Raw genomic sequence first — 115,343 nt, 5'->3', positions numbered from 1 at the left:
AGGCGGTGTCGATGTCACTGGCCAGCAACGAGATGGTCGGCTGTTCGAAGATCGCACGGACCGGCAGGTCGGCACCGGTCGCGGCACTGATGGCGGCAGACAGGCGCGCGGCCGACAGCGAGTTCCCGCCGAGCTCGAAGAAGTTGGTGTCGGGGCCGATTGCACCGGCCTCGATCTCGAGGACCTGCGCGACCACGGCCGCGACGGCGACCTCGGTCCCGTGCAGCGGCCGACTGGTCTCGGGCGCGGTCAGGTCAGGCAACCGGACGACGTCGAGTTTGCCGGTGGAGGTCAGTGGCCAGTCGTCGATGATCTGAACCTGCGCCGGAACCAGATGTGCCGGCAGGATCGCCGCGCACGCCGTGCGTAGCTGGGTCGCCGAGACATCGGCTCCATCGACCACCACGTACGCGACCAGCACCTCTTCGCCGACCCGGTCGCGGTTGCGCAGCAACACCTTTGCATCCGTGACACCGGACTGCGCGCGCAGGACTGCGGTGATCTCCCCCGGTTCGATCCGGTGCCCACGGATCTTCAGCTGTTGATCCCCGCGTCCCAGATACTCGAGCCTGCTGTCGTCGACCCAGCGTGCGAGGTCGCCGGTGCGGTACATCCGGGATCCGGCAGTTCCCCACGGTGTGGCGATGAATCGGGTGGCGGTCAACCCCGGCATGTTGGCATAGCCCGCGGTGACCTGTGGACCGGTGACGTACAGCTCACCGGTGGCGCCCACCGGTTGCGGCCGCAGATACCGGTCGAGGACGACCAGACCCACGCCCGGCAGTGCCGACCCGATCAGGCTTCGCGAATCGGTGACGTCGACATCGGTGACCGAGGCGTGCACCGTGGTCTCGGTGATGCCGTACATGTTGACCAGTCGCACGTGATGATGCCGGGCGTGCCAGGCCGCCAACGCTTTCGGGTCCAGGGCCTCGCCGCCGAACAGCACCACGCGCAGCGACTCCGGGAGCGCCTCGCCGTTGCCTGTCGTCGCCGTGGGTAGCTGCAGCAACCGGGAGAACGCGGTCGGGGTCTGGTTCAAGATGGTGATGGCGTGGCGGTTCAGCACATTGACCAGTGCGGCCGGTTCGCGCGCGGTGTCGTGGTCGACGACCACCACCCTGCCGCCCGACGTCAAGGGCCCGAAGATCTCCCAGACGGAGAAGTCGAATGCCGCCGAGTGGAACCAGGTCCAGACGTCGTCGGCACCGGCGTCGATCGTCGACAACGCGGCCTCGAGCAGCGACGCCATGTTCGATCTGGTGATCACCACCCCCTTGGGAGTTCCGGTGGACCCCGAGGTGTAGATGACGTAGGCGGGATCGTCCGGGCGCGGAGAGGTTGCGCTCTCGCGTAGGTCGTCCAGTGCCGCCGGCGACGGGGCGGTCGACCCGACGTCGACGATGTCCGCGAGACCGGTTGCTGCCGTTGCATACCGGGAGGCACCCAGGACCGCTGCCGGACGTGCATCGCGCAGGATCCCCGCGATCCGCTCGGCCGGATAGGTGGGCTCGATGGGCACGTAACCGGCGCCGACGAGCAGGACGCCGACCATCGCGACGACGGTGTCGGTCCTGCGATCTGCCAGCACTGCGACGAAGTCGCCCCGGCCCACGCCCCGGTCGCGCAGGACTCCTGCGACATCGATCGCCCGGCTGACGAGTTCGGAGTAGGTGACGGCGCCGTCGCCGTCGATCACGGCAACCGCGTCGGGATGCGTATGGGAGCGCAGCACGATGGCTTCGGTGACGTCGACGAAGTCGTCTCGTGGCGCGAGCACCGCCGGCGTCTGGGCGCCGGCGAGGTGTTCGGTGTCGGGGGCCGTCAGCTCGTGCATTGTCACCGTTGCCGGATTCACGGCCGCGGCCATCGCCTCGATGGTCCGGACCAGTGCACCGATCAATCGTTGCGCCATCGCGGGACGGACGTGCCACAGCCCGTAGGTCAGGGTGATCTGCAGAGGCGCGCCCTCGCCGTTGTCGGTGATCGTGAACTCGAGGGGTACGCGCGCCTGGCCCACCCGGAGCGGCGTCAGCGTGACGTCACGCTCCGCCGGGCTGGTGGGGGCGAGCTGGTAGGCGATCATGACGTCTAGGTAGGCATCAGAGTCAAGGGTTCGCGGCGGCGCGAGCTGCTCCTTCACCTCCTCGAACGAGACCTCTGCATGGGCGATCGCATCGGTCACCACGTTGTGGCTCAACCGGATTGCGGTCCGCAACGACGCCGCGGGCGCAGTGTCACTCCGCAGCACGACCGTCTGGACGAACATCCCCACCGCCGACATCATGTCCGTCGTCCGGCCCGCGGTGGGCGTACCGATGACGATGTCGTCGGTTCCGGTGAACTGTCCGAGCGTGGCTGCGAGCGCCGCGTGCAGTACGTGGAACACGCTGGCACTCTCACCGACAGCCAACTGCTGCAGGGCGGCCCGGGTGCGTTCGGAGACTGCGACATCCAGGTACTGCGCCGGTTCGGGACCCGACGGCATCTGAGCCGGGTTCGATTGGAACGGCAACTGCAGGTGAATCGGCGCGCCATCGAGTACCCGTGACCAGTGGTCGAGCAACTGGTCTCGATACGCACTCGAATGGCCGGGAGTGCCCAGTGCCTTGGTTGCTGCCCAGGCATGGTCGCGGTATTGGGCCGCCGGCGCCGGCCAGGTAGGTGCGGTGTCGGCGATCCGGGCGCGCAGTGCTCGACCGAAGTCTTCTGCCAGCACCGTCATCGACCAGCCGTCCACGGCGACGTGGTGTGCGACCAGCAGCAACCGCAACGTGGGTGCCGCACCCTGTGCCTCGTTCTGTACGGCGCCCGGTTCCGCGCTGAACAGATCGGCACGCCACGGCAGGTCGGTGGCGAGATCGAACGGCCGCAGCGCCTCCGCCTGCAGGTTCGTTGCTGCGTGCGCAGCCGGAAGTGGACGTGGGGACAGCAACCCCGACAGCTGGTTGCGCACCCGGTCGATCGGAAGGAGCTGCGGTTGGGGAAGTCCGGCGTTGTCGGCCAGCACGGTGCGGAGAACCTCGTGCCGCGCAACGACATCGGTCAAGGCGTCGACGACGGTCCGCGGGGTCGCAGCTCCGGGAAGGTCGAGGACCGCCGGGAGATGATAGACGGCGCTACCGGCATCGATACGGCTCAGGACCCAGAGGGCCCGTTGCTGTGGCGTCGGCGGGGGCGGCGACGTCTGGCCCATCGGCAGACCGGCGTTGGTGTGTCGCGGCGCCGAGTCGACCGCCGTCTCGAGGTCCGCGATGGACGTGGAGTCGGCCACCATCCGAACACCGACGTCGCGACCGGTGCGCTCGGACAGCAGCAACGCGATGTGCATGGCCGACAACGAGTTCGCGCCCAGATCGAACAGGCCGACGTTCGGGCCGATGGTGCCCGGGTCGATTTTGAGCACCTCCGCGACAATCGCTCGTACCGGCGAGATGGCCCCGTCGTCTACCGGTTCCGCGTGCACGGCCGGGACGGGCAACGCCGCCAGGTCGCGTTTGCCCGATGCGTTCAGCGGCCACCGCTCCACGACGACGATCCGCGCGGGAACGAGGTACCCGGGCAGGACCTGCCCCGCGGCAACCCGCAACCCATCTTCGTCGGCCACCTCGTCGGTCGGATCATCGGTGCGCAGCCGGACGTAACCGGTGATGTCGCCGCCACCGGCGGATTCGGTGTTGCGGATCAGTACTTCTGCCTCAGCCACACCAGGAATGGTGGTCAGTGCTGCTGCGATGTCGCCGGGTTCGACGCGGTGCCCGCGGACCTGCACCTGGCGGTCGGATCGACCCCGATACTCGAGATCGCCGTCGATCGTCATCCGCACGATGTCGCCGCTGCGATACATTCTGCCGCCGCCGAGACCTTCCGGGCACGCGACGAACCTCTCGGCCGTCAAGGCAGGTCTGCCCACGTAGCCGCGGGTGACCTGTGGGCCGCAGGCGTACAGCTCACCCCACACCCCCACCGGTACGGGCTGCAGATGACGATCGAGGATCATCAGCGAGGTTCCGGCGAGCGGCTCACCGATCAGTGACCGTGGGTCCGAAGGCGTGACCGGTCCGATCGTGAGATGCACGGTTGTCTCGGTGATCCCGTACATGTTGGACAACAGGACCCGCTCGCCGAAGGTTGCACGCCAGTCGAGCAGCCGGGCCGGTCGCAGTGCCTCACCCGCGAACACCACCGCCCGGAGCTGCCCGGGGTCTGCGTCGCGGGTCGCCACGGCGGCAAGCGGATAGAACGCCGACGGGGTCTGCGACAAGATCGTGACCCCGCTCTGACGCAGCAGCGGCCAGAGCAGCTGCGGGTCGAGAACCGTGGGTCTGTCCACCAAGACCACGCGTGCGCCCGAGGTCCACGCAGCAAAGATCTCGAAGACCGAGACGTCGAACGCCGTGGAATGGGTGCAGCTGAACACATCATCTGGGGTGAAGGTGTAGCTCTGCCGAGCGGCGTCGAGAAGCGCGATCGCGTTGCCGTGTGTGACCGACACACCTTTGGGTCGGCCCGTGGATCCCGACGTGAAGATCACATAGGCCCCATCGGACGGGGTGATGTCGACGGGCGTGAAAGGTGTACTGGACTGGGTAGATACCCGCCGGTCGTCCAGGTCGACTCGGGGCATGGAGTCCGGAAAATGGTGCCTGGTCGACGATCCGACCACCGCCGCGCGGGGGTTCGCGTCCTCGAGGATCGCCGCTATCCGCTGCTGCGGGTAGTCGGGATCAATTGGTACGTAGGCGGCGCCGACCCACATCACCGCGAGCTGGGCCACGAGCGCATCAGCGTTGCGCGGCAGTGCCACGGCAACCAGATCGCCGCGCCCGACGCCGACGTCCTGGAGTTCGGACGCCAAGGTCTCCGCGTCTGCAACGAGTCGGCCGTAGTCGCGGGTCTCCTCCCCGAAGGTCAGAGCGGGTGCGTACGGGGTCTGTCGTGCGATGTCTCGGATTCGATCCACCAGCGTGCCGCCGACCGGACGCACCACACTGCGGGCGGACGCCTGCGTTCCCGGGACCAGCTGTGCAGGAAACGAATTCGGAACGGCAACAGACTGCGCGATCGCTGTCACGTATGCGTGACATAGTGCCGCCGCCATCGACTGACTGAACAGATCGCTGCGGTACGTCAGCTCGACACGCAGCCCGTCTGCGGTGTCGTCGACACTCCACTGCAGTGCGGCCCGCGCATGACGGGAATCAGCCGGGTGTACCTCGATCTGGAGGTCGTCGACAGTCCATTGCCCGAGGGGCTGATTTTGATACGTCAGCAGGATGTCCGCGAGCGGTGACACGGTGATATCGCGCCGGGGTTCGACTGCTGAGGCCACCGTGGAGAACGGTACGTCGGCGTTGTCGAGCGCGAAATCAATTGCGTCGGTGGACTGGACCAGGACGTCGTCGAATGTATCGGCCGCCGCGATACGGATGCGGGTCGCCACCGGGTTGACGTACATCCCGACCGCGTTATCGAGGTCGGGTCCCGACCGTCCCGCTTGAGGAACGACGATCACGAGGTCATCAGCGCCGGTGTAGCGGGCAAGGCTCACCGCCAGGCATGCGTGCAGCCAGGCGAAGGTACTCGTCCCCCGCTGTGTCGCAGCCTGATTCAGGGCTGCCGACATTTCCGGACCGAGTGCACGACGCACCACCGCAGCCGGCGCAGGTCCGGTCTGGCCGCGCGCGCCCGAGAGGTCCGTCGGCAGCTCGGGACGCGACGGCAAGTTCTCGAGCCTGCGCTGCCAGCGTTCGAGCTGTGCGGTGGACACCTCCGAGGCCACCCGCGCATCCACCCCGGCATCGATGTACTGCGTTGTCGGGACCCATGCCGGGGCAGCGCCGGCGATACGGGCGCGGTACGCGGTGGCGAGATCGGCGACGATCACGCCCAGCGACCAACCGTCCACCGCTGCGTGGTGGGTGCGCACCAACAACTGGTGCACATCCGGGTCAATTATTTTGAGCCGCAGGGCGAGCGGGGGCCGGACGGTCGGATCGATCGCCTCAGCGCTCAGCAGGTCGAAGTCGGTCTCCGGGGTCTCGGGGTCGAAGTCTGCGGCGAACAGAGCCTCACTCACACCGACGATCTCTTGCCAGGCCGTACCGTCGGTTACCACCCGGATGATGGTGCGCAGGGCCTCATGCCGCTCCACCACGTCCGCGATGGCTGCGATGAGTGCGTCTCGATCCAAAGACCCCCGCAGTTCAATGGCGGCGCGCAGGTGGTTCGCGGTCGAGCCCGGCTGGAGCCGGTCGGCAAGGATCAACGACATCTGTCCGGACGAGGCCCGAGGTCGCGGCGATCGGCCCACCACCGCGTCCGCACGTCGAGGGCCCGACGCGGTTCGGTCGATGACCTCCGCCAGCTCGGCGAGGTCAGCAGCCTCGAGGACGTCTCGGACGCCCAGCGTCGACCCGGTGACCGCTTTGATCCGAGCGACGATTCGCGTGGCATCCAGAGACGATCCACCGAGCGCGAGGATGTCGTCGTCCATCGACGGGTTCGTGATGGTCAAGACGTCGGAGATCGCCTCGGCGAGAATCCTTTCCGAGGCAGTGACCGCAGCCCGATGTGTCCTGGTCTCCACATCGGCGGGGTGCGGAAGGGCGTCCCGGTCCAGTTTTCCCGTGGTCGTGATGGGTAGCGCGTCGAGCTGCACGATGTGCGCCGGCCACATCGACGTCGGCAAACGCTGACTGATGTGGTTGCGGACCCGCTTGATCAGGCGCCTGTCCTCGTCGGGCGAGGCGATGTACAGGGCCAGGCGCGCATCCGCGTCGTCGCCGACCACGATCGCGGCGGCCTGCTGGACCGCCGGGTGGGTCATGGCCGCCATGGCGACTTCGCCCGGTTCCACACGCACACCGCGGATCTGAACCTGGTCGTCACTGCGGCCCACGTAGTGCAGTTCTGTGAAGTTCTCGCTCCAGCGAACGCGGTCGCCGGTGCGGTACATCCGGCTCCCCTGCCCATCCCACGGGTTGGCGATGAAGGCAGCTGCAGTGAGATCGGAGCGCTTGGAATACCCCTGTGCCAGGGCGGGTCCCGCCAGATATAGATCGCCTACCGCTCCGGGCGGCACCGGGCGTAGACGGCGATCGAGTACGAAACAGGACATGCCCTCGATCGGCGTGCCGATCGGCGGTCGTTCAGTGCCACTCGCGGGGAGCGTTCCGGTAGCTGTCGCCATGACGGTGGACTCGGCGGGGCCGTAGAGATTGAACACCTTGCGCCCGGTCCCCCAATGACGCACCACATCAGGCGGGCAGGCCTCGCCGGCGAGCATCAATGTGGTGCACACATCGTCGCGCAACGCGGCCGGGTCCATCGACGCGAGCACGCTGGGGGTGATCACCGTGTGCGTGACAGAGCCACTGTTGAGAAACTCAGCGAGTTCGGCGCCACCGACAACGCCCGCAGGCGCGGGACACAACGCGCCTCCACCCGCAGCGGCGAACAGGATCTCGAAAATCGACGCATCGAAGGCCGGTGATGCGAGACCGGATACGCGCGATACGTCGTCAGCCCCCAGGTGTCGCTGTTGCTGCATCAGCGCCGCCAAGCCACGGTGGGTGACCTGCACGCCCTTTGGGGTTCCCGTGGACCCCGAGGTGTAGACCAGGTACGCAACGTCCGCGAGCTGCACCGGGCGCTCCAGGACCACAGGAGCGTCGGATGAACTTGCCAGATCAACGTGCGTCAGATCGAACCAGCGATCGTCGTCTTCGGCCTCGATGCCGCCTGACGCCGTGAGGATGACGACGGGATTCGCGTTGGCCACTTGCGCAATGATCCGTTGCGCGGGATGTGCGGGGTCGAGTTGCATGATGGTGGCGCCGGTGTGAGCTACCGCCCAGAACGAGAGCACCTGGTCGAGCCCGCGACCAGTGCCGATGGCAACGATGGTTCCGGGTCTCGCACCTCGGGCTTGCAGGATGTGCGCGAGTTGACGAGACCGTGCCGCCAGTGCGTCGTATGTCCAGTGCGCCCAACCGGCGTGCAGCGCCGGGCGGTCACTGTGACGGATGGCCGCGTCGTCCAGCAGCTGCGGGAGTGTCGTCGCACACGGCGGCGGCGCTGCGGCGAGCGGAACTCGGTCTTGTTCGATCCGAGACAGCAGTGGCAAATCGTCGACCGTGGCATCCGGTGCCGACACCGCTGTGGCAGCGAAGGACTCGATGAACGCCAGCAACCGGCCATGATGACCGCGCAGTTCATCGAGGGAATATCGGTTTGGATTTGCTTCAAGGTCGAATCTGAATTCGTTGGAGTCGTGCGGATTGCCGGTGCGGTAGAGATTCACCGCCAAGTCGTCGACTGCGCTGGTGGTCAGGATGTGCAACGACCCTGTGGCATCTCCGAACTGCAGAGGATCGACGGCCAGCATCAGGTTCAGTAGCGGCCCGGCAAACTCCCGGGCGGCCAATGACGACGTTGCACCGCCCATGAGCTCGCGTATGTCTTCGAAGCGGAACCGCTGGTGCCGGAGCGCTCCCATCATGGCGCCCTGGGTGGTCGCCACCGCAGACGCGAGGGTTGATCGCGTTCCGACGCCTGTCCGCAACGGGACGACGTTGGAGACGGTGCTGTATGTGTTGCGGAGGGTCGCGGTGGTGCGACCGGCGACCGGAAGGCTCAGTGCCACATCATCGCGTGCGGTCATTCTGCTCAGGTAGCCGGTGGCTGCGGCGGCGACCAGCACCGGCAGGGACGTCTTCAGCGTTGATTCGGCCCGCTGCAACAGTTCCATCAAGTCAGCCGGGATCACGCAGGAAACCCGAAGAGGATCAGCCCCAGCGTGGCCTACTCGATGACTCAGGGACGCCGGCGACGTCAGTTCAGCAACGTGCCCCCGCCAATATTCGCGGTCTTTTTCGTACCGCGACGACGCTCGATAGTCGATGTCTGCCTGCGCGAGACCAGTCAGGTCGGCGGCTGGAATGGCGTCGACAGAACCGCCGGCAAGTTGCTGGTTATAGGCAGTCGCAACCAGTTTGAGCGTCTTGAAAGCACCGGTGCCATCGAACGTGAGGTGGTGTCCGCGCTGATAGAACAGCCACCGGTCGTCGGCAACGCGCAGGATCGCAGACGCCATCAAGCGGTCGGTGAACAGATCCACCGGTCGCGTGTAGTCGGCCCGCATCCACTCTTGGGCCGCGTTCATCGGCTCGGATTCGCCACGGAGATCCGAGACGGTGATGTCGCCGCTCAGATCGTGGTCGATGACCTGCTCGATACCGCTCGAGGTCTGTTCGAACCGGGTGAAGGCGATCCCGGTCTGCCGGCCGACCTCTTGAGTCACCGTACGAAGGAGCTCCGGATCAATATCGCCTGTCAGTTCAACATATTCGGCGATATTGATCGGGCACAGGGGCATCGCCTGCTGGGCCGACCAGAGCGCTCGCTGGGCGCGAGTCAGCTGCTGGCGGAGCACCATGCCCACGAGGGCCCCTCCTCACTTGGGTTGAGGCGCAATAGCACCTAACTCTTACTGGCCGGCGCAGGTTCGAGGGCGACTTCAATGTTCTGGTGCTGGTGCGGCTTCGTCTTGCCGAAACGACTGAAGAATCCCGGCTTCTTCACAACATCCGACGAGGTGTAGTAGTAGCCGTACTTGTATGCGCCGCCGCGGGTGGGCACATCGGTAAGAACCACACCGACAAGCGTCGCCTGGACGGCCTCTAGTTGTTCGATAGCCGCAGATACATCCGGAACCCGCGACTGATTTGCGCGGGCGACGAGCACCACACCATCAGCCCACTGCGCGAGAACTGCTGCGTCTGTGACAGGCAGCAGCGGGGGCGAGTCAATAATGACGTAGTCAAACATCTCAGACAGGTTGCTAATTCCCTGACCCGCCTTCTTCGAGCCGAGCAGCTCAGCGGGATTGGGCGGTTGAGGGCCTGAAGCCAAGATTTGAAGCCCACTGACCTCAGATGGCTGCAGGAGGTCCGCCAGAGATCCGTCACCCTTAAGGTAGTTAGTGAAACCGACGTCGCCCATCCCACCTGTCCGGTGGTACACCTGAGGACGGCGAAGATCGGCGTCGACGAGAACTACTCGCTTTCCTGTTTCGGCCAAGGCAGCGGCGAGGTTCATCGCAGTCGTGGTCTTTCCCTCAGCCGCGAGCGCGCTTGTCACGATGATGATTCGCGACGGGCTATCTACAGTGGTAAACGCGAGGTTCGTACGAAGTTTCCGATAAGCTTCTGCGGCCAAAGTCGCCCCGGAGCTGAAGTCAATGAGGCCCTGTTCCCGTAGCAGGTCATCGGACGGAACAGTTGCGAGCACGGGCGCCGCGCTTACATCAGCTAGCTCACCCTCGTCACGAACACGATTGTTGAGCCTGTCGCGAATAAAAACCACTGCAACGCTGAGAATGAAGCCCACAACCAGAGCAAGCAGGGTGTTGCGAGCTGTTTGCGGCGCAACAGGAGAGTCCACGGAACTGGCAGGTGTAACAACCGTGAGCTTTGCTAGGGGCGAACCACCACCACTCGGTGTCTCCAACTGTTGAACATAGACGACCATGGATTGCGCAATTGAGTTAGCCAGTCTAGCAACGGCCTCCCGGTTCGTTCCCTCAGCTGAAATATTGAGAAGAACGGTGTCCGGAGTAGTTGATGCACTCAACGCTGACCGTGCATCGGAAGCGGAAAGGTCCCCGCCACCGTCTGCAAGCGCTGCGGACACGACTGCGTCTGAATCGACTAGCTTAGCGTACGACATTACCCGCTGTTGCGAGGCCTGCGAGCCCTGGAGTGCAGATTGAGCGTTGTCGTCGCTTCCTGACGTCACGTATAGCGTCGCCGTAGATCTGTAAGTGGGTTCCTGAAGTAGGTTCACCAAAAGACCGATTGCTCCACAGAACAACGTTATGGAGAGGACAAGGATCCATCCCCGCTTCAAAGTATCAAGCGCAGAACGCAACGTGTCGGCGCTACGGTCTTGCGGTCGCTGGACTGTTCGCATTAAAACTCATTCCCGTCGTCGCACGCTCGTCTGGATGCGTCACTGTCATGTGCACTCGAAAATTTGCCCAGCGCCCAGTCCGCTGTCTCGCGAGAAAAAGCAGACATCCATCCCCCGACGAATGTTCACAGCAATTGGACCAACATCTAGGGACAGAGGAAAACCATCGCCCATGAATTGTATTATGCACGACGTCCGCATTTCCCGCGCGCTGGATAGCGGCATCACACCCCGAGGAACACCCTTCGACCCCGGAGACCACACGCTTATGTCCAAGCTTAGATCCTGAGGGATGCAAGATTGTCCCGGTACCACTGAACAGTGTCAGCGATTCCGTCCCGCAGGTCAATCTTCGCAGACCAACCACTCTGGCGGAGTGTTGATATATCAACAACCTTTCGAGGCGTGCCGTCAGGTTTCGTCGTATCCCAAAGTGTCTCTCCCTCGTACCCGACAACCTCACGAACAATTTCAGCGATATTTGCGATCGTCTCGTCAACACCAGTGCCGACGTTAACTTGAGTCGGACCATCATAAGTCTCCAGCAAATGCAAACATGCAGAAGCCATGTCGTCCACGTGGAGAAACTCACGTCTTGGTGAACCCGAACCCCAATTCGTAACCGATGGCAACCCCGAACGTCTGGCTTCTTCGTACCTTTGTATTAACGCTGGAAGCACGTGGGAGCCAGACGCCGAGAAGTTATCGCCGCGCCCATACAAGTTTGTCGGCATAGCAGAGATCCAGGGCAGGCCATACTCACGACGGACCGCTTGAACGTGCAGAATTCCCGCGATCTTAGCTATCGCGTAAGCGTCATTGGTCGGTTCTAGTTCCCCGGTCAGCAGCGCGGATTCCTTAATCGGCTGCTCGGCATACTTCGGGTAGATACATGTCGAACCCAAAAATAGCAAACGCGGAACCCGAACAGCCAACGCGGCGTCGAGCACATTAACTTGAATCTGTATGTTCTCAGACAAAAACTCGGCCGGGTAAGTGCTATTCGCCAGAATACCGCCGACTTTGGCAGCAGCTAATACAACTACCGCTGGCCTGCGCTCCCTGAAAAACTCGAAAACCGATTCTCGATCTTTCAAATCAAGTTCGCTACTTGACATTCCGACAAGATTCGAAAAACCACGGTCAGCGAGCTGCCGCCAAATAGCAGATCCGACAAGACCCCTATGTCCTGCAACGTAAGTGACACCAGAGCGGTCGAGGCCGACGCCCTTATGCAGGTGACCCGTCATCGGGACATCTCCCCGCTCAGCGAGGACACTGAGGGGACGTCAATCCAGGATTTGCCCTCACAACTCAGCGACTCGATGTCCGCATCGACCATTATCCGCGCCAACTCAGGAGCATGGACTTTCGGCTTCCAGCCCAGAACACTCTCAGCTTTACTAGCGTCCCCAATCAGCGAATCAACCTCGGTTGGTCGCAGGTAGCGCTCATCAAACCGGACGTGATCCTCCCAATTCAAGCCCGCGTGCTCAAAAGCCGTATGTAGAAAATCTCTTACAGAGTACCGACCACCAGTTGCCAAAACATAGTCGTCCGGTTCATCTACCTGCAGCATCCGCCACATCCCTTCGACATACTCGGGCGCGTATCCCCAATCACGCACCGCGTCGAGATTACCCATGTACACGAAACGCTCGCGACCCGCTTTGATTCGCGCCACGGCTCTAGTAATCTTTCGAGTCACAAACGTCTCACCCCGGCGTGGCGACTCGTGATTAAAGAGAATCCCGTTCACCGCAAACAGCCCATAAGCTTCGCGGTAGTTTCGAGTCACCCAGTATGCATAAACTTTCGCGGCACCGTAGGGCGACCTCGGGTAGAAAACAGTCTCTTCGTTCTGGGGCGGAGGCGAAGCACCAAACATTTCCGAGCTCGACGCTTGGTAGAAACGACACTTTATACCTGCTACCCGAACCGCTTCGAGTAGTCGGATCGAACCGATCCCAGTGGTGTCGCCAGTGTGCTCCGGCTCGTCAAAACTAACGCGCACATGAGACTGAGCTCCCAGGTTATACACCTCATCGGGCTGAATCGAGGCAAGCAACGTCACAAGACGGGCGCCATCACTTAAATCACCGTAATGCAAGAACAAACGGGCAGACGGGTCGTGTGGGTCCACATAGAGGTGATCAATACGCGCCGTGTTAAAGGACGAAGACCGGCGAATTAGCCCGTGGACGACATACCCCTTGGACAACAGGAACTCTGCAAGATAAGATCCGTCTTGACCTGTTATTCCCGTTATTAATGCGATCTTGCTATTTGCCATTCTGGGACCATTCCTTCACATCGATTTGGGCATCTCTGCCGGCCGCCACACTGCACGGTGCAGCGTGCGCGGGTTGGTCCGAAGACGACTTTGTGCCTGCGGAAACGGCTACCTTCTCTACCAGTTCAGCGTCGAGTTCCTCCATACGAGCAGCGGCCACAACGATCCTGTCTTCAATGCGCTTGTGTTCGGCGGAGTCCGTCCTGAATACGGCCGACACATCGCCAGACTCGATTCGTTGAGGTAGGAGAACGTAATCGAGCGCGTCAGGAAGTTTTGTGACGGAAGGTCTATGAAAGATAATCGGTATAGCACCCAACCGAGCAGCCAGGATCAGAACATGCAAACGATCGCTTACCACGGCGGTGGCACGCGTGTATGTTTCCGCAAGGCGCTCTTCTATTAACGAATGCGAAACGCCGAAATCCCAGGCATCGAAACTCGCGCCGTGCCACGCGGCTAAACGAGCATTCTGATCTGAATCTTCTCTCACCTGCGCAACAAACTTCAGTTCTAACCCGTGGACCAGAGCGTACCTTCCTATCGCGTCAATGGTAGGGGCATCCTCAATCGATAGTCTGTCATGGCGCAAAGAAACCACCAATAAACTTCGCACAGCCGAGGGGACATTTGCCGCGCGCGACTGTAAAGGCTGTCCGCGAAACGCGTAGTCAGGGAAGAGTCTCGACTTATCGCCAATCAATTGGGAGGTCCGAGAGTCGCGCGCGATATAGATATTAGAAATGCCTGCGAGAGCACGCTCCACCACTAGCCCATACCGCCGACCGATTTCTACAGATCGCCCTACCGTCAACACATTGCCACCAGAAAGGCGAACCAAAGACAGGACCAAAATTAGAAGAATATGCTTGAGACTCGTCTTGGCAGAGCCGCCAACGCGTATCGGCCCGGGCGCCATTACAACTACGGGACGGCCTCGTGAAGCCGTGTCGCGGAACAGAGCGGCGAGAAACCGCACAGGCGAAGGAGTGACAACTTCCGACGCATCGAGGTTGAATGCGTCCACATAACTATCACTCATAGCACCCCTATAAATGTAGGGCTGCAATCCAGAAGCGCGGAACTGACGGATGACTTCGCGTCGAATGACAATGTCGCCGACGTTACCTTCAGCAGCCGCGATGCTAATGTAGAAGTTTGTCACTTCTTGGTCCTCCGAATCACATGTACTGTACCAAACGCGAGAATTATTGATTGAAGAAAATAACTAATCGTTAAACCCCAACCCGCCCCGACCGCACCGCCGATTGGCACGAGCGCTGCCACAAGAAGTAGGCACATGGCCGTTGAAACTACCGACACGTTCGACACGAGACGCGCGTGACCCAAGGCCTGTAGTACGGCGTTCAACTGCGACGAGACCGACGCGAACACTAAACCCACACAAACTATCTGGATTGTGGACGCTGCGTCAGCATATTCACTTCCCAGAATGAACGGCAACGCGATCGGCGCCAGAACTGCCACGATCAGAAACCCTAACGAGCTGACCACGCAAATTAATAGCGTCGCACGGACAATGCCCCGATAGCTGCCCGCCTTAGCGGACCGCACAGCGGCCGGCATCAAAACAGAAGCAAAGGATGTAGGGACGATACGTAGAGGACTAGTCAGCCGACTGGCCGCCGCGTAGTAACCCGTAGTGGCGCCAGCACTCGAACCGGTCGCCAAGAGCGAAACGACAAATACGTCTACATTTCTCGCCTGCGTGGCCAGCGAGTTATACCAAAAATATCGAGCCTCGGAAAACAGCTGGCGGTAGGTCAATGCCGACTGCGACTCGCGCAAACGAGAATTGCCCGACCTCATAACCGGGTACAAAACGAGAGTTGAACCTATCGCGAGACCAGCAGAGTAAAACAAAGCCGAACTAGAATTGCTCCAAAGGCCAACCAACAATATTGCACCCGATATCGATCGACGGAACACAAGTGACATGGCGTTTTCCCAGGCGCGTCCATCCGCTAGCGGGATCGCCAAATAGATTTCTACCAAATTGTCCGCTGCCACCCACACCACCAAGGCGACCAGGTACCATTCCGCGCCCAACAGACTTGCTGCCAGCACCGCAACCAAGGTCACTGAACTCGAAAAAACAAACAAGGCATGCCGGCTAATAGTCAGAATGCGAAGTACGTCAGCGTCTCGTCCGCCGACCGCTCTGATCCGAACCAGCAGCGGTGTTAGCCCCATGTTCAGGCAGGCTTGCAAAACGACCGCAAGCCCGTACCACATAGCAAAAAGCCCGAAGTCAGCTGGTCCGAGGCTGCGAGCAACGAGAGCCAAGCAGACAGCTTGGATCAAGGCTCCTATAAGTCGGCCTCCGGCAATATAGCCGGCCTGGCCCGCGACACCTCTTACGTCGGTAGCCGTCACGAAGATGTTCTTCCACCCACAAGTGGACTAGCGCTAACGCGTCCTAGTCGCTTCTTCTCCTGTGGGCGACAGACAAGCGCCACAGCACAGACGACCGCCGCCGCAAGCACAAATATGTTGAGGCCGATCCAAATCTGCGACGGAAAGTTACCCCGAACGGCAGTCGCGGGAAGAGAACCAGCGATTAGAATCGCGAGAAACGCAAGGCCGCGATAGTTGTGTACGATGTTTTCGAACTTTCGCGATGCAATTCCAAGAGCGATGCCAAATACTGCAACTCCAAGATAGCCAAAATCGAAATAGGCTGTTCCAGCAAAACTTGGTACGGGGCAAATCCCGGACGCACATGTTTGGCCAAAGTTCTCTACCAGTAGCTGATTTGACCATGACGGAATTTGTACCGTACCCGCTGGCAACGCGGCGACCCCGATATCTACGAATGCCCCACGCCCAAGTCCATACGGCACCGCGCCACCGAGCTTTGGCGATATTAAGGCAATATAGTCGTACATCTCTGTATCGTAAGAACGGAAGAAGTTGGTGAAGACACCACCAAAGCCTTCGGTGTTGATGTAGCCTGACAGCGCACTAAGCAAGTTGTCGCCAGCCTGCCTGGACCCTGCGCTACGAACATAAGGGATGGCAGCGAGTACCGTTACGACGACGATCGACAGCACGATCTTCACCGCGGAGACGCGTGCGGTCCATTTCGACAGCGGCAGGTTAGAAGCGATGACTGCTGCAATTACGCACGGTAGTATAAAACGACGATTGCCGAGTAGCGCTGGGGGAGCCAGTGACGCAAGAATCACTGCCCAAAATATTAGCTTGCTTCCCCCACTCAGGTTGCTATCAATTCGCTCGACCGCAACTCTCCAAAAACAGGCCACATAGGCCGCTGCCGCAGGCAAAGAGTAGACGATAAGGGGCAGATTCTCTGTCGCGAGTGCAGTCGCATCCGACCTACCGCCGGCCATTTCTGTAAGTACACCAGGCCCCCCACCAGCTACAACCATCAGCGATACCCAGCTCATGACCAGGGCTACACATATGATTGCCATCGTCGACGCAGACAGCTGACCAATTCGCGTCATAACGTCGTCCGGCTGCAATGGATCAGACGACCTCGCCTGCGCGGGGTTGTGGCCGTTTGCAGCCGAGACCTTTTCTGAGTGCACACCCGAGGTAGAAATAAGCCAGTATCCGAGCGTCAGAGACAGAATTGCCACACCGCCAACCAGTACCGCGGATAGATATCCCGATGCGACCGAGTAGCCATAAAAGAGATGATCTTGGTCTGAACTGATCAGTAGCGGCCGGATGCCGAATATAGCTATCAACAACGCCATCGAAACCGAGAACGGTGATATCAGGTATCCAACCCGCCCTTTAGTTGCGATGACGATGGCACAGACCCCGATAAGGGTATTAAACAGCGCTATTGTTGCTACCATGTTTTCACTTACCTGCAACCGCTGCCGGATAATGAATGAGTTTTGATGGCCCTACGTCGGTGAAGACTAATGAGCAAGCGCCTACGACAGCATGTTCTCCTATAGTGACACCCCTCAGGACTGTTGCTCTCGCCGCAATCCACGCACCGTCTCCTATCACTATGGGGGCATTGTCGAACTCAAAGGTTGCAGAACGCCGATCGTGACTCCCGGTGCAGATCAGAACATCTTGCGAAATACAACAATTGGATCCGATACTTACTGGCTCTAAGTTCAAAATCCACGCGCCTTCCCCAACCCATGAATTGTCGCCAATTCTGAGCTTCCAGGGCCAGTGTATTGTGACGCTGTGCCTTATCAGAACATTGCGCCCAATGTCGGCGCCAAAAAGCCGAAGCACGAAGACTCGAAGTTTACTAGGAATCCACCACCATCGCAGTAGGCTCCGCACCGACATCCAGCCGATCTGCGCGATTCGGCCTTTGCCCTTGGAGTATCCATCGCCTGTGAAGCCCGCGAGCGAGAAGTTGGGAGACGTCATTTCATTGCCCCTTCCGACTGCGTCAACGCACTCGTCTTCTGCTTAGATCCTCGAATGAGAGTGACGAATTTGTTGATCGCGGCGTCTTCTGTCAGGTTTGCTTCGACGTATCGCTTACCATTCTCGCCGCATGTTTTCGCAAGACCCTCGACACTGCTTAACCTGGCAACCGCGCCCAGGATCTCCGCGGGGGCGTCGGGTTCCACTCTAATGCCGGCACCGGCCGCCTCCAGCTCTTGTGCCGTCCCAGTCCCGCAATGAGTCGCCGCTATTACGGGGCGACCTGCAGCAAAGTACGAAGTCAATTTACTCGGCACAGCCATGCCCTGCACTGTGGCAGCTTCGTTGACCAAAAGTACGTCAGCAGCTGCGAGTAACAGCTGGAACGTCGTGCTGTCCACAGGATCAATAAAAACTACGTTTGGCATGCCACGTGCCGCGTCCTCGAGTGCCGTGCGCCTGTTTCCGTCGCCCAGAAATACGAATACCATATCGGCATTCGACTCGGCCGCTAGTGCTAGGCGCGCTGCGTTTACCACGTTCTCTAAGCCTTGCTTGCGGCCCATGTTCCCGGCGTGCAATACGACCGTCGCGGTTTCCCCGAATCCATATTCGTGTCTGATGTCGCGTTCATCCTCAAGACGATCTTTCCTGGACGTATGCGTCCAGTTCTTGATGATACTGATCTTCTCCGGGCGTATTTTGTAGTCGTGCACTATGTGACTCTTGAACGACGTGTGTATAACAACTACGTGATCGCAGTTTCTAAGAACCCAACCTTCCACGAAACGAATCGCGGCGACCAGACGCCCAGCCTTCACCTGTCCAGTCTCCACGGCTCCGAGCCCGTAGAAGTCCTGTACCCAAACCGTCACAGATCCTTTTTGACGGCTAACTTTCTTTCGGAGCAGAACCGCCGCGGCGCTAAGTAGCGTCGGACTCGAACAGATCGTGTCCGCATCGTCACGATTGCCATGACGATGCGTGACCACGCGGACCGCGAACGCCAGCTCCATCAATAGCCTACGCGGCACCGACGGCTGGCTCGGCACGTAGTGCCGCAGCCGATGGACTGCCGGACGCTTCACGTCGATCAAGTCGCACGTTGACCACCCATGGAAGGTGGAGTCCGTCTTCCATGCCGGATAGTGGGGGTACCCCGTAATAACTTCAACATCAATTCCACGCCCCGCCAGTCCCTCAGCGAGGCCGGTCATATATGGCGCAATGCCTGTTGGCTCTGGCCAATAGTTGATACCCACAAGGTTCAGATCAGCCATTTTTAACCAACCTGATTCGATGTCGTGGACAGTGACTGCGCTTCGTCCCATTCCGCTAACAGCGCGAGGTGACGGTCACGCTGCTCTTGATCGTCGAACCGCTTGCTCACTTCGCGCGCTGGAACACCTACTGCTACTCCGAAGGGGGAGACATCGTTGATTACTACAGCGCCTGCTCCAATGACCGCTCCGCTTCCTATCGTAACGCCGCTGAGAACAGTCGCGGAGGCTCCGATCCAAACATCGTCACCTATTGTCACGAAGTCGGTGTCACGCGGTTCTCGATCACCGGACCAAGTGCTAAACAGCATTGGAGTACCAATTTCATCGATTGCGTGGTCATCGCGTCCTACGATGTGAACGTTCATTCCAACCATTAGGAAGTTCCCCATCTGACCATCTACTTGGATCACCGAGCGGGGACCGACACTCACATTGTGCCCAAAAGTCAAACTATGAGGAGCACTAATTATCGCTGAGCGGCCCGCCCTAAAGTTTCTCCCCGTTTGAACGTTTTTTCCCAATGCCATCCAGTTGAGAACGCCAGACGCCGCGGTTCGCAAGCTATTAGGCAGACGAGATCTCGATTCGGTCATTCTTGATTCTTTCCGATTGGCCATCCGTCAGTCCCGTATTCGACAGCATTATTCAAGAGTCCCGAAATTATGCCGTCACTCATTATCTCAGCGGAGTAGAAAGATGCGGTCGTAACGGCGATTCGGTCCGTTGTCGATTCCGGGATCGATATGTACTTTGCGTACGCCACTTTCATCGCCGCGGCGAGTCCATCCGCAGTCGTGGGTTCGTATTCTTGCATAAATCCCAGTCTTCTAAGCTCCACCTCGGGCGCATGAGGCGCATCTCGTGCATAGACCATCGGCACACCGAAGCCAAGACTTTGCGTTGCGCTGAGACCCACATATCCCGGCGACAAAGAGAAAATTGCCTGCCCGTATATTTTCGCAAGCTCGGCTTCGTCGTTGACCTGTCCATAAAAATCAACAGAGTCCGAAAGTCCGAATTCTTCAGCCTGTTCTTGGACTTGTTTCCGTAGAGAACCTTCGCCGACTATTCCTAATCTGACATTGACTCGCCAGAGTTCAGAGTCGCGGTACCCGAGAATGAGCTGGTCCACGTTCTTGGACATTTCCAGACGACCTACATATATCATGGTGTTCCGGGTTTGATTCAATCCGGTCGAGTGCATCGCTGTGCGTTTGTATATCGCGTTTGCGGCCACCCACACCGGCTGGTTGGGTAGTTCAGACCGAGCGGCCGTGACGCTGTCGTATCCATATAGAATCGCACCCGACGCAATCCGGCGCATAGCTCTCCGGACTGCGGCAGTTTTTGTCCCCGCACCGCGCCTCGGATGAAGATGCCCCCACACAAGGATCCGCTTACCTGTGAAACGTCTATATAACAGGACTGCCCACGCAGAAAAACTTCGCGGATTCAGGTCGACGACTACGGATCCTTTAGTACGAAACACCTCAAGCGGGATCGCCTGAAACAAGATCCGATCCGCAAGAATGCCGCGTCTGCTCACAAGGGTATAGTTTCCGCTGTCGATACCAGTTCTCACTGTTGGATCCAGCCCGTACTCAGACGCAAAGACCCTTAAACTGTCTCCCATGCGCCCAGCCAATACGTTGACACATTCTTGTCTGTACCACGGAATTACTGCGAGGTACAAAATATGCTGTGCATGTGTTGCGTGTTTCACTGGGATACCTCCATCGTTGGTATTCCAGCAGATAGGTAGGCGAACCCGTATAGGCGTCCCCTGTAGCCGTTCATTTAGTGTTCCCCAACGCTCGTCCGAGGCCCCTATACGTCCAACCGCCTGCACGCCATTGGGCACCATCTAAACAATTTCGACCGTCAATCACGCGTTTTGATCTGACTCGCTTGCCGATGTCTTGAGGCGTTAAACTGATGAACTCTTTCCATTCAGTAAGTACTAAGAGTACGTCCGCGCCCTCGCACGCCTCCTCGATCGATTCAGAGTAGGTGAGCGTCGGAAATAGTCTCCGCGAATTCTCCATTGCTTTAGGGTCATATACTCTGACGTCTGCGCCTTGGAGGTGTATCTGACCTGCTATGTTCAGAGCAGGTGAATCGCGAACGTCGTCGGACTCAGGCTTGAATGCAGCCCCTAGTATCGCCACACGCGCACCCAAGAATCCGCCGCATTCACGGCGGGTCAGTTCCACCATCTGTGTCCTGCGGCGCATGTTGATGTTGTCTACCTCCCGAAGGAAGGTAAGCGCCTGGTCTGCGCCAAGTTCGCCTGCGCGTGCCATAAAAGCCCTGATGTCTTTGGGAAGACATCCTCCGCCGAATCCTATTCCTGCGTTGAGAAACTTTCTCCCAATTCGATCATCATGTCCGATGGCGTCGGCGAGCTGTGTGATATCGCCGTCCGCAGCCTCACAGACCTCAGCAATCGCATTAATAAAGGAAATTTTAGTTGCGAGGAATGCATTCGCCGCGGCCTTTACCAGTTCCGCCGTTGCAAGGTTTGTGAGCACGAACGGCGTGCCGGAGGAAATCGTTTTTTCGTAGATTTCCCTTGCGATTCCTTCTGCGCGACTCGGGGCAGTTTCATCAACGCCAACAACTAAACGGTCTGGACGTAGCGTGTCCTCGACCGCATGACCTTCGCGGAGGAACTCTGGGTTCCATGCCACCTCGATCTGAACACCACTGGGTGCGAGCTCACGAGCCCGTCGTCCCAGACGCTCGGCGGTTCCGACTGGAACGGTTGACTTGCCAAAAATGACCGCTGGTCTCGTGATCAACCGACTCAAAGTGTCGATTACGGCGTCGACGTACTTGAGATCAGCCCCGTACTCTCCGCGCTTCTGCGGTGTCCCGACAGCTAAGAAGTGGACGTCTGCGAAGTCGGCTGCCTCTTCGTAAGAATCAGTAAATCTAAGGCGGCCTTCGTCGATGTTGCGCTTAAGGACTTCCTGTAATCCCGGCTCGTAGAAGGGAACTTCGCCGGCCTCCAGCTTGGCGAGCTTCGAAGGGTCTACGTCGACGCCGAGGACGTCGTGGCCCAGTTCGGCCATACAGGCCGCATGGGTTGCACCCAGGTAGCCGGTTCCCAGAACGGTCATACGCATGGCTTCTCCTTTTTCGCTACTTTTCCGACCGAGTCCCGGATTCGCTGGTGTTCGTTTCGAGAGGCAAAACCGTTCATAGACTCTTCGATATCGGCCGCGGCGCGATCGAACGCCACGCCCCGCCGCGCGATCGGGCATTCGATGTCGATGCCTGCGTCAGCGGAGGCTGCGGATCGTCGAGACGTCGAGGCGCGGGCGGCGCCAAGCCGGAAATCTGAGATTCGCGCGCCGACTGCATCCGAATCCACAGCTGAGGTGCTCGCAGACTCGCTCCCGCGTGGCGACCACAAGTAGCCACAAACCTGTCGCCATCGCAGACGAGGTCTGGCGACTTGAGACAGCTGGAAGCTCCGATCGGATCAATCCCACACTCACTGAGCACGCGCACGCTACGGGTGTGCATCGGCCTGCCGTTCATCTCGCGATGTCCGGCGCTGCGCACACTTTGCCTGAACGCGGGCGACGCAGAAGGGTTCATGGTGCAGACGAATAGCACTGTGACCCGGTCAGTAGGCACCGTCACTCCGTACGACTGCCTTTAAGGTCCGCCAAAGAATCATGGCGTCCTGCATGATTGACCAGTTCTCGACATATGACAGATCGAGGCGCACCGACTCGTCCCAACTGAGATCCGATCTGCCCGAGACTTGCCAAAGTCCAGTAATTCCTGGGCGGACCAACATGCGGCGTGTGACAAGTCCGCTGTACTGCTCCACCTCCGTGCGTAGGGGCGGGCGCGGGCCGACCAAGCTCATCGACCCTCCGAGGACATTAAACAGTTGTGGGAGTTCGTCAAAGCTAAACCGACGCATGAACTTCCCGACAGGAGTTACTCTCGGATCATCTCGCATCTTGAAGAGAACGCCTGCGCCTTCGTTTAGTTGTGCGAGTGCCAGCTTCTGTTGGTCCGCGCCATCTATCATTGTGCGAAACTTCCACATCTGGAACGGTTCGTTGTTGAGACCGATCCGTTCTGCGCGGTAGAAAGTCGGGCCTCTCGACCCGAACTTCACCGCCAGCGCACATGCAACCATGACCGGTGTGACGACGAGCAAAATCACAGCCGCACCGAGACGATCGAATGCAGCCTTCAGAAATTTGTTTGCTCCTTCATACCGAGGCTTGTCGATATGGAGAAGCGGAAGGCCCGCGACCGGTCGAACCATCATCCGCGGGCCCGCCACGTCCGCAACACCTGGCGCGATGAGCATGTCGACGTGCAGGCCCTCGAGATCCCACGACAATTCACGCATCACCGAGTGCCCTAAAGTTTCGGCACAGGTCACTGCAACCGCCGTGGCCCCCGACTTCTCGACTCCGTCCCTGGCATCGCTGCAGTCGCCGAACACAGTCAGGTTCCTGTCCCCAATAGTCACATTCTCCCTGTGACGCGCTGGATGGCCCGGCGGTACACAGAGCCCGACCACCTCCAGGCCCAGACTCGGATTCCTGTCCAGATGAGTGATCAACGGGGCTGCGGAGCTTGGACTTCCGACAACCAATACCTGGTTCATATTCTGGCGGTTGCGGCGCTCGCGAGCGAGGTTCCAACGCCAGCACCACCGAGCGAGAAGCAGACCGAGCGTGCCTGCTGGTAGAGCGATCGCCAGCAGACCTCGCGCGACGTCCCACTTGAACAGTAGGTCGACTATTGCTAGCGACCCGAACACGGCGAACGACGCCCGAACTATCCGGCTGTATTCTTCGGGCCCTGAACCCACAATTCGTTTGTCTGTGCTTTGTACCACCCGGAGAGCAATGACCCACGCAACGACAAACCCCAACGAGACGAAGATGCCGGGAGTGTTAAACCTACCGATCGGATCGAGCACGGACGGGAATCCGAACCGCAGCTGCTGAGCACCTAACACTGCGACTGCGACGACCAGTGCGTCCAACATCTGGACTCGGGCGACATACGTATCGGCCCAGGTGTTGGGTCGAGGGCGTATGTCGACCGGTGACACCTGCGAAGGCGTCCGCCAGTCGGTGCTCACCACTTTCGTACTGCGTGTCATCTCTTCCTCCCCGACGCTCCAGGCGGCCAGCGCTCAGCGTGCGAGCGATGGCCGATTCCCGACCACAGCGTCAGGCAGGGCGTCGAAATATAACTATAAAGTGGCCGCGACCCCGTCTTATTTGGTTTCGATTTAGCCGAATAAGGGAAGAGTAGCGCCTTCACAATCGTTTCGCGACCCAAGTGAGTCAATGATATTTCTCAATTTTAGTATTACATAACCTTAATTATAGTTTTGTGGTTTACATCACTTACTTCGCAACATGTCCGCCAAGAGAACACCGTAACGCGGATGCGAAGAGGAGGTTACGCGCTACGAAACCGTCTGCCGCGCAACACGCCTGGTGACTGAGCGGGATCAGCACGTGCGCGACGCCTAAGTAGCGATTTGACAAGTCACGGCCCTGGGTTTCAATTAGGTTTCGCAAAAGAAACCGCGATGTGGCCCCTAACTCACAGCACAGAATCAATGCTTTCGCGACTCGCCGACGATTAAGCCCCACGCAATTCGGCGTAGTCACTATCTATACCGACGTTGGCAAAATGTCGCCATCAACGGATCCGAGGCATGGCACATCTCACCAAGATCGGAGCATCAGGCGCACAGTCTCGACGCTGGCGATGATCGTCACGATCATTTATAGCCCACAACTGGAGTTATGTCTATCTGGAGGCCGCCGGCCAACGTCCACCCCTGGGTCAGCTCAACGAAGGTGCATGACCAGGCTCGAAACCAAACGGCTTCTAAGAATCAGTAAGCCACGGGAGCTGAGCTGGACGATGTGTAACCCAGCCGCGGACGTGCCGACTTCGGGTCGACCGTGGCGCGGCAGGTGCGACCTCGAAGAACTGCGAACACCTGGTACTCGCAAGTCCGTCGAAGCTGCCAGCTCTGGAGCCTCGACAAATGCTTCGTAGGCGGCCCACAGCTGTGTGGCGACTCAGCTCAGATCATGACACGCAAGCTTTGCGCCGCTAACCTACTTGGCCTCAACTGGTGGCGCCGGAGTTTCTATTTCGGGCAGCACCGCATTCATCTGCTCAGCAATAACCTTCTGACCTGCATCGGTCGGGTGAGCAGTGTCGCCCTGGAGCAAGCCCGGCGTTGACAGCCAGTTTGCCGCGATCGCGTCCACGAACGTCAGGCCTAGCTGGTTTGCAGCCTGTCGCACCGACTCGTTCACAGCTAGCACTTCTGGCGTTGGCTTTTTGTAGTCCCATATCGGCCCAACTACGATCACTTGGCTCTCGGGTAACCGCGTGGTTAGGTCTGTCAGCAGGGCAAGGGCTTCCTTCGCAACTACTGCAGGGGCCGCGTTAGAGTCATTGCGGCTACCAGCTACAACCACGATCTCGGGGGTGTTTCGGACCGCCTCGTTCAGTTTATCCGCGAAAGCACGGTGTTTCGGGAGTCCGTTGACATAGCCACCGCCACCCCCGGCCGCGTTGGTCAGCTCCCAGCCTCGCTCATGGGCAACAATCTCGGGCCAAACGGTCGTGTTCTTGGGCGTACCTTTTGAGACCGCGTCTCCAATAACCGCTAGCCGGACCACGCCGTCGTCAGGCAATGGCGGCTCAGTGAATGTAAAATCCGAGGCGGTAGCTGGGACTGGTGCGTTTTTTCGTGACTGGTCGTACGCGAACCCGCCCGCAAAGAGCACTATCACTAGTCCCAGAACTGTAGTTCCGATCGCAATCTTTCCTCGCAGGCTCCGAGAATTTCGTCCACCAGTCATGGCTAGATCATGCCTCCTAAGATCACGGTTGGCTTGGTTCCGAGGTACCCTCCGGCCTCCAACTCAATGTTCAGGCCGACCGAAAACATCTCTGCTGCAGCGGCTTCCTCATACATTTAAGTCAGTGTTCGACTGCACGGCCGCAGCCGTCAAATAGGCGGCTTTCCGACGACTGGAAGATCAACCATGTATACATCGAGAAGGAGTCGCCGCTGAGCTACCGCTGGGGTCACGGCCGGATCAACCATATACGGGGCGAGGAAGCTACGCACATGCAGAACGCTCAAATCAACGATCCTCCCGAAACGCAGTCCCACTCCCATTGCCGACGGAAGGCCATTTGTATTTATGATCTACGTGTTGTTCGCGGATGAGCGGGTGACAAGGGTCCGTACAGACTGCGACCCAGGTGACAACAATGACCGAGGCCGAGCCCTGAGCCTTGCCGACCGCCCGGAGCGGCTAGGCCAACCGCATCGTGTCGGGCATCCCGGCCCTGAACGAGCTATTCCACCGCCCCGCTGGTACATTTCGCTGTCTGCCGCGGTTGGGCCTTAGTATTGTCCAAAAAGACCACCGATTAATGTGCTTGAGGCATTCTGTACATGGTCGGACCGAAGTCCATCGGTTGTAAATATAAATGTCGAAAGGATCGAGCATGTCATCAGAGCTGTTCGGGTTCATTGAAGTTTTTGGTCAGATCATTCAATTCGTTGTCACCAGCCTGTTTGCAGGTAGCTCGGGCGGATAAAAGCATTGACGGACCCCGGGGTCTCCGGGGTCCGTACCCGTCTTGACGGTGGTGGAGTGACCAATCCCCCAACGCCGCCGGCTGCTCGACTACGCTTCCGCACCTAAACTGGTGCTATGCCCCAGCGCGCCTTCCGCGGCATCGAACTCATTTGCGCCGCAACGGGCGGTGCTTTGGGCGCCGGAGCACGGTTGCTGCTCGATGAGTGGTATCCCGGTCCTCGACACGACTTCGCTGTCAGTCTGATCGCAATCGGTGTATCCGGCGTTGTACTCGGCTCGTTGTCGACGGGCGGGTATCGACGAACTATGCGCTGGTTCGCGCTCGGCTTCTCAAGCGGACTAGGCGCTCTTAGCGTCGCGGTCGTTGTTGCCACAACATCCACTCACGTCTGGATGTCCGTCGCGTATCTCGTCGCAACAGTTTTCGTCGCCACCGGCGCGATCGCCACGGGCCGGCTCACCGCCCGACTCGGCGCTCGATGAGTCCTTTTCTCCAAGTCACGCTGGGTGGCGCCGCAGGCGGCGCCTTCGCCTACTGTGCCCTCACGTTGTTGCCGTGGCGGGACCAGCGGATAGTCCTCGCGCTGAACGCGTTCAGTGCGGCGCTCCTCGCCGTCGCCGTGGCCGGCGAGTCGCAAACATCCTGGTCGGTCACCACCGCAATGATCGGATTTTCGGGGGCCAGCTCGTCGCTTGCGGTGATGTCGACCCTCCCACGCCGGATCTCCGTACAGGGAGTGGGTGCGATCTTCGTGGCCGTCCTACAAAATGTCGCGATTTCTGCACTGGCAGCGGTTGACGCTTACTTGATCAGTCACATCGTTTACACGGTGTACGGCAAGCTCACATGAAACGACTGCGCGCTACAGAAAACGATCGCACCCCACCACCGCTGCCTTCACAAAGCCCACCACCTGGTAGGCATACACGCTCTCCCACTTCGCCAGTGAGAAGTCATAGGCGCGGGGAACTCCAGTCATCGTCACCCTCCCCGTGAAGCACTCGGAGAAAACGAAGCGTGCCCGCAAGAGGTGATACCGCCAGCTGATGACGATGACGTGGTCCCATCCGAACCGTTCTGCCATCTGCTGGGTGAAGATTGCCTCACCACGAGTGGTTCCGGGTTGCGGCTTGAAGCAGACGACCTCTACTTCAGCGGTCGAGGCAGCGCAGGCCTTCTTCATGACCTTGTCACCGGACCAGTACGGGTTCGAGAGTAAGACGGTGTCGGCATATCCCCGTGTGGCCAGGTCCAGTCCGTATGCTTCACGGCCGTCGTGTTCACCACCGAGAACAACAATCGCATCTGCCCTGGTCACTGGATCCATGTGACCCTTGGTGAACAGCAGGTAACCCGAAACTCCCAGCAGCACAGGCAAAACGACGAGAACAACACAGACTGCGATCAGTAACCTTCGAGCCCATTTCATTGGTACTAATCGTAAGGCTGGTCGGCCTCATCCGCTGACCGCGGAGCTTCATCCCAAGCCCAGCGAACTCGACAGCATCGGCCACGACGCGTGGAAATCATCGTTCCAGTAACTCCAGGCGTGAGTACCCGTCAGCCGGAAGTGCGTGGTCGGACGCATACCCAGGGCAGTCAAACGGATCGCGAAAGCACGGGTGCACCCGTTGGTCACCGCCTCGATCGCGCCGCCAGCGATGATCTGGTCCGCCAACTTGGCTATATCGCCACCGATGTAGGAGTTGTTCAGTCGATCGTATTGGCCCGGCAGGCCGCTGCCCGCCGACAAGAAGACTGCCGTGCCCCGCAAACGTTCGGCATGAACCCACGGATCGTGAGCGGCCCATTCCGGATCGTTGGACGGCCCGTACATGTTTTCCGGGTTTCCCACCCCGACGTGGTTCATGGTGATTCGGATCAACGCCTGCCCTACTGGGTCGCTGACGTTGGCACACGCGCTGTAGGCGGCAACACCGTCGTAGAGGCCAGGTTTCGCGATCGCTAACTGCAAGGCTGACGTTCCTACGCGCGACATCCCCGCCACCGCGTTACGCCCGGTGGTCCCGAGCATGTTGTCGATCACCGGTGGGAGTTCCTTGGTCATGAACGTTTCCCACTTGGCGATACCCACATCGGGATCAGGACTCTTCCAGTCCGTCCAGTAGGCGTTGATGCCGCCTGCGGGCGACACGATGTTGACGTGAGCATCGTCGAGGTACTGGGCGATGTCGGTGGACGCATACCTGCCGCCACCATCGAGCAGGTACAGAACCGGGGCCGGCGTTGCCGTGTCCTTGGGCCGCCGAATATGCACAGGCACCGAGCGGTTCATCGCACTCGAGTACACCTGCACCACAGATTCGCGTTCTGTTCCCACCGCAGCCCGGTTCAATATCGATCGATCCCGCTGAGCCAACTGTTGATCCCAGTATCCGATGTCACCGCTGGAGGTGGCGCTCGAGTCCGGCGCCACCGGTGCGGCACCCACCGTCGGCGCGCCCACGGCGAGGCACGCGGCCAACGCCGAACAGAAAGCTACACGGATGACTTTATTCATACTCCCCGACTTTTCGATGGACCCTCAGTGGGCGTCTCGAACGATTGTCCGTCACTGCGACCAGATTCGCATATCGGGGTAGCCACCATTCAGCACGCGCGCCTGAAGTCAAGATGGTTGTGCAACAACACTATGCAGTGACTGATACGTGAAACCTCGGCGACGTCGTCCGTTCGCATGAACCTCAGTGAGGCCCCGGCACTCAAGTGCGGTTTCGATTGTCAGCGAAGAAGACGGAGATTCGACTCTCGATTTTGTCGGCGGAGCGCAACCGCTTCGTCCTCGAGATCGGCGTGGCTGATCACCCGTCCGATGAGCATTGCACCCACCATCGCCACGAGTACCCAGAGAACGGCACCAATAGCGATCCACCACATGTCATTCAGTATGGACAGAAAAGGACATCAAACAGCCTCGAAAGGATTACGTGTCGGTCACATGATTGATTAAGTGTGCGCAGTTTCCGGCAAGAGATCTGACACATCGCCAATGCAACGACCGTCAGAGCAGACGTCGGGAATGACCTCCGACTGGACGCCCGCGCCTCACCGGTGTGGAAGTCGACGCGTGAAGTGACGTCACTTCTGCCCGAGGCCTGAGACGACTTCCGCCGGGCGGGCATTTTCTGCAGCTTCATCGCCGCTTCCGGAAATCACTATGCCTAGAATTCGGACATTCCCGGTCAATTTATGACCGTAACAATCAATTCCTAGATCTGGCTTTCTTTTCCAGTTCTCAATGGTCATAATTCTGCAAATGTGGTGGTTGAGCGGCATCGGGGCCGTCGTCTGGATACTGGTGTCTGTTGCTGTCGCGTTGGCAATCGGTCGGATGGTCAAGCGCGCTGATGCGCGAGAGCAGATTTATGCCGAAGTGCCTTCCGTCATCGCATTGTCGAGCAACTTCAATCGCGAAAACGATTCCCTCTCAGCAGAATTGCGTGAATCCGCCGCTCCTGTGGACATCCCGCAGTCGCTGCGTGCCTGACGTCGCCGGCAACAAGGGACACGCCAGTCTTCCCACCAGACGGCGCCGCTCGCCTCGTTACTGCGAGTAAGAAATCCATGCGTCCAGCCCCGGACGTTGTTGTGGCTCATTAAATTGATCGGTCGCCCCTTCCCTAATTATCGACGCGTTTAGCAGTATCTAGCCTTGGGCAGACTGCCTTTGATTAGAATTTCTATGCGCCGAGATACGTGCGCCGTAACCCGACTTATCCTCTTGGGGGGCCTCGAATGGGTGAAACGACGACCACGTTCATGCACACAGCCCGCCGGGTCTCCGGTATCCCACCTGAGCTCCTCGGCGTCGACCCTGAGGAGGGCGACCCCGTCGCCCGGGCGGTCCAGCAGCGGCAGGCTGACGCCCTGTCTGCCGCGTTGTGGGTTGCTTCCTCCTACGTGATGGATGGGCTCTTCGAAGACCTTGCAGGCAGGTCCATGGCCGATCCCGGAGTGTCGCTGACCACAGACGGAACCATCCTGCCCTTCCTACCCAGACGCTTCGCGCACGAATACGACTTTCGATTCATACAGAAGCTGATAGTCGCGGCAGCCGACCTGTTCGCCCGGCTGACCCGGGAGTGGTCACCACCGGACTGCGTCGCCCAAGAGTTACTCATTCGCGTGCTGTTCGACCACGTCCAGTTCTACAAAGACACCTACGGCCTCGACCTGGCGGACGACTGGCGGTCCACACTCGCACGGGAGTTGCTGGCAGGCGCCGATCACGACCATCTCTACCGCCCTGACGCGAGCGATAACGGCGCGGGCCGCCGCAGCGGAACCGCGGGCACACTCGACAACTGGTTCGAGCCATTCGACGGCAAACGGCTGCCGCCGTATTTCGAGACGCTCGAATCTCGCGAGTGCCGGTAGTCGAACCGGACCTGCCTTTTAGGGCACTTTTGATCGTCTATGTCATTGCTGGACAACGGCACTGACGAATCACGCCTACCGCCAGGAACGGTTCGTCTCAGATGGTGGGAACGACCTGCACACAGCCTTCCTCGCACTGTTTCGATGACTGGGTTCTCAGCGAACGAAGGCCAATTAACTAGAACCTGAGTCCAGAACCTAGGACGCGTCGACGGTCAGCTGGGGGTCGGCGCGCCGGCACGTTCAAGGATCGGCGACCGTGACGGTCATAAGTTCGCTTACGTCTCACCAAAATCGCCTCCACCCCGGCCGTCGACCCCGGAATTGCGAATTGTCTGCAACTTCATCTCCATTCTTATTTCAATGAGTGTTGTGTCAAATAGAAAACTCTTGGGTTTCGGAAACCGTGCGAACCCAGCCAGGCCAGCCCGTGGACCCAACAGATGAATCGGCGGCAATTCTTTTCTCGAGCGGGGTTTTTCGCCTGTTTCGAGTACAGTTTGCGACGGATCTAGGCAGGAAGTCGCGTACGACTGCGCGAACACCAGCTGTGCGGGGTCACCGTCTGAACTGATCTGAGCGACATTTTTCCTCGAACGTTCAGTCAGATCGAAACTCCGCCACCGGATTGCATCGCACTGCGCGACGCCCTGCCCCGAATAGATCCGGCGATTATGGAAGGCAAAGTAATGAACCGTTCGGGCAATGCTGTGGTTGCGGTAGTCGGATTGGGATATGTCGGCGTGCCGACGGCAATGTCGTTGGTTGCGGCCGGCCACCGGGTGATCGGCTTCGACGTCGCCGTCGAACGCCTCACCAACATCGCCGAAGCGAACATCGACCTCCCACCGGCCGATCTCACCCGGTTGCGTACCGACCTGGCCTCGGGACTTCTCGAACTCACCGTCGATGCGAACCGGATCAGTAAGGCCGACACCGTCATCGTGTGCGTACCCACTCCCGTGGACGAGAGCCAGGCGCCTGAACTGACGGCCCTGCACTCGGCCTGCAACACCGTTGTCGCGCAGGCAAGAAGTGGTCAGAGCATCATCCTGACGTCAACGACCTACGTTGGTTGCACCCGTGAACTGCTGGTGGGTCCGTTGACTGATCGCGGCTTCGTGGTGGGCCAGGATGTGTTCGTTGCCTTCTCACCTGAGCGCATCGACCCTGGTGTCAGCGGTCACTCTCCCACGGCCACCCCGCGAGTGATCGGTGGCGTCACACCGTCGTGTACCCATCACGCCGCGGAGACTCTGGCCGCCACCGCTGCCGAGTTGCACGAGGTGTCCTCCCCCGAGGTCGCCGAGATGACAAAGCTGCTCGAAAACACCTTCCGGGCCGTCAACATCGCCTTCGCCAATGAGTTCGCGGAGGTCGCCGAGTCGATGGGGCTGCCGATCACCGAGATCATCGACGCCGCGGCGACGAAGCCGTACGGCTTCATGCGGTTCACACCGGGGCCCGGCGTCGGCGGGCACTGCATCCCCTGCGATCCCCACTACCTGCTGTGGCAGTTGCGGCGTACCAGGGGCAGCGCCCCGATCACCGAGGCGGCGATGGCCGGCATCGTGCAACGCCCGTCGGCGATCGTGAGCAAGATCCGCGCCCGGCTCGCCGATGCGGGTCGGCCGATGGCCGGCTCCCGCGTGCACATCGTCGGCGTTGCCTACAAGTCCGGTGTCGCCGACGTGCGTGAGTCCCCCGCCCTGGAAATCATCACCGACCTGACTCGCGCCGGTGCCATGGTCACCTACTCGGACGCCTTTGTCCCTGCCATCACCATTGACGGCAAACGGGTTCCGACCTCGTCGAGCGAGGCCGCCGAGTCGGCAGACCTGATCCTCGTGCACACCCTCCATCCGGGTGAGACCGAGTGGTGGACCTCGGGTCACGACACCGGTCGGCCGCAGGTGCTGGACATGACCTTTCGTTCCGAGCCTCGCCTCATCCCGGATATGCACTGACAGATGGTTATTCAGCACTCGGCTCGGTCATCGCGGACCGAGCCGGTACAGACATGGACGCCGCCCACTGGGTCAGCTGCGCAGATAGATGCAGACACGTGGGGCGCACCGCGTCCGCGACGTCGATGGTTCGACAACTGGGACCCACACGTCCGCAGAGCCGCCAAGTTCCTGATTGCGGTACTCGCGCTGACACCGCTGTTCGCTCTGCTGGCCCGGCAGTTTCCCGAGATAATCTTCGATCCGTGGATCATGTTGTACGGGTTCGCAGTGTTGTCGTCGACCATCTACGCCTTCGTCCTCGCCTACGCACGGTACGAAGACCCGGCCGAGTCGCGGCACTCCAACCACGTTGCGCCGCTCAGTTTTCCGCCCCTGCCGGCAGTGCCCACCGTGAGCTTCCTCGTGGCGATCAAAGACGAACGCGACGTGATCGAGCGGTGCGTGCGGTCGATGGTCGAGTCTGACTATCCCGGCCTCGAGGTCATCGTCGTCGACGACGCCTCCACCGATGGCACCACCGAGATCTTGCGACACCTCACCACCGAGCTGAACTTCACGCTGATCGAACTCGAGCGCAACGTCGGGAAGAAGAACGCGTTGGTTCGCGGCGCCGAGGTCGCCACGGGCGAGGTGATCGCCTTCACCGACTCCGACTGCGTCCTGGCACCGGATGCGTTGCGCCGCTGCGTCGCCGCCCTGGTGTCCGAGGCGGACCTGGGTGCGGTGTCGGGACATGCGCGCGCGCTCAACGCCGACTCCACCCTGCTGACCAAGATCCAGGACACCTGGTACGAAGGATCGTTCCGCGTCGTCAAGGCCGCCGAAGCCTCCCTCGGTTCGGTGACCTGCGTGTCCGGGCCGCTTGCGGTGTTCCGCCGCGACGCCATCTGGAACTACCTGCCGGCGTGGGCCAATGACCGCTTTCTTGGCGGCGAGTTCAAATTCGCGACCGACCGCCAACTCACCGGATACGTCCTGGGCCAGAAGTGGCGGGGCCGGGCGCTCAAAGAGCAGTACCCGGAATCCCATTTTGTCGCCGCGATCGACTACCCCGAGCGTAAGTGGCGGGTCGGCTACGTACGGTCGGCGAAGGTATGGACCGTGGTGCCCGAGTCACCCCGCGCCTTCTTCAAGCAACAGGTGCGCTGGAAGAAGAGCTTCATCCGGAACCTGTGCTTCTCCGGAACATTCATGTGGCGCAGAGGGCTTCAGCCGTCCGTCCTCTACTACGGGCACGCTGTCTGGGTCGCGGCCGCGCCACTGATGGCGATCCGGCACATGATCTGGGCACCCGTCAACGGACTGTGGCTGCTGACCGCCCTCTACCTGGGTGGCATCTTCATCAAAGGCTGCGCCTGGGCCGTGGCGTTCGCCGTCGACAACCCCAACTCGACCCGCTGGCGGTACCGGCCGCTGATGGGACTCATCTCCACACTCTGTCTGTCCTGGCTGCTCCCCTACTCACTGCTCACGATTCGACGCAACATCTGGTCGAGGTCACTGTGAATCTGAAGTCCAGGAAGCTCTTACGCGCACTGTTCAGTGTCGCGTTCATCGCGTCGGCCGTCGTGGTCTACATCTTTGTGCTCAGCCGGGGAACGCTCCTATGACGTTGCTCGAACGACATCGCGCCGCGACCGCGCAAGCGCACATCACCCGGTCACGCGGAGCGGCGCTGATGCCCGAGCTCGGCCCACCGACCCGCCGGGGGCACGTCGGGCACCGGTTCACAGCGCTCATCGTCCGGGTTCTGGCGATCGGTGTCGTGGTGTCACTGGTCGCCTCGGCAGTTGGTATCTGGTGGTGGCAGAAGTACATCGGCTTCCGTGAAGACACCGCGGCGCCCACCTTCACCTCCGAAGACACCGCCTTGTACGCAGGGTGGGCCGCCGAGAACACCGGCCGTCTCGGAGCAGGATTCGGCGCGGCTCCCCTGGTGCTGACCTACCACGACATAAGCACCGACCCCGACGCGGGCGAGTACGTCATCACCCCGGAAGCCTTTGCCGCGCAGATGAAGATGCTCCACACCGCCGGCTACCGCACCTTGACCGGCAAACAGTACGTCGACTACCTGTTGGGGGCCTCCACCCCACCGAAGCAATCAGTGGTGATCACCTTCGACGACGGCACCTCCGGCCTCTACAAGTACGCCGACACCATCCTCGACGACTACGGCTTCAGCGCCGTCAGCTTCCTGATCACATCATCGGTGAGCACTCGGCAGCCGTACTACCTGACCTGGCAACAGATCAACCGGATGCACGACTCCGGACGCTGGTCCTTCCAATCCCATACCGACGATCTGCACTACCGCACCACCGAGAACGGGCAACTACTCCCGACCATGGCCGCCCACGAGACAGTCAACGGCCAGGTCGAAGACGACGCACAGTTCCGCGAACGCATGCTCCTCGACGTCGAGGCGTCTGAACGGAAGTTCGCTGCCCACGACCTCCCTGCACCTCAACTGTTCTCCTATCCGTTCTCGGCTCCGAGCTCGCGGATCAGCAACTCTGCCGTCGAGATCTCGTCGCAGGTCATCCGCGATCACTATGCCGCCGCCTTCACCAATCAGAGCCACGCGATCGCGCCGGCACCGGTCTCCGCCGAACAGGTCACCCCGCTCGAACGGCTGGAGATCAAGCGCGGGGACACCGAGCGTCAACTGTTCGACCGCATGCGCGGAGCCCAGACCCTGCCCGTCACCGCGATGGACCCCGTTGCCGTCGACAGCAGCTGGCTCGAACCCGGACGCTACTTCCGAGGTCCGATCGATGACGGTGAATTGGCCTCGGGCATCGTTCGATTCGATGCGGACACGCTGACCTACACCGAGGCGCTGTGGGCAGCACAACGCACCGACCAGTGGACCAACTACACGCTGACCGGTACCGCCGTCGACATCCGCCGCGGCATGTCCACCGGGTTGCGGGTGCGCACCGGCTCCGGTACCGATCAATCGGTGCGGCTGATGGTCAGCCGGGACCGCGCCACCGTCACCGACAGCGCCAACCGAACACTGGCCGGCACGGTGCTCCGCGACAGTGCCACCCACCGCGTCAAGGTCACGGTGTCGCCGCAAGAGACCAGGATCTGGGTGGACGGCGCGGTGGTGGCCACGGTGCCCTCTCGTGACGGACGCGGTGGCTTCAGCGTGATCGGCAGCAGGACCGCGGCGGCGCAACCGTTCCCGGCGTGGACGGATCTGCAGATAGAACCCCGCTGATGCCGCAGCACCTGTCTCGACGACGAGCTTTGGGCCTGGGGCTAGGGGCCATCGCGGCCGGGGGTCTCGTCGCATGCGGTGGAGGTCAACGATCACCTGCCGACACCCGCTGGGCGCCGAAGTTCGCTGCGGGACGAGGCCTGGTGACCAATGAGTACGCACTCCGCCGATCCGAAACGGACGGCGCGGTCACGTCACCGGACTGGACCGTGACCAGCGGGTCACTGTTCCACGACGGCGGGTGCGGATGGAGCGGCCCGATAGACGGCAATTCACCGGACTCGGGCTCGTCGAAAGCGACCGGTTCGGCAGTCCTGAGAGCTCTGTCCAAACGCGACGACTTCGCCCGCTTTTCGATGAGCTGCGAGCTGTGGGCAGACGAGCCGACCGAGACCGAGCGGACCCCGGAGCAGGACTACGACGGTGTTCATCTCCTGTTCGGGTACCGCTCACCCGACGACCTGTACGCAGTGACCCTGGTCCGGCGTTCGGGAACGATTGTCTGGAAGCGCAAGGCTCCCCGGGGCACCGGCAGGGGTGTGTACCGCACCATCGCCACGGCACCGCTTCCGGCGGCGACACGCACATGGTCGCATTTCACAGCGGACGTGGGCATCGACAACAACTCGGTATCTCTCGCGGTCCGTCAGGATGGCGAACTCGTCCTCGGTGCAATCGATATCGGAGCACGGCAGTCGCCGCCCCAACTGCGGCCCGGGCGAGTTGGCTGGCGCGGAGACAATACCGAGTTCTGGTTTCGGAGTTTGTCGGTCGCGCCTACCGAGACTGCCGCTGCGAAGCCATCGGCCGAGTAGGCCACGTCATTTCTGCAGTCTCGGCGGATCTCACAACCCCTCCGCTATCCAAGTCGCGGAATTCTTCGATTGGGCAGTTCTCAGCGTTCTTCTTGCTCGTGGTCAAAGACGGATGGCAGTCACGGCGAGCGCGCCAGGAAAGTGTCGGTCCTGCCGAAACGAAATGACCCGGTCTCCCGGGCTGCGAAGCTCCGGAAGACCGGGTCAGCGGATCAAACCCCCCGATTACTTATATCGGGAACTGTTCGGTTACGAGCCGAATGTCTCGATGACGAATGCGATGATCTCGAGGATGTCCAAAGTGAATACTGAGGTCATGAAGTCATACTCCTTTAAATGTCAACATACTTATCCATGATAAGAGTTGAGGACGGAATAAAGCATCGTGCCGACTCAGCATATCGATTCTTTCAGAAACAGGTGCGGCGAATTCGAATTAATTATTCGAATTCGCCGCATTTCCTGCGAGGACCGGTGACGATTTAGTCATCGCTAGGGGTCAGACAACCGCGTTCAATCAGTGGTGAAGCCTGGTGAAACTCAGGTTAGCGACTCTTCTGCAACAGGATTCGCAGACGAGGACTGGACCCCAGAGATCACTGCACTCCGCCGACGAAGAAGAGCAGGAGGTCCATCGCCCAGGGAGTGGTGTTCAGGAAGCCATCGATAGCGGCGTCAATCGCGGTGTATGTCGACATTGAAGTCTCCCTCGGGTTCGTGTGTTGTCGCCGGCGTTCGGTGCCGGCGTAGCTAGCGTTACGGCACATCGTCGCACGCTCGCCGCGTCGCATTCTGCCTGGGCCCGGCGAACCCTGCAGGCCGGGGTCGGCACTGATGTGCGGTGGCCGCCCACCGCATGGTGCTCAATCAAGGGTGGTGCCGCCCAGAGTGTCCGGGCGGCACCACCGAATGGATAGGGATCAGTCACCTGGCGGCGACTGGACTACTGAGTTGCATACCCCGGCACGACCATCTGACCGGGCGCAATGAAGCACAAGCTACGTCGATAGGCACCTCCCTCATCGTCCTGGCCCCGCCACCTGGATGGCGCGACCACATCGCTGTGGGAAATGTTTTAGCACCCACTCGTGCCGCTCGCAAGACTCTCGGCGAGAGTTTTTCGACTCAATATTGCTCAACCACAGCACGACTGATCTTTGGGCCACGTCGGCAGGCCACCGAGCGCCTGTTCGGGGGCCGAAGCACGCATACTGAACCGGTGAAAATTCTTGTGGTGTGCACCGGCAACATCTGCCGGTCGCCGATTGCCCAGCGCATGCTCGAACAGCGGAGCAGCGAACTCGGATTGGGCTGGACCGTCTCCAGTGCCGGCACCCGCGCCATGAACGGCCACGACATGCACCCCGAAAGCGCCCGGGCTTTGCGAGCTCTAGGCCTCGATCCACTTCCCTTTGCTTCCCGCTTTCTCACCCCTCCCCTCGTAGCCGAGAGCGACCTGGTCCTGTGCCTGGCCCGCGACCACCGGGCAGCAGCACGCCAGTTGGCGCCGATCCGCTGGCGCACGATCATCACTCTCCGCGAGGCCGGCCTCGACCCTGCCGCCGGCGCCGATCGCAACGCTGCATCCCTGGACATCGCCGATCCTCTGGGCAAGCCGGCCGCAGAGTTCGACAGGGCCGCGGCCGAGATCGCCCAGGCGGTCGACGCTGCGATCCCCGTGATCACCCGAGGGCTGTAACCGAGACATAAAGGCCGTTTCAACGAATCTCATCTCGGCGATACTGGGGCGATGACGGAACACTCGCATCGCACGCCCGAAACCATGAGCGACGACGAACTCGTGCAGCACATAAAGGACCTGAGGGCGCGCGTACAAGCGGCTTTCGACAGCACTACGCCCGAGGGCGATCAACTCGAGCACAACGGCAGCCGAGGCGAACTCGAGCACGCGAACGAGGTCGCCCGCACTCGCAGCATCGACGTACCGCCCGGACGGTAGTCGCGTGCAGACGGAGCCCGGCGACCGTTGTCGGAGGCCTGTCCTATAGTCGAACACATGAGCGAACCAGTCGACTTTCTCGACGTCATCCAGCACATGGATGCCGCCGAGCTGGTCGCTGCGCGCGAAGCGATCTCGCAGCACCTGAGTCAGGTGTCTCTGACGTCGCTCTCGGACGAGCAAGTGGTCGAGACCGCACAGATCGTCGAGACCGGGCGGCGCCGCGAGGACGCACTCTCGGTGCGGTGGGCGCTGGAACTGCGCGAGCGCGGTGTGGCGGCCAAGCGCGGGTTGAAGCCGGGTAAGTACCTGTCATCTCTGTTGCGGCTCAACGTCGATCACGCCGGCGCACGCTACAAAGCCGCCGAGCGGATCGGCCACCGCCGGGAGCTCTCCGGTGACCTGCTCCCGGCCCCCTACCCGGCGACCGCTGCCGCGATGACCGACGGTGCCATCGAGTTTGCGCACTACCGAGTCATCCACAAGACCTTGAAGGCGCTGCCGGGAGTTCTACGAGTCCCGGAGATGTGGTCGAAGGTCGAAGCTGATCTGGCAGCCTACGCGCGCACCATGTCGCCTGAGGACCTGACCAAAGCTGCCCAGCGACTGATCGCCTACCTCAACCCGGACGGCGAGTTCACCGACGACGCTGACCGCACCCGCGCACGAGCATTCAAGGTGTCAGGACCCGATTTCGATCACATGTCCGGCATCACCGGCACCCTCACCCCTGCGACCCGGGCGCTGTGGGATGTCGTGGCCGAGAAGTGGGCCAGGAAGGGTATGAACAATCCCGCTGACCCGGAATCCCCGAGCGGCAATAGCGATATGGCCGACAACGACGTGCTCGCCGCCGCCGCAGAACGCGACGACCGCTCGCAAGAGCAACGCAACCACGACGCATTTCACCGCATGCTCGAGCACGTGGTCGGCTCGCGGGCCGTGGGCCAGCACCGGGGGCAGGCCGCGAAAGTCGTTGCCACCATGACCCTCGAGGAGCTGGAGAACGAGGTCGGGATCGCCACCACCGCATCCGGCGGAACCCTGCCGGTCCGGGATGCGCTGGCGCTCGCCGGCTCCAGCCGAAAGTTCCTCGCACTCCTGGACAACGCTCACCGGCCGCTGTTTCTCGGTCGCGAGGCCCGACTGGCCTCCGCCCACCAGCGCATCGCGCTCATCGCAGCCGAGCGCGGCTGCTCCCGCCCAGGATGCGACCAACCAGCGACTCGCACCGCCGTGCACCACATGCGCGAATGGAAGAACGGCGGCTATACCGATATCACTGTCCTCACCTTGGTTTGCGACCCCGACCACGGGCAGATACACGACGGCGAGCACGGGTGGATCACCGAGATCATCACCTCCGAAACCGGCCCGCCCGGGTGGGTGGGTCGAGTCGGGTGGCGCCAACGAGGCACCGACGACCCCCTCACTCCCAACCACACCCACTTTCCTGAACGTCACTTTCAGGAGACTGTGGCTGCCCTGCGCGCACAAGACGAAGCCGAAGAAGCACACGCCGCCTGGTTCCGGCAGAGAGCCAAAGAAGAACTCTTCGAGGCCAACTGGCAGACCGAACACCCGGAGTGGCACGCCGAGGAGCAACGGTGGATTGCCGAACTCGAACAGTTGCCCGATCCGGAACCGCCGCCCGGCGACTGGTTCACCGACGCAGCTTGAGCTTGCACGATGGGACACCTCTGCGCGCCTCGGGCCGCGCGGGTGGACTCAGGCACACTCATCGCCCCGAAAAGACGCGTTGTGACCCCATTTCTGTCACATAATCGGTAATACTCATACTTCGGCAGACTCAACCCCTGAGACCCCGAGGAGTCTGGCCATGACCGACGACGACCGCCGCGCACGCTCGGCGTCGCACTACACCCAGTTGGCAACGACGCCTGGACTGACTGCGGTTGTCGACTTGGCCGCTCAGGTCACAGGATTCCCGATCGCCCTGGTCAACGTGGTCGACGGCGCCCATCAGTACACCATCGCCGCCCACGGAATGAGCGCTGGCCTGATAGTGCCGCTGCGCCTGTCTGGATGTGCTCGAGTCGTCGCCGGCAATGCGCCGATAGTCGTCGCCGACGCCGCCGACGGCGGTGGAGATTCGGACCTGATAACGCTCATGCGCGATGTGGGGTTTCGCGCCTACGCGGGCGTTCCTGTGCTCGGACGCGAGGGCCTTCCGGTGGCCACCGTGTGCGTCCTCGATCAAGATCCGCACTCAGAGCAGTCCATCGACATCGCGGCGCTCGAGCGATGCGCGATCCTTGCGGGTGACGCGCTCGACGCCGCACGATCGCGAGGGACCAACTTCTCCCCTACAGGTCTGTCGAACGCAGACGTGCACGACACCGCGGTGAGGACAATCGGGATCGGCGTCGGCGAAGTGGCGAACGCAGTCGACAACGACGAGATCGTGCCCTGGTACATGCCGATCATCGATCTGGAGAACGGGAATCTCATCGCAGTGGAGGCCCTGGCGCGGTGGCTCCACCCCACCCTCGGCGTTCTGCCGCCGGGCGCCTTCGTGCCGTTGATCGAGAACACCGATCTGATCATCGACTTCGATCTGGCCATCTTGGCGCGGGCACTCGACGATCTGCAGCGGTGGCGGTCCACTGACACCGAGGCTGCCAACGTGAGGGTCGCCGTCAACTTCTCCGCCCACCACTTCTACCGTCCGGACTGCGCCGACCGCATCGACAAGGTGGCCACCGACGCCGGTATCGCAGCGGAGTCGATCATTCTCGAGATCACCGAGACCGTCGCCGTTCCCACCACGGCACTGATCAACTCCCGGGTCATCAACGACCTGCAGGAGCGTGGTTACATCGTGGTCCTCGACGACATCGGCGGCCCCTGGCTGCCTGCCGAGCATCTCCTCTCGTTCGGCGTCGACGGACTCAAGGCCGATCGCGCAGTCGGTTCGTCGCTCCAGACCCCCACCGGTCGCGCCATCGCGCGGGCGCTGACCGCGTTGACCGCCGAACTCGGTCAGTTCTTGGTCATCGAAGGCATCGAAACAGCCGAACAGGCGCAACAGGCCCGTCTCATCGGCGCCAGTTACGGACAAGGCTTCTATTGGTCCGCCGCGCAACCCGCCCATGCCTTTTCTGCGTTCCGTCTCATCGGCAGGCCGAGCTGACCGCTTACAAGGCGGCCCCCTGACCTGCAAAAAGGCCGGGTTGTTACCCTCCGGTAAGCATTCTGTGGCATCATTGAACCCGGTGCAGTCCGAGCCATTTTCTGACAGTCGTGTCTTTCGCGCACGACGGGTCAGCACAGTTGGTCGTCGAAAGGACAACCACCGTGCATACACAATCATCAGCTCTAATTTCTAAAAGCAACACTCTGAAGCCTCACAGGGGCGCCCCTCTCGGCGTCCTCACCCTGCAGCGACAGGGTACGACCATCCTCTCGGTCAGCGGCGAGATCGACCTGCTGACCGCGCCCCAACTCACCGAAGCAGTGCTCGAGGCACTCAAGGCCGAATCGCGTTGCCTGATCATTGATTTGACAGGTACGACCTTCTTGTCCTCAGCGGGCATGCAGGTCCTGATCGACGCCCAATCCGCGATGTCACCGAGCGGACATCTGGGTATCGTCGCCAATGGTCCCGCGACAGCAGGAACCATGAAACTCATTGGTCTGGACCGTATTCTGACCATCTCATCCACCGTCGACGCTGCGATCACAACGTATATCCACGCTGACCGCGACGACACGGAATCTCTTATCGCTTGACCGTCAGGCACTCCGCCTGAAAAATCTGCTCCACTTTCAGTAATCTGCTCCACTTCCAGTGCCCTGGAAGTGGAGCATTTTTGCGAAAGTGGAGCAGATTTTTCAGGTCTCGGTTGTCTAAGCCCCAGTTCTACGCGTTGGAATGGGCTTGCAACATGCGCTCCACTGCGGTGACGACCGCTTGCCTGTGAGCGGCGACCCCATCATCACCGTCTAGGTCTTCATCAAGCCCCGTAAGCCCTTTCGGTGACAACTGCCAGGCCTGCGCAATGGCGTAGATGAAGACCAAGACATCAACGGCGGACAGCGGTTGGGCCACCGCCGTCGCCACAGCAAGCGCCTTGTCCCGATAGATCTCACGCGGCTCAGCAGTGACCTCTGGCCGTTCGAGCTGAGCCCACATGCTCAGCCGGAGCACTTCGGGAAACCGCTGATGATGATCGAACACGTCACCGGCCCAGCCGGCAAGGTCGTCTGGCCGCGGAGGGACGTTCTCGGCCATGCGTCGCAGAGCCTCTGCCAGGGTCGCATCGAACAACCCGCTCTTGCCCCCGTAGTACGCGTAGATCATCCGAACGTTGCTCTGCGCCTTGGCGGCGATCCGCTCAACGCGCCCACCTGCAAACCCGTGCGCAGCGAACTCTTCGGTTGCCGCAACAAGGATTCGATCTCTGGTGGCTTCGGCGTCGCGGGCCATTGACTCTCCTATGCATCGAGTTGACGAGCAGTACAACACGGTCTAGCTTACAAGTAAGTACTCATTTACTTATCTGACTGGAGACGAAATGTCCCGTATAGCCCTCGTGACCGGCGCCAACCGCGGACTCGGACGAGCCACCGCGATCGCGCTGGCCAGGAACAAGATCAAGGTCGTCGTGGCTTCACGGGGCGATTCGAGCGAGGTGGTGGACCGCATAGTCGAGGCGGGCAGCGAAGCCATCACAGTTCAGCTGGATGTCGCAGACCTTTCCTCCATCGAGGCGGCACGCGTCGCGGTGCTCGCCGACATAGGGCAGGTGTGGAACGCCAACACCATCGACGTGCTGGTGAACAACGCCGGCGTGGGGTTGTTCGCACCACTCGGCGCCGTCACCGCGGAGGACTTCGACACCACCTTCGCCGTCAACGTTCGTGGTCCGCTCTTTGTCGCCCAAGCCTTTCTGCCCCACCTGTCGGACGGAGCAAGCATCGTGAACGTGTCCAGTTCGCTCAGCCGACACGTGAGCCCGGCGACTTCCGTCTACGCGGCGTCGAAGAAGGCGCTCGAAGCGCTCACCCGCAGCCTGGCACTCGAACTGGGCCCGCGGGGTATTCGGGTCAATTCGATTGCGCCCGGCCCGACAGCAACCGACTTCAATGGCGGAGCCATGCGCGATGACGAGGCCATGCGCGTGGCACTGTCTGGACAGACCGCTCTCGGAAGGGTGGGCGACCCGGATGACATCGCCGACGCGATCTCAGCCCTGGTGTCCCGCGAGTTCCGTTGGGCTACAGGTGAACGCATCGAAGTCTCCGGCGGCGCGTTGCTGTGACCGAACCAACGGCCCCATCAGGGCCCACGTCACCGACACCTGGCATTGACAGGGACTGCGTTGACGCCTCAGCGCGGCTGTGGTGGTGAGGATGGTGGCGGATTGTCGTCGCCTGGGGAAGGAATCGGGAAGGCGAGTGTTGCGGACGTCACCGTCGGCGTCGGTGGTGCCACACGTTGCTCCTGGTGCAAGACGGGTAGCTCAAGGATAATCTTCAGACGTCGAGGGTGGGGCCGCCGCATTCGTCGAGCGGGTAGCGAGGAATCAGCCCACCACCGCTGGCATCAATCAGCCAGAGCTCAGGCATTGCGGCAAGTGAGTAGTCGCAGGTTTGTTTCTTGCGATCTCGGCCTCTGAGAGCCTTGACTGCAACCGTGAAGTCGCCTCGATATCTCGTTTCGAGGTATCGATCGCCAGGATTTTCGCGTGGACCGCCTTTGGCCATCTCCCCACAGACCAACGCCTCAACAGGAGCAAAGTCCAGCGGAAGTCGCGCTGGGTCGGGTGGGTCGTTGCCTGTGCATGCGGGCGTTTGCAATTGGACTGCAGTGGCTGGCGGTAGGTCGACATACTGGGCGCAACCCACCGCCAGCAAAAGTGCAGCCGCCGCTATCACAAGCTGCGGGATGCGAAGCGCCTTCATCCGCATAGCCGTTGAGCCCCTAGCGATGTCATACAAATGGGCATGTCATTGCCCACTCGTCGGGGGCACTGTTCTCTTCCACCAACCCCGCAATCCCACCGCGACCACCACCAGCGCCAACGTCGCAGTCGGGCTCGGGTCGTCATCGAGAATTACGCCCGGTGTTGCCAATCCCAGTACCGCCAGCGCCGCGAAGGGAACGGTCACAGTTGCCGCCGCAGCAATCACGTCGCGTTGGGTGCATGCTTCCCACAGTGCTGCGGCGACCACGACGACAAACGCGGCGACCGAGTAGAACGCCGGTTCCAGCCACCAGTTGGTGGTCTCGTCCGCGACGTAGGCCTTCGTCATCACCACACCGTCGAGGCCGGAGTACGAACCCGAATACGCCACATCGGTGCCCGCTCCCATCGACGGAGGCACGAACGGCACATAACGCTCACCGGCAAGCCAAGTCACGCCACCCGCAATCAGGCTGGCAACAATGAACACCCACCACGCTGCATCACCCACCGTTCGTAAACGGAGAGAACCCCCACCACCAGACATATATGCACACTATGACGCGGAACCAATTGCCGATTAGGCGGTGTAAAGAATTTGCGCCACAGAAAGACCGGAGTTCATCTCTTCAGACGACGGGATAATTGTCGGCCTGCGCTAAGCGTATTCGCATAGCAAGTCGAACGCAGCTCAGGTTGTTCCGTTGACGGGTCCAAGCGAGTAACGGAATACGTAGTGATGCCGACTTACGGGAATGAGACGAATCCGAATCGCCAGTATCACCTCGATCGTCGGGGCCGTTCTCGCGACCGCAGCCGCTTTCGCACCGTCGGCCTCCGCTGACGTGGTCGATACCACGGTGATGCCCGGAATCAGTTTTCCCGGCAACGGATACGGGACTGGGTGTACCTACCTCGTTGTTGCCAAGACCGCCGATTCACCCGGGACACCCAGCACTGCCGGCGTTTCGATTGTCGACTACAACCAGGCCGCCACCTTTTTTCCCACCGACCTCATCTGGAACGCCGTCGATCCCTACTTCGTCAACCCCGTGATCTTCGACCATGCGTTCACGCTCTGGACTCCGACCGCGCCCGGACAGCACGCCATCATGGCCTACCAAACGTCAGCGGGTGGTCCAGTCGAAATCGTCGAGGTCGAACCCGCGACCCCGGTCGGCCCTGCCTGCTTCCTCGCACCCTGAAACCCTGCGGCAAGGGGTTACCGGGTAGCTTCCGCTAGCTGCCATCACCGAGCACCCGCCCGTCAGACTCGCGCCTGTCTGTAGCGAGCGGTTCACAAAGTGCGCGGGACAGCAGCAGGATCGCAGCGATCAGGCTGGGTATCGCGATGGGTGATTGCAGGAGCGTGAGCACCATGGTCACTGCCCACGCCGCAACACCGGTAATGAGCACGATCACCACGCCGATGCCTGCTCCGTCTTGCACTCGCAGGCCCACCCTCACCTGGATGAGCAGCAACGCAGCGATCGACACAATAGTGGCCAGGATGTAGAGCACGGCGTCGGCAGCGGGCACTACACCTCCCGCCCACGTGATGACAGGGGTCACGCTCACAAGGGCAACCACTGCACCGTCCACGTGTCTGAGGCCTTGCGACGCTTCAACCGATTCCATGTTTCTGGTATAGCAAGCTGTGCGCAGAAAAGTTAGTATGTACATTTTCGTCCATATGGACGAAAATGTTCCTATTGGAGGTGGGCATGGCTACAGCAGAGCCTGGCGAAATTAGAGGACCAGTTCAGCGCGCGATGGATGTATGTCCTGTGGAAGTCGCCATCGCCGTACTGGGCGGTGCGTGGAAGATGACGATCGTCAAGCATCTTCTCGAGGGGCCGCTTCGCTACGGCGAGCTCCGCCGTCGCGTGGGAAACGTGACCCCCCGGGTGCTGACGCGCCAGCTACGCGAGTTGGAGCAAGACGGGATCGTGGTGCGACATGCGTATGCCGAAGTTCCACCACGAGTGGAGTATTCACTGACTGCAACAGGTGAGGGTCTGAAAGCCTTTGCGCTCGAACTCAATCAGTGGGGCGACGAATACATAAAAGACTTGGCAGCGACAAGCCGGTAGGTATCAGGTGGCGGATCCGTTCGTTTCATCGCGTCGACGACGTTCGAGTTCGGCCACACGGCGTTGCTCCTGCGCCCGCTCACGGACCTGCCGCAGGAATGCGGCGTCGGCCGCGGGGTCCTGCGGGATGAACCTGCCCGGCCTGTCGTACTCCGGAAATGCCGAGACGACCGCCGCTGATGCCTGAGGCATACCTCGCCTTCCACCACGCCCCCCGACGCCGAACCCTGCGCGCTCGTGGACGACCGAAGACAAGCCATACCAGCGTGCCGACAATCGGCACCGCCACCACGACCAGAAACCACGCCCACCGCGGCATCAGCCGAACTCCGGTGTCGTCGCGGCACAGCACATCGATCAACCCGATCACCAACGCCAGCAGCATCAACGCGATCGCCACCGATGCGTACGACAGCCCCGGGCTTCCGATCCACGCGAGCTCCATCAGCACCCGTCCCACCCCTCACTTTGGCTTGTAGGCACATCGCGGCCCACCGGATAATTTCACGGTCGGCAGCACACCGATAGCCATCGTTCAGTGGACATTCACAACCGGGCGATCACAGGGGTGCCAGACCGATCATTCGGCGATCCGACGAGTAGATCCACCCATCGCGATACCGCTGCGCCGCTCTACCGGTGGCGAAGGTCTCGGGATCGCTGTCGATCGAAACGAACGGAGCTGTCCAGACCACCGAGCCGGTCCTGAGGTCGAACTCCGTCAGTGCGGTCCCGTCATTGCCTAGCAGCGTGCGGCCACCAGCACCGGCCACATCAAACGTTTGCGTCGTATCGTTGTGCCACAACTGCTTCCCGGTCCGCAGGTCGATGCCTGTCTCGCTTTGGGTGTTCGTATCTCGCAGATAGATCGTGTCGCCGACGATGGCCGTCACGGCTCCTTGCGACCCGCTGACGATGCTGGGATTGGTCCAGAGCAGCTCGCCGGACGAACGGTCGTACGCCGAATCCCCCAGCAGGATGGGGTCACTGGCATCGTCGCGGTGTTCGAGCATCGGCCTATGCGCGGTTGTACTGTCCGTCGTGGTCAGCACCTTTCCGTCTGGTCCTCGGAGAAGTTGCCCGGACACGGAGTCGTAGGACTCGCAGTCGCTATTGATCTGCGCCACAACGCCACCGGGTTCTAGACTCGCCTGCGAAACACAAACACCGTCGCCGGTCGTCCACAGCGGAGTCCCCGACTCGGCGTCGAACTGCGCCATCTGATTGCCGATCCGGACGAGTCCAACCCCATCGGTCACGGCCAGGACGTCGATGCCGTACAGGTCTTCGTAATAGCCACCAATGTCGACCGGCTGCGACCAATTCGCGGAAATATCGTCGAAGGTCCCCGAATGCACGGCACATCGCTGCCCTCGACACTCTCCTCGAGACTGCCCTCGACGATGTACAGCGCGTCCGAGGTGGTCGTGAGGCCGTACACCGATTCGGGTATCGTCCGCCTCTCGGACACGCCTGAATCGATGTCGTAGGTGACGATCTCGCTCATTGCGAAGCAGTAGATCTTTCCGCCGAGCGGGGTGTCGCTGCATCCGAGAAGATCGTGGGCGGGCGCCTGCCAGCGTGCAGTCCCATCCTTTGCATCGACGCTGATCATGACCGGCTTGTCCAATTCGAGTCCCTCGGTCGGACTACCAGCGATGGTGAGGAACGTGTCGCCGGTCAGAATGAAGCCGGGCTCGCCGGCATTGAACGACGAACCCAACCGTGGGTCGGTCAGACCGGCGAACGGACGATCGAGATACTCGGCGGGATCGAACGACCACGCGAGCCCCGGTGTTTCCGCAGAGGTCCCGGTGATCTTCTTGACCGACGTCGGAGCGCGGTCCGCCAGCACGATCGCAGCCGCGGAGACCGTCACCACTGCAATCACCGCGGCGACGACCAGGGCCAAGGTGCTCTTACCGGGCACGTCTACAACTCCAATCCGGTTGTGAGCGCTATGGATTCGAGCTGGGGCAACGGCAGGGCCTCGTCCGGTGACGGTGCTGTCGAACTCACCGAGATCTGGGTCCCTGCAGGTCGTGTCACGACGACGGAGTTGATCGCCTCACTGGTGTAGTCGTCGGGATTGGTCATCGATCTGCTACTCGAGAAGGAGACGTCTGTCTGCACCACCGTCCCGTCTCCGAGTGTTCGCAGCGTCTTTTGGCTTCCGGCACCCGGGACCGGGCGTTCCTCCACCGGAAGCTTCTGCCCACCCGCGATCGAGATATCCAGCGCTGCGGTCGGTGTTACGTTCGGCACCCCGGTACACAAGAAGGCTTCCGAGTACCCGCCCAACTGCAGCGGCGGCAGCTTCGCACCGCCCAGATCGATCGATGCGAGAACGGTGTCGAGCTTGCGGGCCAGCTCGCGGGTGACGGATGGACCGGAGTCATCGAATGAGCCACTGCGACACCCTGCCGGCGGGGCGGGTGTGCCAGGAGGTACCGGGGTGCTGATGCGGAGCCGCGGGTCGGTAACGATGCGTACCAGGTCGCCGACCGACACCGGGATCGCACCGCTGTTCTCAGCCCCCGTCCTCCCGGACGCGTCACTGGCCTGTGCGCTGATCCGCGAACCATCCGGCACGTAGGCGATCGCTGACCTGCTCAAGGTGCGTACCCCGTCGGTCTCCCGCCAGGTGTCCTGGACGTCGACGACGACACCATCGGGCAGGATGCGCCGCTCGTCGAGGTCTCCTGCCACACACGGGGGAATCGGTCTGGACGACTGCGCGACGCCGACATACAGGCCACCCTTGGCGTCCCCGTTGGTCACCGAACCGTTAGCGGAGGTATACCCGTCCGGCCGGTCCGGAGTGTCCTCGCCGAAGTCGGTGATCGGCTGAAAGATCAGCGACCGCTCCGGACTTGCGAACTCGATCTTCGCTCTGGACGGCAACACCTCGGCCACGGCGTTCGACATCTCCGTGGCTTTAGGGCCGTTGAACCACGGGAACTTCGGGTTGTCGTAGCTCGGTTCACCACTGGTGCCGGTGATCACCGAATAGCCTTCGTCCGGCGTTTCCACAACATCGCACCCAGGTATCGGAGCATCGAGGTCGACGGGTTCTTCGACGATGTCAGGCATCTCGGGCGCCGCGGGGTCAGGCTCCTGTGAGGACGACGTGGGTGCGGTTGTCAGTTCCGGGTCGGCCCGCGGTAACAACAGTCCGACAACCACGACCACCAAAGCAACAACGGAAATCAGAATCAACGCATAGGTCCAAAGCCGTTTTGTATGCGATGAAACCCCGACGTCCATTCTTCTCCCCCGATAGTGGCCGCTCCAGGAGACATGTCGTCGACTTCGGCATGTCCGTTACGGAGAGCTCTTTAGGGAGGCTACTGAACTCCAGAATGAATACTGGCTGTTCTCAGAAAGTGACCATATGGGGCATACGACACTGATGGCGGGGTCAGAGGTTGAGTTCGGTGGCAATCTTGTCGATCTCCGGGTCACCATCGTCGAGAGCTGCGACTTTCTCTTTGGCCTCTCGGCGCAGACGAACGCGTTCTTCGACACCTTCTTCATGGTCGGACGAAGAGCCTTCTGCATATCCGAGCGCCCCAGATGCGAAGGTATCCAGCTGTACATCGATTCGGCGGAGAGCTTCTTCTTTCGTCATGACCAGGACGTACCCGGCGGCCTCGCCGATAAACATGCCCTCAAGCCGCAGGAATCACTCCCGAGACACGCGGCCCCTCGCTTCAGCAGAGCGAAGGTGTACGAGCGCCGGTAGATTCATGCCCGTGACTTTTACTGGCAGCACACCCCCCGGTTCGTCGGCGCGCGCAGGACTTGCATGGTTTTGCGTCGTCGCCGGTATCGCTCTGACGGCGCTCGCCGTCTACGACCTCGCCAACGGCGAACGCAACCCGAGCCTGTGGGTAGCGGTTATCTGCTGGCCGCTCGTCGCGATTTCCGGCGGCCTGCAGCTCATTCGTATCCGGGGTCAGAAATAACCTCTCGGCTCGCACCTGCAGCGTTTCCTATGGGCACGACTGCTCCGCGTCGACCGCCGGCCGGCGGCGGGTGACGATGACGATCGCAGCAGCGCACGCGACGATCGTGACCACCGATAAGACCAATTCTGTGGTGTTCGGCGCGTAACTGTCGAAACCCGACACACTTGAGCCGCCGAACGCTGCCATCAAACCAAACGTGATGCCGGTGACCGCATACAGCATTGCCGGTGACGTGACCGCCACGGTGCTGAGAACGTCGGTTGTGGGCAGACAGGCTGCGACGAGGTGGCCGCCGGCCGCCGGGACCACGAAGGCGGCGATGATTCCGATTACCTTCCAGGGTGATTGATCGCTGATGTTCACCAAGGTGCACACCACGAGCACGCCCACCGCGCCCAAGGGGTGCGGCATGCGGCGTCCGGTCCATATCCCGCCGATGATCAGGACGACGAATACCACGAGCACAGGCCATGATCCCTGCCACTTGGGCACAGTGGCCGCTGCGGCCACTGTGGCGAGCACGGCGGCCAGGACCAGACCGTCCCGTCCGGGCAGCCACAACACCCCACCGATGACTAGAGGCAACAGCAGGATTCCGTACCACCATGTACTGGTACCGAGATCAGCATCGTCGGCGAGGACCTCAGTCGAGATGAACCACCACCACAGCAGCACCGACGCAACCGGTATCGCAATCCCCAGCCCCAGGGCGCGGCCCGTATGCACCCTGGAAGCGCGTGAGTCATCGGCAGAACTCTTCGAAGCCGTGAACCAGGACGCGGCCAGCAACAAGAGGGCGACCGTGGCACCGATGACGAGGGGCCAGTCCGCGGGGGTGCCGACCGGGACGTCGTCGCCAAGGTACCCGGACCGCGGACGGTATTGATCGAGCGGTCTGGCCAGGAATACACCGGCCAGCGCTCCCCCGATGAACGAGGCCTGCAACGCACTTCGGTTCGCGCCGCGGGCGGCCTCAGATCCCGCCGCAGCGACCACCAACCCGCTGGCCACCGCAAGGCCATAACTCGACCAGGTCGCCGACGTGTCAATTAAAGCTATCGCACCGAATATCACGAGACCGGCGCCGCCAAGGACGACCGCAATGCCGCGATCACGCACCGCGGCGCTGACGACCACAGCGATCACGGCGGCCAGTGCGGCGCACGCCGTGTCGCCCTCGATCAACGCCCGCCACGGGTCCTGGTGGTCGAAAAGTAGGCTACCGCCACCGAGTCGCGTCAGAAGTACGACAACGGCAACGAATCCGCCGACCGCTACGGCGGCAGGCGCCACCAGCTGCTTCACCATGGATGCAGTCTCGCAGACAATCCGACGCGGCGGACCTGCACTACGCGGGAACAGTTGACTCCGAATACTTTACCGACCGACTGCCACCGCGCTCAGCTTGTGTCACGGTTGATTCATGACTGCGTGGATCGAAGTTCTCAAGACGATGGTCGACGGCCCGCATGCGCCCATCCAGGGAGTCATCTCCCGATCGGGAGAGGTCCAGGGCGGCCTCTACGGCCACATGGGCGACATCGCACCCGTCTACGTCTCGGGTGTCGACGACCTGCAAGTGTGGCGAGATGGGCCAAAAGTCCGGGTGGAGACGGTGGCCGGCGACCTGGTCGTGATGACCGACGGCCAGACTGTCTGGCGGTTTGCCCGCCACGAAGAACTGCCGCTGCGTGGTGCGGCTCGGGAGATGTCGTTCATCGGGCCCGGCAAAGAACTGCTTGTCACGCGCTCGGCCGGAGACTGGGTCGGTGGCCGCTGGACGACGCCGACGGGACCGATCAGGGACATCGAGTATCTGGGGAGGCCGTGTTGGTCGGTTGAACTGGCCCCGCCCCGCGATAAGGAGCCCTACGCCCGGCAATTGACCGTGGATCAACGCACAGGCGCGGTCCTGCAACAGCGCGTCGACGCTGCCGGAACCGCTGTCAGCTTCATCGAGTTCACCGCCGGCATCCCGATCGATCCGGCGATGTTCGTCTGGACCGGCGAGATCGGAACGTCTGAGTTTCTCCGGCGGGGTGATTTCCACTCAATGCAAACGCCGAGCGTGGGCATCCGTAAAGACGAGCAGCACAACTGGTTCCGTGAGCACGTCACCAGCCGCGATCTCGCGATCCCCATCACCCTCGACCTCAACATGCACCTGCTTCGTTCACACGAGGAGGACGGGTCGTTCGATGCCGCCATCGGTGAGTGGCCCCTGGGGCGCCTGGCGCGGCGACGGCGCTCGACCGACGAGTGGTTCCTCGGGTGGGACATCCCCGTCGTCCACGCATGGACGGCAGGGGAATTCGACTGGGTCGTCGGTATCGTCCTCGGCGATCTCGCCGCCGAATCACTGGCCATGTTGCAACGGTTGCTGCACCCAGAGGAGCCCGTGTCCGGAACACCTCCCCTTGCGCCGTGGAACGACGACACCGGCTCACGCTGACCCGCAGACGAATCAGTCTGTACCCGAACCGAATCCGCTGATGAAGAAGTCCCCGCTGACCTACGACCAATCCGCCGCGGCCGGCGGGGTCTCCTCGTCACGCAGAGATGATCAGATCAGACCAAGGTCTGAGAGAAATTTGTAGAGCTGGTAGATGCCGATGATTGTTCCAACTGATCCCACTGTGAATCCCCGATTCCTTTTGTGGTTGCGCGGCAATTACCTACGCGCACGAACTTTATCCTGTAGCGACCGAACCATGAACCGACTTGTGGTGCGGTTCACTTGGTTCAATTGGAAACGGTCAATGCGGTCAGCCGTCGAGACAGGTCGGCACCGATGAGTCCGACGGCTGCCAGCGGTCTACATCAGTGACCACCCGACGAAGGAGCGACATGGGGATCTTGACCTACGGCATGCATGTCTCACTGGACGGATACATCGAGGACCCGGCCGGAAGTATCGACTTCTCAGCTCCGGACGAGGAGGTACACCGAGTCGCCAATCGTCAGGCCAAGAACACCTCGGCATACCTACTCGGACGCGGGCTGTACGAAATGATGGAGGAGTTCTGGACCGACCCCGAGCGTGCCGACGGCGGTGAGGTCGAGGCGGAGTTTGCACGCGCATATACCGATACACCTCGGATCGTCTTCTCCGACACGCTGGACTCGGTGCCCGACGGTTGCCGGCTCGTGCGCAGCGCGGACGCCCACGCCGAAGTCCAGCGCCTCAAGTCGGAGACCGACGGCACGCTGAGCGTCGGCGGCGCCCGCTTGGCGGCGTCGCTGATGGACTTGATCGACGAGATCGAGCTGTTCGTCGTACCCACCATGGTGGGCGGCGGCAAGTCGTTCTATGCACCCGATCGGCGCCTCGATCTGACGTTGGAAGAGCACCGGGCCTACCCTGCTTCTGGATGGATGTATCTGCGCTACAGCGTCTCTCGTTAATGCTTGCGCGAGCGCACCAGGTTCACTGATCGACGGACGGGTGCTCGGTGTGCTGACGCAGTTCGGCCAGCTCCCGCTGGATCTTGTCCACCTCGGCACTACCGAAGCGCCGGACCTGCATGGAGAGGACAGCGTCGGCGCCGGTGTCGCTCACGCCGAGGAGGTCGACGACTGCCGTCCTGGCCTGCTGGTGGTCAGCCGTGCCGGCGACGGCACGCAGCAGTTCCTGCGGCCGCTCGAGCGCACTGACCAGCGCGCTCAGAATCTCAATTCGATTGGCAGCCTGGGCCCGCGGATCATTTCTGCCGGACTCTGCGTCGACAACAGGGCCATCCCAGGTGAAACGTTCGCTTTCGATCTGGTCGTAAACCGCCAGGTTGGTGACCTGCAAGAGGCCGCCCTTCGGGCTACGCAGCAGGACGAGGATTCCGGTGGCGTCGTCAAAAGCGAGTTCGATGGTGTCGTCACCTTTCGGGGTCACCAACTCTGTGGACCACGTTGCCCGACCATCGTTCTCGATGGCTTCGGCCTCACGCGAAGCCCGCATGCGCGTACTCATCTTTCTCAGGAGCGACTCTTCACCGAGAAGATCGAGAGGACTGAACATGGAACCCACCCAGGCCATCCGGATGTGGCCCGAGGGCTGACGCCGCATCTCGCCGTCGACGAGCACCGTCAACGTCCCGTCGGCCGACGCAAGGTAGACCACCGTGCCGTCACGCTCGATACGCCACTGCCCACCGCCGCCGTGCCAGAAATCGAAGCGCTCGTCGAACGGTTCGTCCTGCCTGTTCTTTCCGGAAACACGCAACGACCCCGACAATGACAACGCACTCGCAGCGACGTTGCGCCCGACCAGTTCCGACCACGATGGTGTTCTCATCCGCTCAGCCTACGAGGGACCGAGTATCTACAGCCGCACCTGCCGAGGAGGCGTGGGCAGATGCTGACCGCGCCCTACCCCACCTCTTTTCACGCATCTACTCGCGCAAAACCCTAATTCTGTTAGCGTCATACTTCAACGAATAGGAGCCACGCGGATGTCACGATTGCCGACTGATGTCGAACCACATCCTTCACCTGCTCGACCGAGCCGAGCGTGGCGCCACCGCAGTGTGGTGGCCGCCTGCGTAGTTGGAACTGTCGCGGCCCTGGCTTCAGCGCCCACCGCATCCGCGGCACCGCTGCCGAGCGAATGCGTACAGCCGATCGGCAGCAACCTCGTCACCTGCACGTTCGACACCGCGGGTGAGCACGAACTGACTCTGCCCGACGGCATCACCTCCATCACCGTCACGGCCGTCGGCGGGTCTGGTGGTGACGCTGACGCGTACAACCAACTCACCGGGGAGACCTTCCACTCCGACGGCGGGGTGGGCGCTGTCGTCACCTCCGCGATTGCCGTCACGGAACCGACCGTGTACGCGTTTGTCGGTGGTGACGGCAGCCAGAGCAACGTTGTCCTCGAACGATCCCCCGGAGGATTCAACGGCGGCGGACAAGGTGGATGGTTCCATTCCGACGACAGTGGCTTCGACGGAACAGGAAGCGGCGGTGGCGCGTCCGACGTTCGCACCGCAGGCCGCGATCTGCAGTCCCGGAGGGTAATCGCTGCCGGCGGCGGCGGAGCAGGAGGAGCCGTGCCGGCCCCCGGCGGAGACGCCGGTAGCGCGGGCCCCAATTTGCGCAACCTCACCGGAGGGCAGGCGGGTACTGCGACCAGCGGCGGTGCCGGTGGTGACGACGGCGCCCCGGGCGCGCTGGGTCAGGGAGGCGCAAGCTACAACCTCGGCTTCGGTGGTGGCGGTGGTGGCGGACTGTACGGCGGAGGCGGAAGCGGCTACGTCGGCGGCGGCGGTGGTTCCTCGCTCGACCCCGACGGCCCCGGACCGACGCTCGCCGCCCGCGGCGCCACTCCATTGGTCACCATCACCTTCACATCCACAGCACCACCAACACCCCCGTGCAGCGGATCGGTGTGCCTGACACCCGGGATGTTCGGCAGCAGCTGAACAACATCCAGCCGACCGGCCCCCTTCAGCATCGGCAGATTTTGATAGTGCCTTGACTCTAATGAATATTCCTGCCACCTTGATGTCGGAGAGTTCTTGCTGATCAGACGATGAGGTGGCCCGCGATGAGCGCGACAAGCGAGACCGGCACTGGGACGAGGCCATTGCGCAGATGGCGCACGTGGAGTGCAATCGCTACCGCAGCGATACTCGCTGTCGGGGCCCTGGGCTCCACACCCACGGCTGTCGCCGCACCCACAGTGACGCTGTATCTGGCGGGCCTCGAACCCAATCGAGTGTTTTCGTTGCCGCATACCGGTGGAGCAGTGACCACGCTCGCCGAGGGCACACTCACCAACGACATGACTTTCGTCGACGGCACTCTCTTCACCACCGACCCTCGGGGCAGTGTCCTTTCGATTCCAGCTGCAGGCGGTCAGCTCACCACCGTTGCCGATGGTCTCGACCTGCCGATCGGCGTGGCCGAATCCGGTGGGACGCTCTTCGTCGTCGAATCCAACGCAGGCCGGATCCTTGCCATCCCGACCACCGGCGGCACCCCTCGCGTCGTTGCCGAGGGTCTCGACGCTCCCGGGCCGATCGCGGTGTCGGGCGAAACGCTGTACATCGGCGAGTCGGGCGCGCAGCGGGTTGTGTCGGTTCCGACCAGCGGCGGCCAGCCCACAGTGCTCGCCGAGTTCAATGGCGGAACAACTGGAGTTGCATTGTCTGGCAACGTGATTTACGTGTCCCTCACCGATCGCGTGGTCTCACTACCGGTCGGTGGCGGACAACCCACTCTGGTCGTCGACGGCCTGTTCAGTGCGACAGGGCTCACCGCGGTCGGCAACACCTTGTACATCGCTGAGCACTACGGCTCGAAGGTCGTCTCGGTCCCGCGAACTGGCGGCACGACAACCGTTGTCGCCGACAACCTCGGAAATCTCACCGCGATTGCCGCCTCCAGCACCCAAGGCCCACCAGCACCGTGCGGAGGCTCGGTCTGCCTGGGTCCCGGTAGCTTCGGGAGTAGCTGACCCGGGAGTGCACCGCCCGCAATCTGCTCCACTTGTAGAAATCTGCTCCACTTCCAGCTTTCTGGAAGTGGAGCAGATTCCTGGAAGTGGAGCAGCTGGCCAGACCTGGCAACCCCAGCAATCTGTCAGCCGCGACGACGCGTCGAACTCGCTCCCACCACTGCGGGGACGCCGGTCGATTCAGCTCAGAAGTCATGTCTACCAGCGCCATCTGCATCACTGCGGCACGCCGAAGACCAACGCCGCGGCGAACGCGCCGAGCACTGTCAAGCAGGTCAGCCATCCCCACAACCCGGGGCTCGGCTCGTCGTCACGGGGCCGGGCATCACCAACGGCAACCGATGACGTCCACGACAGTGTCGAGGGAAGGTAGGGCATTGTTGTCTCCTTTCTGACGTCGAGTCACTTGTTCGCGTCAGACAACGACGACGTGACGCTCGGTATTCCTGGTCAGCATCGAAAAGTGGTGCCGCCCAGGACAAGCGCTGGGCGACACCACATGGACGGGCCCGGTCACCGGGCCACTTTCGGACTCAGACCGGATCAGCCGGCAGCAGCCTCGATGGACTGCTGACGGTCAGAATGTTCGATCTCGACGCGACGCGGCTTGGCCTTCTCCGCGATCGGGATCGTGACCGACAGAACACCGTTGTCGTAGCGCGCAGTGATGCCTGCCGCGTCGATTCCGTCGCCGAGAGACAGCTGCCGACGATAACTTCCGAAGGGCCGTTCGTTGGTCAGCCACTGGACGCCGTCTTCCGAGCGGGCAGTGCGCTGCGCCGCGAGAGTCAGCACCCCGTTGTCCACGCTGACGTCCACCGATCCCGGATCGACGCCGGGTAGATCAGCGGTCAGCAGATAGTGACCGTCGAGTTTGCACAGGTCCATCGGCATGAACCGAGGAGTTCGAGACGATCCCGCCGATTGCAGCAACCCGCGGGTCAACGCATCCACATCACCGAAAGGATCAAAACGAAGCACAGCAACCCACCTCCTACGTCACTCGCTGCCCGCCACCGGTTGGCGGGCTACCAATCACTGTGCACTACATTTTTAGCACTCCAGCCGTCCGAGTGCCAAGTGTTTTCCAGACATTTTCTGTTGGGACGTACTGCCGCACAGCACTATTGGTTCGTAGCGATGCAGACCGTGGCCCACATCCTGAAATCGACCGCACTGTCTGCAGTCATGAGCTCCGCTGATAAGGCCCGGCCGAGGTGATCGCGATAAGGCATGATCGCTGCAGGGTCAGGCAGGAAAGGGATCATGAGCGCGACGAGAAAAGTCTCCGTGGTCGACGACCGTTCATCCGTCGATCCGGCACCGGAGACGCTGCACGACGCCCTTCCATCTGCCCGAATTCCCGTGTCGACGCGTCCTTGGGCCAGAACGACCGACTCACCAGGCATCACCGAGAACCTCGACCGGATCCTGCGCATGCTCGCTCGGCTCGTCAGTGTCGGATACGTTGCTTACCTCGTCTTCCTGTTGCCACCTATCATCGTTAAATCGGCGCGCCTGGACCCCTGGTGGACACCGCTGACGGTGGTCACCGTTTTCGGCCTCGGTTTCCTGCCCGGAGTGTTGTCATTCAGGTCTGATACTCGGCCGATGCGCCTTTGCGCAGGGGCCGCTGCCCTGGCTTTTCTGCTGTCGATTGCCACCTGGCCGCTCGCCTGGAACGGTCCAGACCTTGCCGCAGGTGACGCGTTCTGGCTTGCCGCTTTCCCTGGACTGGCAAGCTTGACCGCGATCATCGGGTGGCCGGTCTGGCTGACCCTCGTTCACCTCATCTCGGGCTGCGTCGGCGTGATGGCGATCACCACTGTCGCTCGCGGCGGATCGTCCGTAGCGATGCTCCCCACCGAAATCGCTTTCGCGATAATGTTCTGCACACTTTTCGTCGGAGGAGCGGCGATGGCGATTCGCACCGGAAAGCTACTCGATTCCACCACTGAATCGTCCCACCGGGCCGCCGCATCAGCCGCGGCACAGCGCGCGCGAACGGTCGAACGCGAACGAATCGACGCATTGATCCACGACAGCGTTCTGTCGGCCTTGCTCGCGGCCGCTCGTGGCCAGCCCCAGTACCTTGTCGGCCCGCTGGCCCGGGCCGCGCTCGCCGGTCTCGACCCGCTCAACACCCACGGTGGGCCTGATGAACTCTTCGCCGTCAGAGAAGCGATCGCGCACCTCCGGGCTGCGGCGGCCCACGCCGATGACCAGGCGACATTCGACATCCTGCCGAACGGCATGACCGGTCCGCAGACGCTGCCGGCAGACGGCGTACGAACCATGGGATCTGCAGTTGCGGAAGCACTGCGCAACAGCGTTTTACACGCCGGCTCCGACGCCGTGCGCGCCGTGACGGTGCACGTTTCCGAGCATGCCCTGAGCATTGAGGTGACAGACGATGGGATCGGGTTCGATCCCACCTCCATCGCACCGCACCGACTGGGTATCACCGTCAGTATCGTCGGCCGCATGCGAGGATTGCCGGGTGGCTCAGCCTCTGTAGAGAGCAAACCTGGTATCGGCACACGAATCCACCTCGAGTGGACGCTTACTTGAACAATGCCAACGCGTCAGACGTCCGCGAAATGCTCGGCCTCCGAACGACAGCCGCACGGATACTCGTCGCTGCCTTCGTCGGCACATACGCACTGATCGCCACGACAGGCGGCCCACCCGGGAGCCTTTGGTACGAACTCACCGCGTGGTTCATCGTCAGCGTGGCCGCTATCGCGCTCATCGTGGTCCGAGGCGACCCACTACCGATGCTGTTTACTGTCGCTCTGACCGCGTCCGGTGTCGTTGCCATGAACGTGATTCTCTTGGCGGTCCACCCGCCGGTCTCGGGACTGCAGCTGTGGCCGCTGTCGGCGGTCACCGCCATCTATACCTACATGTGCGTGCGCGGCCGGACGACCTGGGCATGGATAGGCATGCTCGCGGTTCTCGCGAGCTACGTGCTGTGGGCACAGCGGACCGGCATGGGATACGTGACAGGGCTGCAACTGTCGGTAATAAACTTCGCACCGCTCGTGACCGCGACCTTCTTCGGGTGGACGATCCGCCCCGCTGCCCAGAACATTTTCGCGCTACGCAGACAAACCACTGTCCGTGCCGAGGCCGAAGCGGCCGACGCGGCCGTTCTCGACGAGCGCGACCACAGACTCACCCAGCTCGACGAACTCACCCGGCCACTGCTAGAGCGCATGGCGGGCTACGGCTCCCTGACCGACGACGACCGCACAGCAGCAGGACTACTCGAAGCGCACCTACGCGACACACTTCGAGCGCCAACACTGACGACACCTGCAATCAGCCGCGCGGCCAACCGAGCACGGTCGCGCGGAGTGGAAGTGGTGATGCTCGACGACCACGGACTCGACGACGTTCCCGCCGACCTACGAGACCAACTACTGGACCGTGTCCTCGACACTCTCGCCGCCGCCGATTCCGGCACGGTGACGATTCGCGTCCTCCCGCCACGACGCCAGGCGGTGCTCACTATCGTCCACCGGACGCCCGACACACTCAGTCGCCTCGAATTCCGTGTCGATGGGGAGCTGATCCGCCGTGATTCACCTATTCGAGCTACACCTCATCCGGAAGTATTTTGGCACGATTGACGGTAGGGAACTGTCGTCGGGGGACGCGAGTTCATAGGTCGTTCGCCATGAGGAGCGCGTAGGTGAAAGCAATTCCCGAAAGTCGTGCGCAATCGCTGCTGTCGTCTATCGAGGCATCGTTGCGAGTAAGTGGCCAGTATCTTGCCCGCTGCGAGGCAGCCGACACCGCTCGCGTTCAGGAAGTTCGGTCGGCCGGGCGCCGGGTCGGCCGTATTCTCGGCTGGTCGGTACGTACCGTCGTTTCGCCGCCGGCTCCTGACAGGACGGTAAACGTCTCGGTGGTGGTACTGAAGTCAACGCCCTTACATGAAGAATTGATGCGCATCCGCGACCGTAAAGCGATGCGAAAGGTCATCGACGGTTTCAAGACCGGGCTGTATTCGTAGCCCTCTGTAATGCCGCGCCGGGTTTCGCCGATGTGCATCCGAGTGGCGATGTCGCTGAGAGTTCAATCGACACGCTTTGAGCACGGCCGCTGCCGTGGCCGTTCGTGCGATGTCTTACAGCGTGGTCGCCGCCTGCGGGCGTGGCGTCAGACACACACGCTGTCCTGCGATGCTGGATGATCAACGCACGACGAAAGGGCGGTGCATGAGTTCCATGAGGAGAGTCGGTGTCATCGAAGACCACTCATCAGTGGTGCTGGGCCTCCGGGCGATGATGGCCGACCATCCTCATCTCGAGGTCGTAGCGACCGCGGGAACAGTCACCGATCTGCTCGACCAAGGTCTTGACCTCGATCTCGTCCTGCTCGACCTGAGACTGTCGGATGGGTCCTCCCCTTCCGCCAACGTCGAGCAATTGCGTGCTGCTGGTCTCGAGGCGTTGGTCTTCACCGGAGCCGAGAACCCGTACCTGGTCCGCCAAGCCGCCAAAGCCGGTGTGCTGGGCGTCGTGCGGAAGTCGGAGCCGACGGACGTCGTGATCGCAGCCATCTCCGCGGCCGCCGAAGGACGCCAGGTGGTGACCACCGAGTGGGCCGCAGCGATTGACGGCGACCCCGGGCTCGCAGACGTCGAACTCAGTCCGCGCCAGCGAGACGTTCTGGCTCTGTATGCATCAGGTGAACAAGCCGATCGGGTGGCCCGGATGACCGGTTTGTCGCCGAACACGGTCAACGACTATCTCGCCCGGATCCGGATCAAATACGCCCAGGCCGGCCGCCCCGCCGGTTCGAAGGTGGAGTTGTATCAGCGTGCCGTCGAAGACGGACTCCTCCCGATGCCCGAACACCCCAGTCGATGAGCATCCCGCTATCTCGGCGGGTCATCCCACCTGTGGTGCCTGCCAGCGGGGACAATGTCGATCGAATACTGCGTCTGGTGGCCCGTCTGGTAAGCGTTGGTTACGTCGCTTATCTCGCACTGCTGATGCCGTCGATCGCCAGCGAATCGGCCCGGATGGCCCCCTGGTGGACCCCGCCCACCGTGATCGCGGTGTTCGGCCTCGGCGTACTTCCCGGTGTTTTGTCCTTCCGGTCCGATGTCCGACTCATGAGGGCAGGGGCAGCGACCGCAGCGCTGGCATTCTTGCTCGCCGCAGCCGTATGGCCCTATGCCTGGGAAGGCCCCGATCTCGCTGCGGGCGACGCGTTCTGGCTGGCATCCTTTCCTGGGCTGGCGAGCCTGGCAGCGATCATCGCCTGGCCGATCTGGGCAGCTTTCCTTTACATGGTCGTGAGCTGCACCAGTGTCATGGCGATCACGGCCGCTGCCCGCGGCGGCTCCTCGTTCGGGATGTTGCTCACCGACATCGCCTTCGCGACCATGTTCTGCACCCTGTTCGTAGGCGGAGCCGCAATGGCGATACGTACTGGACGACTACTAGATTCCACCACCGCGATGTCGCATCAAGCTGCGGGGAGCGCATCGGCGCAGCACGCGCGCAGGGTGGAGAGCGAACGCTTTGATGCCTTGGTCCACGACAACGTGTTGGCATCGCTTCTTGCCGCGAGCCGTGACCAGCCAACGACCGTCGTCGGCCCGCTCGCCCAATCGACGCTGGCCGAACTCGACGCGCTGCATTCTCCTCCACCGCTACACCCGATGTTCTCCACCGACGAAGCGATTACACACCTGCGGTCTGCGGCCGCTGACGCAGACGACCGTGCCACCTTCGACGTACATCACGTCGAAGGCAGCGCACTCGAGAAACTTCCTGCGGACGGCGTGCGCGCGGTCGGATCTGCCCTGTCGGAGGCCCTGCGAAACAGTCGCTTACACGCGGGTAGCAATGCCTGTCGGACCGTGACGGTGGAGCTTTCCGGTGCCCTGCTGACTGTCGACGTGGTCGACAACGGTGATGGTTTCGACCCGAAAGCCGTCGCTCCGAATCGTCTCGGCATCGCGGTCAGCATCGTTGGCCGCATGCGGCGCCTGACCGACGGCTTCGCAGATGTACAGAGCAGCCCGGGATCGGGGACACGCGTGCACCTCGAATGGCCGATCCCGTGATCGACAAGACAACACCCGACATTGACGAGGTACTCGGGTTCAGAACCAGCGCGGCCAGGCTGCTCGTCGGAGCATTCGTCGCCACCTACGCGCTGATCGCCGTGAACACCAGCCCACCTGGAAGCATCTGGTACGAGCTCACCGCGTGGCTCATCATGAGCCTGGCGGCAGTAGCGCTCATCACGGTGAGGGGAGACCCGCTACCGATTCCGATCACCGTCGCTCTGACCGCCGCCGGTGTGGTGGCGATGAACCTCGTTCTGTACCAGGTAGACCCGCCGATCTCGGGCCTGCAGCTATGGCCGTCGTGGGCGGCACTCGCCATCTATATCTATATGTGCGTGCGGGGCCGGGCAGGGTGGGCATGGATCGGAATGATCGCCATCCTGGGATCCCACATGCTGTGGGGGCAGCAAATGGGAATCGGTTACGTGGAAGGTCTGCAGCTGTCGGTGGTCAAGCTGGCGCCGCTGCTCATGGCAACGTTCTTCGCGTGGAAGATCCGGCCTGCCTCCCGCCGGGTCTTCGAACTTCGTGAGCAGGCCACGCTTCGGGTCGCCGCTGAAGCTGCAGACAAGGCCGTGCTCGAAGAGCGTGACCGCAGGTTGGCGCAGCTCGACGACGTCGCTCGGCCACTTCTGGAGCGTCTAGCCGGAGGCGATCCTCTCACCGCAGATGACCGGCTCACAGCCAGACTTCTCGAAGCCCACCTCCGCGACACATTGCGGGCACCCGCGCTGGCCACACCTGCGATCGGGGACGCCATCGATGCAACCCGTTCCCGCGGAGTCGAAGTGGTGATGCTCGATGATGGTGGGCTCGTCGGGAAGCCCGCGTCAGTGCGAGATCGCCTGCTGGACAATGTCCGCGATGCCCTCGACGGCGCCAACAGCGGGACTCTGACGATCCGCGTACTACCACCGCACCGCGACACCCTGCTCACGATTCTGTACAGCACAGCGGAGTGCGTCACCCGCCTCGAATACGGACCCGAAGGTCACCTCACTAACCCCTCGCCGAGCGTGCCGATCGTGCCCTTGTCGACATCGAGTGGGCCATAGGTGCAGCGTGACAGCAGTTTCTGGCACGGTCGGCGGGAGTCAGGGCACGATCGGCGGGAGTTAGGGCACGGTCGGCGGCAGTTAGGTCAGGGGCTGGAGGTGCGAGCCACGGCGTACCGGTTGGCGGGGACGTCCAGTCCCAGGTGTCCACGCAGAGTGTCGGATGAGTAGTCGGCGCGGGCGACACCACGTTCGACGAGGATCGGCACCACTTCGGTGCGAAAGCGGTACCAGTCCGACGGGTCCTGCACGAACAGGTTGAATCCGTCCACGGCACCACTGCGATACCAGCGCTCGATCTCGTCGGCGACGGTGACCGGCGATCCGACGAACCATGCCCAATGGTCGATCATGCTGCGCAACGTCTGGCGCAGCGTCCACCCGTTCTCCCGGGCACGTGCGGCGAGAGCTACAGCACCGGACAAAGATTCGGGAGTGGTCGGGTCGATGTCGGGGAACGGCTCATCCAGATCGAAGTCTGCGAAGCTGCGGTCACCAAAGATCCGTTTGATCTGCGACAGGAGACGATCGGTCGGATAGGTGTCGTGGGCAGCGTCGAGAGCCTGCTGAGCCTCCTCGTCGGTGTCCCGGATGAACACACTGAGCCCCGGCACGAACAGCAGATCGTCGGGATCGCGGTTGTACTTCTCGGACCGCTTCAGGATGTCGGCTTTGAGCTGTGCGGCAGCCTCAACCGTCGGTTCGAAGCTGAACACGATCTCGGCCACCTCTGCGCTGAGGTTGCGACCGTCGTCGGAGGTACCCGCCTGGATGAGTACGGGCTGTCCCTGGGGCGAGCGCTGAACATTCAAAGGCCCTGTCACCGAGAAGAACTCACCGACATGGTCGAGGCGATGCTGTTTCGCGGGATCGAGGAAACGCTCCGCGGACTTGTCGGTGGAGAACGCGTCGTCCTCGTAGGAATTCCACAAGCCGGTCACCACATCGACGCTCTCGCTCGCGCGCCGGTATCGCGTCGCGTAGTCGCCGTGCTCGCTGCGGCTGAAATTGCCTGCGGTCCCCGGATCCTGACTGGTGACGATGTTCCACGCCGCCCGTCCGCGACTGATCAGATCGAGGGAGGCAACCCTGCGGGCGATGTCCCACGGCTCGCTGTAGGTGGTGCTGACGGTGGCCACCACGCCGATACGTTCGGTGGAGACCGCCACCGCGGACAGCAGGGTCAGCGGTTCGAGCCGATTCAGGTGGTGCGGCGGAAAACCTGCGTCGATGTACTGACTGTCGACCACGAACACGAAGTCGAACCTCGCCTCCTCGGCCTCCCGCGCCTGCTTGATGTACCAGTCGATGTCGATGCTCGCAGTGGTGGGGACGTCGGGATGACGCCACAAACCTGCCCCGTTCGCATCACCGACACCGATCAGCACGGCGCCGAGTACGAGGTGTCGGTCGGTCATGCGGCGGTCGCTTCCGCCAGGGCGCGACGGAGTTCGCGACGGCGTTCCCGGCTCGCCGTTCCACCGGACATGGTTGGTGCCGAGCCGATCAGCAGCGCGGTGTACGGGTGCTGCGGGTCTTTGATGACCCGCGCGGTCTCACCGACCTCGACGATCTCGCCCTGGTACATGACAGCGATCCGGTCGACCAGTGCTGCGACCGCACCCAGATCGTGCGAGATGAAGAGCTGTGCGAGGTTTCGCGCGCGACCCAGCTCGTCGAGGAGTTTGAGGATCTGGATGCGGTGGACCGAGTCCAGCGCGCTGACGGGTTCATCGAGCAGCAACAACGACGGATCAAGGATGATTGCCCGCGCGATCGCCACCCGTTGGCGTTGTCCTCCCGACAGTTCCGCGGGTAAGCGACTCGCGATGCTCCGGTCGAGGTCGACACTGTCGAGTACATCGTCGACCCGCCGGCTGATCTCGGCCCGGTCATAGCCGCCCCGGACCGCCAGGCCCTCTCCGATGGAGACCCCGACCTCGATCTCCGGGTCGAGACTGAGCAGTGGGTCCTGGAAGACATACTGCACGGCGCCGGACAGCCGGTGCTTGCGTAACTCCGACTTCCCGAGCCCGTCGATGCGTTTGCCACTCAGCTCGATGGTTCCGGTGGTCGGCGGAATCAACCCGAGGACCGTACGAGCCAACGTGGTCTTGCCCGAACCGCTTTCGCCGATGAGGCCCAGCTTCTCACCGGCGTTGATGTGCAAGTCGACACCGTGCAGGATCTGCTTGCGCGCGGCCCTGCTGCCCCGCTCGACCCGGACGTCGGTCAGCCGCAGCAGTGGCGTGTGATCAGACACCGGCGATCTCCTTCTCCAGAATTGTTTCGAGGCCATAGTCGCGGTGGTTGTCCACGAGCTGCCGGGTGTAGTCGTGGCGAGGTTCTCTCAGCAAGCGCTCGGCCGGACCCGCCTCGACAACCACACCGTCGCGCATGACGATGACGTCGTCACACACCTGCGCGACCACCGCCAGATCATGCGAGACCAGGACCAACGCCAGACCGAGCTCGATACGCAGATCATCGATGAGGTCGAGCACGGCGGCCTGCACGGTGACATCGAGCGCCGTGGTCGCCTCGTCGGCGATGAGCAACTCGGGCTCCGCAGACACCGCGATGGCGATGACCACGCGCTGCAGCATGCCGCCAGAGAGTTCATAGGGATACTGCCGGTAGACCGAGGCCGGCTCTCGCAGGCCCATTTTCGCGAATAACTCCACAGCACGGACCTTGGCTTCTTTGCGTGAGAGTCCGACGGTCGACCGCAGTGCTTCTGCGAGCTGCTCGCCCACCCGGATGGACGGGTTCAGGTAGGCCGCCGGGTCCTGGAAGACCGCAGAGATCCGGGTCCCTCGCAGCGGTCGCCATTCCTTGGCGCCGAGCGCTGTCAGTTCGATGCCGTCGAACTCGATCGATCCCTTCGTCACCTCCACGCCTGCGGCGAGGATCCCCAGCGTTGCCCGGCACGTCAACGACTTACCGCTGCCGGATTCACCGACGATGCCGAGTGCGCCGCCGCGGTTGAGGACGAAGTCGACGCCTCGGACGAACTCGGTGCCGTCGGTCAGCGAGATGTGCAGATCCGACACCGTCAGCACCGGCTCCCTGCGGGTGACGGCAGCGCTCTTGGTGAGATCCAAGGTGTCAGACGACATCGGCGATCTTCTCCTGTCTGTTCTGGTCCTGCTTGTCAGGGCTCGGCCTGCGGCGCGAGGTGCTGGACGCATCGCGCACGGCGTCGGCGATGGCGTTGAGCGCCCAGACGGTCGCAACGATCAGCAGCGCGGGGACGACCGGTGACCAGGGCGCCTGGTACAGGAACTGCAGTCCACCGGCCAGCAGCCCGCCCCACGTGGGATCAGGCGGGACGACACCGATGCCGAGGAAGGTCAGCGACGACACGATCACCAGGCTGGCGCCGGTCATGGTGGCGAACGTGACCCCCACCGCGGGAGCCACTTTGCGGACCGCGTGGCGCAGCACGATCCACCGCGTGGTGGCTCCCATCAATGCGGCGGCCTCGACGTACTGCGAGTTGGCGACAGTCAAGGCCGCTGCACGGGTGACGCGATAGAACGCGGGCGCGATCAGGATGCCGACGGCGAACATCGCCTGGGTCAGCCCGTTGCCGAGCAGGGCTGTCATCGCCACCGCGAACACCAGGAACGGCAGCGTGATCAGAGCGTCCATGAGTCGCAACGTGAACCACTCGACCCCGCGGCCCAAATAGACCGAGAGGAATCCGGGTATGACGCCGAGGAGGAACCCGACGAGCACGGACTGCAACGCCGAGAGCACCGAGACCGTGGAGCCGGCGAGCAGTCGGCTGAAGACGTCGCGGCCCACATTGTCGGTGCCGAGCCAGTGCTGTGCGCTGGGGCCGGAGAGGATGGCGGTGCTGTCTTGCTCGAGTGGGTCGAACGGCGCCAGCCAGGGCCCGAAGATGGCCAGTAGTACGACTATGCCGAGAACTGCCAGTGCGAGCTGCGCGGACCGATACCGCAGGATTGCTGTGAACATCCGCTCACTCCCTTCGTTTCGCTGCGGGCTGCAGGGTGCCGAGCACCACGTTGACGACCAGGTTGCACACGAGGACGAACACGATCGCCACGACCAGGGCTCCCTGCACGATCGGCACGTCACCGCGCAGCGCGGAATCGGCTGCCAGCCGGCCGAATCCGGGCATCGAGAACATGGTCTCCATGACGACCGCACCGCCGATGAGGGTCGGGATCTTCATACCGAGGATCGCCAGGGCCGGGCCGGCGCCGTTACGCAGGGCGTGGACGAACAGGATGCGCCTGGGACTGATGCCGCGCACCACGGCTCCGACGACATAGTCCTGCTCGAGCTCTGCGACGAGGCCGGTCCGGAGCTGCCGGGCGATGTCGGCGATGACATCCATGCTCAGCGCGACCGCGGGCATGATGATCAACATGAGCCAGCGTCCCGGATCCTCCTCCAGCGGAACGTATCCGGCGGAAGGGAGCCAGCCGAGCCAGACGCTGAAGACCAGGATCAGGCCGATGGAGATGACAAACGGCGGCAGCGTCGAGACCACCGAGGTGTAAGCAGTGACCGCGCGGTCGAAGATGCTGCCCCGGTACACCGCGGCCAGCAAGCCGAGTCCGATTCCGAACACGAGCCCGATGACCAGGGCCAGGCCGGCGATGGACGCGCTCACGGCCAGCCGCTGCCCGATCAGCTCGCTGACCGGGATCTTGCTGAACCACGACACACCCAGGTCACCGGTGAGCATGGAGCCCATCCAGTCGAGGTACTGCTGCCAGATCGGCTTGTCCAGCCCGAACTCGGCGTTGATCCTCGCGATGGTCTCCGGGGTGGCGGAGTCACCGGCGATACCGGCGGCGGGGTTCAGTCCGCTGGTGGCGCCGAGGAGAAAGGTGATGAGGGTTGAGAAGAGAAAGACCGGGACCACGATCAAAACGGTGCCGACCACCACCCGCAGCGTCGCACACAGCCGCGCCGGCCACACCGGGAGGGTCGAAACCCCCTCGGTGCGGGCGGGTGTGGCCGCGGAGCGCCCCGTTTTGACCGTGGAGACCGTCATGAGACCGTGACGCCTTCCCAACGCACCTGGGACGGAAGGATGTTGAGGTCCTTCAGCTTCGGATTCGAGACGATGATCCACGGGTTGCTGAACAGGTAGTTGCTCGGCGACTGGTCGACGCCTGCCTTGACAGCTGCCCACAGCCGCGGCTTGTACTGCGGATCCTCGAGCGGGGTCGCACGCACCAGGTCGAGTGCGGCCACGAACTCCGGAGAGGCGTGCGGACCGCTGAGGTTCATGATGCCCTCGGCGCCGTACGTGGCGAGCAGGTTCTGCACCGGCGACTCACGGCCGATGGTGCCGTCGGTGGCCAGCTGCGGGTTCTTCGCGATGTAGACCTCGCTCTGCCAGGTGGACGAGCCGGGCGGGACCACGTCGATCGTGGACTCCACGCCGATCTTCTTCAGCTGTGCCTGAGCCAGTTCCGCGCGGTTTGTCGCGATCGACTGCGCGGTGATGGCGATCGTCAGCTCACCGGGTCCGTACCCGGCCTCCTGCAGCAGGCTCTTCGCCTTCTCGGGGTCATAGCTCCACTGGCTCTCGATCTCTGGATTGAAAGCGAGGTAGCCCTCGGGGAACGGCTGGCTCGTCGTGCTGCCCAGGCCGCCGGTGATGACGTCGACGAAAGCCTGCCGGTCGAAGGCGTGCCGGAACGCCTCGACCACCTTCGGGTTGTCGAACGGTGCCTTGTTCAAGTTGATGGACACGTTGTTCGCGGCGAGCGACGGTTTGACCGTGACGTCCAGGCCGGCCGCTTCGGCTTCTTTCGCCTGCAGTGCAGGCAGAGTCGCGAAGTCGATCGAACCGGATTGCACACCGGCGACCAGCGTGGCCGGGTCGGGAGCAACACTGAGCTGGAAGTTCTCGATGTTGATGTTCTCGGCGTCCCAGTAGTCCGGGTTCTTCACGAAGTACGCGTGATCCTCCGCGACGAAGTCGGTGATCTTGAACGGTCCGGCGCCCACGGGCCACACGCTCAACTTCTGGGTGTCGGCCGCGGCAGCGGGGCTCGAGATGGCACCGGTGCGTCCGGCGACGAGATACGGGATCTGGTAGTCGGGACGGGACAGGTTCAGCGTCACCTCGGTGGGACTGATGACCGTCGCGCCGACGACATCGTCCAACTGATCCTTGAGGAACGAATCCTCCTGCGTCTTACCGCGTTCGAAGAAGGCCTTGACCGCCTCGGCGTCCAGCGGGGTGCCGTCGGTGAAGGTCAGTCCGTCACGCAGCTTGAAGGTGACAGCGGTGCCGTCGGCGTTGTACTCCCAGCTCTCGGCCAGCGACGGTTCGACATTGCCGTTCTCGTCGAGGCGGGTGAGCGAGGCGTACGCCAGGCTGATGGTGTTGATGTCGTTGCCGGTTCGGCTCGTCACCGGATCCCACGACGTGGGCAGGCTGAATGCCCACTTGACCTCGGATGCGCCGGAACTGCTGCTGCTACCGCCGCCACAGGCGGTCGCGATCAGCGCGACGATCAATCCGAGTACTACGATGCCGGCGGAACGCCGACTCTTCTTGCTCACTGAGAACTCCTGAAAAGGAAATGGTTGGGGTGTGTGTTCAGATGCTGGGGGCGAGGGCACCGGGAAGCGGCGCGAGCGCCACCCCGTCGCGCTGCGCCTTGGTGTGGCGGTTCTCGATGAAGGGCAGTCCGAGATTGTCGCGCAACGTGGTTCCCTCGTAGTCCTTTCGGACCACACCGCGTTCGCGCAGGATGGGCAGCACCTCGTCGACGAACCGGCGGAACTGCGCGGGATGGCCGATGTGGATGTTGATGCCGTCGAGTGCGCGGCCGTCGAGCCACCGCTGCAGTTCGTCGGCGACGGTTTCGGCGCTCCCGGTGAAGGGCGACAGTCTGGGTGAGCTGAGGGCCTCGACCGTCTGGCGCAACGTCAATCCCCGCTCGACGGCGAGCTCGGTGATCTTCTTGGCCTGGGTATAGAAGCTGTTCTCGGCAGACTTGAGAGCCTCGACGGGGAACGGGGCATCCAGATCGTACTGCCGGAAGTCGTGCCAGCCGAACGGGCGACCGAACTCGTTGAGCGACTTGTCGAAGTTGTTGTCCGCCAGCTGGGTCGCACGTTCGATCTCACGAGCATCCTCGTCGGTGTCACCGACGGTCACCGCGACACCGGGCAGGATCACGATGTCGTCGGGATTCCGACCGAGCGCGGCAGCCCGGCCCTTGATGTCAGCGTAGAACGCGGCACCTGCCTCGAAACTCGGTGCATGCGTGAAGATTCCGTCGGCGATCTGCGCTCCGAGATCGCGACCCTGCTCGGAATCACCCGCCTGGAAGATCACCGGTTGGCCCTGCTGTGACCGCTCGATGTTGAGTGGCCCCACGACGGAGAAGTACTCACCGCGATGGTTCAGGGTGTGCAGCTTGCTCGGGTCGAGGAACTCTTTTGTTTCCTTGTTCCGCGGGAAGGCATCGTCCTCGTACGAATCCCAGAGTGCCTTCACGACCTCGACGTGCTCGCTGGCTTTGCCGTACCGGGTGGCGTAGTCGTAGTGCTCGTCGAGACTGTAGTTGCCGGCAGTTCCCGAATCACCGCTGGTGACCACGTTCCAGCCCGCGCGGCCACGGCTGATGAGGTCGAGGGACGCGAAACGCCGGGCCACGTTGAACGGCTGGTTGAACGAGGTGGTCAGCGTGCCGACGAGACCGATGTTCTCGGTGGCCACGGCCAGCGCCGAGAGCAGGGTCAACGGCTCGAGCCGATTGAGGTAGTGGGGCGGTGAGTCCGGGGTGATGAACTGGCTGTCCACGATGAAGACCAGGTCGAACTTGGCCTCCTCGGCGATGCGCGCGTACTTGATGTACCAGTCGATGTCGACACTTGCGTCACCGGGCAGTTCCGGGTCGAGCCACGTGTAGGGATGACCCGGGCCACCGGTCGGGGTGAGAACCGCCCCCAGCTTGAGTTGCCGCTTGGTGGTCATGGAAGTGCTCCTTTGTGAACGCGTCGGGAGTTTGTTTGCCCGTATTGCGTGGAAGTGTATGGAACAAATACGGGCTCGAAGAGGGTTAGATTCTCTGCGGTTCGAAACATATTCGTTTGTTGCGCGAAGGCCACAGAACATAGTTGGTCAGTCGAAGAACTCTCGTGCCGACTCGACCACCGCGACCGCAACCAGATCGGCCAGTTGACCGATTCCCTCTGTGTCGTCGGGCAATTGGGTCGCCGAGATACGTAACAGGTTGCGTCCACGCGGCTCGACAAACGAACGCGAACCGGCGCCTACCGAGATCCCCTGCCGGGCAAGAGCCACGAGTGCAGCGGTCTCGTCGGAGACTGTGACCCACACCACGAGACCGTTGGCGCCCGCGCGTGCATCGATGTCTCGGACCACGAGAGCCTCGATCAGTGCGGTGCGACGGGCGGCGTAGCGCTCCTGGGCCAGCCGGACTGCGCGCTCGGCGTCCTCGCTCTTGATCAGGTACGCGAGGGTGTCCTGCAGTATTCGGCTGTTCGATCCGACACCGTGGCTCCGCAACCGCATCGCCGTCTCGATCAACTCACGGGATCCGCCCAGCACCGACGTGCGGACGTCGATGCCATAGGCCTTGCAGTAGCTGCGAATCCGTACGACGCGATCGGGCAACGCACTGCCCATCGAGGGAAGATCAGCCGACTCGAGCGGCCCGATCGAATCGTCCTCGATGATCCAGACGCCAGGATGAGCTGCGAGAACGCGTGCAAGGTGCGCAGTTCGCTGCGCGGTGACCACATGGTCGACGGCAAACGGGGCACCGGGCTGGAACACAAAAGCAACCGCACCTGCGGCCAACGCCGCCTCGAGGTCGTCAGGGCACGGCCCGTCCGCGTCGGCACCCACGCCTATCGCATGAAGACCGAGATCCCGAATCGTATCCAGCACACCGGGACCCAGCGGTTCGTCGACTGCGATCGTGGACCCGGGCGGGGCCGCGGCCTCGACGGCGAGCAGCAAGGCCTCGGTACCACCGCCGGCGGTCGCCCAGGCCTGCGGCTCGAACGGCCAACTGCGCTCGACCGCCTGCTGCAATCGCTTGGTCATCAACTCCCGGCCGAAAACATTCAGGGTCTCGGCGCCCAGACTCGACAACAGTGCGTCCGCCAGCGATGGCTGCAATGCGAGGTCGGGCGCATTCTGCGCGAGGTCGACACCACGCCAGTCCGCGATTCCCCTCTCGGGCACACTGTCTCGAGGCGGAAGCACCACCGTTCCGCCGCGCCTCCGGGTCTGGACAAACCCTTGATCCTGCAGTTGCCCCCACGCGTGGACGATGGCACCCACGGTCAACTCCGTGGACTTGGCCAGCGAACGCACGGTCGGCAGCCGGTCCCCCACCGCGATCTCCCCGGATCTGATCAGCTCGGCGACCGCGTCGGCGAGGTTGGCGCGACCAACGATCCTCTCGCCGAGCCACTCTGGGGCGATGGTGTCGGCCTCGGGTGACACCGGGGTCTTCGTCGTCATCCCGTGAGCACGCCGGCTGGGATGCGGGTGATGATGTCGGGTGCGCCCGGCAACCTCAGTCGTTCGAGGAACTGCACGATCTCAGCGGCCACCGAGCGATGCGAAACGTCGTTGAGAATGTCGTGGCGCCCGTCGTTGACGATCACGATCCGGCCCTCGGGGAGCTCTTGCGCCAGTCGGCGTACCTGGTCAGCGGCGCTGACGACGTCAGCCGAGCCGTGCACGACCAAGGTCGGAACGGTGTTGGCGGCGAGCACTTCTGCCGTCACCGCTGTTGCCGGGATCGCCAGTGCGCCCCTGTCCACGGCGTCCGAGTCGAGGACACCCCGGTGGACCGGACAGGCAGACCGGATCTCCAGTTCGCCGTCCCAGTCATCCCCCGGCGCAACTGCGGTGTCGGTGAGTAGTCCGGCAGCCACCACCCCGGTGACCACCGGCCGCGCCGCCGCCACCGTCAGCGCTTCCGAGGCGCCGGTGTCCGAACCGACGACGACCACCGGCAACGAGGCCTGCGCGGCGTCGATCGCTGCGAGCGCCGCACCACTGCCGCCCTCGGCCACGGTGACCCGGTACCCGTCGACGGCGATCCTGCGCGCGAATCGGCCGTACACCCCGGCGTGCTCACCGCGACCGGTGATGACGACCACCGAGCCTCGCACGGTTGCTTCGGGTTCCAGCCAGTCGATGCTCACAGATGTCCTTACTCGAGGTTGTCTCCGCAGGTTGTCAGGTCACTGTCGCTCACGCGGTCGGGACGAACAAGACAAAAGCTCACGCAGAACAAAAGTCGTGCAAATGGCTCTCCGATGGTGTTTGTTCGGAACATAATCTGCTTTTGTCTGACGAAAGGCTTGACTCTCGATGTCCCAGATCCCAGGTTTCGCCACCAGCGCGGTGCGAGCCGGATACCAACCGGGAGTTGCCCAGAACACCGCGGTCCCACCGATCTACCAGTCGGTTGCCTACGACTTCGGTAGCTTCGAGGCGGCCCGGGACATCTTCTCGCTGCGGCGAAAAGGCAACCTGTACAGCCGCACCGGCAACCCCACCCAGACGGTGTTCGAACAACGGATGGCCGAACTCGACGGCGGTGTCGCCGCGCTGGCCACCGGGTCCGGGCAGTCCGCGGTCGCTGTGTCGCTGCTCACACTGGTCAAACACGGTCAGCACATCGTGGCGGCCCGCCAGTTGTACGGCGGCACCGTGGATCTGCTGACCGACACGTTCGCCGACTTCGGCATCGAGGTCACGCTCGTCGATCAGGACGACCTGGACGCCTGGCGATCGGCGGCGCGCCCCGAGACGCGGGCATTTTTCGCGGAGACCATCGGCAATCCCGTTGCCTCCGTGCTGGATGTCGAGGCCGTGGCCGACGTCGCGCACGACGTCGGGGTACCACTGATCGTCGACAACACCATCGCGACGCCTTATCTACAGCGGCCCAAGGATTTCGGCGCCGACATCGTCGTCTACTCGGCAACCAAGTTCATCGGCGGGCACGGAACGTCCCTGGGCGGCGTGATCGTCGACCTCGGCACCTTCGACTATGGGGCAGATCCACAGCGCTGGCCGCAGTTCACCGAACCGTACAAACGGGTCGGCGACATCGTGCTGTGGGAGGAGTTCGGCCGCGAGCGCAGCGCCTATCTGGTCTATGCGAAGACCAAGGTGGTCCACGACCTCGGGCCCGCGCTGTCGCCGTTCAACTCCTTCCAACTGTTGCAGGGGCTCGAAACCCTCGATCTGCGGCTCGAGCGTCAGGTGCGCTCGGCCACGGTGATCGCCGAGTTCCTCGACGCACACTCGGCGGTATCTCGCGTGAACTATCCGGGGCTCGTGGGCAATCAGTGGCATTCGGCTGCCCAGCGCTATCTGCCCAAGGGACCCGGGTCGGTCTTCTCGTTCGATCTGAAGGTCGACGAGTCCCTGGTCGACAAGTTCGTCGATTCGCTGCAACTGTTCGCCATCGTCGCGAACATCGGCGACGCCCGATCGTTGGTGGTGCACCCCGCCACCACCACCCACAGCCACCTGAGCGACGAGCAGTTGGAGCAGGCCGGCTTCGGCTACCTGACAATTCGCCTCTCGATCGGCCTGGAGACCACCGCAGACCTCGTCGAGGACCTACGTATCTCGCTCGACGCACTCTTGGAGGATTGACATGGATTTCGGTTACTGGACACCCATCTACGGTGGATTCCTGCGCAATGTCGGCGACGAAGGTATGCCTGCGACCTGGGACTACATCAAGAACCTGTCGACGCTTGCCGATCGACTCGGCTACCACACGACTCTCGTCCCGGAGCTGTACCTCAATGACCGCAAGGGTGTCGAGGCACCCAGCCTCGAAGCATGGTCATTGTCGACCGCCATACTCGCTGTCACGCAGCAGCTCCGGGTGATGACGGCCGTGCGCCCAGGCTTCCACCTGCCCGCAGTCACCGCGAAGGAGTCGGCGACCATCACTGACATCGCCGGGCTGACCGCCGAGGGCGCCGCACGTTTCTCGCTCAACGTCGTCGCAGCATGGTGGGAAGAAGAGGCCCGCCAGTACGGCGGCAAGTTCACCCGGCATGACGAACGCTACACACAGGCAACCGAATTCGTCGACATCCTGCGGGGCCTCTGGGAACACACCCCGTTCACCTACGAAGGTGGACACTTCTCGATCCAGGATTCGATCCTGTCCCCCAAGCCTGCCGAGCACCCGCCGATCTTCGCCGGCGGCGAGAGCGAGAGTGGTCGCGAGTCGATCGCCATGTTCGCGGACTCGTACGTGCTGCACGGCGGCACCGTGGAGGAAGCCCGCGTGAAGATCGCCGACATGAACCTGCGATCACAGCGAATCCATCAGCGCGACATGGCCGAGTTCGGGATGTCGACGTTCATCATCGTCCGCGACACCGAGAAGGAAGCGCGTGCCGAACTCGATCGCATCACCACCATCGACCCGACGTCGCCGGGCTACGCATCGTTCGAGGAGTTCGTCGCGAACTCCGAGCTCGACGTCGAGGTGTCCAAGCGCGAGTACTCCGTCGGGACCCGGGGCCTGCGTCCCGACCTGGTCGGCACTCCCGAGCAGGTCGCCGAGAAGATCAACGCCTACCAGGAAGCCGGTGTCACGCTGTTGTTGATCCAGTGTTCGCCGGCACATGAGGAACTCGCCCGCATCGCCGAACAGGTCTTCCCTCTTGTCCCGGCTCGCCGGCGGGCGGTGGTAGGAGTCTGAGGTTCGCCACCGCGGCCGCGAACCGGCGCCCGATCCGCTCGTGGGTCGCCGCGTCGGGATGCAGTTGATCCGGCAATGGGAGTTCCGCGAAGTCGTTTTCTCCGTACAGCTCTCGTCCGTCGAGGTAGTGGAGGTTCCGGTCGTCGTCGACCCGTTGGGCGACGATGCGGGAGAGCTCGTCCCTGATCACGGTCAGCGTCAGCTTCCCGGCCGCGGTCTCCGCCGGGTCACCGGTGGCACGGAACTGCACCCGCCCGTCGGCGAACGCACCGGGGTCGAAGGCGCCTGGCCCCGGGGTGTCCTCGTGGATCGCGCAGTAGATCGGCGACACCACCAGTATCGGGGTGTCGGGGTGGCCGTCGCGGATGGTGTCGAGAAAGCCGTGGACCGCGGCGGTGAAGGCCCGTAGCCGCATCAGATCGGCGTTGACGATGTTGATGCCGATCTTGAGGCTGATGACATCGGCACGGGTATCCCGAATGGCGCGCGCGACGAACAGATCCAGCATCGCACCACCGGAGAATCCGAGGTTGACGAGTTCGGAGCCGCCTGCGGCTGCGGCGATCGCGGGCCAGGTGGTGCTCGGAGTATGGGCCCCGGATCCCTGGCTGATCGAACTGCCGTAGTGCACCCAGACCGGGCGCGGTGTGTCCATCGCCGGTTCGACGACGGCATCGGTGCGCAGCGCGACGAGTTCGACATTTTCGTTGTGTGGCAACCAGATCTCGACGTCTTTGATTCGGGCACCGAGGTCACCGAACTCGAGAGTGCTCACCGGTCCCGGCTGTTGATCGACCGAGCCCGCAGCCATGTCGACGGTGATGGTGGTGCCGGCCGTCGCGATCGCTCGACCGGCCTGTTCTCCGCCGATGAACAGCTCGAACACTCCGTCAGGACGCGGTGGCAGGCCGGTGAAGTGACGCTTGGTCGAGAGCACATCCAGCTCGATCACCGTCGCGGCGGTCCGAAAGGCCAGTCGCACACCCGCGGGTTGTGATTCGGCCATCGCCAACTGAGGGTCGGCGAGTTGCCTGCGGGCACCCACCGGCAGGCGATGCACGAGCACACCATTCGACGTGTGCTCGATATCGGCCGCGCCGCGCAGGAGGCCCGCGGTGATGGGCGTTGTGGTGGTCGGGTTCATCGTGGCCAATTCTGTAGCAGGGCATCGAGGGTATCGAGAATTGCGGTCCAGGACGTCTGCGAGTCAGGAGCACTATGGCTGAATCCACCGGCCGCCTCGAGACTCGCGTATCCATGAAAGACGCTGCCCAGCAGACGAACCGCGTGCGTTTGTTCATCTCCGGAAAGGTCGTAGCCCCGAAGGATCGCCCGCATCATCTGAGCGTGTTTGACGCCGGCACTCGCGGCAGCGGCCTCCGCATCGAGACGGAACTGGGTGGCAGCGTATCGGCCGGGATGATCGCGCGAGTAGTCACGATAGGAGTTGGCGAAGGCGACCAACGCGTCTTTGCCCGCCCGCCCGGCCAGCGCGTCAGACGCCCGCTCGGCGAGCTCGTCCAACGCCAGTAGCGCAATCCCGGTCTTCAGCTCCTGGGTGTTCTTGAGATGTGAGTACAGACTGGCGACCTTGACGTCGAACCGTCTGGCCAGCTCCGAGGCCGTCACCTGGTCGAACCCGACCTCGTCGGCAAGCTCTGCACCTGCCCGCACCAGACGTTCGCTGGTCAAACCCACGCGTGGCATAGGCATCCTCCCGTTCACCTAATATGAGGATACTTATGCCTAAAAGGTTTAGCAACTGCTCGTTGTCGAGTAGTGCAGCTCACACGAACGCCACCCGTCCGAATTCCATATGCTCACGAATTACGTTCAGACACAACGCAAGAGAGAAACTCTGGCTCACAAATGACAGAGACGATCAATAATCGCGGAGGCGGAGCAGCATGAGCCAAGGGCACACCCTGGGCCTCGCGATCACCGGTACCGAGATCACGCTCTTGCTCATCGACGCCGTGACCCACGAAGTGGTCGCCAGAAACAGAGTCGCACTTCCTGCGGTTGACGCCGCCCTGCCGGACCATCTCGACCGCCTGGTGGACTCGGCGCCCGTTCCGGCCCAGCGCGTTGCCGTGGCGTGCACCGACCCAACGGTCCAGATTCTGCTCACCGATCGCGCCCTCCAGGTCAGCGCTCCCGCCTGGCTCGCCCACGCGACCATCATCTCCTCGACGCCGGCGCTCGCCGCCGCCGTGTCGTCGCAGTTCCCAGGCGCCAACCCCCTGGTGGTAGAGCTTCTCGATCACCAGGGACGACCCGAGACCACCGCACCCCTCATGTTGATCGACCCGGCAGCGGGAACCGTCATCGACACCGCGCAGGCTCCGAGCGCACGCCTACCGGCATACGAGCGAGCGGGTGCCGACGCCCTGGCCGACGCCATGGCGGCACTACCTGTCGTCGACCTCGGGGTCGACGTCATCGTCGCGGCCGGAGCAGGTGCAGAGATCCCCGGCGTCATCGAGGAGATGTCCCGCGCGTCGGGACTGCCGGTCCGGGACGTCGGTGGCCGGTACAGCGTTGCGTTCGGCGCCGCGTTGGTGGCCGGACGCGAGCAGCCCATGCCTGCGCACGGGAGGTCTCCGAAGACTCGACCATCCCGCCTCGCAGTCGCTGTTGTGGGCCTTTCCGCCGTTCTGCTCGCCGGTGGTCTCGCGGTTGCCGTGGCCCAGCACCCCGACAAGAGAGCACCCACACTCTCCGATTCGAGCCTGCCCGTCACCTCTACATCCACGGCCGCCGACCCTCCGCCGTCGACCAGCAGGATCCCGCAGGTACCGTCCACAGGCCGCATGTCCTCACACACGGTCACCAGTGACCCTCCGACCGCGCAGACTCCCACCTCCACGACCACGGAGTCACTTCCACCCGCGACCACCCCGGACTCGACGACTCGGCGGCAGAACACCCCTGACCTGGGCCGCCCTCCCGCCACGACCGACCGGGAAACATCGACACGGCCTGTCTACACGCCGCCTCCGATCTATACGCCGCCGACGCGAACCACCACGCCTGCGGCCCCGACGGGTGCACCTGCGCAGACGTCGGATGAGTCCGAGGATGTGGACTCCAGCGTCCCCGACGCTGCGCCTTCGAGCTGACCGGCGGGCTTCGAGCGGCCTACTTGATGACGGCGTCGATGGTCTTCTTCAACGCCGACGGTTGCGCAGGCGAGTGCGGCGCCTTGGCCCGCGACTCGAGCAGCTGTTCACCGATGCGCTGGAGTTCTTTGCGACCCAGTGTCTTTCGGACTTCCGGAAACCATTCGGCTTCCTCTTCCTCGATGTGATGCTCCACGTTCTCGATGAGGACAGTGGTCTTGGCATCGAACCGCTCATCGTCGGGGGTCATGGTGACGAGTTCCATGACCAGCAGATCGGCGACATGGTGCTCTTCGTACGACTCCAGGATGTCGTCCTCGACGTCCGGCACCGCTTTGCGGACCGCGGGGTACATGACCTCGTTCTCGATGTACGTGTGAACCGTCAACGCTTCGATGATCTTGGCGACGGTGTCGGCCTTCTTCTTCTTCGCATCGGGACCGGCATCACGAAACTCCTTGAACAGCTTCTTGATTGCTTTATGGTCGTCCTTGAGGATGACAATGGCATCTGTCGACATCGGACTCTCCTGAGTGAGCGGTACATACCTGAGGGCACGGGCAGGTTGCCCCCGAACCCAGCGGGTCAAACCACCAGGTCTGGGTGCTGACCCGCATCTTTTCGAATTGCGGGAAGGCATGCACTGCCTTAAAGTGACCGTGACGATCATCATCGGGTGCACCCTGCACTCGGGCATCACTGTCGAAAGGCTTGGTCATCCATGACGGCTCGAATTGCACGGCGCACAGCTGGAGTCGTATCCGGTTGCGCTGCTGCCCTGTTGATGTTCCCCGCGTTCGCGCACGCAGCCCCGGGCGATGTCTCCATCAGTCCGACGGTCACGGGAAGCAACGCCACCGTGACGATCACAAACGGATCCGGATCTCTCATCGGCTGCAATCTGTACGGACTGCCGGCAGATACCGCCGTCACCGCGGACACGAAGCCGGTGTTCGGCTACACCAATCCTGAGACGTTGAGCGCGGTCATCCAGCCCGGCTCGACCAAGACAGTTCCGCTGAAGCTGTTCACTGAGACCGGCCCGGACGGGTCCGCGACCTTGCCCGACGGCACCTACGACCTGTTCTGGGGCTGCTCCGAAGTCCCGCTCGGCGAGGGCGCCGAACAGTGGGGCACACCCACGCCCGTCGGCCCGAACGCGACCGCAGAGCCCTCTCGCCTGGTGTTGCCGGGTACGGCGCCGAGCACCGCGCCTTCCGTCGAGCCCGTCGCACCCGTCGAACCACCGGCCGAGGCCTGCTTCGGAGACATCTGCTTGCCTCCCGAGGTTGTCGACATCGTCGGCGAACTGTGGGAGACCTACGCGACGCCGTAGTCGTCCCGCCGGCTACCCAGCCACTCCCCCACCCGTTTTCGCGCCGCCCACCGGTTTTTTCAGGTGGGCGGTGCAAAAACGGGTGGGTGGAGGCGTACCGGTACTCAGACAAAAGTGCACGACGTGCGCGTACGCCTTTGATGAAAGTCGGGTAGTCGACTACTCACGTCAATCGAAGCGCAGGAGCCGAATGTTGAGGCTGTCCCGATTTCCGGAGCAGTCGTAGCAGGAGGCAACCATGTTCACGCACACCGATTCACAGGCCGCGAAATGATCACGCGACTCGGCGCGCTCAACGGAGCGATCGCCGCGGTCCACGACGTCGACCGAGGAGTGATCTGGGCCGTCGACGCCGACGGCATCGCTTCGTACGACGTGGCGGGCGGCTCCCTGGACAGGCATCTGTCACTCAACACCCCAGCGAGCGGCCTCACGCTCAGTGGCGATCGCACCGAACTGTTGATAGCCATGGAGGACGGGAGCATCCTGTCCGTCGCTGTCGACGATCCCGACACGTCCACAACGGTCGCGAGCCTCGGCCAGGATCTCGGACAGGTCGCTGCCACAACACCAGTCAGCGGACGCGGACATGCAGTGGTGGTGTCGGAGCCTACGTCGGAGGTACTGGCCATCCGGCTCAGCGACGGTCAGCGACGAGTTCTCGCCGACCCCCCTGGCCTCACCGGCGTGTGTTCGACAGGGCGCGACGTCTGGGCAGCGGCAACCACGGCAGGCGAGGGACGGCTGTTGAAGCTCGTCACCGGTGCCGCCCAGGGCGTCGTCGGCGGGTTGCTGCCCACCGGACACGTCACGGTCAGCGCGGACGGACAGCAGCTGGTCGTCGCCCATCCGGCGGCCGACCGCGTCTCGGTGCACCGCATCGACAACGGCTCGATCAAGACCTGCGCCACCGACACCCCCGACCTCGATGGCGCCATCGTCGAAATGCACGCCCTCGACGACGGGCGCTTTCTACTGGTCACCGCAAATGGTCTCGCAGTCGCCGACAGCCTCGCCGATCTGCAGAGCCGACCGCGCCTGGTGGCGCCATCCGCACCATTGTTCATAGGTTCCTGGGTACAGCTCCACTACGACCTGACCGGTTCGGCGCTGACCGACGACGACGTCACCTTCGTGGTCGACGGCGACCCGGATGCCGCGCTGGTGTCCAACACCTCGACCATCACCGGCGGCAAGAAGGTGCCGATGCTGACAGCAGGCGGTCTCCTCGGACGTTTCGAGGTCGCCATGGTGGAGACCAGCACCGGCACTGAACTCGATCGGGTGCCTTTCGAGGTCACCGACGAGTGGCACGACCCTGATCACGGCCCGTCACGAATGCTGCAGGGCGAGAGCCAGCCCCGTCCCGCAGGTGATTGGGGTGGCGGACCGAACGCACCGCAGAACCTCGGGACGCAGGCCCGCAACGGACGCTGGCGCGTATTGGTCCTCATGGTCAATACCTCGGATGGCGCCTACCCCACCGCCGCGGGTCCGCTTGCGGCCGCACGGAAAGCGATCCTCGACGAGGTGCAGGACGGTGTCGCCTTCGGCGGCAAGACCCGCTCCGCGCGCCACTACTACGAAGAACTGTCGCAATGGGATTCCGCCACCGGACGCGGACTGACCATCCAGGCGTACAACAATCAGGTCTACGGTCCCGTCACCCTGCCGAACGGTTGGACGAACTACTTTGCCCAAAAGAAGGACAGCGCAGGGACGGTCATCGACGCCAGGTGGTCGTCGATGGGTGCGACGGTGCAGACGATCGTCAGCCGGACCATCACCGACGGGCTGTTGACCACCGCCGACTTCGGCAACATCGATGTCCTGCTCATGGTCCCGTTCTCACCGGACGCTCCCGGTGTCGGCGATCGCCGTTTCGTATGGCCGCATGCGAACTCGTCGCAGTCGTTTCTCGCGGGGACCAACGCCGCGAAAGACCAGCGGCAGTTCGGCTACATCTTCGCCCCACCGGACTTCGCCACCCAGGACGGCCGACAGCTGCACAGTACGGTCTCGCACGAGATCGGACACACGCTCGGTCTGCCAGACCTGTACAACTTCCCGTCGTACACGCCCAACGTGACGTCGCGGCTCGTGACCGACTGGGACATGATGGGCGGCAGCCGCGACACCCTCCCGCACTACTCGCTGTCCAACCGAATGCGCATGGGTTGGGTCCAGGCAGGTCATCTCAAGCTCTACAACTTCGTCGGGCAAGGCGCGGTCAATGACACCATCACCCTCCATGCAGCCGAATTGGGGGCGCCGCCCCCTGGCCGGGTGCGCGGTATCGAGATCCGGTTGGCCGATGGTTGGAACACCTACGTCGAGTACCGGGCAACACAACCCACCCAGATCTCCGACGGGATACCCGACGATCGGCGGGTCGTGCTCACCGACGTGACCTCGGATGCGTTCGTCACCCCCAACTCACGACCACCGATCATGTTCGTGGACAAGGACGCCGACGGTGACGGTCCCATTCTCGACAGCACCTTCGACTTCGACGACGTCGACCCCGCCACTCACAAGGCGCTCCAGGTCCGCGTCACATCCACCAGTGCCGACAGCGCGGTGGTGACCGTCAAATACGCTGCAGACGGCAGACCCGATCCCGGCATCCGCCCGTGGACCGGTGGACCCGACTGGCAGAGCCCGGACATCGAGGTGCGAAACGCGAAGTCTCTGGCCGATCCCGGACGGTGGTTCAACACCCCATGGGTGGGCAATCCGAACACCATCGTCGCGAAGGTCCGTAACAGCGGCGACCTGTTGTGCAAAGGCGTTGTCGTAGACTTCTTCGCGATCGAGTTCACCACCGGCGACGGTCCGATGATCCCGCTGGGCAGCGACACTCACGACATCGCGCCGGGTTCGACGACCGAGTTCTCCGCCGGCTGGTCGCCGACATCACAGACGGGTCACTACTGCATCGTCGTGCGTATCCGGCTCTACCAGGATCCTGCGATCGCCGGGGTGGTGGAGACGAACATCTACAACAACGAGGCACGCTCGAACTACACCCGTTTCGTTTCGGCTTCGGCGTCACCGTCGACGCGGGCGGTCGCCCAGATCGCGCTGGCAAACCCGTTCGAGGAATCCACAATCGTGCAAGCCGTTGTGCGACAGACACATCCATATCACCGGGTGTTCATCGACCACACCTGGTTGAGGGTTCCGGCGGGTGGCCGCAGGACGATCGAAGTCTTCGACGAAGCCCTGTACGGGTTCCCTGAAGCCGAGCGTCACATGACCGAACTGCTCTGGGCCGACGACAACAAGATCAGTGTCGAGGGCTGGGCCGAACGCCCGTTCTCCTCCGACTGCGGGGCCCCGACGCTCACCGGCGGCGCGGCCATCGGTGTTGGATCCGGCCGAGCGACCGAAACCGTCATCGATGAAGGCACATTCGCCTACACCACCGGCAGCGTCCGGTGGATAGGCGACGGCGACGGCGAACCGGATGGAAAGGTCGTCGTCGTGGCGAGTGAGTGCAACGAAGACGGCATCATCGACCCTATCGGAGACCGTGTCACCGCCGAGGGTTCCGTCCGCAACGGCCGGTTCAGCGTCGGATTCCGCCAAGCCCTCGACGCCGAGTTCGGCGTACTGCGAGCCTATTTCCTCGGTGATTTCGGCGCTGCACCCTCAGACAGCGAGCCCTTTCGCGCCCTGGAGTGACGCTCTAGCGGTGCGAGAAGTTCGCATCCCGCTTCTCGACGAACGCGGCCATGCCCTCGGTCTGATCGTCGGTTGCGAATGTTGAGTGGAACACCCGGCGCTCGAACAGGATTCCCTCGGCCAGGCTCACCTCTTGCGAACGGTTCACGGCCTGCTTCGCGAGAATCGTGATCGGCAGCGACAGTTCGGAGATGGTGGTGGCGACGGCGATCGCGTCCTCGAGGTACGTCTCGGTCGGGACGACCCTCGAGACCAGCCCGGCGCGCTCGGCCTCGTCGACCTTCATCCGGCGGCCGGTGAGCACCATGTCCATCGCCTTCGCCTTACCGATCGCACGGGTGAGTCGTTGCGACCCACCGATTCCCGGGATCACACCGAGGTTGATCTCGGGCTGACCGAACACCGCGTTCTCTGCGGCGATGATGATGTCGCACATCATCGCGAGTTCACAGCCACCGCCGAGGGCGAAGCCCGCGACAGCCGCGATCACCGGCGTACGCACCTCGACGAGGTGTCCCCAGGCGCTGAAGAAATCTTCCGAGAGCATGTCGACATAGGTCTTCTCCGACATCTCCTTGATGTCGGCGCCGGCGGCGAAGGCACGCTCGGATCCGGTGATGACGATGGCGCCGACCGACTGATCGGTGTCGTAGGCCTGTGCGGCCGAGACGACCTCTGCCATCAGCTGGGAGTTCAACGCGTTCAGGGCCTTCGGGCGGTTCAGGGTGATGATCCCTACGCGGCCCCGCTGCTCGGTGGTGATGGTCTCGAAGGTGGTCATGACTGGGCTCCATTCGTCAGGGTGAGGTCGTCGGGCAGTGGCGCGAAGAAGCCCTCGACCACAGCGGGGTCGACGTCGCTCAGCGTCGGCGGCGACCACTTGGGTTGGCGGTCCTTGTCGATCACCTGGGCGCGGATGCCCTCGGCGAGCTCTGGGTGGACCAGGAAGTGGATCGACACCCGGAATTCGTTCTGCAGTGCGGACTCCAAGGTGGTGTCGGGGGTGATCGACCGCAGCGAACGCAAGGTCACCTCCACGGACGTCGGCGATTTGGCGGCCACCACGTCGGCAGCCGCGCGGGCATCGGGATCGTCCCGTCCGCGCAGGTGTTCGACGATCTGAACCGCGGTGTCGAAGGCGAAGGCCTCGTCGATCCAGTGCTGCTTGGCGAGCAGTTCGGCCTCGGGGGGCGCGATGGTGAAGTCCGCGATGACGTCTGAGACCGCAGCGGCGGACCCGGTCAGGGCCTCGACGAACGCGGGAATCTGGTCCGCCGGCAGGTAATGATCGGCGAAACCGATCGCGATGGCGTCCGCGCCGTTGATGTTGGCGGCCGTCAGGGCCAGGTAGGTCCCCAATTCGCCAGGTGCATTCGCGAGCAGATGGGTGCCACCCACATCCGGGGAGAAGCCGATCCCGACCTCGGGCATGGCCATCCGGGTGCGATCGGTGACGATGCGGGTGTTGGCGTGCGCCGAAACACCGACGCCGCCGCCCATGACGATGCCGTCCATCAACGCGATGTAGGGCTTCGGGTAGTGCGAGATGTAAGCGTTGAGGATGTACTCGTCGCGCCAGAAGACACCGGACGGGGTCGCGAGTGCCTGCTCGAGGTCGTCGGACACCGAGGCGTCGCGGTGAATGGCAACGATGTCCCCGCCGGCGCAGAGGCCGCGTTCGCCCGCGCCGTCGAGCAGGACGGCCTCGACGGCGTCGTCATCCGCCCACTTCTCGAGGGCAGCATGGATGTCGACCACCATGTCGTGGGTCAGCGCGTTGATGGCCTTCGGCCGGTTGAGCGTGAGGCGCCCGATCCGGCCTTCGGTGCGAACGAGGACGTTGCTCTCGTCTGACATGTCTCTCCAATGCTCGACTCCCGGGCGTCTCACATAGTTGCATATCCTAGTAAAGGCAGTCCAGGGTGGGTCGTTCGACGGCCGCCGGCCAAGGGAGGCGACCAGTGGTGAGCATCACCCGCCGGAGAACGAGGCCACGTCCGAACCGACTCCATACTGGAATGATGCTCCCGACCACTCTCTTCCATGGCCTGGTGCTGCTGAATCTGCTGTTCGTCTGCGGAGCATGGACCCTCGCCAGACCGAGCAGGCCCGCGGCCTGCGTCTTGATCGGCGTATCCATCTTGTGGGTGTTGTTCAACGGGCCGATCGAGGGTGGCGTGATCCTGTCGTTCACCCCGGAAAACGGGCTCACCGAATCCGACCTGCTCAGCGTTGCCGGTATCTGTATTGCCGTGTGGGCGTTGCGCAAGCGCAGGCGCTGGTGATCAGGGCTGGCCGGGATTGAGCTTGATGAACAGCCCGTCCGCCTCGGCGCACAGGGTGTCACCGTTGTGCAATGTCGCCCGCAAGAAGACCTTTCGACCATCCATCCGGTCGACCCAGGACCGAAGCTTCAGCTCGGTGTTCAGCGGAGTGATCGCACGGTAGTTCACGGTCAGATAGGCGGTCCGGGTGATGCCTTTGGAGCCCAGCGCACCGGCCATGCCCATCAGGTCATCGAACGCGACGGCCACTTGTCCACCATGGGCCGCATTGTTGCCACCCAGGTGGTAGCGACGGAACGTCAGCCGGGCACGTACGCCCTCGTCGCCGGCCTCGTCGACCTCGTACGGAGGCAGCGTGATGTTGCCGCGGGCGGGCAGGTCGATCCGTCCGCCGGACGGCGCCCGCCACTCGTCGATGGCGACCTCGTCCAGCTTCTTGTTGAGCACCTTGAGTTCATCGATGACCTCGGCCACGAGCTCCTCGGACGGCAGCGCCGCCTTGACCCGGTCCATGAACGTCCGGACCTCTTCGATGAACTCCCCGTACCGGGGTCCGCCGCGCGTCAGATCGATGTCGAAGTCAGGCCGGAATCCGCCCTCGTGGTGGGCCTCTTGCGTCGTGTCCGTCGCAAACGACCCGGCCGTCTTCTCAAGCGGACTGTCTTGACTCATTCTCATGACACTATCGACAGCCCCTGACCTCGCGTGACGCGGTACCAGCGCAACAAACCCCCGCCTCCCACCGCCAGGTGGACAATACTGGTGCCGGTGCGGCGACTACCCGGCTCGACCACGCCAAATCGAGTCCTGCCGTGAACCGGTTCAGTCTCGTCCGAGGCACCACCGGTCAGATGCTGCGACGGCAGCAGATTCGCGTACTGCGCATCTACCTGGCCGCGACCACGTTTCTGTACGCGGCGGGCGTCCTGCTCACCTTCTTCCCGCTACGCACCAACAATGTCGAACTGTCCAACCCCACCGGCGGGATCATCGCGGTGGTGTCGGGCTTCTTCGGCTTCCTCTACCTCGCGCGGACGCCGACCAACCTCGCGCCGGCGATCGCTGCGGCGATGATCGCCACACCAGCGGTGATGGCGTTCCACGAACTCGCCGCCGCCGAGTTCCTGTGCCTGATCGCCGTCATGTTCCTGGCGATGTACCTGATCGCCTTCTATCGAACCGACCGCGCCCGCGTCCTGATCGGCGTGCTGAGCGCCGCGGCCGTCGTCGCTCTGGCAGTCGCGCCCGCGCAGAAGTCGGCAGTGACCTACGTCGTCTTCGTGGTCGCGATCGTCGGTGCCGCCGAATCCTTCGGCCTGATGACTCGGGCGCTGATCACCATCGCGTGCACCGACCCGCTGACCGGGCTGCTCAATCGCGCCGGGTGGGAGATCGCCACCGCGGAGCAGCTGTCGCGCGCCCGAGCAGCGCAGACCACCATCACCATCGTGGCCTTGGACATCGACGACTTCAAAGCCGTCAACGACGAGTTCGGGCATCAGTTCGGTGACGAGCAGCTGATCGACTACGCCCGGCAGTGGCGGGCACTGATGCCCGAGGACGCCGTGTTCGCGCGTCTCGGCGGCGACGAATTCGCGGCCTGCCTCGAAGGCAATCGACCGATGCCTGCAGCCAAAATCGTCGAGGGCATCCGCCGCGGCCCCAGCGACGCCAGCGTCGGGTCGGCAACCGGTTTGGCGGCGATCTCCACCATCTCCGATCTCCTCGCCGAAGCGGATGCCGATCTCTACCGGATCAAGCGGGCCAAACGCAGCGGTGGTGCGCAGCAAGACTCCTGACGCCCAGGACTTCTGACTCAGGCCACTAGGCTCGGAAACCATGAGCGCATCTGTAGAGCAGCCCTTCGATCCGACGCAGTGGCAACCGGTTGCCGGCTTCGACGATCTGACCGACATCACCTACCACCGGCATTCCGGATCCGGGCGCGCGCACGGCATCGTGCGGATCGCGTTCGATCGCCCCGAGGTGCGCAACGCGTTCCGGCCGCACACCGTCGACGAGCTGTACCGGACGCTCGACCACGCCCGTCGCACACCCGATGTCGGGGTGGTGCTGCTGACCGGCAACGGCCCCAGCGAGAAGGACGGCGGCTGGGCGTTCTGCAGTGGCGGCGACCAGCGCATCCGCGGGCGCTCGGGGTACCAATACGCAGGCGGGGACACCGCGGAGACCGTCGACTCCGCGCGGGTCAAGGCCGAGGGCGGTCGACTGCACATCCTCGAGGTCCAGCGGCTGATCCGGACCATGCCGAAGGTCGTCATCGCCGTGGTCAACGGCTGGGCCGCCGGCGGGGGTCACTCACTGCATGTGGTCTGCGACCTGACCCTCGCGTCCCGCCAGGAAGCCCGTTTCAAGCAGACCGACGCCGACGTCGGGTCGTTCGACGCCGGCTACGGCAGCGCCTACCTCGCCAAGCAGGTCGGTCAGAAGAACGCTCGCGAGATCTTCTTCCTCGGCCGCGCCTATGACGCCGAAGCGATGCAGCGCATGGGCGCGGTCAACGAGGTGGTCGACCACGGCGATCTCGAGACGACCGCCATCGAATGGGGCAAGACCATCAACGGCAAGTCGCCGACAGCGCAGCGCATGCTCAAGTTCGCGTTCAACCTCACCGACGACGGGTTGATGGGTCAGCAGGTCTTCGCAGGTGAAGCCACCCGGCTGGCCTACATGACCGACGAAGCCGTCGAAGGCCGCGACGCGTTCCTGGAAAAGCGGTCACCCGACTGGGACGACTACCCGTTCTACTACTGACCGGCCCTCTCGCACACTGATCTGCTCCACTTCCAGACAGATGCTCCACTTCCAGGGCTCTGGAAGCGGAGCAGATTCCTAGAAGTGGAGCAGATTTCCTGGACCCTGACGCGGTTGAATACTGGGCGAAGACCTGACACCGAACAATGCCAAAGTCATGAATAGTGGTAATGAATTCGTTGAATCTTTACCGTCCAGGCGAGCCGGCTGCAATCCTTGAAATCGGGTTGACTCAAAGGCTTCGAGCATCCGGAGCGGACCCGGACGGCTAGATTCTCCAAATGTGTCGCGCGACGGAAGGACACTCATGACCTCCACCTTCGAGATCGATATCCTGGAAATCCTCACCTTTTTGATGGGCATGATGGCGGGTTAGACACCCCCACATCCCAACGAAAACGCCCCCGGCAGCACCGGGGGCGTTTTCATGTCACGGGTCAGAGACCGAGCGGTTTTGCCAAGGTCGGCCACGACTTGTGCAGCTGGTCTTCCCAGTAGTGCCACGAGTGGGTTCCTGCGGGCGGGAAGTCATAGGTCGCAGGGATGTTCAACCGGTTCAGGCGATCGACCAGCAGTGCAGTGCAGACTCCGGTCGCAGCTTCGATGCCGCCGCCGAGGATGATCTGGTCAGCAAGGCTTGCCGGATCCTTGGTGTAGGCCAGGCTGTCGTACTGACCCGGCAGACCCGTGGCGTTCGAGATGTAGAGCGTCTGACCACGCAGCTTCGGGGCGTTGATGATCGCGTCGTTGGCGATCCAGCCCGGACCGCCGTACGGGCCCCACATGTTGGTGGCGTCGCCGCCCCCTCGCCCTTCGACGGTGATCCTGATGTACGTCTCGCCGAGCTGGCTGGCGGTCGATGCACAGCCGCTGTACGAACCTACGGACTGATACAGACCCTGGTGCTCGATCGCGAGATTCAGCACCGACGTGGCCGACGACGAGATGCCGGCGATCGAGTTACGACCGTTGGTGTCGAGCGCCTCGTCGATGATCGGCGGCAGCTCTTTGCCGAGGAACGTCGACCACTTGTTACGGCCGAGCTCCGGGTCGTCCGCTTGCCAGTCGGTGTAGTAACTGAACGCGCCGGAGTTCGGGGTGATCACGTTGACGTTCTTGTTCTTGAAGAAGCCCACGATGTCGGTCTTGGCCTGCCAGTTCGCGGCGTCCTCGCCGCCACCGGCCCCGTTCAGCAGGTAGAGCGTGGGCCGCGGAACAGACCGGTCTTTCGGCAGCAGAACCGAGATGGGGATGTCGCGGTCCATCGACGCCGAATGCACCACGATCTCGAGCTGCTGCGGACCCGACTCGTTCACGCTGACCAACGAGGACCCACCCGGCGAGGTGATCCCGACCTTCGGAAGCTCATCTGCTGTTGCGGGGCTCGACACCAGCAGCGTCGAGGCGGCGACCACGGAGGTCAGCGTCGCGGCAAGAGCGGCTCGGATCGTTCGGGACGGCATTGTTGCCGAGATTCGGGTCACGAAGCGAACCATAGCGGGAAACCGCTCACGCAGAAAGTCTTCCAGCCATTTGCGGGGGTATCGATCAGGTGACGTCGCGAATGTCGGCCACCGCGTCCCGATCGCGCCGTAGTTCATTCGCGCTACAAGGCGGTGACCGTTACCCGATACGCCACGGATTTACACGTGAATCCTGGAAAAACTCTTCGATAACCTCCGATTCACTGCAATCCCGCGCTCGACGCCTATAACCCACAGCGAATTTTACATTCGCCCGAGCGAATCACGGACGTATAACCGAGCCCTCAAGTAGGTCCTTACCTGGGAAAACAGGCTTGGACACAGTTGTCCAATTTGGGCAGAACCATGTCTATTCCCCGACGGAAACGCGAGAAAATTGCGAGTAAGGGGTGACAGAGAGCCAAATAAATGCGAGTGTGAGTTTGGCTCGATTGGTCGGGGAAGCGTTTATAGAGTTCGAGCCCCGAAGCAAGCCCGTGCCAGATGTGCAAGAGAAACCTACAAATAAGGAGATCCACACATGGCATCATCTGATCTGTCCTCTGAAATCGGCTTGGGAACCATCGTCGCGTTGCTGACCCAGTTCCTGGGTGGCGGCAGCAGCGAGACCCCCGAGACACCCGAGGTCCCTGCAGGCTAAGTCGTGTGAGCCTCAACTCCGGAGCGCGTACATCGCGCTCCGGAGTTCGGTTTGATGGAGTCAACTAGCCTGATCTCCAGCACGTTCGACCTTGCGGAGGAGAAGCCAACCTGATCCAGCACTCCCGGCATCGCAGAAACCCAATGGCCGCCGCGACGGTCTCCAGGGACGCGAACCGGATATGAATACATCCAAAGACAGATCCCTCAGGACGGTCCTGCTGCCTCATATCCGCAGGTACCGTCTTTCGTTGTCTGTACTGCTCATCTTGCAATTGACGTCCGTCGTCACGATGTTGCTTCTTCCGAATCTGAATGGCCGCATCGTCGACGAGGGGATTGCGAATGCAGATGTCGACGCGATCGTCGCCATCGGCATCACGATGCTCGGCCTCGCCGGCCTCAATCTGCTGGCTTCCGTGTCGGCGACAATTGTCGGATCCCGGATATCTACCGGTATCGGACGCGAAATCCGCAACGACACCTACTCCCGTGTACAGGACTTCTCCGATTCCGACCTGCGGCGATTCGGAGTACCGTCCCTCATCACCCGCTCGACCAATGACACCAGTCAGCTACAAACTGCGGTCTTCATGACCATGACAGTGCTCGCAACGGCTCCCCTGCTGGTGGTCGGCGGGACAGTATTCGCACTGAGTGCGAACATCCAACTCGCCCCGCTCGTCGTGCTCTCGGCATCGTGCCTCACCGCAACCGTCGTACTCATCGTTCGTAAACTCATCCCCAATTACGCGATTCTCCAGACCTCCATCGATCGAGTCGGCCGGGTGCTCCGCGAACAGCTGGCAGGAATCGCGGTCATCAGATCTTTCGGCCGCGAACAGCTGGAGTCCGACCGCTTCGGCGCGGCGAACACCGACCTCACCGCGACCGCCCGTCGCATCGGATCCCTGCAGGCCGTCTTGCTGCCCAGCGTTCTCGTCATCTCCAACTTCGGTGCTGCCGCGGTCATCGGGGTCGGCGCGATTCTGGTTGGCAAGGGGTCGATGGAGGTCGGCGAGATCATCGCGTTCGTCGGTTACCTGACGCAGATCCTTGCTGGGCTGTCGCTCGGAGCCGCAATGGTCGCAGTTCTTCCTCGCGCCCAGGTCAGCGCTCGGCGTATCCGCGAGGTCTTGGAGACCGTGCCGACGGTTCAGGACCCGGCGTCGCCGCACACCCCGGGATCGCGGCGCGGATCCGTCGAACTCCAAGGGGTCGAGTTCCGGTATCCCGGCGCGGCGAAGGCGATCCTCTCCGGCGTCGACCTGGTCTGCGCTCCGGGCACCACCACCGTCATCCTAGGCGGCACCGGTGACGGCAAGAGCTCGCTGCTGAGCCTGATCCCCCGGTTCTCCGACGTCAGCGCGGGCCGGGTGCTCGTCGACGGCATCGACGTCCGTGATCGCCGCCGGGACGACCTTTACGACGGCATGTCCTATGTGGCCCAGGTGCCGGCTCTGCTCTCGGGAACGCTGGAATCCAACCTGAGGCTCGGTCGCCCGGAGGCCTCCGAGGCAGACCTGCGATCCGCCCTCGAGATCGCCTGTGCCGACGACTTCGTGTTCCGCCACGAACAGGGCCTGGACCAAGAGGTCCACCACAGCGGCAAGAACCTTTCCGGTGGCCAGCGCCAACGACTGGCGCTGGCCCAGGCGCTCGTCGCCGATCCGCGGTTGCTTTTACTCGACGACCCGTTCTCTGCGCTCGACCCCGAGACCGAGAGCAACATCTCGCGTCGTCTCCGGGAGGCACTTCCCGACGTGACGGTGGTGATGACTGCCCAGCGGGTCTCGTCCGCCGCCGGCGCCGACACCATCGTCGTGCTGACCGACGGCCGCATCGAGGCCCGGGGAACACATCGCGAACTGTCGACCAGCAGCCCCACCTACCGCGAGATCCTCGAGTCGCAAGCCGCGCTCCGATGACTCTCACATGGTTATTGAGCAGACTCACCGGTGAGCGCCGGAAGCTCTGGGGAGTCGGCGCGCTCGCGTCCGTCAACGTTCTCGTCCTGATCGCCGGGCCACTGGTGTTGGCAGCGATCATCAACCAACTGTTCGCGGGCGCGATCAGCATGACCCTGCCGGACGGTCTCACCAATGCCGAAGCGGTGTCGCAACTTCGAGCCGAGGGGCGGGGCACGTTCGCCGATGTGGTGCAAGGGGCCGGCGCTGTTCCCGGCGCGGGCGTCGACTTCAGATCAGTGTGGCTGCTGTTCACACTGCTCGTCGTCCTGGACGGGCTCGGTCCGCTGGGTACCTGGATCCAGGCCCGGACGATCAACAACATCACCCAACGCGCGATGTATCGACTACGCGCCGACATCGAGGCGCACGTCCACCGCATGCCGGTCGCCTACTTCGGCGCGGCCGGCCGCGGGCAGATGCTGACAAAGGTCACCAGCGACGTCGACAACGTGTCGTCGATCTTCTCCCCGCTGTTCGTCAAGCTCCCCACGGCTGTACTGACGTTGCTCGCTTTGCTGGTCGTCATGCCGGTGATCTCGTGGAAGCTGACGCTGGTCGTCCTGGCAACGCTGCCGGTGATCGTTGTCGCCGGCGTCCTGATCGCGAAACGCGCGAGACCCCACTTCCAGAAACAGTGGGACGCGACGAGTCGACTGACCGGACACATCGACGAGAGCTACCCCCAGATACACACTCTCCGTGTCTACGGTGCACAGACCCGCGCCCGCGAGGAATTCGAGGAGATCACCGCCGACCTCGCCCGATCCTCCCGTACCGCCCAGTCGTTCGCCGGGTCGATCTCCCCCGTCCTGCAGGCGATCACCTCGTTCGGTTATCTCTCGGTCGCCATCGTCGGCGCGCTGCAGGTCCTGACGGGTTCGCTCACAGTTGGCCAGGTCCAGGCGTTCGTCTCCTTCTCGCGGATGTTCAGCCAACCGGTAAACGAGCTGACAGCAATGATCGCATCGCTGCAGTCGGGGCTGGTGTCGCTCGGCCGAATCCGCGCACTGCTCAGCGAGCCCGTCGAGGATGCGCCGGCCGTCGACGAACCGATGTTGATGACGTTCGGCAGGCATTCCTTTCCACCCGAGATCGATTTCGACAAGGTCCGATTCGGCTACCGCCGCTCCTCGACAGGTGAGGAGCAGGTGGTCAACGTCATCAACGAATTGACGCTCCACGTACCGTCAGGCGCGACCGTGGCAGTCGTCGGCCCCACCGGCGCCGGAAAAACGACGCTGACCAATCTGCTTCTGCGTCTCTATGATCCGTCGTCGGGGTCGATCAGGGTCGATGGCGTTCCGATCGAATCGGGCCCCCGCGCAGCAATCCGGAGTCAGACGGCCATCGTCACCCAGGACCGCTGGCTGTTCAGCGGCACCATCGCCGACAACATCGCGTTCGGACATCCAGGCGCCACCCGCGCCGACGTCGAAGCCGCCGCTCGAGATAGCCATGTCCAGCATTTCGTCGACTCTCTGCCCGACGGCTTCGACACTGTCATCGGGCATGACGGTGGGAGCCTGAGCGAGGGCCAGATGCAACTCATCACGATCGCCAGGGCCATGGTCGGCCATCCCCGGATCCTGGTTCTCGACGAGGCGACAAGCGCCGTCGACTCCCGGACGGAGCTGCTGATCGCCCGAGCCCTCGAGACCCTGAAGAAACGCACGACCACGATCGTTGTGGCTCATCGCCTCTCGACCATCCGCGAGGCCGACTCCATCGCCGTCGTCGAAGACGGCGTCGTCACCGAACAGGGCACCCACGACGAACTCCTCGCCCGCGGAGGCAAGTACGCGGTGATGTACAAATCCCAGTTCGAGTAGCTCTCGCTCGCAGAAGACCTAGGCGACGAGCTCTTTCAGCTGGCGGATCTGGTCGACCTGGGCTTCGTGGCCTTGAGCGGCGGAGGCGACGAGGAGGGTGGACAGGCCGACGTCCTTGAACGCGGTGAGGCGTTCGGCGACGTAGCTCTTCGAGCCGATCAGGGACATGCCCGCGGCGAGCTCGTCCGGGATCGCTTCGGCGGCTTCGGCCTTCTGGCCGTCCAGGTAGAGGTCCTGGACCTTCTTGGCAGCTTCTTCGTAGCCGTACCGGACGGCGAGGTCGTTGTAGAAGTTCTTGCCCCGGGCACCCATGCCGCCGATGTACAGCGCGGCGTGGTGCTTGACCAGGTTGAGCGCGTTGCGCTGCTCGTCCTTGTCGTCGGAGATGAGCGTCGTGGCGTGCACGGAGATACCCAGTGTGCCGAGCGACGGATCGCGTTTGGCGTTGCCCTTGTCCAGGGCGTCGCCGAATGCGGTCGCCAGGTGCTCGGGGTGGAAGAGGATGGGCTGCCACTCTTCGAAGAGTTCTGCGGCGAGCTCGACGTTCTTCGGTCCGATGGCGGCCAGCAGCATCGGGATACGCTCGCGCACGGGGTGATTGATGATCTTCAGCGGCTTGCCCAGTCCGGTGCCGCCGTCTTCCTTGGTGAACGGCAGCTTGTAGTACTTGCCCTGGTACTCGGTGCGCTCACGGCGCCACACCATGCGGCAGATCTCCGCGTTCTCGCGGGCGCGGCCGACCGGCGCGTCGTACTTCACACCGTGGAATCCCTCGATCACCTGCGGTCCCGACGCCCCGATACCCAGCACGAAGCGGCCGCCGGAGATGTAGTCGAGTCCTGCGGCGGTCATCGCGAGATTGGTGGGCGTGCGCGAGTACATCGGCAGGATGCCGGTCGCCAGCTCCAGCTTGGAGGTCTTGGCGGCGATGTATCCGAGCTGACTGACGGCGTCGAAGCTGTATGCCTCGGGCACCGTGATGCGGTCGAGCCCAACATTTTCGAAATCGACGAGGTTGTTGATCGTCTCCGCGAAATCGCCCGCGTAGTTGATGGCCATGCCGATTTTCATGTGTCCTCCAGAGGTTCGCGTCACTGCGATCGTGTATGCAAAGTGTTTCATATGGCTGGCGAAGCAGCTTCGCCCGCGTGGCCGATCGGCGGACGCTACATGAACAGTTGATGAACAGCCCCGGCTTGTGAACGAAAAAGCCAGGTCACGCTGGCGATTCGCCCTATGTCCGTTTAGACAGAATCCTCAGGTGGCGCTCAGAATCTTATCTATGAGCGCAGAAATGTTGATTCTCGTGCTGTTGGTCATCACGGCATTGGGATTTGACTTCACAAATGGCTTCCACGACACCGGAAATGCAATGGCGACGTCCATTGCGACCGGAGCCCTCAAGCCCAAGACCGCGGTCACCATCGCGGCACTTCTGAACCTTGTCGGAGCGTTCCTCTCGGTGGAGGTCGCAGCGACCATCACCAAGGACGTGCTGAAGATCCAGCAGACCTCCGGCGACGACGCGGGCAGTCTCATCGGCGGCCTGGACGCGCAGAAGGCGATGATCATCATCTTCGCCGGCCTCGTCGGCGGCATCCTCTGGAACCTCTTCACCTGGCTGTTCGGTCTGCCCTCGAGTTCCTCGCACGCACTCTTCGGTGGTCTCATCGGCGCCGGCATCGCCGCGCTGGGCACTTCCGGTGTCAACTGGGAGGGGCTGACCAAGAAGATCCTCATCCCCGGTCTGATGGCCCCGATCATCGCCTGCATCGTGGCGGCAACCGGTACGTACATCATCTACGCGCTGACCAAGAAGGTCGCCGAGAACAAGAAGGCACAGGGTTTTCGGGTCGGCCAGATCGCCTCTGCCTCGTTGGTCGCGCTCGCCCACGGCACCGGTGACGCCCAGAAGACGATGGGTGTGATCGCCATGGCGATGATCGCCAGCGGGCACCTCAGTGCAGGCAGCGTCGAGCACGGCCTGCCGTTCTGGATCGTCTTCAGCTGCGCCGGAGCGATCGCCCTCGGTACCTACCTCGGCGGATGGCGCATCATCCGCACCCTCGGCAAGGGACTCGTCGAGATCGAATCCCCGCAGGGCATGGCCGCCGAAGCGTCGTCCGCCGCCATCATCCTGACCTCCAGCGCGGCCGGCATGGCCCTGTCGACCACCCAGGTCGCCACCGGCTCGATCCTCGGATCAGGCGTCGGCAAGAAGGGCGCGACCGTCCGCTGGTCGGTCGCCGGCCGCATGGCCACCGCGTGGATCTTCACACTGCCGGCCGCCGCACTGGTGGGTGCGATCTCGTTCTTCATCGCCAACCTCACCGGTGGTGCCGCCGGCGCGATCGTGATCTTCGTGATCCTCGTCGCGGCCTCGGGCTTCATGTACTACCGCGCCCAGCTGCAGAAGGTCGACAGCAACAACGTCAACGCCGATTGGGACGAAACCACCGGAAGCGTCATCCCGGCCGACGTCGCCGCCGCATACAAAGAAAAAGAAGGGGTCTGACCCATGGAGACCGTCGAAGCGATCTTCAAAGTTCTCGTAGTCGGCCTGCTCCTCGGCGCCGGACTTCCCGCCATCTTCGCCATCGGAATCCGGCTGCACTCGGCCGGCTCAGGGGAGTCGACTGCAGACGGCACCGTCACCGCACCGAACCCGGGACTCAAAGGTATTGCGTACCTGCTGTTTGCGATCATCGCGGCGGTGATCGTGATCGGCATCCTGTGGATCACCCGCGGCACCATCGACTACTACTTCGGTGTCGACCTGTTCCCCTTTGTCAAGAGCTGACCGCAGTATCATCGAACGAACTCGATCTGGTCTGGAAGTGGCCGATCGGTGACGCCTCATAGCTGGAAGGGCGCGAAAATGGACCGTCCACAATTCCTGATGAGAGTCGTGAACTGGTTGCGCGAGGGATATCCGAACGGGGTGCCGTCCGGCGACTACGTGCCGCTGGTCGCGCTGCTGCGGAGGCAGTTGTCGGAGGAAGAGGTCAAGTCCGTCTCCCGGCAGCTGATCCACAGTGGCCAGGTGACCGACGACGGCCCCGAACCCATCACCTCCATCGACGCGGGCGTCCTGATCACGAAGGTGACCGACGAACTGCCGTTCGAAGCCGACGTCTCGCGAATCCGTAAGCATCTCGAGGCCAAGGGCTGGCCCTTCGATCCCAACCCCCTCGACCCGCCCCCGGAGAACCCGCCGGCGCAAGCACCGGAGTGAGCAGCAGAACGCTGCAACCACTCCCCCTGTCGGCCGTCGCACCTGATCTGGGGGCACTGCACCAGCTGCTCGACGGCTCGGCGAGCTTTGCGCCGGTGCCTCTGTCGGATCCCGCCGAGACCGCCAGACTGAGCAATGCACTCGGGGTCGGCGAGCCCATCGACCCCGACATCGCGCTGGTGATCGCGACGTCGGGAACCACCGGAACACCCAAGGGCGCACAGCATTCGGCGGCGTCGGTGACCGCGTCGATCGACGCGACCCACGCGCACCTCGGCGGGCCCGGGGGTTGGCTCCTCGCCCTACCGCCGCACCACATCGCCGGACTGCAGGTGTTGCTCCGCAGTCTGCGCGCCGGCGTCGAGCCCACCACCATCGACGTCTCCCACGGATTCGATCCCGCCGACTTGGTCCGCGCACTCGAGTCGATGGCGTCGACCCGGCGCTACACATCGCTGGTACCGACCCAACTGGTCAAAGTGCTCGAACATCCAGGCGCCGTCAGTGCTCTGCGGGAGGTCGACGCCGTCTTGGTGGGCGGGGCGGCGACCCCGCTCCGGCTACGCGAGAGAGCAACTGCTGCAGGCGTCCCCATCGTCGGGACGTATGGGATGAGCGAGACGTGCGGTGGATGCGTGTACGACGGCGTTCCGTTGTCCGGCACGCGGATCAGGGTCGACGGCGGTCGTCCGGGACGGGTGGTGCTCGGTGGCCCGATGGTCGCCTCCGGTTACCGGGGCCGCCCCGATCATCCCGCCTTCGCCGAGCCCGGATGGTTTCGCACCGACGACCTCGGAGAGTTCACGTCGGACGGTGTTCTCGCCATCGTCGGGCGAACCGACGAGGCGATCAGCTCCGGCGGGCTGACGATCGTGCCCCAAGTGGTCGAGGCCGCGATTCTCAGCGACCCCGCGATCGATGACTGCGCGGTGTTCGGGTTGCCCGACGAGCGCCTCGGCGAGAAGGTGGCGGCGGCAGTGGTGGCGGCGCCCGGCGCGAGCCCGACGGCCGAGTCGGTCAGAGCCGCGGTCGCCCGTACCCTCGATCGCACCGCCGTGCCGCGCGACGTGTTTTTCGTCGACGAACTTCCCCGCCGCGGCCCGGGCAAGGTGGACCGAGCAGCGCTGCGCACGTTGCTGAGCTGAATTCGGAGCACACCGAATTCGTCGAACATCGCCGTGAGCTGTAACAACACGCACCGCGTGGGCGATCAAGATTTGCTTACGTAAAGAGGTTCACCGGCGAATCAGCTGCTGCATACGTCAGGATTACGACATGGAATGCCCGATTACCGTCCAGCCACAGGCGGAACGATGACCGACGGCGCTGCGGGAGGTCTACGCAGAATCGGTGTGGTCGAGGACTTCGAATCCCAGCTCAAGGGAATCGAAACGATCATCGACGAAGCCGAGGGGCTGACTCTGGTCGCCGGCGCGGCGACCGTGGACGCCCTGCTCGCGATCACCACGGACATCGATCTGGTCGTACTCGACCTCAGACTGGAAGACGGTTCCTCGCCGAAGGCCAACGCCGAGCAACTGCACGCGCTCGGCATCAAGGTGCTGGTGTTCACCACCGCCGACTACCCCGATCTCGTTCGCTCCGCACTCAGCGCAGGTGTGCAGGGGATCGTCCGTAAGTCCGCGCGCAACACCGAACTGGTCGAGGCCATCCGGCGGGCCGCCGACGGTGACACGGTCGCCACCATGGACTGGGCTGCCGCGATCGATGCCGACCCCGACATCGCAACAGTTGCCCTGAGCCCGCGACAGCGCGAAATCCTCGAGCTGTACGCCTCCGGCGAGCAGGCCGCCCGGGTCGGTCAGATCACCGGCTTGTCCACGGAGACCGTGAACGCCTACCTCGCCCGGATACGCCGTAAATATGCTGACGCGGGCCGCCCTGCCCCGACCAAGACCGAACTCTACAAACGCGCCCTGGAGGATGGATGGCTGCCGATACCGCGGTTGTTCCGGCGCTGAGGGCCGATTCTCCCGACGGCAGCGCAGCCGACAACATCTTTCGTCAGTTCTGCCGCTACCTCGCGGTCGCGTACCTGCTGAGCGCGGTCGGCCTGTCGGGAGCGATAGCGATGTCCACCGATGTGGTCCCGGTCTGGTGGACCGCCGCGTCAGTGCTGTCCATCTACGGCTCGGCAGCGGTCATGTTCGCCACGTCGTTCCAGCGCCCTGACATCGAGAGGATCCGGTGGGCAGCAACCGTCCTCGTCATCGGCTACGGCCTCACGATTGCGACGTGGCCGCTGGTGTGGAACGGCGATCAGCTCGATGCCGGCCACGGGATGTGGTTCACCCAGTTCAACGGATTCGTCGCAGCCACAGCAGCATTGATATTGCGGATGCGCTGGTCATTGCCGTATCTCGCCTACGTGGTCATCTCCGTTCAGTTCGTCAACGAAGCGGTGCGGACACCGGCGTACGACAGCTCCGTGATGACCGAGATCGCCTGGAGCTTCTGCCTTTCGGCGATGCCCTACGCAGTCGTGGTGGCCGCGATGCGATCCGGTCGCATTCTCGATGCCACCCGCAAGCGGTCCGTGCGAGCCGCAGCGGAAGCCGCGGCCTCCGTCGCTCGCGCTGGTGAACGCTCTCGATTCGACGCACTGACCCACGACGGAGTCATGTCGACCCTGCTCGCAGCCGCCCGACTGCCGATGTCCGAGGCGCTGGTCCGCCAAGCGGTCGAGACCGTGGACAAACTCGACGTCCTGGCATCCGGCGCGAACGTCGCGACCGAGTTCGGAATCGAGACCGCTCTCGCCGAGTTCAGAGGCGCCACCGGAGAAATCGATGACGCCGTACGCGTGCACGCATCCATAGCGCCCGACATCAGCGACCAGCGGTACCCGGGTGACGTCGTCCGGACGATGTCGGCCGCCGCCGCCGAAGCCTTGCGAAACAGTGTTCGGCACGCCGGCCCGGACGCCCGCCGCAGGGTGGATGTCGCTGCCGACAACGATGTCCTCCGGGTGTCGGTATCCGACGATGGAGTCGGCTTCAACCCGAAGTCCGTACCCGGAAACCGTCTCGGCCTGGCCGTCAGTATCCGCGGCCGAATGGAGCAACTACCGGGCGGAAAGGCCGAGATCACAGCCTCACCCGGCGCGGGTACCACGGTGTCCCTGAGCTGGAAGCGCCCGTGACGTCTTTCTCCGACCCGGCGGACGTCAGAGACATCCTGGGGCTCCGAACTCTGGCGACCCGGGTGATCATCGGCGCGGTCGTCGTCGCCATGACGTTGGGTGCGGCGTTGAGCGTCGACGGGATCTCCCCGCGGTGGCCGGTGGTGATCGTCGTCCTGATCATGGCAGCTGCCACGATCGCGCTGGTGGCGGTGCCACACGATCCGTTGCCGCTGGCCCCCGCGATTCTGATGGCCATGGCGCCTCCGGTATCCGCTGCCATCCTGCTGTCGGTGGTGCCGGTGCCGCTGACCACGTCGAATCAGGTCTGGATCTCGGGCTACGCCACCTTGATCTACGTGTTCATGTGTTTGCGAGGGCGCATTCTGCCCGCCTGGCTGAGCGTTGCCGCGTCCGCCGGCGTCCACGCCTGGTGGGCGGCGGCGACCGACCAGGGCCTGTGGGCGGGTGCGCAGGTCCCGCTGTACAACGCCGGTGCGTTGCTGCCCGTGACCCTGATCGCGCTTGCCATCCGCAAGACAACGCGCACGATCCTGCTGTTCCGTGCCCAGGCCAGACAGCGTGCAGCTGACGCGTCGATGATCACCGCTGCAGCTCAGGAGCGTAATGCTCGGCTGGCCGAGCTCGATGAGCTGGCGCGACCGCTGCTCATGCGCATCGCGACGGGGGTTCCGCTGACCGCCACCGAACGGCAGGACTGCGAACTGTTGGAGGGGCATCTGCGCGATCAGCTCCGCGCTGCTGCGCTGGTGAGCCCGGAGACCGCTGCCGCGGCGCGGGAGGCACGCGCCCGCGGAGTCGAGGTGACGATGATCGACGACGGCGGACTGGACGGCGCGTACGAGGAAATGCGCACCTGGGTCCGAGTCGTGGTGACGGCCGCCCTGCACGACGCCCGCGATGGACACGTGCGTCTCCGGGTGCTCCCAGCCGGCCGAGATCACGTGGTGACCGTCTACCGAAGCGGCAGCTCAGGGACCGAGAGAATCCGCATCGAGAAGAAGGGTTTGGTCGAAAGACACTCGGACGCCGAACATCCTGGACGCAACACCCCGCATTTGTTTTTGCGCGCTAACCATGACCCCGGTACTGGTGTCACCACAAGAGACGGCTACCAAAGAAGTGACGCTGAAGTGTAATTTTAAGCGTCTGGTCACGACGCGGCCGACAAACGTCGGTCTGTCTAGGAGTTGCCACAAACCAATGAGTTGCGCTTTCAATGCTTCTGAGCCGTTGCCGGCACCAGCTCTGACCGCCCGGGAGATCCAGATCTTGCGCGAATGGGTGATGCGCGATTCGAAGTCGGACGTCGCGACCGCGCTATTCATCTCTTCGGCGACGGTCAGCACTCATGTGAACCGGATCCGCCTGAAGTACGCGGCGATCGGCCGGCCCGCGAACACCAAAGCCGCCCTGCTCGCCCGGGCATTGCAAGACGGCCACATCGATCTGGACGAGCTCTAGCCCTGAGTTATCTGCAACACCGGTGTTGAGGGGTACCGATATTGCGATAGCTGTCGGGGTCGAGGGACCGTTGATGGGTCGTGTGGACGGCTGCGCCCACCCGTTTTTGCGCCGCCCACCGGACATTGTCGGTGGACGGTGCGAATTCGGGTGGGTGAGGGGCTGGCGGGCCGCTGACAGTTCACGACAGCAACCGTGGGAGCACCACGGCCCTCCCCCACCCGTTTTTGCACCCTCCAGTCAAAACAACGGGTGGGCCGCGCAAAATCGGGTGGGTGGGGGCGGGTCGATCACAACATGCCTCCCATCCGTAGGCCGCGCGCGATCAGCGCCCGGAACCGCACCGCGTCCTGCAGGTCTTTCCACGTCCATCGCATGACGTGGATGCCCAGCGCCCGCAGTCGGTCTTCGCGACGTTTCTCGCGGATGACCGCTTCTTCGATCGACTCGCCCGGGCCCAGGTACTTGCGGTACTTGTGCAACCCGTCGAACTCGCCGACGACCCTGCCTTCCCAGTCGAAGTCGCCGTACCCGATCAGGCCCTCGTCGTCGTAGAACGGATGCTGCAATCTGGGTCTTGGTACCTCAGGGAAGCTGCGCATCAGGCCGCGGCTGAGCGACTCTCCGGGATTGGCGGCCAGCCCGTCCGCGAGCAACACCGCGTCGCGCAGAATCGCCCCTCCGACGAACCCTCGGAAGCGCTCCGACATCTCGTCCTGACCTGCCTGAGGCAGTCCGCTCCGTAGGCCGCAATCACACACCGCCAACGCCTCGTAGAAGCTGCCTTCCCTGGCAACGTCTGCCACCGTGTGCGCGATCGTTGTGACCCGGTGGCCCTCGACGACGGTGATTTCTCCCGCCTCGAGCTCGGCCTCGTGAAGATGCAGATCATGCGTGATCCGTCCACCTCGGCGATCGGTCAGATGCACACGCCGGTAGTCCTGGTCCAGCAACGCCAGGTTGTGCACCGCCGCTGCCGAATCGTGACTGATGACCCGGACCCTGGATCTGCCCGCTCGCGCGTGCACCCGTTCCAGGTAGATGTCGTCCTTCGACAAGTCTTCGCTGGGCGGTGCATAAACACCCGCGCAGCGCCGTTCCAGAGCACCGGACTTCAGCCCCGCGCGGACAGTTTGGTCATTGAGTGTGCCGGCGGCAAGGAGCTCGGCCCTCCGCAGAAGACGGCCGGTTTCGTGGAATGTCATGCCCCGAGATTGGGATCGTGGTCCGACAGAACAGAGGCTTGTCGAGGCTCTCTGTGGATGGATCCACGGGCTGTGGATAACTCCACCGGGTCGGGGTTAGTCGCCTTTCTCCACCCGTTTTTGCACCCTCCAGTCAAAGCAACGGGTGGGCCGCGCGAAAACGGGTGGGTGGGGGCCGCACTCCCATGGCCCCGGAACCGGGCCGCTGACAGTTCACGACAGCAACTGTCAGTGGCACGACAGCGACGCCCCGCACTCTGTGTTCCATGAACACACCACTGCACACCGATGCGCCGGCCATCGAGGCTCGCGGATTGGTCAAACACTTTGGTTCCACCAAGGCCGTCGACGGCGTCGACCTGGTGGTACCCACCGGATCGGTGTACGGCGTCCTCGGACCCAACGGCGCGGGGAAAACAACGACCGTGCAAATGCTGGCGACGCTGCTCAAGCCTGATGCCGGCACGGCGAAGATCTTCGGGTACGACGTGACCACCGACTCGGTCGCGGTGCGGTCGATGGTCGGGGTCACCGGCCAATACGCATCCGTGGACGAAGACCTCTCGGCGACCGAGAATCTGATCGTCTTCGCGCGCCTGCTCGGCAAGTCCCGCCGCGACGCCCGCATCAGATCCACCGAACTGCTCGAAGAGTTCGGACTCACCGAGGCCGCCAAGCGACCTCTCAAACAGTTCTCCGGGGGTATGCGCCGGCGACTCGACCTCGCGGCCAGCCTGATCGCGACACCGCCGCTGCTGTTCTTGGACGAGCCGACCACGGGCCTCGACCCCCGGACCCGCTCACAGATGTGGGACACCATCCGGCGCCTGGTCGCCGGTGGCAGCACTGTGCTGCTGACCACCCAGTACCTCGATGAGGCCGACCAACTCGCCGACCGTATCGCGGTCATCGACCACGGCCGTGTCATCGCCGACGGGACCGCCGACGAACTCAAGAACTCCGTCGGCTCATCGACCCTGCAGATCACCCCGGCCGACAAATCGCAAGCACCGGCCGCCGCAGCGGTCATCGAACGGATCCTGTCCGAGCCCGCCGCACTCAGCGCGGAGGCCGGACGGATCACCGCCCCCATGCTCCGCCCCGATCTGCTGCCCGACATCCTGATCGCGTTGCGCGAGCAGGGGATCGAGATCGAGGGCATGAACGTCCAGAAGCCCAGTCTCGACGAGGTCTTCCTCACCATCACCGGCAAACCCGCTGCAGAGACCACTCCCGAGGAGCAAGCCGCATGACCACCGTCATCGACAAACCCATCACCACCGCCCCCACCGACTTCACCCCACCCGTGCGCACCGTCAGCGTGCGTGATGCGGTCACGCAATCGTTCACCATGGGCTACCGCGGACTGCTCAAGATCCGCCACAACCCCGAGCAGCTGTTCGACGTTGTCCTGCAACCGATCATCTTCACCTTGATGTTCACCTACATCTTCGGTGGCGCCATCGCAGGCAACATCCATGACTACCTGCCGATCATCATTCCCGGCATCCTGGTCCAGACGGTCATCGTCACCAGCATCGTGACGGGCACCCAGCTCCGGGAGGACATGGACAAGGGCGTATTCGACCGCTTCCGATCGCTACCGATCGCCCGGATCAGCCCCCTGGCCGGCGCGTTGCTCGCCGACGTCGTCCGGTATCTCATCGCCACGACCATCACATTCGTCGTCGGCATCGCCATGGGCTGGCGACCGGATCCGCTCGGCGTCCTCGGCGCGACGCTGCTCGTGATCGTGTGCAGCTTCGCCGTGTCCTGGATCTTCGCGCTCATGGGCACGCTGATGAAGAAAGCCTCTGCTGTGCAGGGCGTTTCGATGCTCATCCTGTTCCCGCTGACCTTCATGTCGAACGCCTTCGTGCCGCCTGGCACGATGCCCGGCTGGATGCAGGCCTTCGTCAAGGTCAACCCGGTCTCGCATCTGGTGACCGCCGTTCGCGAACTCACCAGCAACGGGCATGTCGGTGTCCACGTGCTCTGGTCGCTGATCGGTGCCGCGGTCATCATCGCGATCTTTGCGCCACTGACCGTGAAGTCGTACATGCGCAACGCCTGAACCCGGACAAGGCACTCCCCGGCCAGATCGTCTGGCCGGGGATTGTCTACTTCAAAACTGTTCGCGCACAGTTCTGTTGGTGATCTCGACCAGGTCTCGGGAGGCCTGCCGCCGGGAGTGGTTCGCGACCTCTGCTTCGATACGTTGCCAGACCGGCGCCGAGAGTCCGGACAGCTCCGCGGCATCGCGGTCGAGGTCGCGCAACGCCGGATAGTCACGGCGGCCCCGGAGACGGCGAGACAGCAGGAGCAACCGTGCGCCATCCTCGGAGCCCGGTTGGCGCAGACACAGTAAAGCCCCCAGACACAACGACATCGAGCCGGCCTGCGGAATGTCGGCTGCCTGTACCTTTCCGAACATGTAGTCGAGGTATTCCAGCAGTCTCTCGACGAGCGGGGCCACGCCGTCGACGTGGTCTGCCCGAACCAATCCTGCGAGCGCCGCACAGAGTGCCAGACAGCCCGACGGGTCCTGCCTCGGGAACGACAGTTCGGCGATCAGATAGTTCGCAGCTCGGGTGAACAGCTCCACCTCGAGGAGGGCGTCACCGTCGGCATGCGCCAGTTCCGCTGCGCAGAGCAATATTCCAGAGGTAATCTCTGGTTGCTCGCGCGGATCAGGATCGCGTGGCCGCCACCCACGAGCGAAATCGTCGAACGTCCGCCTGGCCTCCTCGAGTTGGCCGTCGCCGATGAGCGCTCCGACGACGTATCCCATCGTCTGCCGGCTATCCTGGTCGGCACCGATGCCGGCGAGCGTCTGCACCGCTTCCCGGTAGTGACGAGAAGCGCTGACGTAGTCGGCGGATTGTCCGAGTATGCCGCCGATCTCGATCTCCGCGACCGCCATCGACCACTCGTCACCACGCTCTCGGGCCAGCTCGTACGTTGTCTGTGCGTCCCGCATCGCGCCGTCGAGGTCCCCCAGGTTTTCACGCAGGTTCGAACTCAGTGTCACCGCCACAGCGCGGACGAGTGCGTTGTCGCTACCACGGCCGGCAACGAGCGATCGCATCGCCGAAATCGGACTGCGGCTCAGCGCAATCGACGACACGAAGTCCATGGGCATGTCCAGGTAGCGGTCGCTGCGATACAGCTCCCGCAGTCGCACTCGCGCACGTGCCAGCGCCCGAAGATCGTGGGGATCGAACAACATGTGCGAACCGGCGAAGACGTATGCCATCTGCCAGATCTCACGCTCGGAATCATCCATCCCAGCAGAGTCTTGCGGAGCGTTGTGGAGGGCATTCACCAGGCGTGGACCCCAGGCCGCCACCTCCGCGTGCAATCCCCGCACCGCCCAGAATCCCGCCACCCCGGCGAAGATGGTGACCGCCGCCTGCGCCCAGCCGGTCGGACGACGCGGCAGATCGGGATCGAGCGATCGCCGCAAGACCCAAACGAAATTGTCGCTGTCGGCGGCGAGCGCTGACATCGCGAGCGCCTGCCTGCCGGTGAGGAACGGCGACAGGAGGTTGCGCGCATGGTCGGTGGCCCAACGGGTCATCGCCGCATCGATGACGTCGCTCATCCCTGCGGCGACGAGCTTTTCCTCCCCGAACTCGCGAACGGTCTCGAGCATGCGATAGCGGACAGTTCCCGCTTCGACCACGCTGAGCAGTGACTGGTTGACCAGGGCCTCGAGGTTGTCGTCGAGGTCTGGGCCCGACAGGCCCGTCACGGCGGCCGCGGCCTCACGGGAGAACCCGCCAGGAAAGCGGCACAGCTGTTGCAGAGCCACTCGAGCAGGTTCGTCCAGCAGCGCCCAGCTCCACTCGATCACCGCATGCAACGTGCGGTGCCGCGTCGGCGACGACCGGCCACCTCCCCGTAACAGGGAGAACCGGGCGCTGAGGCCGACGTAGATCTCCTGAACACTCAGGGTGCGCACCCGCGCGGCCGCGAGTTCGATGGCCAGGGGCAGGCCGTCGAGTGACCGGCAGAGCTTCGCGACCAGCGCGGTTTCGGTGACCACTCCAGGGCGAATGGCGTGCGCCCTGGCCTCGAAGAGATCTGTTGCCGCCGAGCCAGTTTCGTCGATAGGCAGCGGAGGCAGCTCGTAGACGGCCTCCGCGGTGAGAGCCAGCGGCGAGCGACTGGTCGTCAGCACCCGAACGGTGTCGACGGCAGCGATCAGGTCGGCCGTGATTGCTGCGGCGGCGTCGATGACGTGCTCGCAGTTGTCCAGGATCACGAGGGTGTCGGTGGTCAGCGCATCAGCCAGACGGGTGCGCAGGTCGGAATAGACCGCCTTCGGTCGACCGCCCGCGGAGACGTCCGACTCACCGACGCCGAGCGTCGCCGCGACCGCCGCCAACACATCGTCGTCCCCCCGCACCGACGCGAGTTCGACGAAATAGACCGCCGCGGCCTCCTCGGCGACCAGATGACCGATTCGGTTGGCTATGCGGGTCTTTCCGGCGCCGCCGGGTCCTTGCACGGTGACCACCCGGGACTTCTTGAGCAGATCACAGATGTTCTGGACATCGAGGTCGCGGCCGAGGAGGGCATTCGGTTCGGACGACAATCCGACGGCTTTGACCGTCGGACGCGATGCGGCGGCGCCCTGGCCCTTCTGTTCGAGAACTTCCTGATGGAGTGCGAGCAGCTCGGGACCGGGGTCGGCACCGAGTTCGGTCGACAGCGTCCGGCGCAGGCGGGCGAACACCGCCAGGGCCTCACCACCGCGTCCCAGCTGCGACAGCGCACGGATCAGCGTGGCGTGTGCCGCCTCGTCCAGGGGGTCGGCGGCACATCGCGTCTGGGCCAGTGCCCGTGCCGTCTCGAAATCACCGTCGGCCAGTGCTTTTCGCGACCGATGGTCGTCCAAGTCGTCTGAGATGCGGGCTGCGGTCTGCCGGACGGTCCTAGCGAGGTCGTCGTCGCCGAGATCGTCGCCGGGCTCTCCGCGCCACAACACCGACGCCGCGCTCAGGGCCTCGCCCGAACCTTCTGCCAGCAGGGATTGTGCCGCGAACACATCGATCGCATCCGCGGGCAGGGTCAATCGGTACCCCAAGGGGCCGGCTTCGATCGCGCCGTCGGGCAGCAGTGGCCGCAGCCGCGAGATCTGAGTGTGTAGCGCCGACTGCGGGGACCGCGGGAGGTCGTCACCCCAGACGCCGTCGATCAGCGCCGACTGCGAGCGTTGGCTGCCGGGAGTGAGAGCGAGGAGGGCGAGCAGACGCCGGGCGCGGATTCCGGGGACGGGTCGCATTTGCCCGTTTCGATCCACAATCGACACCGGTCCGAGTAGTCCGACGATCGGCGCTACTTGAACTGGCACGGTGTCCTCGCTGCTGGTGAGTGGTTTCTGCAGGTCAGGGGATGGTCTCTACACACTATCGGGTGCGGCGATCAGCCACCGGATGCGCGTGCGGAAGGATACTCACATGGCTTCAGCAGCGCAGTGGTTCGAAGGGTCGCGTCCTCGTACCTATCCCAACGCGATCGCACCCGTCATCGCAGGCACCGGCGCCGCCGGCTGGCTCGGTGACATCGTCTGGTGGAAGGCGGTGTTGGCACTGGTGGTGTCGGTGGCGCTGATCATCGGCGTGAACTTCGCCAACGACTACTCGGACGGCATCCGCGGTACCGACGACGACCGCGTCGGGCCGATGCGGCTGGTGGGGTCGAAGGTCGCGACCCCGCGGTCGGTGAAGACCGCGGCGATTGCCGCCTTCGCCGTGGCCGGGATCGCCGGCCTGGCTCTCGCGGTGACGAGTGCCTGGTGGCTGGTCCTGGTCGGGCTCGGATGCATCGCCGCGGCCTGGTTTTACACCGGGGGCCGTAACCCGTACGGGTACAGCGGCTTCGGTGAGATCGCGGTGTTCGTGTTCTTCGGGTTGGTCGCGGTGTGCGGTACGCAGTTCGTCCAGGCCGAGACCATCGACTGGGTCGGACTGTTGTCCGCGGTCGCCGTGGGCTCGTACTCCAGCGCGGTTCTCGTCGCCAACAATCTGCGCGACATCCCCACCGACACAGAGTCGGGCAAGATCACCCTGGCAGTTCGACTGGGCGACAAGCACACCCGGACTCTGCATGCGGTCCTCGTCATCGTTCCGTCGGTCGTGTCATTGGTGTTGATCGCCGCGACGCCGTGGGCGCTGCTCGGGCTCGTGGCGGCTCCGCTGGCGTTCAAGGCCAACGCACCGGTGCGGGGTGGCGCCGGCGGACCGGCACTCATTCCAGCCCTTGCCCTGACGGGTCTCGCGATGCTTCTCTGGTCCATCGGCACCGCGATCGGTCTCCTGCTGGCCTAGCCCGATCTTGGTGGGTTCTGGCGCGCAAACCCGCAGGTCACCCTCACCAAAACCCACCATTTTCGGAGGCTACTGGGCGTCGGCCCGCTGAACGGCTTCGCGGATTGCCTCGGCCGTTGTCACCGATTCGATGAGCGCCTTGGAGGCGGCATCGCCGGTCGTGAGGATTCCGAGAAGGACGTCCTCTGCGATCAGTTCGCGATCGGCATCGCGGGCGATGAGCGCTGCATGAGAGATCGCGGTCTTCGCGTCCTTGGAGAACCGTGGCCGGCGTACGCCGCCCCGCGGTCCACGGCGGCCACGGCCGCCTTCCCAGGGGCCGCCGCGCTCCCACGGAGCACCGTCGTCGCCCTCGGGCCGTTCCCACGGTCCGTCTCCGGACGGACGCTCCCATGGTCCCTCGCCCCGGCGACCACGCGGGCCCCCGTGCCGGTGACCACGTTCGCCGCGACCTTCCGGTCCGCCCCGGCCACCTGGGCCACCTCGTCCGAGTCCTCCCCGACCACCGCGGCGTTTGCCCCAGTTGTCCGTGATGTCATCGCCGAATGCGGTTTTCACCGCCTCCCGAACCTTGTCGAGGTCGATGCCGATGGCCGCGAGCGCGTCCTTGTCTTCGGCAACCTGCTCTTTGTCCGGGTCGACCTCGTGGGAGTCGTGGTACTCACGCACCACCTCACGGGCCTGAGCGAGGGTCAGCCCCTGCTCACCGAGTGTGTTGAACACCGACGTCCTGGCGTTGCAGAGCATGCCAAGGATGAGGTGATCATTGCCGAGAGTGGTGTGCCCGAGGTCGGCTGCCTCCTGATAAGCGAAAACCAGGGTCATCCTGTTTTCGCGAGTGAACTGGTGAAACATGTTGTCCCGCTTCCGTGTATGAGCGGCGGATTGCTACTCGCCGCGTGAGTGTTTTTGGTGCACGGCTTGTCGACTCACCTGGAGGACGTCGGCGATGGCCTGCCAGCTCCAGCCCTGTTGCCGGGCGTTTGCGACCTGCACATCTTCGAGTCGGTCCGCCAGTGTTCGCAGCGCCCTGACCGCGGCCAGCCCTTTCGCCGGATCCCGATCTGCAACTGCTGTGGTGATGTCGTTCTGTTCGTCTTGCACGATTGTCAAGTTACCCTGACAGCGACCTGGTGTCAACATTTATTGACAACGAAGCTCCCCGCCCCCGAAAGTGGGTCCTTTTGGCGAACAAAACCCCAGGTCGAGGCCGCCAAACCAACCCATCATCGGGGTAGCCAGCCGCGAAGTAGCAGTTCTCGGCGGAGTTGAGCGACGAACTCGTCGCGTCCTCGTCGGATGTTGGAGGCGGTCACCGTGACCACGACCCAGCCCTCAGCGCGCAAGCGATTCCAGCGTTCGAGGTCCCGGGCATGCTGATCGGCAGATCGGTGGTGCTCTCCGTCGTATTCGACAGCGACCTTGAGATGCGGCCACGCCGCGTCAAGCCGATACCTACCGCACATCACCTCGTGCTGCAGGACAAATCCATGAAGATCCTCGTCTACGAGGATCAACCTCACCCGTGTCTCCCACGGAGATTCCGACAGCGGATCTGCGAGTTTCAGCGCAGTGATCGCTTTACCGATCCCCCAGTGCCGTTCCCACCTCTTCAGCACGCGCTCGACATCATCGACGAGAGAGGGGTGTGCGCGGATCATCGAGTCGAGGGCGGACACTGCGTCATCTCGTGAATTGAAGCGGCCGAGGTCGATAGCGGTTCGCGGAAGAGTCGTCACGAGTGAGTCGCCGAGCACTGTGTACTCGTCCGCCTCGAGTTGCACCCGCCTCACGGTCAATCCACGGAACCGTCGTCCATCAATGGGGACGATCACCTCGGGAAGCGCATCGGCCGGACGGTACGCGTTACCCCAGAGGTCAGCAGCTGACCACCCGCAGAGGATCCCAGGCAAGTTGACGTCGCTACCCGGGTACGCCAGGGCGGCCGCGTAGCTCGACATCGTGAAGTCGACTGTCTGGTCCTTTCGAACCCATACGCCGCGAAACAGCAGACGGTAGTTCTCGCGCAACTGATATCGCGACATGATCGCCAACAACATCTCTACCCGCAACGGACCCGTCGGAAAATCCCCCATAAGGCGATTCTGGCCGGACCGCCGGAGACGACAGGCCTGCGATCAACGGGTTATCCACAGCCCCGACCCCCAAAGATGTGTGGTTCTGGCGGAGCCGACCTGGGCTTTTGTTCGCCAAAAGTTGCTCCTATGTCAAGCGGCGGCTTGTTCGGTCGGTGCGGGGTGCGTGTGGGCGTCGGTGGTGAGTCGTTGGTAGACGGTGCGGATGAGTCGTCGTCGCAGGCACCGTAGGGCTGAAGTTTTGGTGTCGTTGGCGGCGAGGCGGTTGCGGTAGTAGGTGTAGCCGTCGGAGTCTTCGAGGCGGATTTGGGTCAGGGCGATGCGGTGCAGTGCGGTATTGAGCTGTCGGTTGCCGTGTCGGGGTAGTCGCACGCGGCCGGCGCTGTTGCCGGACCAGACGGGGATGGGTGCTGTGCCGGCGTAGCTGGCGTAGGCGTCGGCGGAGCGGAAGCGGGAGATGCCGGCGGTTTCGCCGACGATTTTGCCGGCGGTCAGTTCGGCACAGCCGGGCAACTCGAGCAAGGTCGGCACCAGTTGGCGTACTCGCTTGCCGATCTCGGTGGCGAGCTTGTTGATCCGGGCTGTCAGCGAGATGATGTCGTCGAGTTCCGCGCGGGCGATGTCGGCGAGGAGGCTGGTGTGGTTCGCGAGATGGGTGGCGAGTATTTTTTGGTGCTTGTTCATGCTCAGCGACCGGGGTTTGGGAGCGTAGGCGGGATTGATCTCATGGACCCGCCACAGCAGTCGGTTGATTGACGCAGTGCGTTGGGCGACAGCGACTTCCCGGTAGTCGACGAGGAGCCGTAACTCGCGGGATTGGGGGTCGGCGCCAGCGGCGGGCAGGTCCGGTTCGCGTAGTACCGCTCGCGCCACGGCCAGGGCGTCGATGGGATCTGACTTGCCGCGGGTGCGAGCGCTGGAGCGGGCTTGGGCCATCAACTTGGTGGGTACGCGCACCGCGGTCTGGCCGGCGCCGAGCAGGTCGCGCTCGAGGCGGGTCGACATCTGCCGGCAGTCCTCGATACCCCACACCAGATCGCCACCGAACTCGGTGAGTGCCCAGTTGATCGCTGTGTGGTGCCCTTCGGTGGTGGCCGCAGAGGTGAGGTGGCCTAGCTTCTTGCCGACGGAATCGACGGCGACGAATGTGTGAGTGGACTTGTGTACATCGACTCCAACAACAACCATGGTGGTTGCCTCCTGATTCAGAAACAGGGACAGGGACGGTTGGGCCGGCCGGTGGGCAATCCTCAGTTGGGGGCGGTGCCACGCTCCTATCAAGCCACATCGGTCGGTCCATCACACCTGGTGTTGGCACAACTTTTGGAGACCAGACCTCACCCTTTGATGGTGATGCCGGTAGGCCCATCAAGAGCCAAACACCAGGTGATCAGGACCCAACCACCGCCAGAGCGGCAACACAAGAGTCACACTGAGG

Annotated in this window: 98 protein-coding genes and 1 pseudogene (1 of these 99 running past the window's edge); 48 read left to right on the top strand and 51 right to left on the bottom strand. The window is 63.0% G+C overall.

From position 1 onward, the window contains the following. The 14 genes from BH683_RS10895 to BH683_RS10835 form a co-directional block, all read right to left on the bottom strand. Nucleotides 1-9,439, bottom strand: the 5' portion of a protein-coding gene (locus BH683_RS10895; protein ID WP_084836281.1) for a non-ribosomal peptide synthetase. The gene continues 8,456 nt to the left of window position 1, outside the view; the window shows 9,439 of its 17,895 coding nt (coding positions 1-9,439); it begins with the start codon at nucleotides 9,437-9,439; the stop codon falls past the left edge of the window. A gap of 44 nt (nucleotides 9,440-9,483) precedes the next feature. After that, nucleotides 9,484-10,635 carry a polysaccharide biosynthesis tyrosine autokinase gene (locus BH683_RS10890; RefSeq protein ID WP_246833310.1) on the bottom strand — a complete coding sequence of 384 codons (1,152 nt, stop codon included), beginning with the start codon at nucleotides 10,633-10,635 and terminating at the stop codon, nucleotides 9,484-9,486. Nucleotides 10,636-11,252: 617 nt separating this feature from the next. Then, nucleotides 11,253-12,224: a GDP-L-fucose synthase gene (locus BH683_RS10885; protein ID WP_084836279.1), complete on the bottom strand. Its 972-nt coding sequence runs from the start codon at nucleotides 12,222-12,224 to the stop codon at nucleotides 11,253-11,255. Continuing rightward, a complete protein-coding gene (gmd, locus tag BH683_RS10880; protein WP_084836278.1) occupies nucleotides 12,221-13,267 on the bottom strand; it encodes a GDP-mannose 4,6-dehydratase in 1,047 nt (348 codons plus the stop codon). The genes BH683_RS10885 and gmd overlap by 4 nt, the downstream gene beginning before the upstream one ends. Beyond that, nucleotides 13,257-14,432 (bottom strand): polysaccharide pyruvyl transferase family protein, encoded by a 1,176-nt coding sequence (locus BH683_RS10875; RefSeq protein ID WP_143696041.1) that lies wholly within the window; start codon nucleotides 14,430-14,432, stop codon nucleotides 13,257-13,259. The genes gmd and BH683_RS10875 overlap by 11 nt, the downstream gene beginning before the upstream one ends. Continuing rightward, complete coding sequence (locus tag BH683_RS10870) at nucleotides 14,429-15,664, bottom strand: lipopolysaccharide biosynthesis protein (RefSeq protein WP_084836276.1); 1,236 nt, start codon at nucleotides 15,662-15,664, stop codon at nucleotides 14,429-14,431. The genes BH683_RS10875 and BH683_RS10870 overlap by 4 nt, the downstream gene beginning before the upstream one ends. After that, nucleotides 15,661-17,118 (bottom strand): O-antigen polymerase, encoded by a 1,458-nt coding sequence (locus BH683_RS28395; RefSeq protein WP_143696040.1) that lies wholly within the window; start codon nucleotides 17,116-17,118, stop codon nucleotides 15,661-15,663. The genes BH683_RS10870 and BH683_RS28395 overlap by 4 nt, the downstream gene beginning before the upstream one ends. Before the next feature lie 4 nt (nucleotides 17,119-17,122). Further along, nucleotides 17,123-17,575 carry a DapH/DapD/GlmU-related protein gene (locus tag BH683_RS10865; RefSeq protein ID WP_348639222.1) on the bottom strand — a complete coding sequence of 151 codons (453 nt, stop codon included), beginning with the start codon at nucleotides 17,573-17,575 and terminating at the stop codon, nucleotides 17,123-17,125. 80 nt (nucleotides 17,576-17,655) lie between these two features. Beyond that, complete coding sequence (locus BH683_RS10860; protein WP_168187017.1) at nucleotides 17,656-18,939, bottom strand: glycosyltransferase family 4 protein; 1,284 nt, start codon at nucleotides 18,937-18,939, stop codon at nucleotides 17,656-17,658. 2 nt (nucleotides 18,940-18,941) lie between these two features. Beyond that, a complete protein-coding gene (locus BH683_RS10855) occupies nucleotides 18,942-19,250 on the bottom strand; it encodes a DapH/DapD/GlmU-related protein (protein WP_246833316.1) in 309 nt (102 codons plus the stop codon). A 281-nt stretch (nucleotides 19,251-19,531) separates the two neighbouring features. After that, the gene (locus tag BH683_RS10850; protein WP_168187016.1) at nucleotides 19,532-20,665 is read right to left on the bottom strand and encodes a glycosyltransferase; all 1,134 of its coding nucleotides are present in this window, start codon (nucleotides 20,663-20,665) and stop codon (nucleotides 19,532-19,534) included. Nucleotides 20,666-20,735: 70 nt separating this feature from the next. Then, nucleotides 20,736-22,070: a UDP-glucose/GDP-mannose dehydrogenase family protein gene (locus BH683_RS10845; RefSeq protein ID WP_084836272.1), complete on the bottom strand. Its 1,335-nt coding sequence runs from the start codon at nucleotides 22,068-22,070 to the stop codon at nucleotides 20,736-20,738. Nucleotides 22,071-22,576: 506 nt separating this feature from the next. After that, nucleotides 22,577-24,088, bottom strand: coding sequence for a sugar transferase (locus BH683_RS10840; protein WP_084836271.1), 1,512 nt, complete (start codon nucleotides 24,086-24,088; stop codon nucleotides 22,577-22,579). Between the two features lie 979 nt (nucleotides 24,089-25,067). After that, complete coding sequence (locus tag BH683_RS10835) at nucleotides 25,068-25,823, bottom strand: SGNH/GDSL hydrolase family protein (protein WP_084836270.1); 756 nt, start codon at nucleotides 25,821-25,823, stop codon at nucleotides 25,068-25,070. Between the two features lie 867 nt (nucleotides 25,824-26,690). On the opposite strand from BH683_RS10835, the gene BH683_RS10830 reads away from it, so the two are divergent. Together BH683_RS10830 and BH683_RS10825 are read left to right on the top strand one after the other, a co-directional pair. Continuing rightward, nucleotides 26,691-27,059 (top strand): hypothetical protein, encoded by a 369-nt coding sequence (locus BH683_RS10830; RefSeq protein ID WP_084836269.1) that lies wholly within the window; start codon nucleotides 26,691-26,693, stop codon nucleotides 27,057-27,059. Continuing rightward, nucleotides 27,056-27,427, top strand: coding sequence for a hypothetical protein (locus tag BH683_RS10825; protein WP_084836268.1), 372 nt, complete (start codon nucleotides 27,056-27,058; stop codon nucleotides 27,425-27,427). Before BH683_RS10830 ends, BH683_RS10825 begins: the two co-directional genes overlap by 4 nt. A gap of 12 nt (nucleotides 27,428-27,439) precedes the next feature. Here the strand turns inward: BH683_RS10825 and BH683_RS10820 are convergent, their stop codons facing one another. After that, entirely contained in the window at nucleotides 27,440-27,904 is a 465-nt protein-coding gene (locus tag BH683_RS10820) for a YdcF family protein (protein WP_246833309.1), read from the bottom strand. A 150-nt stretch (nucleotides 27,905-28,054) separates the two neighbouring features. Further along, nucleotides 28,055-29,098 (bottom strand): alpha/beta hydrolase family protein, encoded by a 1,044-nt coding sequence (locus tag BH683_RS10815; RefSeq protein ID WP_084836266.1) that lies wholly within the window; start codon nucleotides 29,096-29,098, stop codon nucleotides 28,055-28,057. A gap of 756 nt (nucleotides 29,099-29,854) precedes the next feature. Here BH683_RS10815 and BH683_RS10810 point away from each other — a divergent pair. The 11 genes from BH683_RS10810 to BH683_RS10760 all read left to right on the top strand — a co-directional run bounded on the left by BH683_RS10810 (nucleotide 29,855) and on the right by BH683_RS10760 (nucleotide 42,702). Then, nucleotides 29,855-30,085: a hypothetical protein gene (locus tag BH683_RS10810; protein WP_084836265.1), complete on the top strand. Its 231-nt coding sequence runs from the start codon at nucleotides 29,855-29,857 to the stop codon at nucleotides 30,083-30,085. A 248-nt stretch (nucleotides 30,086-30,333) separates the two neighbouring features. Continuing rightward, nucleotides 30,334-30,975: a hypothetical protein gene (locus tag BH683_RS10805; RefSeq protein ID WP_084836264.1), complete on the top strand. Its 642-nt coding sequence runs from the start codon at nucleotides 30,334-30,336 to the stop codon at nucleotides 30,973-30,975. Nucleotides 30,976-31,664: 689 nt separating this feature from the next. Then, nucleotides 31,665-32,942, top strand: a complete 1,278-nt coding sequence (locus BH683_RS10800; protein WP_084836263.1) for a nucleotide sugar dehydrogenase — start codon at nucleotides 31,665-31,667, stop codon at nucleotides 32,940-32,942. A 3-nt stretch (nucleotides 32,943-32,945) separates the two neighbouring features. Continuing rightward, a complete protein-coding gene (locus BH683_RS10795) occupies nucleotides 32,946-34,451 on the top strand; it encodes a glycosyltransferase (RefSeq protein WP_084836262.1) in 1,506 nt (501 codons plus the stop codon). Nucleotides 34,452-34,551: 100 nt separating this feature from the next. After that, complete coding sequence (locus BH683_RS10790) at nucleotides 34,552-36,174, top strand: polysaccharide deacetylase family protein (RefSeq protein ID WP_084836261.1); 1,623 nt, start codon at nucleotides 34,552-34,554, stop codon at nucleotides 36,172-36,174. Next, nucleotides 36,174-36,989 carry a hypothetical protein gene (locus tag BH683_RS10785; protein WP_143696039.1) on the top strand — a complete coding sequence of 272 codons (816 nt, stop codon included), beginning with the start codon at nucleotides 36,174-36,176 and terminating at the stop codon, nucleotides 36,987-36,989. The genes BH683_RS10790 and BH683_RS10785 overlap by 1 nt, the downstream gene beginning before the upstream one ends. A 1,219-nt stretch (nucleotides 36,990-38,208) precedes the next feature. Continuing rightward, nucleotides 38,209-38,688, top strand: coding sequence for a hypothetical protein (locus BH683_RS28935; RefSeq protein ID WP_246833308.1), 480 nt, complete (start codon nucleotides 38,209-38,211; stop codon nucleotides 38,686-38,688). Between the two features lie 51 nt (nucleotides 38,689-38,739). Next, entirely contained in the window at nucleotides 38,740-38,949 is a 210-nt protein-coding gene (locus tag BH683_RS10775; protein ID WP_084836258.1) for a hypothetical protein, read from the top strand. Between the two features lie 57 nt (nucleotides 38,950-39,006). Beyond that, nucleotides 39,007-40,629: an HNH endonuclease signature motif containing protein gene (locus tag BH683_RS10770; RefSeq protein ID WP_084836257.1), complete on the top strand. Its 1,623-nt coding sequence runs from the start codon at nucleotides 39,007-39,009 to the stop codon at nucleotides 40,627-40,629. A gap of 160 nt (nucleotides 40,630-40,789) precedes the next feature. After that, nucleotides 40,790-42,103, top strand: a complete 1,314-nt coding sequence (locus tag BH683_RS10765) for an EAL domain-containing protein (RefSeq protein WP_084836256.1) — start codon at nucleotides 40,790-40,792, stop codon at nucleotides 42,101-42,103. Between the two features lie 164 nt (nucleotides 42,104-42,267). Further along, complete coding sequence (locus BH683_RS10760) at nucleotides 42,268-42,702, top strand: STAS domain-containing protein (RefSeq protein ID WP_084836314.1); 435 nt, start codon at nucleotides 42,268-42,270, stop codon at nucleotides 42,700-42,702. A gap of 130 nt (nucleotides 42,703-42,832) precedes the next feature. Here BH683_RS10760 and BH683_RS10755 read toward each other — a convergent pair whose 3' ends face one another. Then, on the bottom strand, nucleotides 42,833-43,399 hold the full coding sequence (locus tag BH683_RS10755; protein ID WP_084836255.1) for a TetR family transcriptional regulator: 567 nt from the start codon (nucleotides 43,397-43,399) through the stop codon (nucleotides 42,833-42,835). Between the two features lie 88 nt (nucleotides 43,400-43,487). On the opposite strand from BH683_RS10755, the gene BH683_RS10750 reads away from it, so the two are divergent. Continuing rightward, the gene (locus BH683_RS10750; RefSeq protein WP_084836254.1) at nucleotides 43,488-44,234 is read left to right on the top strand and encodes an SDR family oxidoreductase; all 747 of its coding nucleotides are present in this window, start codon (nucleotides 43,488-43,490) and stop codon (nucleotides 44,232-44,234) included. Between the two features lie 688 nt (nucleotides 44,235-44,922). Here the strand turns inward: BH683_RS10750 and BH683_RS10740 are convergent. Next, entirely contained in the window at nucleotides 44,923-45,336 is a 414-nt protein-coding gene (locus BH683_RS10740) for a hypothetical protein (RefSeq protein ID WP_143696038.1), read from the bottom strand. Nucleotides 45,337-45,634: 298 nt separating this feature from the next. Here BH683_RS10740 and BH683_RS10735 point away from each other — a divergent pair, with 298 nt between their 5' ends. Next, a complete protein-coding gene (locus BH683_RS10735) occupies nucleotides 45,635-46,084 on the top strand; it encodes a hypothetical protein (RefSeq protein WP_094647393.1) in 450 nt (149 codons plus the stop codon). 34 nt (nucleotides 46,085-46,118) lie between these two features. Here the strand turns inward: BH683_RS10735 and BH683_RS10730 are convergent, their stop codons facing one another. Then, on the bottom strand, nucleotides 46,119-46,517 hold the full coding sequence (locus BH683_RS10730) for a hypothetical protein (protein ID WP_143696037.1): 399 nt from the start codon (nucleotides 46,515-46,517) through the stop codon (nucleotides 46,119-46,121). An 86-nt stretch (nucleotides 46,518-46,603) separates the two neighbouring features. Between BH683_RS10730 and BH683_RS10725 the strand changes: the two genes are divergently transcribed. Then, complete coding sequence (locus tag BH683_RS10725) at nucleotides 46,604-46,972, top strand: helix-turn-helix domain-containing protein (protein ID WP_084836312.1); 369 nt, start codon at nucleotides 46,604-46,606, stop codon at nucleotides 46,970-46,972. A 79-nt stretch (nucleotides 46,973-47,051) separates the two neighbouring features. Here BH683_RS10725 and BH683_RS10720 read toward each other — a convergent pair whose 3' ends face one another. The 5 genes from BH683_RS10720 to BH683_RS10705 all read right to left on the bottom strand — a co-directional run bounded on the left by BH683_RS10720 (nucleotide 47,052) and on the right by BH683_RS10705 (nucleotide 50,639). Beyond that, on the bottom strand, nucleotides 47,052-47,417 hold the full coding sequence (locus BH683_RS10720) for a PLD nuclease N-terminal domain-containing protein (RefSeq protein WP_348639221.1): 366 nt from the start codon (nucleotides 47,415-47,417) through the stop codon (nucleotides 47,052-47,054). 115 nt (nucleotides 47,418-47,532) lie between these two features. Further along, entirely contained in the window at nucleotides 47,533-48,231 is a 699-nt protein-coding gene (locus BH683_RS28930) for a PQQ-binding-like beta-propeller repeat protein (RefSeq protein WP_246833307.1), read from the bottom strand. After that, the gene (locus BH683_RS28925; RefSeq protein WP_246833306.1) at nucleotides 48,228-48,902 is read right to left on the bottom strand and encodes a hypothetical protein; all 675 of its coding nucleotides are present in this window, start codon (nucleotides 48,900-48,902) and stop codon (nucleotides 48,228-48,230) included. The genes BH683_RS28930 and BH683_RS28925 overlap by 4 nt, the downstream gene beginning before the upstream one ends. Nucleotides 48,903-48,904: 2 nt before the next feature. Next, complete coding sequence (locus BH683_RS10710) at nucleotides 48,905-50,065, bottom strand: hypothetical protein (protein ID WP_246833305.1); 1,161 nt, start codon at nucleotides 50,063-50,065, stop codon at nucleotides 48,905-48,907. 328 nt (nucleotides 50,066-50,393) lie between these two features. Continuing rightward, on the bottom strand, nucleotides 50,394-50,639 hold the full coding sequence (locus BH683_RS10705) for a hypothetical protein (RefSeq protein ID WP_084836249.1): 246 nt from the start codon (nucleotides 50,637-50,639) through the stop codon (nucleotides 50,394-50,396). 88 nt (nucleotides 50,640-50,727) lie between these two features. Here BH683_RS10705 and BH683_RS10700 point away from each other — a divergent pair, with 88 nt between their 5' ends. Continuing rightward, the gene (locus BH683_RS10700) at nucleotides 50,728-50,940 is read left to right on the top strand and encodes a hypothetical protein (protein WP_143696036.1); all 213 of its coding nucleotides are present in this window, start codon (nucleotides 50,728-50,730) and stop codon (nucleotides 50,938-50,940) included. 27 nt (nucleotides 50,941-50,967) lie between these two features. Here the strand turns inward: BH683_RS10700 and BH683_RS10695 are convergent, their stop codons facing one another. Next, nucleotides 50,968-52,251, bottom strand: coding sequence for a hypothetical protein (locus BH683_RS10695; protein WP_084836247.1), 1,284 nt, complete (start codon nucleotides 52,249-52,251; stop codon nucleotides 50,968-50,970). Between the two features lie 115 nt (nucleotides 52,252-52,366). Between BH683_RS10695 and BH683_RS10690 the strand changes: the two genes are divergently transcribed. Then, nucleotides 52,367-53,395: a hypothetical protein gene (locus BH683_RS10690; protein WP_084836246.1), complete on the top strand. Its 1,029-nt coding sequence runs from the start codon at nucleotides 52,367-52,369 to the stop codon at nucleotides 53,393-53,395. A 395-nt stretch (nucleotides 53,396-53,790) separates the two neighbouring features. After that, a complete protein-coding gene (locus BH683_RS10685; RefSeq protein WP_084836245.1) occupies nucleotides 53,791-54,348 on the top strand; it encodes a dihydrofolate reductase family protein in 558 nt (185 codons plus the stop codon). 22 nt (nucleotides 54,349-54,370) lie between these two features. Here BH683_RS10685 and BH683_RS10680 read toward each other — a convergent pair whose 3' ends face one another. Continuing rightward, nucleotides 54,371-55,231, bottom strand: coding sequence for a hypothetical protein (locus BH683_RS10680; protein ID WP_084836244.1), 861 nt, complete (start codon nucleotides 55,229-55,231; stop codon nucleotides 54,371-54,373). A 157-nt stretch (nucleotides 55,232-55,388) separates the two neighbouring features. On the opposite strand from BH683_RS10680, the gene BH683_RS10675 reads away from it, so the two are divergent. Continuing rightward, complete coding sequence (locus tag BH683_RS10675; RefSeq protein ID WP_084836243.1) at nucleotides 55,389-56,360, top strand: glycine-rich protein; 972 nt, start codon at nucleotides 55,389-55,391, stop codon at nucleotides 56,358-56,360. Nucleotides 56,361-56,485: 125 nt separating this feature from the next. Further along, nucleotides 56,486-57,397, top strand: a complete 912-nt coding sequence (locus BH683_RS10670; RefSeq protein ID WP_143696035.1) for a hypothetical protein — start codon at nucleotides 56,486-56,488, stop codon at nucleotides 57,395-57,397. A 216-nt stretch (nucleotides 57,398-57,613) separates the two neighbouring features. Here BH683_RS10670 and BH683_RS28650 read toward each other — a convergent pair whose 3' ends face one another. Continuing rightward, on the bottom strand, nucleotides 57,614-57,775 hold the full coding sequence (locus tag BH683_RS28650) for a hypothetical protein (RefSeq protein WP_168187015.1): 162 nt from the start codon (nucleotides 57,773-57,775) through the stop codon (nucleotides 57,614-57,616). A 165-nt stretch (nucleotides 57,776-57,940) separates the two neighbouring features. Continuing rightward, nucleotides 57,941-58,378, bottom strand: coding sequence for an Hsp20/alpha crystallin family protein (locus BH683_RS10665; protein ID WP_084836241.1), 438 nt, complete (start codon nucleotides 58,376-58,378; stop codon nucleotides 57,941-57,943). 285 nt (nucleotides 58,379-58,663) lie between these two features. Here BH683_RS10665 and BH683_RS10660 point away from each other — a divergent pair, with 285 nt between their 5' ends. The 6 genes from BH683_RS10660 (at nucleotide 58,664) to BH683_RS10640 (ending at nucleotide 64,546) form a co-directional block, all read left to right on the top strand. Then, nucleotides 58,664-59,968 carry an ATP-binding protein gene (locus tag BH683_RS10660; RefSeq protein ID WP_246833304.1) on the top strand — a complete coding sequence of 435 codons (1,305 nt, stop codon included), beginning with the start codon at nucleotides 58,664-58,666 and terminating at the stop codon, nucleotides 59,966-59,968. Next, on the top strand, nucleotides 59,953-61,032 hold the full coding sequence (locus tag BH683_RS10655; protein ID WP_246833303.1) for a hypothetical protein: 1,080 nt from the start codon (nucleotides 59,953-59,955) through the stop codon (nucleotides 61,030-61,032). The genes BH683_RS10660 and BH683_RS10655 overlap by 16 nt, the downstream gene beginning before the upstream one ends. 62 nt (nucleotides 61,033-61,094) lie before the next feature. Then, nucleotides 61,095-61,418, top strand: a complete 324-nt coding sequence (locus BH683_RS28390) for a hypothetical protein (RefSeq protein WP_143696034.1) — start codon at nucleotides 61,095-61,097, stop codon at nucleotides 61,416-61,418. 214 nt (nucleotides 61,419-61,632) lie between these two features. Continuing rightward, nucleotides 61,633-62,277 (top strand): LuxR C-terminal-related transcriptional regulator, encoded by a 645-nt coding sequence (locus tag BH683_RS10650; protein WP_084836240.1) that lies wholly within the window; start codon nucleotides 61,633-61,635, stop codon nucleotides 62,275-62,277. Then, nucleotides 62,274-63,485 carry an ATP-binding protein gene (locus tag BH683_RS10645; RefSeq protein ID WP_084836239.1) on the top strand — a complete coding sequence of 404 codons (1,212 nt, stop codon included), beginning with the start codon at nucleotides 62,274-62,276 and terminating at the stop codon, nucleotides 63,483-63,485. Before BH683_RS10650 ends, BH683_RS10645 begins: the two co-directional genes overlap by 4 nt. Beyond that, on the top strand, nucleotides 63,470-64,546 hold the full coding sequence (locus BH683_RS10640; RefSeq protein ID WP_084836238.1) for a hypothetical protein: 1,077 nt from the start codon (nucleotides 63,470-63,472) through the stop codon (nucleotides 64,544-64,546). Before BH683_RS10645 ends, BH683_RS10640 begins: the two co-directional genes overlap by 16 nt. A gap of 86 nt (nucleotides 64,547-64,632) precedes the next feature. Here BH683_RS10640 and BH683_RS10635 read toward each other — a convergent pair whose 3' ends face one another. The 9 genes from BH683_RS10635 to BH683_RS10595 form a co-directional block, all read right to left on the bottom strand. Further along, nucleotides 64,633-65,964, bottom strand: coding sequence for an NtaA/DmoA family FMN-dependent monooxygenase (locus BH683_RS10635; protein ID WP_084836237.1), 1,332 nt, complete (start codon nucleotides 65,962-65,964; stop codon nucleotides 64,633-64,635). Next, nucleotides 65,961-66,809 (bottom strand): ABC transporter ATP-binding protein, encoded by an 849-nt coding sequence (locus BH683_RS10630; protein ID WP_246833302.1) that lies wholly within the window; start codon nucleotides 66,807-66,809, stop codon nucleotides 65,961-65,963. The genes BH683_RS10635 and BH683_RS10630 overlap by 4 nt, the downstream gene beginning before the upstream one ends. Then, complete coding sequence (locus BH683_RS10625; RefSeq protein ID WP_084836235.1) at nucleotides 66,802-67,665, bottom strand: ABC transporter ATP-binding protein; 864 nt, start codon at nucleotides 67,663-67,665, stop codon at nucleotides 66,802-66,804. The genes BH683_RS10630 and BH683_RS10625 overlap by 8 nt, the downstream gene beginning before the upstream one ends. Continuing rightward, nucleotides 67,655-68,530, bottom strand: coding sequence for an ABC transporter permease (locus tag BH683_RS10620; RefSeq protein ID WP_084836234.1), 876 nt, complete (start codon nucleotides 68,528-68,530; stop codon nucleotides 67,655-67,657). Before BH683_RS10620 ends, BH683_RS10625 begins: the two co-directional genes overlap by 11 nt. A gap of 4 nt (nucleotides 68,531-68,534) precedes the next feature. Further along, a complete protein-coding gene (locus BH683_RS10615; protein WP_084836233.1) occupies nucleotides 68,535-69,581 on the bottom strand; it encodes an ABC transporter permease in 1,047 nt (348 codons plus the stop codon). After that, on the bottom strand, nucleotides 69,578-71,107 hold the full coding sequence (locus BH683_RS10610; protein WP_084836232.1) for an ABC transporter substrate-binding protein: 1,530 nt from the start codon (nucleotides 71,105-71,107) through the stop codon (nucleotides 69,578-69,580). Before BH683_RS10610 ends, BH683_RS10615 begins: the two co-directional genes overlap by 4 nt. A 37-nt stretch (nucleotides 71,108-71,144) precedes the next feature. Further along, nucleotides 71,145-72,530 carry an LLM class flavin-dependent oxidoreductase gene (locus BH683_RS10605; RefSeq protein ID WP_084836231.1) on the bottom strand — a complete coding sequence of 462 codons (1,386 nt, stop codon included), beginning with the start codon at nucleotides 72,528-72,530 and terminating at the stop codon, nucleotides 71,145-71,147. Between the two features lie 147 nt (nucleotides 72,531-72,677). Continuing rightward, on the bottom strand, nucleotides 72,678-74,051 hold the full coding sequence (locus BH683_RS10600; protein ID WP_084836230.1) for a PLP-dependent aminotransferase family protein: 1,374 nt from the start codon (nucleotides 74,049-74,051) through the stop codon (nucleotides 72,678-72,680). Then, entirely contained in the window at nucleotides 74,048-74,743 is a 696-nt protein-coding gene (locus tag BH683_RS10595; RefSeq protein WP_084836229.1) for an alpha/beta hydrolase, read from the bottom strand. Before BH683_RS10595 ends, BH683_RS10600 begins: the two co-directional genes overlap by 4 nt. A 169-nt stretch (nucleotides 74,744-74,912) precedes the next feature. On the opposite strand from BH683_RS10595, the gene BH683_RS10590 reads away from it, so the two are divergent. Together BH683_RS10590 and BH683_RS10585 are read left to right on the top strand one after the other, a co-directional pair. Then, nucleotides 74,913-76,211: an O-acetylhomoserine aminocarboxypropyltransferase/cysteine synthase family protein gene (locus BH683_RS10590; RefSeq protein ID WP_084836228.1), complete on the top strand. Its 1,299-nt coding sequence runs from the start codon at nucleotides 74,913-74,915 to the stop codon at nucleotides 76,209-76,211. Nucleotide 76,212: 1 nt separating this feature from the next. Further along, nucleotides 76,213-77,280, top strand: coding sequence for an LLM class flavin-dependent oxidoreductase (locus BH683_RS10585; protein WP_084836227.1), 1,068 nt, complete (start codon nucleotides 76,213-76,215; stop codon nucleotides 77,278-77,280). Here the strand turns inward: BH683_RS10585 and BH683_RS10580 are convergent. After that, nucleotides 77,171-78,424: an SGNH/GDSL hydrolase family protein gene (locus tag BH683_RS10580; RefSeq protein WP_084836226.1), complete on the bottom strand. Its 1,254-nt coding sequence runs from the start codon at nucleotides 78,422-78,424 to the stop codon at nucleotides 77,171-77,173. The genes BH683_RS10585 and BH683_RS10580 overlap by 110 nt on opposite strands. Then, entirely contained in the window at nucleotides 78,421-78,987 is a 567-nt protein-coding gene (locus BH683_RS10575; protein WP_084836225.1) for a TetR/AcrR family transcriptional regulator, read from the bottom strand. Before BH683_RS10575 ends, BH683_RS10580 begins: the two co-directional genes overlap by 4 nt. A 200-nt stretch (nucleotides 78,988-79,187) precedes the next feature. On the opposite strand from BH683_RS10575, the gene BH683_RS10570 reads away from it, so the two are divergent. Then, complete coding sequence (locus tag BH683_RS10570; RefSeq protein ID WP_084836224.1) at nucleotides 79,188-80,402, top strand: hypothetical protein; 1,215 nt, start codon at nucleotides 79,188-79,190, stop codon at nucleotides 80,400-80,402. A gap of 19 nt (nucleotides 80,403-80,421) precedes the next feature. Here BH683_RS10570 and BH683_RS10565 read toward each other — a convergent pair whose 3' ends face one another. Continuing rightward, the gene (locus tag BH683_RS10565) at nucleotides 80,422-80,922 is read right to left on the bottom strand and encodes a hemerythrin domain-containing protein (RefSeq protein ID WP_084836223.1); all 501 of its coding nucleotides are present in this window, start codon (nucleotides 80,920-80,922) and stop codon (nucleotides 80,422-80,424) included. 201 nt (nucleotides 80,923-81,123) lie between these two features. On the opposite strand from BH683_RS10565, the gene BH683_RS10560 reads away from it, so the two are divergent. Both BH683_RS10560 and BH683_RS10555 read left to right on the top strand, forming a co-directional pair. Beyond that, nucleotides 81,124-81,738: a hypothetical protein gene (locus BH683_RS10560; protein ID WP_143696033.1), complete on the top strand. Its 615-nt coding sequence runs from the start codon at nucleotides 81,124-81,126 to the stop codon at nucleotides 81,736-81,738. A 270-nt stretch (nucleotides 81,739-82,008) separates the two neighbouring features. Further along, complete coding sequence (locus BH683_RS10555; protein ID WP_084836221.1) at nucleotides 82,009-85,425, top strand: hypothetical protein; 3,417 nt, start codon at nucleotides 82,009-82,011, stop codon at nucleotides 85,423-85,425. Nucleotides 85,426-85,429: 4 nt separating this feature from the next. On the opposite strand, the gene BH683_RS10550 is transcribed toward BH683_RS10555, so the two are convergent. Both BH683_RS10550 and BH683_RS10545 read right to left on the bottom strand, forming a co-directional pair. Next, nucleotides 85,430-86,206, bottom strand: coding sequence for an enoyl-CoA hydratase (locus BH683_RS10550; protein WP_084836220.1), 777 nt, complete (start codon nucleotides 86,204-86,206; stop codon nucleotides 85,430-85,432). Then, on the bottom strand, nucleotides 86,203-87,282 hold the full coding sequence (locus BH683_RS10545) for an enoyl-CoA hydratase/isomerase family protein (protein ID WP_084836219.1): 1,080 nt from the start codon (nucleotides 87,280-87,282) through the stop codon (nucleotides 86,203-86,205). Before BH683_RS10545 ends, BH683_RS10550 begins: the two co-directional genes overlap by 4 nt. A 164-nt stretch (nucleotides 87,283-87,446) precedes the next feature. On the opposite strand from BH683_RS10545, the gene BH683_RS10540 reads away from it, so the two are divergent. Next, complete coding sequence (locus BH683_RS10540) at nucleotides 87,447-87,710, top strand: hypothetical protein (protein ID WP_094647403.1); 264 nt, start codon at nucleotides 87,447-87,449, stop codon at nucleotides 87,708-87,710. On the opposite strand, the gene BH683_RS10535 is transcribed toward BH683_RS10540, so the two are convergent. Then, entirely contained in the window at nucleotides 87,711-88,388 is a 678-nt protein-coding gene (locus BH683_RS10535) for a PaaI family thioesterase (RefSeq protein WP_084836217.1), read from the bottom strand. Between the two features lie 134 nt (nucleotides 88,389-88,522). On the opposite strand from BH683_RS10535, the gene BH683_RS10530 reads away from it, so the two are divergent. Next, nucleotides 88,523-89,509 (top strand): GGDEF domain-containing protein, encoded by a 987-nt coding sequence (locus BH683_RS10530; RefSeq protein ID WP_246833301.1) that lies wholly within the window; start codon nucleotides 88,523-88,525, stop codon nucleotides 89,507-89,509. 40 nt (nucleotides 89,510-89,549) lie between these two features. Continuing rightward, a complete protein-coding gene (locus BH683_RS10525) occupies nucleotides 89,550-90,485 on the top strand; it encodes a 1,4-dihydroxy-2-naphthoyl-CoA synthase (protein ID WP_084836216.1) in 936 nt (311 codons plus the stop codon). A 437-nt stretch (nucleotides 90,486-90,922) separates the two neighbouring features. Here the strand turns inward: BH683_RS10525 and BH683_RS10520 are convergent, their stop codons facing one another. Continuing rightward, entirely contained in the window at nucleotides 90,923-91,948 is a 1,026-nt protein-coding gene (locus tag BH683_RS10520) for an alpha/beta hydrolase family protein (protein ID WP_084836308.1), read from the bottom strand. Between the two features lie 911 nt (nucleotides 91,949-92,859). Here BH683_RS10520 and BH683_RS10515 point away from each other — a divergent pair. Together BH683_RS10515 and BH683_RS28385 are read left to right on the top strand one after the other, a co-directional pair. Further along, on the top strand, nucleotides 92,860-94,536 hold the full coding sequence (locus tag BH683_RS10515) for an ABC transporter ATP-binding protein (RefSeq protein WP_168187013.1): 1,677 nt from the start codon (nucleotides 92,860-92,862) through the stop codon (nucleotides 94,534-94,536). Beyond that, nucleotides 94,533-96,407, top strand: a complete 1,875-nt coding sequence (locus BH683_RS28385) for an ABC transporter ATP-binding protein (protein ID WP_143696032.1) — start codon at nucleotides 94,533-94,535, stop codon at nucleotides 96,405-96,407. Before BH683_RS10515 ends, BH683_RS28385 begins: the two co-directional genes overlap by 4 nt. An 18-nt stretch (nucleotides 96,408-96,425) precedes the next feature. Here BH683_RS28385 and BH683_RS10505 read toward each other — a convergent pair whose 3' ends face one another. Next, on the bottom strand, nucleotides 96,426-97,478 hold the full coding sequence (locus BH683_RS10505; protein ID WP_084836306.1) for an LLM class F420-dependent oxidoreductase: 1,053 nt from the start codon (nucleotides 97,476-97,478) through the stop codon (nucleotides 96,426-96,428). 211 nt (nucleotides 97,479-97,689) lie between these two features. Here BH683_RS10505 and BH683_RS10500 point away from each other — a divergent pair, with 211 nt between their 5' ends. From BH683_RS10500 to BH683_RS28920, 8 genes and pseudogenes are all read left to right on the top strand, one after another. Next, nucleotides 97,690-98,922, top strand: coding sequence for an inorganic phosphate transporter (locus tag BH683_RS10500; protein WP_084836214.1), 1,233 nt, complete (start codon nucleotides 97,690-97,692; stop codon nucleotides 98,920-98,922). A gap of 3 nt (nucleotides 98,923-98,925) precedes the next feature. Next, a complete protein-coding gene (locus BH683_RS10495; protein WP_084836213.1) occupies nucleotides 98,926-99,207 on the top strand; it encodes a hypothetical protein in 282 nt (93 codons plus the stop codon). Nucleotides 99,208-99,285: 78 nt separating this feature from the next. After that, on the top strand, nucleotides 99,286-99,642 hold the full coding sequence (locus BH683_RS10490) for a DUF3349 domain-containing protein (RefSeq protein WP_084836212.1): 357 nt from the start codon (nucleotides 99,286-99,288) through the stop codon (nucleotides 99,640-99,642). Beyond that, complete coding sequence (menE, locus tag BH683_RS10485; RefSeq protein ID WP_084836211.1) at nucleotides 99,639-100,787, top strand: o-succinylbenzoate--CoA ligase; 1,149 nt, start codon at nucleotides 99,639-99,641, stop codon at nucleotides 100,785-100,787. The genes BH683_RS10490 and menE overlap by 4 nt, the downstream gene beginning before the upstream one ends. A gap of 168 nt (nucleotides 100,788-100,955) precedes the next feature. Beyond that, nucleotides 100,956-101,624: a response regulator transcription factor gene (locus tag BH683_RS10480; protein WP_084836210.1), complete on the top strand. Its 669-nt coding sequence runs from the start codon at nucleotides 100,956-100,958 to the stop codon at nucleotides 101,622-101,624. Continuing rightward, a complete protein-coding gene (locus tag BH683_RS10475) occupies nucleotides 101,591-102,805 on the top strand; it encodes an ATP-binding protein (RefSeq protein WP_084836209.1) in 1,215 nt (404 codons plus the stop codon). The genes BH683_RS10480 and BH683_RS10475 overlap by 34 nt, the downstream gene beginning before the upstream one ends. Continuing rightward, nucleotides 102,802-103,944 carry a hypothetical protein gene (locus BH683_RS10470; RefSeq protein ID WP_084836208.1) on the top strand — a complete coding sequence of 381 codons (1,143 nt, stop codon included), beginning with the start codon at nucleotides 102,802-102,804 and terminating at the stop codon, nucleotides 103,942-103,944. Before BH683_RS10475 ends, BH683_RS10470 begins: the two co-directional genes overlap by 4 nt. A 94-nt stretch (nucleotides 103,945-104,038) precedes the next feature. Next, nucleotides 104,039-104,269, top strand: a pseudogene (locus BH683_RS28920) (LuxR C-terminal-related transcriptional regulator); the annotation flags it as partial. Between the two features lie 290 nt (nucleotides 104,270-104,559). Here the strand turns inward: BH683_RS28920 and BH683_RS10460 are convergent. After that, nucleotides 104,560-105,474 (bottom strand): hypothetical protein, encoded by a 915-nt coding sequence (locus BH683_RS10460; RefSeq protein WP_084836206.1) that lies wholly within the window; start codon nucleotides 105,472-105,474, stop codon nucleotides 104,560-104,562. Between the two features lie 266 nt (nucleotides 105,475-105,740). On the opposite strand from BH683_RS10460, the gene BH683_RS10455 reads away from it, so the two are divergent. Beyond that, nucleotides 105,741-106,727, top strand: coding sequence for an ATP-binding cassette domain-containing protein (locus BH683_RS10455; protein ID WP_084836205.1), 987 nt, complete (start codon nucleotides 105,741-105,743; stop codon nucleotides 106,725-106,727). Beyond that, nucleotides 106,724-107,548: an ABC transporter permease gene (locus BH683_RS10450; protein WP_084836204.1), complete on the top strand. Its 825-nt coding sequence runs from the start codon at nucleotides 106,724-106,726 to the stop codon at nucleotides 107,546-107,548. Before BH683_RS10455 ends, BH683_RS10450 begins: the two co-directional genes overlap by 4 nt. Nucleotides 107,549-107,599: 51 nt before the next feature. Here BH683_RS10450 and BH683_RS10445 read toward each other — a convergent pair whose 3' ends face one another. After that, entirely contained in the window at nucleotides 107,600-110,833 is a 3,234-nt protein-coding gene (locus BH683_RS10445) for a BTAD domain-containing putative transcriptional regulator (RefSeq protein WP_246833300.1), read from the bottom strand. 106 nt (nucleotides 110,834-110,939) lie between these two features. Here BH683_RS10445 and BH683_RS10440 point away from each other — a divergent pair, with 106 nt between their 5' ends. Next, nucleotides 110,940-111,809, top strand: a complete 870-nt coding sequence (locus tag BH683_RS10440) for a 1,4-dihydroxy-2-naphthoate polyprenyltransferase (RefSeq protein WP_084836202.1) — start codon at nucleotides 110,940-110,942, stop codon at nucleotides 111,807-111,809. Between the two features lie 69 nt (nucleotides 111,810-111,878). Here BH683_RS10440 and BH683_RS10435 read toward each other — a convergent pair whose 3' ends face one another. The 4 genes from BH683_RS10435 to BH683_RS10420 all read right to left on the bottom strand — a co-directional run bounded on the left by BH683_RS10435 (nucleotide 111,879) and on the right by BH683_RS10420 (nucleotide 115,093). Further along, nucleotides 111,879-112,634 carry a Clp protease N-terminal domain-containing protein gene (locus BH683_RS10435; RefSeq protein WP_348639219.1) on the bottom strand — a complete coding sequence of 252 codons (756 nt, stop codon included), beginning with the start codon at nucleotides 112,632-112,634 and terminating at the stop codon, nucleotides 111,879-111,881. 63 nt (nucleotides 112,635-112,697) lie between these two features. Beyond that, on the bottom strand, nucleotides 112,698-112,913 hold the full coding sequence (locus BH683_RS10430; RefSeq protein ID WP_084836200.1) for an RNA polymerase subunit sigma-70: 216 nt from the start codon (nucleotides 112,911-112,913) through the stop codon (nucleotides 112,698-112,700). Nucleotides 112,914-113,035: 122 nt separating this feature from the next. After that, on the bottom strand, nucleotides 113,036-113,905 hold the full coding sequence (locus tag BH683_RS10425) for a DUF559 domain-containing protein (RefSeq protein WP_084836199.1): 870 nt from the start codon (nucleotides 113,903-113,905) through the stop codon (nucleotides 113,036-113,038). 132 nt (nucleotides 113,906-114,037) lie between these two features. Beyond that, on the bottom strand, nucleotides 114,038-115,093 hold the full coding sequence (locus BH683_RS10420) for an IS110 family transposase (protein ID WP_084834247.1): 1,056 nt from the start codon (nucleotides 115,091-115,093) through the stop codon (nucleotides 114,038-114,040). Between the last annotated feature and the right edge of the window lie 250 nt (nucleotides 115,094-115,343).

It is taken from the genome of Williamsia sp. 1138, from assembly GCF_002095435.2.
Classification (GTDB): Bacteria; Actinomycetota; Actinomycetes; order Mycobacteriales; family Mycobacteriaceae; genus Williamsia.
This window is presented reverse-complemented; position numbering and strand designations above follow the sequence as displayed.

Excerpts from the sequence above, each read along its gene's own strand:
- BH683_RS10885 (WP_084836279.1), bottom strand. The coding sequence starts at position 12,224 with ATGACGGGTCACCTGCATAAGGGCGTCGGCCTCGACCGCTCTGGTGTC.
- gmd (WP_084836278.1), bottom strand. The coding sequence starts at position 13,267 with ATGGCAAATAGCAAGATCGCATTAATAACGGGAATAACAGGTCAAGAC.
- BH683_RS28395 (WP_143696040.1), bottom strand. The coding sequence starts at position 17,118 with ATGGTAGCAACAATAGCGCTGTTTAATACCCTTATCGGGGTCTGTGCC.
- BH683_RS10865 (WP_348639222.1), bottom strand. The coding sequence starts at position 17,575 with ATGTCGGTGCGGAGCCTACTGCGATGGTGGTGGATTCCTAGTAAACTT.
- BH683_RS10860 (WP_168187017.1), bottom strand. The coding sequence starts at position 18,939 with ATGGCTGATCTGAACCTTGTGGGTATCAACTATTGGCCAGAGCCAACA.
- BH683_RS10855 (WP_246833316.1), bottom strand. The coding sequence starts at position 19,250 with ATGCTGTTTAGCACTTGGTCCGGTGATCGAGAACCGCGTGACACCGAC.
- BH683_RS10845 (WP_084836272.1), bottom strand. The coding sequence starts at position 22,070 with ATGCGTATGACCGTTCTGGGAACCGGCTACCTGGGTGCAACCCATGCG.
- BH683_RS10840 (WP_084836271.1), bottom strand. The coding sequence starts at position 24,088 with ATGACACGCAGTACGAAAGTGGTGAGCACCGACTGGCGGACGCCTTCG.
- BH683_RS10835 (WP_084836270.1), bottom strand. The coding sequence starts at position 25,823 with ATGACTGGTGGACGAAATTCTCGGAGCCTGCGAGGAAAGATTGCGATC.
- BH683_RS10830 (WP_084836269.1), top strand. The coding sequence starts at position 26,691 with ATGCCCCAGCGCGCCTTCCGCGGCATCGAACTCATTTGCGCCGCAACG.
- BH683_RS10825 (WP_084836268.1), top strand. The coding sequence starts at position 27,056 with ATGAGTCCTTTTCTCCAAGTCACGCTGGGTGGCGCCGCAGGCGGCGCC.
- BH683_RS10820 (WP_246833309.1), bottom strand. The coding sequence starts at position 27,904 with ATGGATCCAGTGACCAGGGCAGATGCGATTGTTGTTCTCGGTGGTGAA.
- BH683_RS10815 (WP_084836266.1), bottom strand. The coding sequence starts at position 29,098 with ATGAATAAAGTCATCCGTGTAGCTTTCTGTTCGGCGTTGGCCGCGTGC.
- BH683_RS10810 (WP_084836265.1), top strand. The coding sequence starts at position 29,855 with ATGTGGTGGTTGAGCGGCATCGGGGCCGTCGTCTGGATACTGGTGTCT.
- BH683_RS10805 (WP_084836264.1), top strand. The coding sequence starts at position 30,334 with ATGGGTGAAACGACGACCACGTTCATGCACACAGCCCGCCGGGTCTCC.
- BH683_RS10800 (WP_084836263.1), top strand. The coding sequence starts at position 31,665 with ATGAACCGTTCGGGCAATGCTGTGGTTGCGGTAGTCGGATTGGGATAT.
- BH683_RS10795 (WP_084836262.1), top strand. The coding sequence starts at position 32,946 with ATGGTTATTCAGCACTCGGCTCGGTCATCGCGGACCGAGCCGGTACAG.
- BH683_RS10790 (WP_084836261.1), top strand. The coding sequence starts at position 34,552 with ATGACGTTGCTCGAACGACATCGCGCCGCGACCGCGCAAGCGCACATC.
- BH683_RS10785 (WP_143696039.1), top strand. The coding sequence starts at position 36,174 with ATGCCGCAGCACCTGTCTCGACGACGAGCTTTGGGCCTGGGGCTAGGG.
- BH683_RS10775 (WP_084836258.1), top strand. The coding sequence starts at position 38,740 with ATGACGGAACACTCGCATCGCACGCCCGAAACCATGAGCGACGACGAA.
- BH683_RS10770 (WP_084836257.1), top strand. The coding sequence starts at position 39,007 with ATGAGCGAACCAGTCGACTTTCTCGACGTCATCCAGCACATGGATGCC.
- BH683_RS10765 (WP_084836256.1), top strand. The coding sequence starts at position 40,790 with ATGACCGACGACGACCGCCGCGCACGCTCGGCGTCGCACTACACCCAG.
- BH683_RS10755 (WP_084836255.1), bottom strand. The coding sequence starts at position 43,399 with ATGGCCCGCGACGCCGAAGCCACCAGAGATCGAATCCTTGTTGCGGCA.
- BH683_RS10750 (WP_084836254.1), top strand. The coding sequence starts at position 43,488 with ATGTCCCGTATAGCCCTCGTGACCGGCGCCAACCGCGGACTCGGACGA.
- BH683_RS10735 (WP_094647393.1), top strand. The coding sequence starts at position 45,635 with ATGAGACGAATCCGAATCGCCAGTATCACCTCGATCGTCGGGGCCGTT.
- BH683_RS10730 (WP_143696037.1), bottom strand. The coding sequence starts at position 46,517 with ATGGAATCGGTTGAAGCGTCGCAAGGCCTCAGACACGTGGACGGTGCA.
- BH683_RS10725 (WP_084836312.1), top strand. The coding sequence starts at position 46,604 with ATGGCTACAGCAGAGCCTGGCGAAATTAGAGGACCAGTTCAGCGCGCG.
- BH683_RS10720 (WP_348639221.1), bottom strand. The coding sequence starts at position 47,417 with ATGGAGCTCGCGTGGATCGGAAGCCCGGGGCTGTCGTACGCATCGGTG.
- BH683_RS10710 (WP_246833305.1), bottom strand. The coding sequence starts at position 50,065 with ATGCCTGACATCGTCGAAGAACCCGTCGACCTCGATGCTCCGATACCT.
- BH683_RS10705 (WP_084836249.1), bottom strand. The coding sequence starts at position 50,639 with ATGTTTATCGGCGAGGCCGCCGGGTACGTCCTGGTCATGACGAAAGAA.
- BH683_RS10695 (WP_084836247.1), bottom strand. The coding sequence starts at position 52,251 with ATGGTGAAGCAGCTGGTGGCGCCTGCCGCCGTAGCGGTCGGCGGATTC.
- BH683_RS10690 (WP_084836246.1), top strand. The coding sequence starts at position 52,367 with ATGACTGCGTGGATCGAAGTTCTCAAGACGATGGTCGACGGCCCGCAT.
- BH683_RS10685 (WP_084836245.1), top strand. The coding sequence starts at position 53,791 with ATGGGGATCTTGACCTACGGCATGCATGTCTCACTGGACGGATACATC.
- BH683_RS10680 (WP_084836244.1), bottom strand. The coding sequence starts at position 55,231 with ATGAGAACACCATCGTGGTCGGAACTGGTCGGGCGCAACGTCGCTGCG.
- BH683_RS10675 (WP_084836243.1), top strand. The coding sequence starts at position 55,389 with ATGTCACGATTGCCGACTGATGTCGAACCACATCCTTCACCTGCTCGA.
- BH683_RS10670 (WP_143696035.1), top strand. The coding sequence starts at position 56,486 with ATGAGCGCGACAAGCGAGACCGGCACTGGGACGAGGCCATTGCGCAGA.
- BH683_RS28650 (WP_168187015.1), bottom strand. The coding sequence starts at position 57,775 with ATGCCCTACCTTCCCTCGACACTGTCGTGGACGTCATCGGTTGCCGTT.
- BH683_RS10660 (WP_246833304.1), top strand. The coding sequence starts at position 58,664 with ATGAGCGCGACGAGAAAAGTCTCCGTGGTCGACGACCGTTCATCCGTC.
- BH683_RS10650 (WP_084836240.1), top strand. The coding sequence starts at position 61,633 with ATGAGGAGAGTCGGTGTCATCGAAGACCACTCATCAGTGGTGCTGGGC.
- BH683_RS10645 (WP_084836239.1), top strand. The coding sequence starts at position 62,274 with ATGAGCATCCCGCTATCTCGGCGGGTCATCCCACCTGTGGTGCCTGCC.
- BH683_RS10640 (WP_084836238.1), top strand. The coding sequence starts at position 63,470 with ATGGCCGATCCCGTGATCGACAAGACAACACCCGACATTGACGAGGTA.
- BH683_RS10635 (WP_084836237.1), bottom strand. The coding sequence starts at position 65,964 with ATGACCGACCGACACCTCGTACTCGGCGCCGTGCTGATCGGTGTCGGT.
- BH683_RS10625 (WP_084836235.1), bottom strand. The coding sequence starts at position 67,665 with ATGTCGTCTGACACCTTGGATCTCACCAAGAGCGCTGCCGTCACCCGC.
- BH683_RS10620 (WP_084836234.1), bottom strand. The coding sequence starts at position 68,530 with ATGTTCACAGCAATCCTGCGGTATCGGTCCGCGCAGCTCGCACTGGCA.
- BH683_RS10615 (WP_084836233.1), bottom strand. The coding sequence starts at position 69,581 with ATGACGGTCTCCACGGTCAAAACGGGGCGCTCCGCGGCCACACCCGCC.
- BH683_RS10605 (WP_084836231.1), bottom strand. The coding sequence starts at position 72,530 with ATGACCACCAAGCGGCAACTCAAGCTGGGGGCGGTTCTCACCCCGACC.
- BH683_RS10600 (WP_084836230.1), bottom strand. The coding sequence starts at position 74,051 with ATGACGACGAAGACCCCGGTGTCACCCGAGGCCGACACCATCGCCCCA.
- BH683_RS10590 (WP_084836228.1), top strand. The coding sequence starts at position 74,913 with ATGTCCCAGATCCCAGGTTTCGCCACCAGCGCGGTGCGAGCCGGATAC.
- BH683_RS10585 (WP_084836227.1), top strand. The coding sequence starts at position 76,213 with ATGGATTTCGGTTACTGGACACCCATCTACGGTGGATTCCTGCGCAAT.
- BH683_RS10580 (WP_084836226.1), bottom strand. The coding sequence starts at position 78,424 with ATGAACCCGACCACCACAACGCCCATCACCGCGGGCCTCCTGCGCGGC.
- BH683_RS10575 (WP_084836225.1), bottom strand. The coding sequence starts at position 78,987 with ATGCCACGCGTGGGTTTGACCAGCGAACGTCTGGTGCGGGCAGGTGCA.
- BH683_RS10570 (WP_084836224.1), top strand. The coding sequence starts at position 79,188 with ATGAGCCAAGGGCACACCCTGGGCCTCGCGATCACCGGTACCGAGATC.
- BH683_RS10565 (WP_084836223.1), bottom strand. The coding sequence starts at position 80,922 with ATGTCGACAGATGCCATTGTCATCCTCAAGGACGACCATAAAGCAATC.
- BH683_RS10560 (WP_143696033.1), top strand. The coding sequence starts at position 81,124 with ATGACGGCTCGAATTGCACGGCGCACAGCTGGAGTCGTATCCGGTTGC.
- BH683_RS10555 (WP_084836221.1), top strand. The coding sequence starts at position 82,009 with ATGATCACGCGACTCGGCGCGCTCAACGGAGCGATCGCCGCGGTCCAC.
- BH683_RS10550 (WP_084836220.1), bottom strand. The coding sequence starts at position 86,206 with ATGACCACCTTCGAGACCATCACCACCGAGCAGCGGGGCCGCGTAGGG.
- BH683_RS10545 (WP_084836219.1), bottom strand. The coding sequence starts at position 87,282 with ATGTCAGACGAGAGCAACGTCCTCGTTCGCACCGAAGGCCGGATCGGG.
- BH683_RS10540 (WP_094647403.1), top strand. The coding sequence starts at position 87,447 with ATGCTCCCGACCACTCTCTTCCATGGCCTGGTGCTGCTGAATCTGCTG.
- BH683_RS10535 (WP_084836217.1), bottom strand. The coding sequence starts at position 88,388 with ATGAGAATGAGTCAAGACAGTCCGCTTGAGAAGACGGCCGGGTCGTTT.
- BH683_RS10525 (WP_084836216.1), top strand. The coding sequence starts at position 89,550 with ATGAGCGCATCTGTAGAGCAGCCCTTCGATCCGACGCAGTGGCAACCG.
- BH683_RS10520 (WP_084836308.1), bottom strand. The coding sequence starts at position 91,948 with ATGCCGTCCCGAACGATCCGAGCCGCTCTTGCCGCGACGCTGACCTCC.
- BH683_RS28385 (WP_143696032.1), top strand. The coding sequence starts at position 94,533 with ATGACTCTCACATGGTTATTGAGCAGACTCACCGGTGAGCGCCGGAAG.
- BH683_RS10505 (WP_084836306.1), bottom strand. The coding sequence starts at position 97,478 with ATGAAAATCGGCATGGCCATCAACTACGCGGGCGATTTCGCGGAGACG.
- BH683_RS10500 (WP_084836214.1), top strand. The coding sequence starts at position 97,690 with ATGAGCGCAGAAATGTTGATTCTCGTGCTGTTGGTCATCACGGCATTG.
- BH683_RS10495 (WP_084836213.1), top strand. The coding sequence starts at position 98,926 with ATGGAGACCGTCGAAGCGATCTTCAAAGTTCTCGTAGTCGGCCTGCTC.
- BH683_RS10490 (WP_084836212.1), top strand. The coding sequence starts at position 99,286 with ATGGACCGTCCACAATTCCTGATGAGAGTCGTGAACTGGTTGCGCGAG.
- BH683_RS10480 (WP_084836210.1), top strand. The coding sequence starts at position 100,956 with ATGACCGACGGCGCTGCGGGAGGTCTACGCAGAATCGGTGTGGTCGAG.
- BH683_RS10475 (WP_084836209.1), top strand. The coding sequence starts at position 101,591 with ATGGCTGCCGATACCGCGGTTGTTCCGGCGCTGAGGGCCGATTCTCCC.
- BH683_RS10460 (WP_084836206.1), bottom strand. The coding sequence starts at position 105,474 with ATGACATTCCACGAAACCGGCCGTCTTCTGCGGAGGGCCGAGCTCCTT.
- BH683_RS10455 (WP_084836205.1), top strand. The coding sequence starts at position 105,741 with ATGAACACACCACTGCACACCGATGCGCCGGCCATCGAGGCTCGCGGA.
- BH683_RS10450 (WP_084836204.1), top strand. The coding sequence starts at position 106,724 with ATGACCACCGTCATCGACAAACCCATCACCACCGCCCCCACCGACTTC.
- BH683_RS10440 (WP_084836202.1), top strand. The coding sequence starts at position 110,940 with ATGGCTTCAGCAGCGCAGTGGTTCGAAGGGTCGCGTCCTCGTACCTAT.
- BH683_RS10435 (WP_348639219.1), bottom strand. The coding sequence starts at position 112,634 with ATGACCCTGGTTTTCGCTTATCAGGAGGCAGCCGACCTCGGGCACACC.
- BH683_RS10425 (WP_084836199.1), bottom strand. The coding sequence starts at position 113,905 with ATGGGGGATTTTCCGACGGGTCCGTTGCGGGTAGAGATGTTGTTGGCG.
- BH683_RS10420 (WP_084834247.1), bottom strand. The coding sequence starts at position 115,093 with ATGGTTGTTGTTGGAGTCGATGTACACAAGTCCACTCACACATTCGTC.